We start from the raw sequence: 95,929 nt of genomic DNA on the forward strand, positions 1-95,929 counted from the left end.
GATATTTGTCCATCCCCTTTCTTTGGTGTAGACCCGGAAAAATGAAATTGATTCAACGCAGAGCTACGGATTCAGAAACTTTGAAATCATCGATTGCAGGTTAGAGTGTTGTGCGGTTAAAACAGAATAGAAATTTGATCGGTTTAAGTGGCGGGATATTTGCCCATCCCCTTTCTTTGGTGTAGACCCAACAAAATGAAATTTTGATCAGTTTTCATGGCAGGGAATTCGGCCATCCCCTTTCTTTGCTGTAGACCATAAAAAAGGCGCTACTCATGAAAGTAAGCGCCTTCAATGTTATTGGCAGGGGTAGCAGGATTCGAACCTGCGGTGACGGAATCAGAATCCGTTGCCTTACCACTTGGCGATACCCCAGCAAGAAATGATGATGTCAGCGGCACTAAAAAAACCGGCATCTTTGGGAGATGACAGCTAATTATGGTGGACCAGGTAGGTTTCGAACCTACGACCTGACGATTAAGAGTCGCCTGCTCTGCCAGCTGAGCTACTAGTCCGTACCTGACCGAATGACCCTACTATAAATTGTTATTTTCAATCATGTCAATTTTATTTTCAAATACATAAAGCAATAGTCTTATCAACATTTCTAAATATCCAAAGAGTCATTGATAGAGTTGAGAACTGAAAGCTGGTTGTTTGCAACAAGACCCTGTTCAGGGTTGTTCGACCGGTGTTTCAGTTGCTCTTCTGCACCGTCACGCGACCGTTATCAAAACTTAGCAGAGTTGAGGCGATAAATGATTTTTCCTTCTCAAGTATTCTGCCATAACTCTCGATTACAGTCAGGGATAGTCTCAGTGGAAGAATTGTCTAAAGTAAATTCTTGATTTTTGAAGGGAAAACCCCAGATCAATACCGATCTGAGGATGTGATGTCGCTAGGTGTTTTTTACAAGTGACGCTCAAAATCCATTCTTTGATGGATAATGCGGATGACGTCAATCCCCTCACTGGTCAATTTGAAAAAGATAATGTGGGAGCCAGATCTGATCTTCCGATACCCTTTCCTCACATCAGTGATATCAGTAGAGGTTGACAGATCAACCCCCTTCTCTTGCATCGCGGCCCACAACTCGCGAACATACTTCTCCGCCTGATCAATCCCCCATTCGGAAAGAGTGTACTCCCAGATATCACTCAGATCAGATTTTGCTTTGGGGGATAAAATGACCTGAATCATAATGAAAGGGACTTCTTTTTATCTGCAATAAAAACATCGATATCCAAGCTAGTTGAAGATCCAGAGTTTTCTCCTTCAATCAAGGCCTGCCTTAATTGTTCTAATTTTATATGATCCCGTCTGATCAGATCTCTGACGTAGTCTGAGGCATTCGCGTAGCGTCCGCTTTGAACACACTCTTCAACAAAGCTTCTCATCTGGTCCGGTAGTGAAATATTCATCGTTGCCATAATACTCTCCTCTTTAAAGCTGGTAGAATCAGAATATGACAATCTTTGCCAATTGTCAAACTTTGCCAAGCCCATATCGGGCAGAAAGGAGGACATCATGGTCATTGGTCAAAGAGTTGGGTATGCCCGCGTCAGCACAACTGCTTAGGATTTGGGTCTGCAGAAAGAAAGGCTTGTGGACTGTGACAGAATCTTCGAGGAAAAGGTTTCTGGTAAGAGAGGTACAACCAGACCAGCATTAAACGAAGCACTAGCCTATGTGCGTAACGGTGACGTCTTTGTTGTCACCAAACTGGATCGTCTTGCTCGTTCAGTTCACGATCTGATGCAGATAACCCAGATGCTTCAGGACAAAAACTGTGAGTTATTAGGCAAATGCCCTTAGAACTCCCAGAGGCATTTCCTTTATCACAACTTAGATCTTTTGAGCACATCTTAGTTCACCGACATCTGGCCTTTCAATTAGCTGTCAAATATCCTGCCAAAAGGGGATTTCAAATGTCCTTAGGATTTCCGGTCGTGGCAATAACTATTTTACAGGCAGAGTCAAAACTCTATGGCGAGTCTTACAATTCGCACAATAGAAAACGGCTGCGATAAAACCCAAAAAAAGGAAGCTAGCCAAAAAGCTAACTTCCTTTTTTTATTATGGCGGAGAGGTAGGGATTCGAACCCTAGGTGGCTTGCGCCACAACAGATTTCGAGTCTGTCACCTTCGGCCTCTCGGACACCTCTCCGGGTTTATTCATTTTTAGTCTTACGGTTTTTTTTCTGTTCTCGCAGCCTTTTGAAAAAGTGACTCAACTGAGAACTGCACTGCTGTTGCAGAACTCCTTCTCGGACCTGAACGTGATGATTAAAGCGATCATCTTCAGAGAAATTGTAAATTGAACCAACGGCTCCGACCTTAGGATCTCGACAGCCAAACACCAGATACGGTATCCGGGCTAGAATGATCGCCCCCATGCACATAACACAGGGCTCTAAGGTGACATAAAGAGTACAATCAAGCAAGCGCCAGGAGCCAAGCTGTTTAGCGGCGCTCTGAATTGCAATGATCTCGGCATGAGTGGTCGGATCATTACTGGTTTCACGTAAGTTGTGTCCGCGACCAATAATCTGACCACCTTGGACCACAACTGCCCCGATCGGAACCTCTTTTAAGCTCTCTGCGATTGTCGCCTCGTTCAAGGCGGCTTGCATAAAGAACCGATCTTGCTCTTCTAGATTCATGTTTCTCTCTACTGACATCTAAAGTAGGAGTGTGCTTCTATCATGAAATCAAATGAAATTCAAGATGGTCGTTGCGCCGCCAGACGCTGTGGCCAATCGGTACAGATAAAAGTCGCCCCGGCAGCCATAAAATACTGGGCTTTTTCTGCGTCGTTGACAGTCCACAGATTCACTTTTATCCCATTGCTTGTCAATTGTTGAATCAACTCCGCATCCGTAATCAGCTGGTCAGGATGATACGCATCCACACCCAGATCACGAAGGTAAGAGAGAAGTGACTCAGGATGGGATTTTTCAACCAATGCTGCCGTCGCAATAGCTGGGTTGAGTTGCTTGATCTGGCGTAAATAAGCGTGATTAAACGAAGAGATCAAAATCAGTGATTCGGTCTGCGTCGCAGCGATCGTTTCCATGACTTGTGCAACAATTGTCTGATCAGCAGCCGTTCCGGTTTGATCTTTAATCTCAAGATTAAGCGGAAAGTTATGATGATAACAGTCGGCCAAGGCGTCCCGCAGCAGAGGAATACGCTGCCCCCGGATGGAGCTAAAATCATCTTTGCCAACCTCGCCTGAGGCGATTGTCCCAAACGGATCAGCGGAGATGAACCAGGAGCCAGCATCCAAGGTTTTCAGTTCGGAATAAGTAAATTCAGCAAGGGGACGTGAACTGCGCTCTGAAAGTACAGGGTGAGTGGAGATATCGGTTGTCCGCCCAAGGGTATGATCATGGAATAACACCAGTTCTCCATCGGCAGTTGTGTGGACATCCGTCTCATAAAGATGAGCACCATTGAGGCGGGCTTTTACAAACGCCATAGAGGTGTTCTCAGGGGCGATTGATCGTGCTCCACGGTGGGCACAGATATAACCAGTGCCAGAAAATCTTGCAAAGAAAGGTTGCATTTTTTATCTCCTGACCATGTCAGAAATCCGCTTTCTTGCTGCATCAACCATTTATCAAAAAGAAGAAAAACATCGTCCGTTTTTTCCCAATCTCAACTCTTCTTTTTCAAGAATTTTTTAAACATGCCTTTTGATTGTGGAGCCTGTTCACGTCGCAGATTCATCAGCCGCAACTCCCGTAAGGCTTCAGTGCAAGAGGGGTTGGCTTGAACCGCCATTTCAAAAGATTTTTCTGCCTGCCGTTCTTTTCCCTGAGCTTGATAGACCTGGCCAAGATAGAGATGGGTCAGATCGAAGCCGGGGTTGATCTCACGCGACGTCAGCAACACTTCTACGGCTTGATTCTGGATATCGGCTTTTTCTGGGTCTGACTTGAATAACGCCAGGGCGAAGTAGGTCATATACTCCGATTCTCCCGGGCTCAGCTCGATAGCCCGTTGCAACGCTTTTGCCGCTGCCTTATAACGTCTGACCTTAAGTAGCGCGGTCCCTTCCTGATAACAGGTCTCTGCCTCAATAACTTGACTGATATCAATCGATTTCTTCGGCCCATTGACCAGTTCATCAAGATAGTCAGAGCAGCTGTCAGGATCACTCAGAACCGTATACGCCTGGGTAATATACTGGAACATTTCATTGATTTTAGTCCGCATCTCATTTGAGAGATCGCTGCCAAGGAACCGGTCAGGGTGATACTCTTTTGCCAACTGATAATAGGCCTTACGGACTTCCCCTGGACCACATTGCCGGCTCAGGCCCAAAGTCTCAAAATAATCGGCATCCATAATCCGCTTATAATCGCCAAGGATCTTTTGCCGTAATTTTTCATCAATCAGGGTTGTCCCTGCACGTTCGGGGACATCATCGATGCCACTAAGGTCAGGAGTCGTACTTCGATCGAGCATTTCAGAGATCATCAATGCAGCCAATATTTTCTGGATTTCACGGCGCGCCAGGGGGTGCTGCGCAAGAATGCTATCCAGAGTCTCCCCTCCCTTGCAACTGTTAAAAATAGCCATACCCCGTTTACTCAACTGAATATCTTGAAAGCGATATTGGGGATTGCCGGACTGTTTCAAATAATCTTCGCTGAAAGGAAAAAGAAAATCGTCCAGCTGTTTTGCAGTCCAATAGAGATCGATCCCTTGCATGATAAGAGCGGCCGGAGTCAACTTGATTTTGGTCACGTTTTTCTTAAAATCTTTGCCATAAACAAATTGGCAGGTACCACTCTTCCAGGCAAAGGTAGAGAGGAGCTTGTTGGTGACCTGTCGAATCAATGCTTCCTGTACCTCATGTGGAGTCAATAAGCCCATTTCAATCAAAACGGTCCCCTGTAGACGTCTTGTTTCAGTGCTTCGTTCCACAGACTGATCGCAATCGACTTGAGTAATAATTCCCTCTGCCACCAACATTCGTCCCAAACACTCGCTGAGAACATTCGAGCGGGCAAAGATGGGATAGCCATCTTTTATGTAAATAATTTTTTTTGCATCGCCCCGCTGTAGATGCAGTAACCCCGTGGCTTTTTCCCGATAAAGCTGTTGCAGTTGCAAAGGAATCGTGTAGTCAGAAAGGGGCTGAATCTCCGACTTCGGATCTTTTTTCGACTCCCCCTCTGATGAGAACACCCGCTCCAGTAAGTTCTGCAGATCCTGACCATTAAAAGGCTTGAGCAAAAAACCATCGGCGCCATAATTCTCTTTGGCTTCAGCAATCTGCTCTGGACTATGAAAAATGGAGGTCACCATCACCACAGGCAGATCCCGGGTATTATCATGCTTACGCAGTGCCCGGCAGATATTAGGTCCGGAAATTTCCGCCATATTCAAATCGATCAAAACCAGCTGAAAATCCTCTGTCAGCAGTTTTCGTAAACCAATCGCACCACGGTCAACGGTTTCCACCTGAAAACCGGCGGCGGAAAAGGCCTGCTGGAGAAAGTCACGCAAATCTCGATCGTCATCAATAACCAATATTTTATGCTTCATAGCAAGTTCCCTCCATCAAGAACCGCTTCGGGTTTGAGATATTTATCTAAAAGGTGACGAATTTTACCCGTCAGTTCCTGATATTCTTCAAGGAACGCCTGCTCCCGCTCCCGTTCAGAGCCATTATAACCTAAGCTATAAGCAGCCTTTCTGAATCCACGGTTATGAGCAGACAGTTCGTTGATCGACTGATCATATAAAAGACGCAGCTTGTTTTCCAGACGACGCAAAAATTTATAACCTGAAATTAGCACATCCGCATCAACCTTCGGCAAAATATCATTAGCGGCCAGGCATTCTAGTAAACTGATCGTATTCTGTCGCCGTAACCCTTCAATGTCTCCAGCATGCAGCAGCTGTAGGTATTGGGTAATAAACTCGACATCAACCATCCCGCCACGTCCGGTCTTAATATTGAAATGGTCGTCACCTTCACGAGCACCTTCTTGTTCCATTCGCCGTCTTAAGCGGTAGATCTCACTTTGCAAATTATCTGGCAAAGGTCGCTCAAATGTCAGCCGAGTGATAATATTCTGCAGCTGCTCCGAAAATTCTGCTGGCCCACAGACAACCCTGGCTTTGGTCATGGCCTGCCGTTCCCAAGGTTGCGCAGACTCACGATGGTAAAGTTTAAAGGCAGAAAAACTCGAAACTAACGGCCCTTGATTCCCTGATGGGCGCAAGCGGGTATCAATTTTATAAACCGCCCCTTCCCGGGTCACTAAAGTCAAAATAGTAATAATCCGCTGTGCCAGTTTAGAAAAGTACTCGCGGTTGCTGATTTTCTTAAACCGCTCGGGAGAGGTTTCTGCAACCGGCCGGGTCTCACCTTCTTCCTCATAGATAAAAATAATGTCCAGATCAGAGTGATAATTGAGCTCCAATCCCCCGAGTTTGCCCATCCCGACAATGGCAAACGCGGTCTCTTCGGCATCAGGATCTAGCGCAAACGGGGCACCAAAACGGCCAGCGAGTTCATGTCGGGCCATCTTGTATGCTTGCTCCAGACAGACTTCTGCAAGCAAGGAGAGTTGCATTGCCCCCTCCCCTTGCGGGACTTGACCATCGAGATCATTCAGGGCGATACGCAAAAATTCTTCATTGCGGAAGCGACGCAAGCCATCCAACTGCATTTCATAGTCTTCGGCCAAAGCCATCTGCTCACCAAGGTCTGCTTTTAAGGTTGCGTAATCCTTAGTGGCGGCAGCATACGATCGCGCAACCATAGTGTCTAACAGTTCGGGTCTTTGGATAAAAATTCTCGACAACAGCTGGCTGGACCCAAAGAGTGATATCAGGAGTTTGACAATCGCCGGATTTTCGACAAGCAGCGAGTAAAAAGAGCTACTTGCGCGAATAGTCCGCAAAAAAGACTCAAGATTATTCAACGCCTGATCAGGATTAGGGGACCCCAGCAACTCGCCCATGAGCAGTGGCGCCAACTTTTCCAGACACCGCCGGCCCCGCCGGGTTAACCGTTTTTCCGGTCCGCCATCCCGGAGCAACAACAAACTGTCGTAGGCCGCATCAGGGTTGGTAAAACCTTTCTCTTCTAGCAGATCCTTGACCAGATCAGGATCAGATTCGCGAGAAAAGATAAAGCCAACTTCCGGCCGAACCACCTCCTCTTCCTCCTCAGCGGAGTAGAACAAATCCTTAAAAATACTACTGACATTTTGCCGATGACCTTCCAGTTCAGCAAAAAATCCAGCAGACTTAGCATAACCACAACGCCGTGATAAAATTTCTAAGCAACGTGGATCCTGTGGTAGGGAATGGGTCTGTTGTTCTTGGATCACCTGAATCCGATGTTCAACGGTCCTTAAAAACTGATAGGCATGGCTGAGTGCTTGTCGATCTTCTGCTGAAATCAATTCTTCGTCATGCAACAGCTGCAACATTTGTAATGAGTTCCGATGTTGCAACGCAGGTCTGGTTCCAGCGTTCACCAATTGTTGTGTTTGAATAAAGAATTCGATTTCTCTGATCCCCCCCCGACCCAACTTGAGGTTGAATTCCCCTTCTTCAGTACGATTCAAACTGGTATTAATCTTTTGTTTCATCAGTTTGATATCTTCAATCATACCAAAATCGAGATAACGCCTGTAGATAAACGGTTTAATTCGATGTAGAAGTTCTTCTCCCAGAGCAATATCGCCCGCAACAGGGCGTGCTTTTATCAGCGCCGCCCGCTCCCAACTCTGCCCCCAGGATTCATAATAAGCCTCGGCACCATTGATAGAGACGGCTAAATCACCGTTATTGCCATCAGGGCGTAAGCCAGTATCCACCCGGAAAACAAACCCATCTTCGGTGACCTGATGGAGAGCCTTAGTCAACAACTCTGCAAGTTTGACAAAATAACGATGTAAACTGATTTTCTCACCGCGACGACCACCGGTGGTTTCACCGGCGGTGGATGAATAACAGTAGATCAGATCGATATCTGAAGAGAAATTCAATTCGTGACCGCCAAGTTTTCCCATACCAAGAATGGTCATGCTGGCAATACGAACTTTTTCCCCTTCGTCCTCTTCCCATGGTTGTCCATATTCTTGCTGCAGTTGCAGGCCGCAGACTTCGTAGGCCCGCTGTAAACAAGCAGCGGCAAGACCGGAGAGTTCCGCCATCACCTCGGTAAGTGGCGCCAGACCACAAAGGTCACGACTCCCAATCCGCAGAATCTGCGTTGCTTTGTAACAACGTAAGCCCGCCTGCAATTCGACAAAGTTAGCGCTATCAGGGATCAGATTGCGTAAATCCGCTAACATCTTCGTCTCCCCACAGGGAGAGTCAATGTCGCCAGCAACGAACAATTTTTCAAAATAACATTTATTACGACAGAGGATTCCTCCCAGGAAGGGGGAACCGCCAAGAACCGTCAGCAACTGGTGACAACGGAGAGGATCGCTAAACAGGGACGTTAATTGATCGATTTCCACAACATCAAAGAGTCGTTCGAGGAGATTCAACGCACGATCAGGGTCGGCCGACTTTAACGCCGTCGTGAAAATTTTAACCAGCAAGTCCCGGTTCTGTAACCACTCATCGATTAACTGCAGATTGGTCTTCGCCTTTTCACCTTCAAGAAATGGAAAGCGATCCAACCAGACGACCAGACTTTCATCATCGGCACCGAGCAAATTCAATTTTGTCTTTATCTTATTTTGATCAGGGACCATGCAAAACCTTTTAACGCTGATTGACGGTTTTCTCCAACCCGGATTGGTAGTTGCCAGAGATAACACCATGCTCCGTAATGATCGCTGTGATCAGGCGTGACGGGGTCACATCGAAGGCGGGATTGCGCACAGTTATCCCCTCTGGGGCCAGCTGTAAGTCTTTGTAATGAGTAATTTCTCGACCATCCCGCTCTTCAATCGGAATCTGGGTGCCATCATTCAGACTCAGATCAATGGTTGAAACCGGTGCGGCAACATAGAAGGGAATATTGTGCTCTTTAGCCAATACGGCCACAGTGTAAGTACCGATTTTATTGGCGACATCCCCATTGGCAGCAATCCGGTCAGCGCCAACGATGACACAGTCGATCTCACCCTGACTCATCAGATAGCCTGCCATGTTGTCACAGATCAACGTCACCGGGATATTGTCTTTTTGCAGCTCCCAAGCGGTCAGTCTTGCCCCCTGAAGAAAAGGGCGGGTTTCATCGGCAATCACAGAGATTTTTTTCCCCGCCTCAACCGCTGCCCGAATCACCCCTAAGGCCGTCCCGTAAGCAGCTGTTGCCAGCGCTCCGGCGTTACAATGAGTGAGAACCCGAGCGCCATCAGCAAGCAAAGATTCACCCTGTTGCCCCATTTGACGATTGATTTTTTCATCTTCCTGAGTGATCGCCAAAGCCTCATATTCTAGGCCGATCTTCAGCTCCATGACGCTGCGGTCAAGATTCGATTGGGCAAAGTGCTTCATCCGTTCAAGGGCCCAAAACAGATTGACCGCTGTTGGACGGGTTGCCGCCAGAACAGCACAAACCTTCTCAAACTCCTGAAAGAAATCCCAACTGGATTCCGTTTCAATATCCCGCGCACCAAACCAGGCCCCGATAGCTGCGGCCACACCAATCGCTGGAGCACCACGAACCACCATCGTCCGAATCGCTTCGGCGACCTCCTGATAGGTTGTATAGGTCAGCCAGACTTCCTCTACCGGCAGTAAGCGTTGGTCAATCATCTGGCATTGACCGGCGATAAAGCGGATAGGACGGATAACACGATCATCAATAGGACAGGTCGACATGTTCACAGCTCCAACAGAGTTCAGGATCTAACTTCGTAGAGCGCAGTTCGTTGCGTCCCACTTTGGATCTTACCGACAGGACGCAACAAGCTGCACATCTAGGTTCAGACAAGTTTCTTTTTCAGTAACTGATTGACCATTCCTGGGTTCGCCTTCCCTTTACTGGCCTTCATCACCTGGCCGACAAAGAATCCCAGCATCTTCTCTTTCCCCCCGAGATATTCCGCAACCTGGGAAGGATTGGCAGCAATCACCTCGTTAACGATGCTCTCAATAGCTCCGGTATCGGTCACCTGTTTCAAACCTTTTTCGGCAATGACCTCATCGGCAGTTTTGCCACTGTTCCAGACCTCTTCAAAAACCGTCTTGGCAATTTTCCCGGAGATTGTTGCGTCATCGATACGCTGTAAAATTCCCGCGAGTAATTCGGGTGTTACCGGACATTGATCGATGGTCAGATTGTGCTCTTTTAAAGCGCCAAGGACTTCACCCATCACCCAATTGGAGCAAATTTTGGGTTTATCATAGCGACCGACCAAGGCTTCAAAATACTCCGCCAGAGGACGCTCGGAAGAAATAACCCCGGCGTCATAGGCTGGCAGCCCCATTTCATCCTGATAACGCTGCAACTTGACTCCCGGCAATTCAGGCAGACAGCTACGGACCTTCTCGACCCATTCGTCGGAGACTTGCAGCGGTAATAAGTCCGGGTCGGGAAAGTAGCGATAGTCATGGGCTTCTTCTTTACCGCGCATGGAACGACTGACCCCGGCATCAGGATCAAACAGCCGCGTTTCCTGCACCACTTCCTCACCGGCATCAATCACATCAATCTGCCGTTCCACTTCATACTCAATCGCCTGTTTGATAAAGCGGAACGAGTTCAGATTTTTCAACTCTGAGCGGGTGCCTAACTCTTTCTGTCCCCAGGGACGGATCGAGACGTTGGCATCACAGCGGAACGACCCCTCTTCAAGGTTGCCATCACAGATGCCGAGATAAACGACTATCTGGTGGAGCTGTTTCAGGTACGCAATGGCCTCATCCGAGCTGCGCATATCGGGTTCTGAGACGACCTCTAACAATGGCGTGCAGGCCCGGTTCAAATCAACAAATGAGCTACTGCCTTCATTGTGAAGCAGCTTTCCGGCATCCTCTTCCATATGAATACGGGTGATCCCGATTCGCTTTTTCCCCAGCTCTTCGGTTTCAATATCCATCCAACCATGCTCACAGATTGGCAACTCAAATTGAGAGATCTGATACCCTTTGGGCAGATCGGGATAAAAGTAGTTTTTCCGGGCGAAGATGGAGTGGGGAGCGATCTGGCAATTGGTTGCCAGTCCCGCTTTTATCGCATCATCAACGACCTGCTGATTGAGGACGGGGAGCGCACCAGGCAGACCGAGGCATACCGGACAAGTCTGACTGTTGGGGGTCTGTCCGAACTCCGTAGAGCAACCACAAAAAATTTTCGTTTTGGTTGTCAGCTGCACATGAACTTCCAGGCCGATGACAACTTCATATCTTGAATTCATTTTGGGATCCTGTTGAATAATCCATAGGGGTGAACCTCATATTCACCCATTTTCTTCTGACGGCAGGGCAAATCCAAAATTTGCACCGACACATCCACCTATAACGTGGGAACCTTGTTCGCCCAGTCAGTCGCCTGTTCAAAAGCATAAGCCGCTTGGAGAATTTCTGCTTCGGCAAACGGTTTTCCGATCAATTGTAGACCGATTGGCAACCCTTCCTGGCTGAAACCACAGGGGAGACTCAGCCCACAGGTCCCGGCCAGATTGGTCGGTATTGTGAAAATATCGGACAGATACATCTGCAGAGGATCATCGACTTTTTCACCAATTTTAAATGCCGGGGTCGGGGCAACCGGAGTCAGGAGAAAATCAACCTGTTCAAAAACGTTTTGAAAATCCTGACGGATCAAAGTTCGTACTTTTTGCGCCTTCAGATAATAGGCATCGTAATAACCGGAAGACAGGGCATACGTCCCCAGCATAATACGCCGCTTCACTTCATCACCAAAACCGGCAGAGCGAGTCTGTTGGTACATCCCGATCAAACCTTCACCATTATCTTTTCGGACACCGAAGCGGACACCGTCATAGCGTGCCAGATTGCTTGAGGCCTCCGCCATGGCAATGAGATAATAACAGGCAACGGAATAATCGGTATGGGGAAGAGTGACTTCGACGATTTCGGCACCAAGCTGACGATAGGTTGCGATTGCGGCGTCGACAGCCTGTTTGATATCGGCGTCCAACCCGTCGATGAAATACTCTTTAGGCAGACCAATCTTTTTCCCGGCGACACCCTCTTGCAAGTTCTCCAGATAATCGGGAACCGGACAGTCAACCGAGGTTGAATCTGCGGGATCATAACCGGCAACTGCTCCAAGCATGAGGGCACAATCCTCGACATTGCCTGCCACAGGACCGACCTGATCCAGAGAGGATGCAAACGCGATCACACCATAACGGGAAACCCGTCCGTAGGTTGGTTTGAGACCAACGACGCCGCAGTGAGACGCCGGTTGGCGCACTGAACCACCGGTATCGGTCCCCAGAGTCGCGACCACCTGACCGGCAGCCACCGCAGCGGCACTCCCACCGGATGAGCCTCCGGGCACCCGCTCTTGATCCCAAGGGTTACGGACAGCTCCAGCAGCACTGTTCTCACTGGAACTCCCCATAGCAAACTCATCCATGTTCAACTTGCCGACAATAACCGCCCCTTGTTGCCGCAGCTTGACAATGGCCGTTGCGTCATAAGGTGAAACATAATTATCGAGAATCTTTGAACCACAGGTGGTACGCACGTCCAGGGTGTTAAAGATATCTTTCACGGCAACAGGAATTCCGGTCAATAACTCCGCGTTCCCAGCCGCCAATTGTTGGTCCGCGATAGCTGCTGCGGCCAACGCCTCTTCCTCACAAACAGTAATAAAAGCATTCAGTTGGCTATCAGTGGCTTTAATCCGGGCCAAACAGGCCCGGGTTAATTCGACTGAGGTCAGATCGCCAGACTTCAACTTTTGACGCATCTCTTGGATCGTTAAATTTTGGAACTTCATAAATACTCCAGAACTACCAGCAGGAAGTTTCTATTAATAAAGCGACTCTCTGACTTGTAGTCATCGACTATTCGATGACCTTGGGGACCTTAAAACAATTCTCCCCGGAAGCAGGAGCATTTTGCAGAGCCCGTTCAATACCGATAACTGGTTGGCTCTCATCCTTACGGAATGCGTTCGACATCGGCACAGCATGTGCCATTGGTTCAATCCCGGTGGTATCAAGCTCGTTCAATTTTTCAACATAGCCAAGCATGACATCCATCTGACGGGTCATCGTCTGCAACTCATCGGGCTCAAGAGACAAGCGAGCCAACCGGGCAACATGTTCCACATCGTTTTGGCTGATTTTCATATCCAATCCTCAACAGTTATCATGGTCTATTCTTTGTCACTTGCAGCTATGACCGCACTTGCAACTTGCTGCAATGTCACACTGGTAGCCGATTCCGGGTACTCAAGGATATGCGGCTTCCCGGCATCACCGCCAATAACAACCAAAGGCTCAAAAGGAACCTGTGCTAACAAAGAGATCGAGGTTTTTTCTGCCAGAACCTTGGCACCGCCACTTTTGAAGATATCTGAACGCTCGCCGCAGTGTGGACAGATAAAACCACTCATGTTTTCAACCAACCCGACAACTGGCAACTTTAACTCGCGACAGAAACTGATCGATTTTTCAACATCTGTCAGCGCGACATCTTGCGGCGTGGTGACCACCACTGCAGCTGACCCTGCACCCAGGAGTTGGACGGCACTCAGAGGCTCATCACCGGTCCCAGGAGGACAGTCCAGCAACAGATAGTCAAGGTCACCCCAGACAACATCCGCCAGCAACTGCTGAATAGCACCGTGTTTCATCGGTCCACGCATAATTGTAGCTTCGCTGGTCGACGCCAGCAGAAAACCGATCGACATCAGCTTCAACCCAAAGGCTTCCAAAGGGTAAATACCCGCTTCATCGGCATTGGGGTGCTGACCTTCCAAACCCAGCATCTTCGGGATACTTGGTCCGTGAATATCAATATCCAGCAAGCCAACCTTCTTCCCTTGTTTCACCAGAGCCAAAGCCAGATTGACAGCAGTGGTACTTTTGCCGACACCACCCTTACCAGACATCACAACTATTTTATTTTTGACTCCGCACATCCGCTTATCCAACCGCTGACGCATCTGAAACTGTTCATCCTGCGGATTGCCCTGCTGATTGATCGAGCAGGAGCCATCGCTACACCCTTCGCAACTTGACATGGTTCTCTATTCTCCTTCGTATGTTGTTATAAAAAGCACAAAATGGTTTTGTGGCCATCCATTATGCGCCTAACGCCTCAATAAGTTCTGCAATTTCTTCGGCTTCGTATTCCTCGCGTTGAAGAGCTATACGGTAATTATCCAGCAACAATCCAACCGCACGAGAGTCCTGTTGTTGCCGGTAGAGTAACAATAACTGACTGATGATGCCATCATGAGTGGGTTCGATGGACAGCCCCTTATGCAGAAGCTTGATGGCTTCATCTCGCTGTTGTCTCCGCTGCAATAGCTGAGCAAGCAGACAGAGCTGCTCCAAGCGCAGCTGGGTCAGCCGTTCCCGCTGCAACGGCAGTTCGCCATCCAAATCGTAACCTGACAAAAATTCTCCCCCCCATAACTGCTCCATCCCCCAGAGGGCACGTTCTACTTGCCAGAAATTGTCCCGCTGCAGATGATAGCGAGCTGAGTCGATCGCTGCAACAAACTCAACCGTATCAATCTGAGCATGACGCAGTGACAACATCCCCTTCTCTAAAATCAGATAATGCCGCTTGACGTTTTGGCCAAAATGTTTTTCCATCGCCCTGCGCAGCCGTGAATGTGCAGTGTCAAAGTTATTTCTGGCTTTATTTTGCGGACTTTCCGGCCATAATCGTCCCATCATCGATTCAATGCTTAAACTATGGTTTGGAGCCATAATCAAGAGGGTAAAAATCTGTCTTGACGTCACTCCCACCTGATTCAGTTCAAAGGTTTCCTGCCCCAATGACAACTGAAACTTACCCAGGCAACTCACCTTGAGGAGGGGAATCTGCTGGTAATTTTCATCGAGCGATGTAAGAAAGTGCTTTTGCAACAATGTCTCTAGCACTATTCGCTGCCAATTCAGTTTGGTTAATGGCAGTAATTCATCCGTTAATTCGCGAGTAAGACCCAAGAAAAATGGGACTCGACGCCGCTTTAAACATTCATAGAAACAGCAGACATGTTCTGCGGCTGCAGCAGTATCACCACAACGGGCCCGGGCAACCGCTAACCAAGCATGCAGGCCGATGCGATAACGCTCCTCTTTATACTTTTTCGACGTTGCCAGCCCCTCGGTCAATAGCTGGCTGGCTCGCTCAAACTGCCCCAGAGCAAAATAGGTGCTCCCGGCAAGCAACAGGTTCTCAACATAATGAATACCTCCGCCAACGTCTCTGCGCAACTGCAATCCAGTTTCAAGATCAGAGAGGGCTGACGGATCCTGATCGGAGAGTGCTTTTAACCACCCCCTGAGCTGTAATAACTGAGATTGCATCTGCAGGTTGTTCACTGTTTGTCCATCCAGCAGCGCAACAGCGACCGTCTCTAATGCCTTTTGCTTTTCACCTTGCAGCAACAGTTGGCATGCAGTCTGATAACTCAAAAGAGCTGAAATCCCCGTATTTTTTTGCATCTCATGACCGCAGCAAGATGACAGGACCTGCCGTTGTCGTTGCAGGCCATCCAATTGGCCAGAATCATGTAGCAAACTGCAGGCTACAAGATACAATAAGCTGTCAACAAGCAGATAACCACACGCAGAGCGAATAGACAGCGCGTGTTCTAATGCCGTATGGGCAACCAGAAAGCGCCCTTGTTGCAGGGCATACATAGATCGCAACAGATTCAGCTCCATCTGCTGTTCTGACAGTTGCAGCTGTTGTGCTTGAGCCAGGTTGATCGTGAGAATTTCTTCTACAGCAGTCAGATCACCAGCAAAATACAGCTCTGCCAATCCGAGGGAAAAAGCGACCTTGAGGCGCTCAACCGGTTCCATATCATTAAGCTGTTCAGCAAACAGGAGTTGAAATAACTTTAAACGCTTGAGCTCGCGGTTGAAAGAACGTCCCCAAAATAGAGGCTGATAAACCTGCTGACTCAGAGTCAGAAGCTGTCCACGGGGATCATTTATTTCTTGAAATTTCCGGTATGCTAACTCTAACCAGTCATCAACATCAAATAGCAATCGGTGCAGGGCGTTTATCCCTTTGAATAGACTCAGCCAACCACATGTCACCGCGACACTGGCTGGAATTTTTTCAACCAGCGGGGCGATACACAAGGAATAGTTGTGGTTCAGAAGCAGCAAGCCCGCTTGATTGAACACCTGTGACACCGCAGTGTACTGCTCTTCAGCAACCAGAAGTCCAAGCGCTGCAGCATAATCTTGCCTCTGGAGATACCAATCTGCGGCAAGAATGCAGACTTGTTGTCGCTCTTTCTCGCTGAGCCCCTCCTTTGCTTTTTGACGTAAAAGGTTTTTTATCTCCTGCCGGAGAAACAGATAACCTTCCCCGTCAAGCTTCTCGGTAAAGGCCAGCTGATGCCGACTTAAATAATCGAAGACCGCTTCAACATCAGCTATTTCACTCATTTTTTTAGCTAAGGGGAGAGGAATGCTGTCAAGCAGAGACAACTTCAACAGAGTCTGCCGCCAAGGTAATGGAAATTCTGTCACCAGTTTTTCAAAGAACTTTTTTTCATCCATGTTCGCCGGGTCTGGCAGTTGAGTGGCCAGATGGTGAAGTAACTGCTGATCAGTCTCCGCCAGAGAACCATTACCAGATATCAGCAAACCACTGATCCAGCGTAACCGCTCGCTATGCTCCTGTATCTGTTGCTGCAGTTGCTGACTCTGCTCTGTTGCACGCTGCTCATCTTGACACAGTCGGAGCATCACCTTAATCCGCGCCAGCATCTCAATATTGCTAATCGGTTGAGAGATAAAATCATAGGCCCCAACCTCAAGCCCTTCAGCCCGCATTTTGGGTGCAGCGACATGCGCCGTCATCAACACGAGCGGGATGGTCGCGGTGCGTGGTTTTGCACGCAGTTGGCGGCACATTTCGAGTCCATCCATCTGCGGCATTTGCACATCGATAAAGGCACCATCAATGTTTTCCTGTTCAGCTAGAGCCAGGCCTTCCGCTGCGGAAAAAGCCGTCAGCACCCGGACCTCAGGCAGATCAAACTCAATAATCTTGACCAACAACAACACATTTGTTGGGTTGTCATCCACCAAGAGCAGGGTAAATTGTCTTTCTCTCTCCACCATAAGTCTCTTATACCGGCATCAGTCCGGCAAACTTCAGCAACAATTTTTTTGATCCGACCGAATTAAAATAAACCGACACCTTCTGTTTATCCCCACTCCCCTCGATACGGCGCACCGTTCCGATGCCAAACTTAACATGGCGAACCCGAGCCCCCAATTGCAAGCCGTCAGATTCTGGAGCTGCGGCTTCCCTCCGTGGAGCCCTAGGTTGCGGGGCGACAGGTTTTTCTGCAACATCTGCCCCCATTTCACTTCCAGCAACAAGGTCTGCCAAAGAGGCGAGATTATGTTCACCCGCTGACGCTTGTAACGGCGCAGGCTCGGCGACAAAATCAGTGACCAGTTGCGGCGGGATTTCAGCGAGAAAGCGACTGGGAGGATTAAACTGATAGGTCCCATAAACCCGCCGTCGCCGCGCATAGGAGAGATAAAGTTTCTCCATCGCCCGGGTCATGCCAACATAGCAGAGGCGCCGCTCTTCTGCCAGTTCCTCCCCCATCTCACCAGTCCGGGAATGGGGAAACAATCCCTCTTCCATCCCGGTCATAAACACCACCGGGAACTCGAGACCTTTGGCCGAATGGAGGGTCATCAAGGTCACCCGCTGTTGTGTCCCATCATATTTATCGAGATCGGTTATCAGGGCAATCTGCTCAAGATAATCCTGAATAGAACCGCCTGTCGAGGCGTGTTCTTCCATCCCCGCTAATAATTGTTCCAGGTTTTCTAGCCGGCCTCTCGCTTCCTGACGGCCATCGTTGGTCAACGCCTGTTCCGCCTCCTCCCGTAAAATAGGGCCATAGCCACTGGCGTCGATAAGTTCTGCCATCAATTGTGGATAAGGGAGTCGTTCCAAGCGCGCGGTAAAATCATCGATCAGGGTTAAAAAATCTGCGACCCTTTTGGCCGCGGCCCCTTTTAAAGCGTTACGCTGCAAAGCCATGCGGCAGGCAGATAGAAACCCGCCACTCTCCACTTCAAATGCTGCAATCCGCTCAACCGTGGTATTACCAATCCCTCGTGCCGGGACATTTATAATCCTCCGGGCGGCAAGTGAGTCGTTAGGATTGATCAAAATTCGAATATAGGAGAGAGCATCCTTCACTTCTTGTCGCGAATAAAATTTAACCCCACCAAACATAACATAGGGGACCCGACTGCCGCGCAGGGCCTCTTCCAGTGCTCGCGACTGAGCGTTGGTTCGATAAAACACGGCGATATCCCGCAGAGGAACCCCTGTATCCTGCAAGCGGACGATTTCTCCTGCAACAAAGCGGGCTTCATCAAGATCATCAGGGGATGCTTCAATGTGGATCAAATCGCCGGAGGGATTATCCGTCCAGAGTTCTTTTTCCCGTCGGTCACTGTTATGACCGACAACCCCTCCTGCCGCCTGGAGGATGGTTTGGGTGGAGCGATAGTTCTGCTCTAAGCGGATAATTCTTGCTCCGGAAAAATCACGATCAAAATCGAGGATATTGCCGATTTCAGCACCCCGCCACCGATAGATCGACTGATCATCGTCACCGACGACACAAAGATTTGTGTTCGGCCCCAGCAGCAATTGCATCAAGCGATACTGTACCCGGTTGGTATCCTGAAATTCATCAATCAAAAGATGCGAAAAACGTCTTTGCCAGCGCTCACGGACAGCTTGATCTTCTTCAAAGAGTTGCACGGTTAGCAACAGCAGGTCACCGAAATCAAGGGCATTTGCAGCCTTCAATTGCTGCTGATATTGCCCGTACAGTTCAGCCAAAAGGCGCTCATCAGCACGGATATCATCCAGGCTGTCAGGGAGTAAACCTTGATTCTTGGCCCGATCAATAAAAGAGGCTGCGGCCCGGGGTTTTAATACTTTTTCGGAAATATTCCGGCTCTTGAGCAGATCACGCAACAGGCGCAACTGATCCTGATCATCGTAGATAGAAAAATCTCGACCATAGCCGAGATGATGAATCTCCTGACGCAAGATCCGCGCACAGCTGGAATGGAACGTTGATATCCAGGGGAGTTCACCTTCTCCCAGTAATGTTTCGAGACGTTCGCGCATTTCCGTTGCGGCCTTGTTGGTAAAAGTCACAGCCATAATCTGCCAGGCCGGTACGCCACGCTCACAAATCAGATAGGCAACCCGATGGGTCAGCGCACGCGTTTTTCCTGAACCCGCTCCGGCGAGTAATAACAACGGACCATCCTCGTGCAGGACTGCCTGCCGCTGCGGCTCGTTTAAGTCACGCAGCAAGTCAGGCATCTTCGGCCCCCAGGGATCGACTCATCAAAGCGCGATTGTAGGCTGACACCATATCGCGACGGGAAATAATTCCATACAGCTTCCGGTGAGTTTCACGATCAACGACTGGGAGCTGTTCAATGTTCCTGTAGCCAATTTTGCGCATTGCCGTATCCAGATCTTCTTCCGCGTGAACAGTAATAACTTCATTGGTTGCCAGCTCTTTAATGACAACCAAATCCATCAACTCCCTCTCAAACACCACCCCCATAAAATCCTGCACAGAAATGATTCCTGTTAACTCCCCTAATTCATCAACCAAAGGAAAGTTCGTCTGGTGGGTCTTTTCAATAAATTTGGCAAAGCTGCCTAAAGTCATACTTTCAGGAACAGTTTCAACCCGGTGAGACATCACCTCGCCAACGGAAAGACTCTTCATGATGTTACGCTCTTTCCCCGCTTCGAGATCAATACCAAGGCGGGTAAGTTCGACCGTTTCCAAACTGTCTTTTTTCAAATGTCGCGCAAAGGAGGTGCCAATGACGCAAGCTAGCATGATTGGCACGATAACCTGGTAGCTATCGGTAATTTCAAATAACAGGAATATAGCCGTCATCGGTGCATGGGTTGCCGCCGCCAGGAAAGCACCCATTCCCACCAGAGCATAAGATCCGGATGACAAACCGGCATCCGGAAAAATCAGTTCCAGAATTTCTCCGTATGCGCCACCAGCTGCCGCCCCAAGGAATAAACAGGGAGCAAACAAGCCTCCGGGAAAGCCCGAACCGAGGGTGATTGAGGTTGCAGTCATTTTGGCAATAACCAATAAGGCCAGCAAGTACCAAGTATAATGTCCAAACAACACCGCGCCGACAAAATCATAACCGTTACCAAAAACCTGCGGCAAGCCGATACCAATAATACCAACCGCTAAGCCACCAAAGATCGGCTTGCTCAACCGGGGGAGCTTTATAGCGTCAACAATATCCTTGATCTTGTAGTGAAGATGGATAAACCCAGCGGCTAGGGCCCCGATCAATATCCCAAGGAGAACATACAGGCCGATTTCCCAGAAACTTCCCAGCACATAAGGTGGAGTGACAACTTCTGAGACATTCCCCAACAAGGCTCTGGAGACAACCGTTGCCATCCCACTGGCAATGACTATTGAGGTAAAACTGGCGACCTCAAAGGAAGAGAGGAGCACAATTTCTGTCGCAAAAAAAACCCCGGCAAGCGGAGCATTAAAAGTCGCAGCAACACCGGCTGCAGCGCCACAGGCAACCAAGACTTTAATCCGGTTGCCACTCATCTTGAACATTTTTCCAAACTGACTGCCGATAGTGCCACCAATCACGGCAATCGGCCCTTCCTGCCCCGCACTACCACCAGCCCCCAGAGTGATTGCAGAGCCTAACCCTTTCGTAAAAAGAGGTCGCAGCGGCAACTTTGCTCCCTTGAGATTGACTTTCACCAGAAATCCGGCAAACCCCCCTTTGAGATCCTTAGAGAAAAGAATCCACAACGGGATAATCAGTAACCCGCCAATTGCCGGCAGAAACATCACCAGAATCCGCTGCACAGACCAATGTTCAAGAGAAATATCAAAAAACTCTAGACTCTGTTCAACAACAAGCCAATGGATAAGCTCAATCGTTTTACGGAACAAATAGTTTCCCAGCCCCCCGAGCAGACCAACAATAACCGCTAGAATAATAAGAAAAGTATTATCACTAATCTTGAAATGCCGGAGCAGTTGTTGCGTCCACTTTCGTACGTGACGCGTTTGTGCATAAAAGATATTTGAGGACTGAGAAGTATTCATTTTAATAACATTTCTTGATCGAAAGACAAATCACACGATGATCGGAAACAAAGCGCTTTAACTCTATTTTTTATAATTAGCAAGCCAATCAATAATTTTAACGATAAGGATCTCAAGACGTCAAGGATAGATTCTTTTTTGCTGACAATTACTCGAAAGGTGCCAATAGCTACAACTTCGTTTTTGTCGCTCGACAGGGAGGAGGTAGGAACATTGTGAACGATTGGACAATTGGCAGGCAGAGCCATGATATGGATTTTTTGTTCGGACAGGCAACCCTCAGCAACACCTGATATTGAGATTAAAAAATGGTGTTTTTTTGAAGCGATACCGACAGAACATCGGTGAAGGCGATGATGAAGTGACCCATCAGAAAAGATATTTAACCGATAGCAGTAACAGCAGAGTGCCGATGCCATAAGAGAAAATCTGTTCATTGACATGTTTTTTTAACACGGACCGGCCAACCCGCGTGCCGATAATGGCGCAACAGTAAGCCGGCGCCAAAGTGACAATATATTTTGCATCGACCAGACCTGATCCGGTAAAAAACAGCGCCTTGAATATGTTTATCGAAAAATGGATCGCTGCCACGGTTGCCACAGTTTGCACCCGGTCCAGCCCAGAAACGCGGCAAATACGGATAAAAAAGACTCCACCGCCATGAACCAGAGCCGAAAACAGCCCCCCCAGAATTGGATAACCACAATGGACTCGATGGATTGTTGTCTCTTTTTGATTGAGCAGGGCTTTTATGCCGAAGAAAATCAACATCACAGCGTAGATTTTTTCTAACAGGAAAGCATCAATGACACTGATCAGATAAAACCCGGAAAACAGGCCGATCAGGGATAAACCAAAACTGAAGCGGTGAATTTTCCAATCAATGTCCTTGAAATACCAGATCAGCTTCGATCCTGAGGTCACCAGAAAGATTAACGCACCAATACCAAGAGCGTCTTTTAGCGGCATGATAAAAGTGAGCAGAGGAGTCAGGACCAACCCAGCGCCAAAACCGAACACGGAGGTGACTAAAGCACTGACAAACGCAAGAATGCTAATAATTAAAAGTTCCATGATGAGTAACGCTTTTTAGCCTTTGCTCTCTGCTGCCGCTTCTGCCAGCACCACAGCACCATCTTCATCGGCATAAAGCCACTCACCAGGGTTAAAAGTCACTCCGGCAAACTGAACAGATTCCCCCGATTCGCCGACACCTTTTTTAACACTTTTACGGGGTGTGGTTGCCAGCGCCAAAACGCCAATCGGCATGTGCCCAATATCGACCGAGTCGCGGACACAGCCAAACATGAGGACCCCGGCCCAACCGTTATCGACAGCTTTCTGCGCTAAGCGATCACCCAACATAGCACAACGCCTCGAACCACCAGCATCAACGACAAGAACTCGACCCTTGCCGGGTTGATCAACCATCACCCCAACCAGAGTATTATCTTCAAAACATTTCAGGGTTGCGATCGGTCCGAAAAAACTTTTATGCCCACCATAATGCTGAAAGAGAGGTTCACAGACTTGCAGTTTCTCAGCATAAACATCATATAAATCCGCAGTTTTAAACGTCTGCATAATAAATTCCCTATAGTTTGTTGGCAAAAGAAAGAAACCACCGCCCCAACTGTGGCACGACGATAAACAGGGTGAATATTCTCACCAAGTGAAAGAGGGCGACAATGGGGGTTTGATACCCCTCACTCTGCGCCAGAACACTCATGCCGCTCATCCCACCAGGAGAAAAACCAAACAGTGCCGTAGCAAAATCGACCAACCCCAATCGATGGACAAAGTACGCCATTGTCACCGAAACGGTCAATAATATCAAAGTACTAAGAACGGCTAGAGGCAGGGCTTTTCCCATAATGCTCAAGTAGGAACGATCAAACGTCATACCAAGTGAAGTCCCCAAGATGATCTGAATGATCATGCCGGTCGTCGGTGAAAGCTTGATAGCGTGGGAGAAGCACAACGCGGTAAAACCGGAAGCCAGCATGGAACCGACGATCGCTCCACCCGGCAAGCCGCTACGCTGTGCCAACCAACCACCTACCCCCCCAGCAACAATCAATATCAGGTATTTTTCCATAGATAATCCTATCTTTGCCGTTTACAACCTGTTGACCTCGTTGCAGTTGGCCTCCAACATGGAAATAGCCCCCACACGAAAATGGGGGCCAGAATCTTCTGCTCCATGACCAGCATGCGGCAATCTCTCTTGCATGCATCTTCAAGCGGCAACAGAGATTGCCGCAGCGTTATCAGTTCCAGGCAATCAGAGGTGGATACGCTGCCACCTGAACAATCGGCGTTATGATTTACGATGACTCCAACGTGCTTTGACAAATTTCATTATCGGCTGATAACCGATAGATAAAAGTAACAAAACAACGATGAATAAAGTCACCGGACGCGAGAAAACATAAGAAATTTGTCCGCCGCTGATCTGATAGCTGTGTAACAATTCACTCTCTGCCATCTTACCGAGCAGAATGCCGATAACCAGACCCGGAACGGAATAGTTATACTTCTTCATCACATAACCGAGGCAAGCGAACACCAGCACCGTGTAGGGGCCAGCCATACTACCGGTCAAACCATAAGAACCAAAAATCGCCAGCGCCATAACCGAGGGGACCAACATCCGCACTGGAACTTTAACCACCGAAGCCAGAAGCGGAATGGTCAGCAAACCGATGATGGCCAGCAAAAACACCTGGGCAAAATTGGCAAAGATGATCGCGTAGACAACATCCGTCTGCTCACGGATAAAAGTTGGTCCACCGGTGATATTATTCATTGCAAACACCGCCAGCATAACCGCTGTTGCACCACCCCCGGGAATCCCGAGAGCCAACAGAGTTGCCATCGATCCTGCTTCGGAACTGCTGTTAGCTGACTCTGAAGCCATAACCCCTTTCGGGTTGCCGTGGCCGAAAGAGTCCGGGTCCTTATCGCGCCGCTTGGTTTCCATGTAGGAAAGCAAGTTGGCAACGGATGAACCGACTCCGGGTACCGCACCAATCATAATACCCAGCATTGAACCACGGGAGTTCACAATCGGAAACCTGAGCGACTCTTTGAAGCCCTGGAATATTTTCGGTCGACTGACATTACGCTGCTCTTCATCTTCAACGATAAACTTGGCATTCAGCAGGTTGAAAAGTTCCGACGCTGCAAACATCCCCATCATCGCGGGGACAGCAGGTATACCGTCAAGCAGCAGCTCAATTTCCAAAGTGCCCCGAGCAGTCCCTAATTCATTATATCCAACTGTCCCGAGAAGCAGACCAAAGACACCACTGATGATCCCTTTTGACATGTGGTCACCGCGCAAACTGGCAATCAAGGTCAAACCCCATACTGTCACCGCGAACATCTCTGAAGGTCCCAGCTTAAGAACCAAAATTGAGATAGGTTGAATCAATGCGAAGAGGACGATATAACCCAGTCCACAACCAAAGGTCGAAGATCCCAGCGCCAGACCAAGTGCTTCGTTATGCCTCCCCTGCCTCGCCATAGGATAACCGTCAAAAGCCGTCGCCAAAGCGGAGCTGGTTCCGGGTATATTCATCAAAATGGCGGTCACACCACCACCAAAAGACCCTCCGGTAAAAATAGCGGTGAGAAACAGCATCGACATAACAAAATTCATATGCAGGGTCAAAGGCAGGAAAATCGCCATCGCCATCGAAATCTGCAGACCGGGGATACTGCCGAAAACCAGCCCGATCAAGATCCCGGGGATAACCACCAACCACGGGGTCACAGAAGTAAACAGCAATTCAAGAGCTTGTTGAACTGCGATAAAATCAATCATATAAGCCTCTCTATCATCTCTCGACCAAGCAACATTGGCATCGGATAAGGGATCATGTATTCAAAAAACAGTGAGACCAGAAATGCAAAACCAAAAGAGAATCCGCCCAGCCAGACAAGCCGACGTTCGCCCTGCAGAAACATCAGCGCCGCCATAAACAGAAAGGTTGCAACATCAAAACCAATCCAATCCATGCTGAGAACATAACCAGCTAACAAAGCCATAGCGGCCAGAACCGAAACTTTTTTTTCCGGTTTCGGCTGCTCTTCTTCAGAGACAACCTCTTTTTGCTTACGAAAATTAAAACAGGTCCGCAACACCACCCATAGACAGAGCAGAATCACGACAGAAGCTGACGGTAAGATCAAAAGTAGGTTTTCTGTACTTGCAGAGGCCTTGTATGAATCAAACAAATACCAGCACGTCAGAATCAGGAAAAAACTGACCAAACTGAGTTCAGAATATAGGCTGCGATTTTTCATCGTTTTACCCCATTAATTAATGGTCAGGGGTGCACTTGCCACCCCTGACCGAAATTTCAACTTTCAACTTACTGAACCATCAGGTCCTTATATTTGGAAAATGCTTCAAAATTTTGGCGCATCAGTTCTTGAGTCTTCTCTGGACCAGTCCAATCCGAACCAATCTGATTTCCTTTCAGGAATTTTTTCACGTCAGGATCATCAACGACCTCTTTGAAAGCAGCAGTCAGCTTGGCAAAACGCTCTGGGTATTTTTCTTTAACTTCAGCTTTCACAGCGTAGCCACGAATGGAACCCGGCAACACTGGAACCGTGGTGCCAAGAGGTTTGAGGGCTTCATTGACAACTGGAGCGTCCCAATTGTCACTGGGTTCATCCAGAACAACGGCGAGGGGCTTAAGGAATTCGCGGATACTTTCACAACCTTCAGCACTGATAGCGATGAAATCGACCTGACCGCCAGCAACAGCAGAACGTGCTTTACCACCGCTATTGTAGGTCACCAGATTCAAACTTTCAGCGGGGATATTATTGTTTTTCAGCAACAGCTTGACCATCAAGTGACCAGCTGACCCTTGCACAACAGAAGCGCTGATTTTGCCCGGATTGTTTTTAATTTCAGTCAACAGTTCCGCTAGCGAGCTATAAGGTTTATCCTTATTGGTAGCAATCAGGTCAAAGTCGAACCACTGAGCATTAATGAAAGCAAAGTCTTCGATCTTATACTTGGCACCACCATGAATAATGCTGTTTGACATATAGGGGGCAAAAGTCGAAGCGAAGACCGTATAGCCGTCATCTTTCTGGCGCAGGACATAGTTTGCACCGAGCATGGTTCCAGCCCCTTTTTTATTGACCACCTTGACCGCCTGGTCAAGTTTGTCAGAGAGGAAGGAAGAGGTTGAACGGGTCATCCGGTCGGCACTACCACCGACACCAAAGCCGACAACCAAGGTCACTGGTCTCTCTGGATACTCAGCATTTGCAGCGGGAACAAACAGCAACAAGGCAACGAACCCGAGCGCTATTGTTTGAAATACGTTTTTCATCTCTGACTCCTTTTCATCTGGTTAGAATGGATCTTTTTGAGGGAATGGAATGAAATTGTTTTTTCAAATCATTGTTTTGAAAATAATCAAATGATAAGCTCCTGTAAACATTCTGGAATTATTGATTATTTCTGTAACTAAAGTTCTTTTTGTAACTTTTGAAATCGATAAAGGCTTGAGAGTGAAGAATCGCATCATGATTTTGTTATTGTTGACGTTATTCTTGAACATCAGCAACAGTTTTGCATTTGAAGCACATAAGACCGTATGTATGGTCCCAGCGAAGCCCGGCGGAGGACTTGCCCAAACCTGTCAATTATTGACCCAATCGCTATTCTCCGCCAATCTTCTCGATGAACCAATGAGTACCAAATACCGTCCCGGAGGAATCGGTACTGTGGCATATAATTATGTCGTTGGCGTCCATAACGACGACCCAAACCTGATTATTGCCGCCAGTTCCGGATCAGTACTGAATCTGGCAACTCATAAGTTTGGCCACTACACAGTCAATGATGTCCGCTGGCTCGGTGCTTTAGGGGCTGACTATGGGGCGATCGCCGTCAGAAAAGAGGCGCCCTGGAATACCCTTGACGAGTTGCTCTCAGCATTACGTAAAAAGCCTCTCGCCATTTCTGGAGGGGGGTCGATCGGCAGTCAGGACTGGATGAAGATGGCGTCGCTGGTTAAAACCGCGGGGATAGATCCGAAGACTATCCGTTATGTCGCTTTTGAAGGGGGAGGAGAAGCCCTTGCCGCGCTTTATTCTGGCCACGTGCAGGTTTTTTCAGGCGATATAAGTGATCTCAATACTGCATTTAACCAACATCAGATCAAAGTTCTGGCGGTTTTCTCTCCGGACAGGTTAACGGGAAATTTTTCCACCATTCCAACAGCTAAAGAACAGGGTTATCCGGTTGAATGGAAAATCTGGCGTGGCTATTATATGGGAGCCGGGGTCAGCGATGAAGCTTACAATTGGTGGGTCAACAGTTTAAGACGGCTGATCAAAACCGAAGAATTTATCCAGCAGCGGGAACAACTGGGGCTACTCCCCCTATCTCTCATCGGCAGCGAATTTGAACAGTTTGTCCATGACAGTATCAAACAGTATCGACAACTGGCTATCGATATCGGGGTATTGCCATGAGTGACCGTTTTTTCGCCTTATTCCTTTTCTCTCTCGGGCTATTATACGGCATCACAGCATTGCAGATAACGGTTCCAATTGCCTATGACCCCCTCGGACCCAAACCACTCCCCCTTATTCTTGCAATCCTTCATACAGGGTTAGCCCTGCTGGTCATTTTACGCCCCGAAAAAAAACTGCTTCAGCATCAATCGTTGCCCCGTAAAGTCTTTTTTCTGCTGGCGATCATGCTCTTTTATCAAGCGACCTGGATGGCTCTTGGCTTTCTTCTCTCAACCACTATCAGCTTGTATCTGCTGTCACAACTGTTTAACTGTTCCTGGATGCAGGGGTTGATGACCTCCCTTGTGACTGCCGTAATTGGTTATGCGCTGTTCAACTTTATCTTGCAGATCCCGTTACCTCTAGGGACTCTCTTTAGCTATGGCAGCAGTTGAGATGGATATGGTTTCCGGGTTTATCCAAGGACTGGAGCTGGCACTGTTGCCTATTAATTTAGGCTTGATCCTGTTTGGAGCTTTTCTGGGCACCATGGTCGGGGCACTCCCCGGACTGCGCTCCATTCACGCTGTTGCAGTCATGCTGCCAATCGCTTATGCGCTGGAACTTCCTGTCGAGACAACGCTGATTTTTCTGCTCACCATCTATTATGGCTGTGAGTATGGCGGTCGCATCGAGACAATCCTCTCTAACGGTACAAAAGAGGAGATCTCCACACAACTCATGGCAACGGGCATCAGCTCTTTTTGCGGTGCCTTGATCTCAATTTTCGGCCTGGTGTTCATCCTCTCTACCTTACAGTTACTGCAAATCAATTTAGGCCCCGGCGAATATTTTGCTCTGGTCATTTTCGCTTTTGCTGCTCTCACCTTTAGAGCCTGGGCTCGACCGCTTAAAACTTTACTCAGTACCTGTATTGGATTGATGCTGGCAACGATTGGCATCGACTCAACCACAGGAGTCCTGCGCTTCACCATGGGACAACCAGAGCTTTACGATGGTATCGAATTTACCACTGTCATTCTCGGATTGTTTGTGGTCAGTGAAATTTTCATCTTAATGGACAATACTAAGCACACCCCTGCGCTGAGCATTCATGTTGATCCTGTAAAAATTGACTGGGCAACAATTTCAGCGAGCCGATGGACGATCTTACGAAGCGGGTTGGTCGGCTTTCTGATCGGCATCTTGCCGGGCAGTGGCACAATCGTCGCCAGTGATGTCAGCGAGCAGTTGGAGCGCCAGAAGTCAACCCATGAGTTGACGATAAAACAGAAAATCCTTATTGCCAGAGAAACAGCTAACAATGCCGCCGCTGGTGGGACTGTCGCCCCATTACTGGCCCTTGGCATTCCCGGCAGCGGCACCGGCGCCATATTGCTTGGAGCCCTTCTGCTCTACAACATCACTCCGGGACCAAACCTGATGAATCAACAGACTGAGTTGGTCTGGGGACTGATTGTTGCTGCCGCCATCGGCAATCTCATCTTGCTGATTTTCAATCTCCCCTTGATCGATCTGTTTGCCAAACTCAACGCCATTCCCAGCCTGCTGTTAACCTCCTGCTTACTGGTTTTAGCTTTTATCAGCTGTTTCTCTACCCAGAGCAGCAGTATCTCGTTATTGTTGATGATCTTGGTCGGTCTGTTCGGTTACCTGTTACAAAAGTGGCACTACCCCCTAGTCCCTTTGTTACTTGGGTTTGTTCTGGGAGATCTGATGGAAAACAACCTCCGTCGGGCATTAGCGATCAGTGGTGGTGATTTTCAAATTCTGTTTTCCAGTGCCGTCAGCAAAACGTTCTGGTTACTCAGCGTTCTCGTCATTCTCCTCTCTTTTTTCTGGCAACGTTGGAAAGAGAAGAAGCAATGAAGCGCTATTTTCCTTACCTCAGCCAAAAGTTTAAACCGAAAAAACTCCTCGATTCAGTGGCCCTCGTCATCATCGCTCTGGTGGTCTTCCAACTGCTGGCTATCGGTGTCATCTTTTCCCGGATGATTTACGATATTGTCGAGCAGCAAACTGAAAAGCGGGCGCTGCAGGCCGCCAAACATATTGCCCTGATTCCAGCGCTGCAAAAAATTACCCAGGGGACATTGAAGCTTGAAGCCCTGCAGTCACTTGCAGAATCAATCCGTCTGGAGGCCGAGGCCACGATGGTCATGGTCACTGATGATCAAGGGGTACAGATCTCTAATACCGATCGAACCCAGATCGGGACACGCTTTGCTACGCCGGAAGAATCTCGAGCCTTGCGTTATGGGCGCCCCTACTTATCCAAAACGGACAGTCTGAAAGGGGCTGTCATCAATGGTAACGCCCCTATCTTCAATGAGAATCTTGACATCATCGGCATGGTCTCGGTCGGCTACCTGGTCGAAAACGTTCGTCAAGTCACGCAGGGGTATCTGGAAAAAGAGTTATTGTATATCTGGGTCTTCATCACCTTGGGACTTGCCGTCGCGATTCTCATCGCTCGTGGCGTAAAGAGAGCGACCTTTGGTCTGGAACCTCAGGAGATCGCCAACCTCTTTCAAGAGCGAGAAGCGATTATCGCCTCAATCCGTGAAGGAATTGTTGCCACGGACATTGACGGTGTCGTCACCATGCTCAATCAAACAGCCAGAGAACAACTCGGAGAAACACTGTTAAATGAACCGATTACGGCCATGTTTCCAGAGATCAACTTCTCTCCGGTTCTGAACGCAGGCGAGTCGATCCTCAGTCGAGAGATCTGTCGACGCGGGACAGAGATCATCTTTAATATCGTCCCGATCATCCATAACGGACAGATCCGTGGTGCCGTTGCAACCTTACGACATAAAGACGAAATTGACCTGATTGCCAAGGAACTCTCACAGGTTCAATCTTATTCAGATATGCTCCGCGCCCAGACTCACGAGTACAATAATCGACTTCATGCCATCGTCGGCATGGTGCAGATGGAAGCCTATGATGACGTTCTTGACTTTATTGCTGAGGAGACGACTGAAGATCGCTTACTGATCCGCTTCCTGACCGAAGCTATTCCTGACTCGGCCCTCTCTTCATTTTTAATTGGCAAGTATATGCATGCCTCAGAACTGAAGGTAGAATTCAAGATTGACCCAGAAAGCCAAATGCTCGATATCCCTGAGCACTTAAACCGGCACCATCTGGTAACCATCCTTGGCAATGTCATTAACAATGCTTTTGACGCTGCACTGGCTGGACAAGGACAACGGTCGCCTCGGGTCGAATTATTCATGACCGATTTCGGTCATGACCTGATTTTTGAAATCGCTGATTCTGGTAGCGGGGTCCCGGATGATATGCTGGAAACTATCTTTAACCGTGGGATCTCAACCAAAGGGGGAGAGAAGCGAGGTTACGGATTACACCTCGTAAACAACACTTTAAAGTTACTGCATGGCGGCATCAGTATCCAAAAAGCCGAAATTGGTGGCGCGCTGTTCATTATTGAAATCCCGAAACAGGTGAAACAAAATGAAGACAATTGAAGTCCTGATTATCGAAGACAATTTAAAAGTTGCTAAAGCCCACCAACTTTACGTTGAAAAGGTCCCTGGGTTCTCAGTCACTGGCGTCGTCAACCTTTTAGCTGATGCAACCCATATGGTAGACGCATTGAAACCAGACCTCGTCCTGCTGGATGTCTACTTCCCTGATGGCAACGGCATGGATTTTCTAGATCAACTGCGAACCAGTCATTCCAACGCTGATGTCATCCTGATTACTGCGGCCAAAGAGGTAAAACTGCTCCACAATGCCTTGCGTGGAGGGGTTTTTGACTACATGATCAAACCGGTATTTTTTGAACGATTTGAAGAAGCTCTGACAAAATACCGGCAACATTGGGAGAAGTTGAACAAACTCAAAGACATGAGCCAAGAAGAAGTAGATCTGTTTTTTCAACGGGCCACAGATAGTAGTGCCGGGCATAAAATGCATGATTTCCCGAAAGGGATTGACCCTCTGACACTCGATAAAATCATCGCCATCTTCGATGAATCATCAGAGAAGGGTTTAAGTGCCGAGGAGGTTGGTAGCATCATTGGTGCCAGTCGCACGACGGCACGTAAATACCTGGAATATCTTATCTCTACTAACGCACTCAAGATAGAGCTCGAGTATGGAACCATCGGACGCCCGGAGCGCAGGTACTTCAAAGTCTGAGTTACCGTGGCGCTTACGTTTAAACCCGAACTTCTTTTTTACTGATGGCTTCGCTTTTAACCCGATCCAGCATTAAAGCCAGAGCCGGCTTAACATTTTCGCGAATGTCTCCAGCAACAATCAGAAACAGGAGATCATCGCCCGGAAATAGCACCCCACTACAAGCCTCGGCAACGACCTTATAAATCCCATCCATTTGCTCGATTTCTGCGCAGATGGTCGCGATCTTTTCCACGTCGGCCTCAACTTCGACCTGCTCAACCGCAGCATGATCACTGCGAGCCCAACCGCGTACAATGCCATTATGGACCAGAATCATCCCAACATTCTTGGCAAATTCAGGATCCTGCTTCAGTTCAGCGATGGTTTTTGAGATGTCCATTGATTCCCTTCTCTACTCCGATTTTGCTATTTGTGGTGGTTCCTCTGAAGAGACGGAGAGATGACCCTGTTCCTCTTCATCGTCATTGATCCCTTTTTTGAAGTTACGAATCCCTTTACCCAAAGCACCACCAACCTGTGGCAGCTTACCGGCACCAAAAACAATCATAACCAGAACCATAATAATCAAGAGTTCCTGAGTTCCAAGTCCAAACATATTTTGCTCCATTGTCATCATAGAGAAGAGTGATAGAGGGAGACATTCCCGATCTATCTGTCACAACCATCACCATATACCACAAAATAATAAAATCATGACAGGTCAATTTTAAGACCTGCCATGATTATTTTTCCCATCAAACTGACGGGCTCACTCTATCAGCCATGCTCGTCGTCGTAAATCGAAGGTTCATCCTCCTCTTCACTCACTGGGTTCGGAGCGGGCGGGCTTTTTTTATCGCTTTGAACTTCTCCCTTCTGGCCTGTTTCGGTCTTGCTGGCCGCAGGTGGAGAATTATTGACACTCTCCACCTGCGGCCCCTCAGCAACAGCAGTCGCACTAAAAATCAGGGCGAACAGGAAGATAAGGCACAGCTCCTTAATCATGGAGTCTAGACCCTGACCAATTTGACTTTAGTGTCATAGAAACTGGCACTGCCACCAATTGGATCACTCATACAGACATTCTTGAGGACCGGGTCAACCATGCACGCCGCGTTTGTGCACAAGCCCGCTTGCCGTCTTTTATCCCCAGAAGTTGCCTGCCCATCAACCTCAACATCGCCCGCGCCATAAGCCCAATGGCCGAAACTCCAACAGACTGAAACGACTCCTGGACGGATGCCTTCGATGGTTTTCAAGCGACCTTCCATCGGTACTTTTTTATGGTTCGGAACGGGCCAGACCCCTTCAGGGTTGGTCGGTGAAGTCACCCGGACAAGGTCACCATTTTTAAAGCCCAATTCAGTCGCAGTTTTATTATTTATAATAATAAAGTTCTCTGGCAAAATCGAGGAGAGCCAGTAGTTTCCAGGGAGGGTTCGCGATTGCCCACCAAGGATCTCTTTGTAGGTGCTTAGATCAAGGGAGTAGTCCCCTGAATCGACGACTTTACCGCCGGCGTCCAGCACGGGTTCATAGATCCCCAGACCACTGAATCGCTTCCCGGTCAAGGAATGGCGTTGAACCCCGACATTTTCCACATACATATTAAAGCGGCGTTTAACTTGATGTTTAACGAAACCATCGTGGCCGATATTGTTGGCTTCGCTGAAATCTTCAAAGCGACCGCCACGGTTGAGCAAATAAACCAGTTTTTTCCAGTTGCTCTCACCGACCGCAGCTTTCCAGCGCTCCTCACTGTAGACCTCTTTACCCAAGTGCTTGCGTGCATTCAAGAACAGTTGCATCTCATCTTGTGAAGCATCAGGGACAGCATCATCCTTCTTGTCGCCCCAGGCGAGGTTGGCCATCAACTTCAGGAAGAAATCCTCGGGCTTGGTAAAATCAAGCCCTGGACCGAAAGCATCTTTACCACACCCAGGCAAGTTCAGTGCTTCACCAATCGCCAACATCACCGCTTCCATGGAACAATGCATCTTCTCACCGTAGACCTCAACAACCTCGGTCTGTGGTGTCACCGTTGGTTGACGTAGCTTTGATGCTTTGGTCGGTGAATCTGGGGTTGTGTGCGGTGTACCGAAGCGCTCCCAGATAGCCGTGTCAGGGAAGAGGAAATCTGCATACATTGATGACTCACCAATGACGATATCATCAGCAATAATCAGCGGCAGCTTTTTGGTGTCAGCAAGGATTTTCAAAGCTGAATGACCCGCAGGTGCTGCAAATCCTGGCGTCCCTTTGTGCAACCACAGCGCTTTAATCCCATAGGGATATTGATCAGCAGCAGAAGGGATAATCTCCTGATAAACACTCCCGGTGAAGGGGAACCATGGTCGTTTCGCCGGATAACCTTCGAACAGGGTTGATTTTTCGTAGCTGGAGCCTTCTCGTGTAATTTTATGACCAAAGGCATTTAATTTTTCAGGATGCATCTTCTTCATATCAAACGGGAAGTGCAACTTGTCACCAAGCTCATGCCAGTGACTACCACCCGCATGTGAACCACCTTTGTGGTCAATGTTCCCAACCAGCATGTTCAGGACAATAATCGCCTGACCATTGTAGTAGCCGTTCGTATGTTGTACCGGACCACGGTACATATCAATCGCTGCACGCTTGCCGTGAGCTGTGAATTCCTTAGCCAGTTCGGATACTTCACGGGCAGGAGTTCCTGCAAGCTCCGACCATTTTTCCAATGATTGTGAAAATGCCAGTTCTTTGAGCAGGGTAAAGCTGGTTTTAACCCTATGCCCACCAATTTCCCCACTGAACTCAAGGTCACCGTAGATCTCTTGCTTTTCATCAACCACGGTCGGAACACCGTCTACTACAACAACAAAAGCATCTTCTTCACTCAACCCAACGTCAGAAGCACGCAGATAGGCTTCTGGACCTTCTTCATCAATTTTCACCAGGAAGTTTGCTGTCGTCCAGGAAACTTCGTTGCTGGCATGAGCTGCTGCTTTGGTCGAACTCGACAAAAATTTCTTGTCATAACGGTCATTCTCAATAATCCATCGGGTCATCCCCAGAGCAAGAGCAGCATCGCCACCAGGCTTGACAGGGACCCATTTCCAGGCTTTGGCAGCCGTCTTATTCAGCATCGGGTCGACAACCGCAATTTTCAGACGACCATCGGCAATACCGTCAGTGATTTTCCCTGTCATGATTGGAGGACCAAAGTTCGCTTCAAAGGGGCTGGTGCCAAAGTAGATATTGAATTCAGAGTTCAGGGTATCGGGCTTCATGTGCGTTTTACCACCACCCCATTTACCATTTTTATATTGGTTTGAAGCTCCCCAGAAAGCAATATGGTGCGACTGCTCACAGATCGTCGTATGCTCAAAGAAGTTAACCGATCCGAAGCTGTTGTACATAAATCGTTTACCAAGTTCTTTACGACCATGTTCAATACGACCAGCCTGAAAGACAAATTGATTATTCTTCATCCCCAAATCTGGATGCTCTGGATCAATCAATGAATCAAGGGAAGCGGCGTGTTTCTTTTTGAAATCATCGACCCTCATTTTACCGCCTGCGACCGACTTCCAATCTTTGGACATGGCCGCTGCCGCAGCGGCATCTCTTTGCGCGTAGATATCCTTCAATCCTTCGACGTGGCGATCCTCACCAATATCGGCAAAAATCTTTCCCCCTTCGACGACCTCTTTGATCGCCTGATCAAAGGGGACAACTTTCCACTTATTGGCGCCACGGGGACCGTTCCGCTTCAGAACTTTGACAATCCGATAGGGATCATACAGGCTTTGGATCCCCGATTGACCTTTAGGGCAGATTTTTCCATCGACTTTTGCCGCATCAAACGGTGAGGTCTTGTGGGGTAAATGGGGCAACATGTTTTGCGGGGTATAAGGGTTGCCATCAATTTTCACCAACAGACCATCCTGAACCTTACACTTTAAAGGGCAAGCTGTGTGGCACTGGAGACAGACCGAATAGATAATCGATTCAGCACTCCCCAATGGATAGGTGTTTTTGTCAGCAACAGCAGCAAGAACCTTATTGCACCAGCCTAATTTATCGCCTAGGAAAGCGCCACCGCCGACAACGACAGCCCCTTTCATTATTGATCTTCTGGATACTTTTTTATCAAGCATCTTCATTATATTCTCCTCTTCAGATCCATGAAAAATCTTGAGTTAATTCATCTATTGAGGTTGTTTCGTGGTTTGTACTGACCAAAGAAAGATCAAAGCACCAGCAGCCACAAACCCGATTGTTACCCCGATCTCCAAAACTGTCGGAATATAATGGGTGGTCAGTCCTGGGCCGCTATATGCGGAGGGAAGTTCTGCAAACTGCGCCAGGGCAAAAGCACCAGTGACAAACTCATACTTGGCGGCCAATAACCCGACAAGCGTGGATGTAGCTGCAATTTTCACGACGGAGGAAGAAGGTTTCCGTTGCGACAGCAGCAAGATTGGCAACACAACACCAAAAGCAAGAAAGACCCAAAAGACTGGGGAAGCAACGGCTTCACTGGCAGAAGCTTGCATCGCAGGGGTTGATGAATACCACTCGACGATCAGTTTGCCGATCTCCATAATATCGACAATCAAAAGATGTGCGAGCAACATGGTCCGAACAAACTCCCGATTACCTTCACCAAAGAGTGCCAGAACGCAAAACCCTAACGCAACCGCAGTGGCAAAGAATAATGGAATCACCAGTGCCGAGTTCCAAACCGGATGGGCGATCACTGTCCCGAAGTGAAGTGCTTCAAAGATCACAAACAGAGCAGCCAATAACAGAGAGAGCTTACCGAACAAGCGGGTATCAGCTCCGGCTTGATCTTTTTTAAGCAATAGAAATGAGACGATCAAAAACAGGACATAGCTCCAGACGGCCCATGGCAGGAAAGCCTGAAAATCTGGTCGCAACAAGACCATGATCCCTCTGAAGGGGTGGCCAAGATCCATCCCGATAATCGGCAAGGCGGTCACGAGACTGATAATCGACAACAATAGTGCCGGACGGGCAGAAGTCTTATATCCTTCACGACCAAAAGCATAATACATGTTTGCCACAAATGCGGAACCGGCAGACATAGTGATAAGAAAACCATAGGCCGCAACCCAAAGTCCCCAGGGGACATAACTGCCGTAACCAACAGAGTTGTCGCCCCAGATTATAATCTTGCCAATGGCAAGAGCTGCTCCTCCAAGAGCTAATAATGCGAGTATTATTTTCATAGCAACCCCCTTTAATCAGGTGAGATAGATAACTTTAGGATGCGTTCCCAATTCGCTCTTCAGGACCTCGATATTCCGCCCACGGACAACTCGATTAACCAAAGCTTCAGGGTTATTCAGGTCGCCAAAGTAGGTGGCCCGTCCCAGACAGGTCGTGACACACAGTGGCAGCAAACCTTCTTCAATGCGATTGGTGCAGAAGTGACACTTATGAGCGTTCCCCATCGGTGAAGCCCCTTTGTCTTTACGATTCCAACTCTTGTTGTATTCGTAAGTTTCAGTGGTTTCATAACCTTGCAGGGCCGGGGTTCCATCGGTGTAGTACTTGCCGAGGTCAGTGGTACGAGCACCATAAGGGCAATTAACGAGACAGGAACGGCAACCAATACATTTTTTGTAATCGATAACAACGATGCCATCGCTACGCTTGAAAGTTGCATTTACTGGACAGGGTTTAACACAGGGGGGATTATCACACTGCATACACGGACGCGGGGTGAATTCGCGCGTGACATTGGGGTACTGCCCTATCTCCTTCTCCATGACAGGACGATACACGACCCCTGGCGGCAACTTGTATTCGGCAACACAGGCAACCGTACAGGCATAACAACCAGAACATTTCTTTTTGTCGATCACCATGCCCCATCGCCGCGCACTTCGTGGGCGCTTCAATGCTTTGGCCAAGTCATCCAACATTGTGACAACCGGGTCTTCCATCTTTAAATCCATCTCATCCTCCTTTACGTATGTTGACGCACATGCATCAGCAACTCTATCAGCAAGATGCTTGCCAAAAATAAATAGACGGATTAAGAGGGGATTTATCAGGATGAAGAGATCTAACTGTATAGAGAGCATACATTGATCTGTATAGTCACTATACAGTTGGTCGATTTTCAGGAGAGGAGTGTTGCGCTATTAACAGGAGTATAATTGAATTTTTTTTCTTAAGGTCACCCGGTTGATTCCGAGAAGTTTTGCCGCTTTAACCTGATTTCCTTGAGAGAGGGCAAGGGCTTTTTTTATTAACGCACATTCAACCTGCGAGACAACCTGTTGAAAAGGTGAGTTCCCCCCGTCCTTGAAGGATTCATCGATCAGAGCGTCGATTGAACCTGCACCTTTTTGATCAGCAGGAACAGAAACATCCAACTGACAATCATCAACGGTTACGGTTGAAGATCGGGCGAGGACAATCGCCCGGCGCAGAACATTCTGCAGTTCACGAACGTTTCCCGGCCAACTGTACTCCACCAACTTATCGATCGCTTCCTGAGTAATCCCCTCAATCGGCGGATCAATTTCTTGTCCATAGCGGGAAATAAAATAATTGACCAAAAGCGGGATATCCTCCTGCCGTTCTCGCAGAGCAGGGATATGAATGGGAAAGACTTTAAGCCGATGGTAAAGATCACGACGAAATTCACCTTTTGCCACCATTTTTTCCAGGTCACAATTGGTGGCAGCGATAACCCTGGCGTTAGAATAGAGGGTATGACTTCCCCCCAACCGTTCAAACGAACCATCTTGCAGAACCCTGAGAACCTTAGCCTGCATCAATACCGGGAGTTCACCAATTTCATCGAGAAAAATAGTCCCATCCTGGCATTGCTCGAACCGCCCGACACGTTGCTTCGTTGCACCAGTGAAGGCACCTGACTCATAACCGAAAAGCTCACTTTCGATCAGCGTATCCGGCAGTGACGCGCAGTTGACGACCATAAAAGGGCCTTTTGCCCGAACACTATGCTGCACAATCGCCCGGGCCACTAATTCTTTGCCGGCACCGGTTTCACCAAGAATCAGTGCCGGCAGTTCCGTGGGCGCAACCTGGCCGACAAGTTTGCTGACCGCAATAATGGAGCGACTACAGCCAATAATGTGATCTGTTTTTGACGATATGACCGTTTTCTCACTGGTGTTTTCAACTTTTCCTTTGATGCGTGATAAGTGACAGGCTTTCTGAATAATCTGACGGATTTCTGCATTGTCAAAAGGCTTGATAATATAATCAAAAGCCCCTTCTTTCATGGCTTGCATTGCGGTTTCGGTGTCGGTATAAGCGGTCATGAGAACAACCTGAATATCCAGTGCCTTCTGCTTGATAATGCTCAAAGCCGTCAACCCGTCCATAACCGGCATACGGATGTCCATCAGGACAACGTTAGGGGGATCCTGTTCTAAAAGGGTGAGAGCTTCTTTCCCGTTTTCAGCCTCAGAGATTTCATACTCATCCTCAAAGGTCCGCTTAAAGGCATAACGCACGGTTTTTTCATCGTCGACAATGAGAATTTTATTCATATGGCAAACTCACGACAACCTTAGTCCCCTGTTGAGGTTTTGAAAAAAATTGAATCTTTCCATTTAAACTTTCAATAACGTTCCAGACAACGGCAAGTCCTAACCCCGTACCATTTTGTTTGGTCGTAAAAAAAGGATTGAAAATCTTCGTCATCTGCTCCTCACTCATGCCCACACCAGAATCGCTGACTTCAATCCTAATATGTTTGTCATCTCCACTCACGGATAAGGTGATCACCCCACCATCAGGCATCGCCTGCAGGGCATTCAAAACAAGATTAATGATAACCTGCTTCAAGCCATCGGCATTTGCATCAAGGTTTGCAGATAACTCTTCGATTTCAAGTATAAACTCAACCCCGGATTTCTCAATCTTTTGCTTCGTTAATGTCACAACATCTTTGATAAGTCTATTGATATCTACACTCTCAATGCGTGGTTCATTCATCCGCGCGTAACCAAGAAATTGACTGACGATTTTATCAATGCGTTTAATCTCGTCGTTAACAATAACAAGGTCATCCCCTTCAAGGGGTTCATTCTGTTCGTACGCTCTCTGAATCAACATTTTTATCGGGGTCAGCGGATTTTTGATTTCATGCGCTAAGCCGGCTGAAAATTCCCCCAGAACATAGAGCTTCTCCTTCCGAACGAGTGCCTCCTGGGTCGTCTTAATCGCGACCATTGACTCTTTCAACTTTTTCGACATGGCGTTGAAAGACAGGGTCAGCTCTCGTATCTCACCAATCCCTAGAATCTCAATGTCCTCCCCCAAGGTTTCTTCCTCAAGCTGGAGGACCGCATGGTTTAAAACCAGGATGGGTTTAATAATCCGTCGGGCCATCCATAGCCCCGCCAATATTCCGGAAAAGACTATCCCGGCAGTGACGACTAAGACTTTCTTCTTAATGTGTTCAAGAGTTTCTATCAAATGCACCGGGGTAATCCCCAGCCGGAGATAACCAATATGGCCTAAATTGGGTGCGATTATGGGATAGATCAAATCAAAAGCCCGACCGGAGTTGATGGATTCTGAGGGGTTGATAAAACCGGCTTCAGTCTGGTAGGACGACAATTCAACGGGCAACTTAACAATCTTGGGAACCTCGTCAGAATGGAGAAGAAAACGCCCTTCAGGGTCGTAAGTTTCAGCATAAACAATAATGCTGTCAGCAGACTTGATGTAAGATTCAAACAGGGTATAAACGGTATACAGCTCTTCATAAAGGAGAGGCTCTATCATTTGCCGGGACATAATTTCACCAAGCTGAAAGGCCCTGATTCTGAGATAATTTTCTAATGCTTTCTGCTCCTCACTCAGAATGACACTGGCAACCGTTAATGCTGTTGCCAGAATGACCACGGCAATGGAGGCAGATAACCGAAATGCAATACTATTGATCCACTTCACAACGTCTAAAATCCTTTATTGCCGAAAGCATCGGAGCAAAACAGCTAAGATCATTCTTCTGTAATCTGTTTCGTCAACAACAACGCCGAATGGTACATCGACGGATCGGATAGGGTAAAACCATTATAGTCAAGATCTTTTAAAACCCGTTTACCATCGGGATCGGACTCCATGTTCAATAAAATTTTTAATAACGTCAGTTTTTCCTTTTTAGATAGCACCGGTGAAACCACGATGGGTGGCATACCAAAGTACTCAGAAACCTCTATCACCTTGACTTTATGCGCAATAGATTCCGGAACATTCATCAGCGCTTTATAAATCAAACTATCGACTGCAGCTCCATCGGCAATACCGTTGGCAACAGCAGCAATAGATTTATCGTGACTGGCAGTATAAAAAGTTTTCTTGAAAAAATCTGCCGTACTGTAACCTGCCGCATTGACCTTTGCGGTCGGATAGAGGCGACCAGTCAGCGAAAGGGGGTCTGTAAATGCAAACACCCGATCTTGCAATTCTAACAGGCTGGTTGCCGGGTCATCTTGAGAGACAATAATAAACGATTGGTAGCGGGCCTCCCCGTGAACGATAGGCGCTGCGAGGGCTTCCAGACCAAAAGAATGTCGTCCATCCAGAAATCCTCCCGTACAAGTAAAGGCCATGGAAATATCATTGTTTTTCAACAGTTCATTTATTTCTGCATAAGTTCTTCGTTGTTTCATAACCACAGGTCTTTGCAGTTTTGTCGCCAGGTAATCCCTGAATTCTGAAAAATGGCTAAACGTGGTTGCCGGTGAAGCCATCGCCGAAACAGCAAAGACAAATGGTTCTTCACTGTCCTGTGCCAGCGCTGCCCCAGACATTCCAACAAGAGAAACAACCAGCAAAAGTAAGACTTGAGACCTTAATAAGAAAAGATTTTTCATCATCATGGCAAATCTCCATCAATAAAAACAAATGCGTCACCCCCATCACGCTGTCCCGACATATTTATCCCCTCAGACAAACAACGCATGCAGAATCCGGACCAGAAATAGAAGAGTGGAGTTCTCCACCTTTAAACAGAAAAAGGCACTGTAGAACAGTACCCCTCATCTCCTCACATGACTGCTCGGATCGAAGCGTTATTCTGGATAAATAGCGTTGCAAACTAAATAACCTATCACACTTTAAACGATCTTCGAAATATCAGCAACTTGCATATGGAAAGTTGATTATCACTGTCCCGTTCTGGAGAGAAAAAATCGGTTAAAGCAGGTTAGCGTTAGCCCGTTCCCCGGACATATAGCTCCGATTGTCTGCCTTAATCACGATGTTTTGACAAAGACAAAAGGATCTTGGATACTGCAGAGACAATTCACGACATGGAGACGGAATCATGTTTTTCAGGAAAATTTTTCAGCTTGCATGATTTTTTCACATTTCTACCCTATTCTCTCCTTATCCATGCGCTATTATTTTACTACTCGATAATCCATCGAAGGATGTTTCATTTGCCAACCACTATGAATAATGAATCCAGGTCTTTGCCAATGTATCTTCGAACTTTTTCCGCAGCTCTTTTTACTTTATTCTTTTTGGTCCTTACGAGCCCAGGACAATGCGTAACTCAAGCTGAGCCAGTTCTTGCCCTTAAACAGGCCGTGCGCATCGCATTGAAACACAACCCCAGCCTGGCTCAGCAAGCTAATAGCGTAGAAATCAACAAAATTTCTGTTTCCCAACAACAGTCCAATTTTTATCCAGACTTGGATGCCACATTATCTGGACAGGATTCGGCCCAAAATGATTTTTCTCTCTCTACACAATTGACTTCGACACTGAATCTGTTCAACGGCTTTGCCGACAGTGCCGCGTTGAAAAACGCAGAGTTGGAATTGGATGCGGTGCAGGAAAGCTTGACCCGTGAACAACAATCGTTGGTCTTTGAGACCTTTTCCAATTTTGTGCAGGTTCTCACCAGTCAAGCCTTGATCCAGGTTAAAGAGAAAAATCTGGAAGAGAACCGTAAACTTCTGGAGCAGATTGAAACCTTTCATCAGGCTGGGCGGCTACCCCTAAGCGACCTCTATCAGCAGCAGGCAGAAACCAAACAGGCACAGCTGGAGTTGATGGAAGCGCAGCAGAGCCTCAGTGATAATAAATTACTGCTGATGCAGACCATGGGGATGAATCCGATGAGCGCTTATCGGGTCGCTGAACCAGATTTTGATAGTTGGTCAGTGGTCCTGACAGATGCAGAGATCGCAAGTCTGAGGGTCATGGCATTGGACGAACGAGCGGATCTTAAAGCGCAACAGTACCAGATTGAAGCCGCTGGACAGCAGGTTCTTCAGGCCAAGGCCGGACAGTTACCAAAGCTTGATCTCTTTGCCAAGTTGAGCTCAGGCTACAGCAGTTTGGATGATGAAACATTCTCAGAACAACTACGGGATGACAGCCTCGATGCAACCATTGGTATGTCATTGACGATTCCTATCTTCGACCGTCATCTGACCCGCAATGAAATGGCCAAGGCCAAAATAGCGCAACGAAATGAGCAGTTAACCCTCAAGCAAAAAAAGCTCCAAGTTGGCCTCGAAATAGAACAGGCGATCCAAGAGTATCGCACCACGCAGCAACAGGTTGATGTTGTCCAGAGCAAACTGATCTCAGCGCGTCAATCGCTGCAATCCTATGAAGAGCGTTACCGAGTGGGAGCGTCAACCCTGGTGGAACTCACCCAGGCACGAACTGAATACGTTACCGCGGTATTTGACCAGATAGAGGTCAAATATAACTTGATCACTCAAGAGGTCGCTCTTGCTTACTATCTTGGAAACATGAAACCGCTCTTTGCTGCTTTTGAATTGGAGAACAGTTAGAATGACCGCACAACGAAAACCCTCAAGGGTTGTCAAATCCACTATCGTGCTCATCGGGGTTTTATCCCTGACCATTTTTGCTTGGTGGGCTTGGACGCACCAGGAAGCAGCAAGGACACAACCAGCCTTCAAGTTCACCCAGGTGAGCCGTGGCAAGCTTGAGGTCCTGGTGACCAGCACTGGCACCCTGGCTGCCGTGGAAACAGTAGAAATAGGGACTCAGGCTTCGGGGACCATCGAGAAACTGCTGGTCGACTATAATGACCAGGTCAAAAAAGGTCAGGTGCTGGCGCTTCTGGATCAAGCATCGTTCATCGCTTCAGTCAATAAAGCCAAGGCAGACGTCCTTAAAGCCCAGGCAGAATTAAAACAGGCAGAGGACGAGTTGCATCGCAACGCCCCGCTCTTTGATAAGGGTTACATCTCAGAACAGGAATTTCTCCCCATAACAACGGCAGTCGATACTACAAAAGCCTCTCTGCAATCAGCCAAAGCCAGCCTGGAGCAAGCCCAGATCAATTTAGACCATACGGTGATCCGCTCCCCTATCGACGGTACAGTTATTGACCGTAGCGTCGATGCCGGACAAACGGTGGCAGCCAGCTTGAGTACCCCGACCCTGTTTTTGATTGCCGAAGATTTGTCGCGCATGCAGATTGAGACTCAAGTCGACGAAACCGATATCGGTCAGATCCGCCAAGGGCAAGCGGTACGCTTTACGGTCCAAAGTTATTTTGACCAGGACTTTACCGGCAGCGTTCGTCAAATCAGGTTACAACCGGAAACCGTCGATAACGTCGTCACCTACACGGTGATCGTCGATGCAGATAACGCATCAGGCCAACTGATGCCAGGGATGACAGCAACCGTCGACTTTGTTGTCTACCAGTCTGAAAACGCGCTGTTGGTTCCGGTCGCTGCGCTCAACTTCACCCCCGACCCAAAACGCAAGAGCAACGACGGCAGCCAGATTTTTATCCATCAGGACGATGGGCCATTACGACCCATCCGGGTCACAGCAAAAGAAAGCGACGGACTGTTGACCGAAATCGTCGCGGACGAACTGGATGCCGGGATGCAGGTTGCCATCGGGATGAAACCGGCAGGGGAAGAGTCTGAAAAAGAGGGATTCTCTCTGTTCAACTTTATGCGTCAGGGACAGAGAGGGCGAAGCAGCCCAGGGCAAGGATCCGGTGGAGGACCACGTCCATGAGCGCAGCGCAGATCAGACTCAGTCATATCTGCAAGTTTTTTTCCTTGGGGGAGGTTGAAGTCAGGGCACTGGATGACCTCTCGCTGGAGATCGACCGGGGCGAGTTCGTCGCCATCATGGGCAGCTCAGGCAGCGGCAAATCGACGATGATGAATATCCTCGGTTGTCTCGACACCCCGACCAGCGGCGGCTATCACTTCGATGGTATAGCGGTGGAGACTCTGAATCGGAGGCAGCTGGCGGACCTGCGCAATACCAAGATCGGTTTTGTTTTTCAAGGCTTCAACCTGTTACCACGCACTACAGCGTTAGAGAATGTCGGACTGCCATTGCTCTACGATCGGCACCGTGCGGTCGCCGATCCTCAAGCGCGCTCCATCGAAGCGTTGCAGCGTGTCGGTCTGGGTGATCGCCTTGACCATGAACCCAACCAGCTCTCTGGTGGACAGCAGCAGCGCGTCGCGATTGCCCGTGCGCTGGTCACTGACCCACCGATTATCCTGGCTGATGAACCGACAGGAAATCTCGACAGTCACACGACCCTGGAAGTTATGGCCTTGTTTCAAGAATTGAACCGGGAGGGCTTAACCCTAGTGGTGGTCACCCATGAAACAGAGGTCGCCGAATATGCTGGACGTCTGATCGAACTGCGCGACGGGATGCTGTTGCGCGATGAAGTCAACCCGCAACCGCGCGATGCACAGGCTGATCTGCTAGAGCTGCAAACGGAGAAGTCTGATGCGCTGGCATAAGTTGATTCTGGTCGCCTTGAAGAGCATCGCCCGCAACAAGATGCGTAGCCTGCTCACCATGCTCGGCATTATCATCGGCGTCGCCTCGGTGATCACCATGGTCGCCCTTGGGGAAGGATCTCAGGCCGATATCGAAGGGCAAGTCGCCTCCCTGGGGACCAACCTGCTGATGGTCCGACCGGGAAGTGTCAGCTCAGGTGGCGTGAGTGGCGGCGCTGGGTCGCGACCGAGTCTGACCATGGATGATGTCGCCCGATTGGAGAAATACGCGACGCAGTTACGCTGGGTTTCTGCCGAGATTCGTGCCAGCGGGCAAGTGATCGCCGGAAGCAACAACTGGAGCACCACAATCAAAGGGGTTGCCCCCAACTACCTGTCGATCCGCAACTATGAGATGGAGAACGGTTCCTTCTTTACCGCCCGGGAGAGTAAAATGCGGGCTAAAGTCGCAGTACTCGGGAAGACGGTTGCCGACGAACTCTTCCCCGATCAAGACCCCGTCGGAGCGCGTCTGCGTATCCGCAATGTCCCCTTTAAAGTGATCGGTGTGATGGCCGAAAAAGGGCAATCTGCCATGGGCAACGATCAGGACGATATCATCTTCGCTCCCGACAACACCGTGCTCTATCGCCTGAGTAACGGCAAAACGATTCACGATATATCGGCAAGCGCCATCAGCTCCGAAACGATGGACGCGGCCAAGGAGGAGTTGACAGCGCTGCTCCGTTCTGAGCACCGCCTCGCCGCCACTGCTGAGGATGATTTCGTCATCCGTGATCAGACTGAGATTGTCGCAATCGCCACCCGCGTGACTGGCACCCTAACCCTGCTGCTCAGCTCCATCGCCGGGGTTTCCCTGCTCGTCGGTGGGATCGGTATCATGAATATCATGCTGGTCTCTGTCACCGAACGCACCCGGGAGATCGGCATTCGTCTCGCCGTTGGCGCCCGCCCTCTTGATGTGTTAGCACAATTTCTTATCGAGGCCGCCATCCTCAGCCTGCTCGGCGGCTTGATCGGCATCCTATCCGGCTTAAGTGCCGCCTGGGGTGTTGGTAAATTGCTAGGTGTAAGCGCAGTGGTCAATCCCACTGTTGTGCTAATAACCGTGCTTTTTACCGGCGCTGTTGGGGTGTTCTTTGGTTTTTATCCGGCGCGCAAAGCCGCTAATCTCAATCCGATCGATGCCTTACGCTATGAATGATGCGAATGATCTATAGTGGGCTTTTAGCTGGAGGAGGATGGTTAGCTATTTCAATCCAATCGTCACGCGAGGGCTGTTTTTAGTGCTGCTTCAGCATGGATGACAGCGGTATCAAAAAGAGGGATATCACAATCGTCTTGGTGCACAAGAAGTGGAATTTCGGTACAACCTAAAATTATTCCTTCGGCACCATTCTTTTTCATTTTATCGATGATAGATAAATATTGTCGTTTAGAACTTTCTAAAAATTGCCCTCGGACAAGCTCTTCGACAATGATCCTATGGATTATTTCTTGATCCTCTGCTACGGGGACAACTGTGGTTAAATTGTTGTTATCTAGCCTGTCAGTGTAGAAACCATCGGTCATTGTATACTTCGTCCCAAGGAGTCCGATTGTGGCAAGGTTTTTTGCTTTTATGGCCTCCACTGTCGCATCAATTAAATGGAGCAACGGCAAATCAATAGCCTGTTGCACGACGTCAAAAACCTTGTGCATGGTATTGGTTGCGATCAGCCCAAAATCAGCACCAGCTGTTTGTAGTTTCTCTGCAATGGTTATCATATCAGCGGCGATAAGATCCCACCGATTGGCGGCACGCCACTGATGATAATTTTCAAGATTAACACTATAGATGATTATTTCCGGATAACTGTAAGTTCCAAACATTTCTACAAACGAGCGGGTGATATGAAGGTAGTAACTGGCCGTTGATTCAGGACTGAGGCCTCCGATGATGCCTATTTTTTTACCCATGACTTGTTCCATTACCGTTCTGTGGTTATTTGACAGATGACAAGACGGTAGAAAAAATTTCTGAGAAGATCCCCCGCAACCAAAGATGTTTTTTTAACATCATCTCCTCAGTTATGCGATCAATTTTTAACGTCTCTCCCCGTGTGACACCGCAGGAATGGAATCACTGATTTACGAACAAAAGCGGCAAATGTTTGAGGGCTTTAGCCCGAGTTTTTGCCGTTCCTCAAAGCAGCGGTGGAATGGAGGGAACCCGCAGGGCAAGGAGTTCGGGTGCCCTTTTCTGCTTACTCTTTTGTGGCATGACAAAAGAGTGAGGCGGCGATCAGGGCCGCAACCCTGTGACTTTTATTTTTCTTGAATTGTGTTTCAGAGCTTGTTGGATCAATCGTTTTTGCAACTGTTGAGAGAACCGGTGGGTCTCGTCCCGCCAGACGAGAGACTTTTCTATCACGAGATAGAAAAGTATCCAAAAGAGGTCGCCCCGATACCAGCGCCTGCCAAGGCAGGTTTCTTCCACTCCACAAACCGGCGATGCATCCGCCAACAGCCACTGGTTATGTGATAGTCGTTCAATCTGGAAGCCCCTCAAACTTTGGCACCTGCTCTAACTTCTCATCCCAACCAGCTTTGCTGGATGAAAAGATGTGCGCTGTTGGCAGCATAGATATTTCCGTGTCCAAGCACCCTGCGGGAACGACGAGCAAGCCTGGGATCTGAGTGTTTGGCAATGCTGAGCCACACAGTTTACAAAAGCTTTTGTTATGACGAGTGCCTGGAAGCGTAAAGGAAGTCACAGCATCTGCACCCGACCGCCAGACCAATTTAGCTGACTGTGAGAATAGATTTGCCGCATGAGCCGAACCGGTATCTTTTTGGCAATGCTGACAATGACACAGGTAAAAGCTATCGAAGTCACCTTTGACCTCAAAGCTCACAGTGCCACACAGACAAGAACCGAAGTGATCAGTCATCAAATTCCTCCCATGACCTGTGGATGAAATGCACTTAACGCCGCGTTCACTGGCTTGTCCGGTGCAACGCTTTGTTATGGTCTGATTATCCAAGCGTATTGAGCAGTGACGTTAATGACTCATCACTGTCTTTAATTGATGCCTCTAACTCGTCTATGGAACGGATAACCTGCAAACCGATTTTATTTACTATCTTTTTTGATTTTGGCACTGGTACAGGTATCTCGCCAATGACATCTGGCTCCAAATGCTCTTGGTTCGTTCCATATGCACTTTTAAGCATCAGGCTTTGACCAATTTCACTCTTTAAAAACTGATACACATACCCCCTAAGAGCAAGATCATCTATCACTACTCGTATGAGGTTATTAGTTGCAACATGGCCATCATGCTGATTGAGTGCATATGTAACGCGCCCGAGAGTTCCTGAATCTGAAATTAAAATATACCCTTTACTAATAGTAAGCTTTTCAAGGTGAGCTTTGGTTTGCTTGTTGGCGACTGCCTCATCCAGATATTTTACATTGTCAGAATTTAGCTGAGTTAGTGCGGTCCCTGTAAAATATTTTCGGATAGTAGGCCCCTCTGTAACCCCAACTTCTGCATATGGTCTCTTAAATCTAGGCCCGTTAAAAACCAACCCAAGGTCAGCCAAACGGTGAATTTCAAAGTCATCACTATCTCCAAGCTTCAGCACCTTTTCAAAGGCCGCATTATGTTTTGGCAAGTACTGAATTGGGTTAAACGAGTAACTATCTGTTTTAATTGAATCTATATCGACGGAGAATCTGAATGCGCTATCTTCGAGGGTACCAGCATTAAACTTTTTGAAATCATCTGCAATTACAGACAAATCCTGATCTATAAGAAATCCACCATTTACAACAACCGGCCTACCTTCTGAATCCCTCTTGAAAATTGGGACACCACGGCTTGTTTGGCCAATTTTGTTGGAAATGGCCATGTAGACTTTGTATTTCTTTGGTGCCTTTTTATCCTTTTTCCTCAGAAAAATAACAGAAGCTTTTGACCCACAAAATGGCTCGAAAGTATCTTCGTGGAGATTAACAACGGACAACAATTGAGTTTTCTCTAAAACCCACTTTCTTATACTTAGTGCCTCTCGATTATCTAATTGTCCTTTAGCCATTACTATTCCTAAAACCCCACCTGGCTTCAACCATCGGACACACTTTTCCAAGAATAATATTTCCGGTGCAAGCCCTTGCTTAGAATTAAGTTTATCATCGAATTCAATTTTCCCGTCTTCGGACGTAGACCATACATATCCATTATCATACTGAGCAAGAATTGTTGGTTCTTTGATTCTTAGATCATGTCCAGCACCAAAAGGAGGGTTTGTTAGAATAACTGTGGGCTTCTCAAGCCCTGCCTTTTCTTGAAAACTCGCTGATAGTTTTTCAACAGAATCTAGGCTATTTGCCTGCTGTATACCCCCATGCCCATCTTTTCCAATAAGCATGTTTGCTTTTGCGATCTTTACTAACTTTGGAGATATATCCAAACCAAATAGTTGGTGGACAACATTACGCTTCAATATTTCTTTAGCTGAATCAGATCTTTTAGAATTATCTATTTTCTTGAAAATATAGTTCATAGATGTAATCAAGAAACCTGCTGAACCACAAGAAGGATCTAATATTACTGACTTGTCATCTGGGTCTAGCATTTTCACCATCATATCTACGACTAGTCGATTAGTGAAAAATTGACCACGTTCTCCTTTTAGATGAGACGCCACATAAACTTCATATGCAGTACCAATAACATCGTGATCTGCATCTAAAAAAGAGTATTGCTGTAGATGAGATATGACAGTTGCAAGCTGATTATCTGATGCGGTAATTTTTTCATGTTCAGTAAAAACATCAGGATATTGCTCTTTTACAGCAGAGAAAAGCTGTCTTACACGAGAGCATGCGGATTTTTTTAAATTATCATCTTCAAACTCTTCTGGAGTTATATAAAACTTACATTCTTCATCAGCGCTAGATTCATCTTCTCTTTTGGCTAGAATTATACGAACCATGTCTAGCGCTACATCTTCAGAATCAATTCCGGTTCTATAAATAGCGTTGTGGCATCGCTTAAAAGCTAATTTCAAGTCTACAGGAGGTATAAGTTCTGACTTGGTAAAGCGTCCAATACTGTCCCATGTTCTTCCATATCTCGGTATTCCGATCCACTTTAATACATTATTGCTATATGCATCTTTCTTGAAATAGACAATTTTTTCACCATTCGTCCAAAAGCCACCATCAGCTGACGTTGAAGATATATAACCGAGTAACTGACCGTCCGGTTCCTTTTCATTTGGTGCCTTGACTTCGATAATGAGCTTGATCTGGCCTTGATCATTTTCTACGCAAGCTTGTTTACTTTCATAGATAATTATGTCGGCTCTTTTCTTTTGCCGTCCCATGTTAATAGTCCGCTCATGCGCAATTAACTCCTTGGGGTAACCCATTTCTTCATGGAGAATATGAGTTGTTTTCTGACGAACTCGCTCTTCAGGTTTATTTTCGCGAGTTTTTTCTGATTCCAAGTAATCAACTATTTGACCTTTTTCATTCAATGGCACTTGGAATTCTTGGGCTTCAAGCCACTTATCAATTTCTGCTGACATACTCTGCCTTATTTATGTAAAAGTGTTTTGATTATACGTTTTCTCTAGCTACAGAGCGATGAGTCTTTTAGAGCCATAACGCCTTAATAACCGGCGCAGCTTTGCTGCGTCCGGCGCTGTAGGCGCGTAGTTGATTGAATTGTTAGGTGATTCTGCGAGCAAAATCAGCAGACCGTTTAATAATAAAATTACGAATTTCAAATAGTTCATTTATTCCGAGGATTTCTCGAACGCTTTCCTTAACATTCTCAACTGCCAACTCTTCTTTATGATCAGGGGCTTCTTCTTTTAATTTTTCCATCCCCATTACATTCGCAAAAACATTGTATGATTCATCAAGAGCTTTGCTTCTCGCTTCATCTCTTGTGCCTCGTAGGGCGTTAACAAGATGAGTTTTTACCCCGATCTCATTGATTGCGTTTTCAAATGGTTCTAGCTCTAGTGCCACTGATTTTGGTATCCAAGCTGCGTACTCGCGTTTTAATGCAAATAATTTGTAAGCGCACTCCATCGCCTTTTCAGTCGGCCCTTCTCGAAACAGTACCCCGACTGTCTCATGCACCTCGGATAGATAGGCCTCGCAAAAGGCAACATGCTTATCAAAAGCAACTGTCGACATATGAGATGAAGCCCCTAATGAAAATACATGTTGATCCGTTTGCAAATGTTTCTGTTTTTCAAAAGCAGCTGAATCTCTAGCAATTTGAAATAGCGCACCTACCAAAGCGCCGACACCGGGCACAACAATCATGCCGGATATGAACTCAGAAACTGGCGCAAAGGATGCAGCTGCAATAGACGCAACAAACACTATCGACAGACTTAGATAAATCGTCCAGTTTTTCATATTCACCTAACGATAAATAGACAGATCTGTATAAAACCGTAAACAAAGACACAAATTTGTCTGCCTATCCCATTAAATAAAAGACCTGAAAAGCCAATATAAATACCTAGTATATCGGCTTTTTTTCAGATCGCATGTGACTTTGGCAGTCAAATATGGACAGACCTGTCTAAAATGAGCTAAAAGTCACCCTTATTCAACCGTCACACTTTTGGCCAGATTTCTCGGCTGATCGACATCGGTCCCCTTCAGAACTGCGATATGATATGCCAGCAGTTGCATCGGGATGGAGGTGAGGATGGGCATCAGATCGTCTGTTGTTTGCGGGACCTGGATCAAGGTGTCGACTTTGCCTTGCAAACCACTCTCTTCGCCACTGGTGATTGCGATCACTTTCCCACCGCGGGCGCAGACCTCTTCCATATTGGAAACAACTTTGTCATAGATATTATTCTGCGGCACCAGTACCACCACCGGCAAATTCTCGTCGATCAGAGCGATAGGGCCGTGCTTCATCTCTCCAGCTGGATAGCCTTCGGCATGGATATAGGAGATTTCTTTGAGCTTCAGAGCCCCTTCAAGGGCAATCGGATATTGGTTCCCACGACCTAAGTAGAGAAAATCACGGGCGTTCATAGAATCCCGTGCAATTTTCTCGATCTGTTCATCAAGCTCTAAGGTCTCTTCGAGTTTGCGCGGCAGCGCCAACAAATCTTCTACTTTGTCACGACAACTGTCCGCGGTTAACGTTCCGCAGGATCGGCCCAATTTTAAAGCGAGTAAATAGAGAGCGACAAGTTGGGTGGTAAAAGCTTTGGTTGAAGCCACACCGATTTCAGGTCCAGCGTGGGTATAAATAACCCCGTCACTTTCGCGAGCGATGGATGAATCAACCACGTTACAGATACAGACTGATTTTCCACCCTTCCCTTTTGCCTCACGCAATGCGGCAAGCGTATCTGCGGTTTCACCACTTTGACTGATTAATATGGTCAGACTTTTATCGGTGACAATCGGATCGCGATAACGGAACTCGCTGGCGATATCAATCTCAACCGGAATCCGCGCCAGCTTTTCGATATAAAATTTGCCGACCAGACCGGCATGCCATGAAGTACCGCAGGCAATGATAAAAATTTTATCCAGACCGGCAAGTTGTGCGTCGCTGAGGCCAAAATCTTCAAGATAGATATTACCCTCTTCACTCTGCAACCGTCCGGCAATGGTATCGGCCAGGGCGCGGGGCTGCTCATAGATCTCTTTAAGCATAAAATGCTTGTAGCCCCCCTTCTCGGCCATGAGCGGGCTCCAGGTGATCGTTTTACTCTGCTTGGCGACGGGCTGTCCGACAAGATCAGTCACCCACATTTTTTCCGGGGTAAAGACGGCGATTTCACCATCTTCAAGAAAGATCATCTCCCGGGTATGCGACAACATAGCGGGGATATCAGAAGCGACAAAGTATTCCCCCTGTCCCTGACCTACGACTAACGGCGATCCCAACTTGGCAGCAATCAGCTTATCCGGCTCATCATTACAAAGGATGGCAACAGCATAAGCACCTTTGACTTCTGCCAATGCCAATTGGACGGCGGTTTCAAAATCATCACATTGGCGGAAATGTTCTTCGACCAGATGGGCAATAATTTCAGTATCGGTCTCCGAACAAAAGTTATGTCCAAGCCCTTGCAATCGTTCCTTTAATTTCAGATAGTTTTCTATAATCCCATTGTGGACAACGACAATATTTCCGGCCCTATGCGGATGAGCATTGATCTCTGAAGGACGGCCATGCGTTGCCCAACGGGTATGGCCGATTCCCCGGCTCCCTATCGCAGGTTGTTCGCGGAGAATATTTTCCAGATTGATCAGCTTACCTTCGGCCCGGCGAATTTGTGGCTCCCCACCGTTGAGGGTGCAAATTCCTGCCGAATCATAACCCCGATACTCAAGACGTCGTAAACCTTCGATAATAATAGGAGACGCATCCTGCTTTCCAATGTAACCAACGATTCCACACATAGTTTTCTCCTTCAGAACTCAGGATTTCTTCTGTTTACGTAGCCGCCAACCGGGGATAATTTTCTGCTCTGTCCGTGCCAGGGCCAGGGAGTCTGGCGGGACATTCTTGGTCACTGTGGTTCCGGCAGCGATCAGGCTGTTACGCCCAATGGTTACGGGAGCGACAAACTGACAATCACTGCCCACAAAGACATCATCTTCAACGGTGGTTTTGTGCTTGTTGACGCCATCATAGTTACAGGTGATTGTCCCGCAACCAAAGTTCACATTGCGACCGACCTCGGAGTCACCGATATAGGTCAGGTGGCTGGCTTGCGATTTTTCACCGAATAGCGCTTTCTTCATCTCCACAAAGTTGCCGATTTTATTGTGACCCGTGAGGACATTACCGGGACGCAGATGTGCCATGGGACCAATAATACACTGCGGCCCGACTTGAGATTCTTCAATCACTGAACCGGCTTTTAAATGCGTGCCATCCGCGACATGTGAATCCACAACGACGACACCCGTCTCAAGAGTACAATTCTTACCGATACGGGTCTTGCCCCGCAAATGCACATTAGGGTGCAACATGGTGTCGACCCCGATTTCAACCCCGTTGTCGATATAAACGGTAGTTGGGTCGATCATGGAGACACCACCAAACATCAGCTCGGCGTTAATATGCCAACGCATCAGCACCTCGGCCTCCGCCAACTGACAGCGATCATTAATCCCCATCACTTCGGTCGGATCTTCTACGCACAGGGCCCGGGTCTTCTTGCCGGCAGCAACTGCTGCGGCAACAATATCGGTGAGATAGTATTCCCCTTGAGAATTGTTTTTATTCAGCCCTTTGAGTGCCGCAAGGACAAACGCCGCATCAAACAGGTAGGTCCCGGCATTAATTTCGGTGACTTGACGTTGTTCTTCAGTGGCATCTTTCTCTTCAATAATCTGCAGGATCTGCTCACCGTCACGGATAATCCGTCCATAACCCTGAGGATTCGGCATCTGTGCAGTCAATACGGTCACCGCAGCTTGTTGTTGAGAATGGTAGTCCTGCAAGCGCTGCAAGGTTTCGACTTTCAACAACGGCACATCGCCACAATGGAGCAATAGCGGCCCGGAATACCCACGCAGTGAGTCGGCTGCACACATCAGGGCATGCCCGGTTCCCAATTGATCCGTCTGCTTTATCCACGTCAAACTGTTATCATCAAAAGCCCCCATCACCTGTTCTGCACCATGCCCGACAACAACCTTCAGTTGCGCAAATCCGGCAGCTCTGGCAACCTCAAGTGGGTAAGAAAGCATCGGTTGGCCACAAATTGGATGCAAGACTTTCGGCAGCGCCGATTTCATTCTGGTCCCTTTGCCTGCAGCTAAAATAACTGCCGCCAATCCTTTTTTCATATATCATCCCCTTATTGTAAATAATTAAAAAACGTTTCATTATCTCGAACTGACGCTTATCAAGTCAAGTTGCAACCCATATTAACAACGATAAAATCAGGCGATTATTTACATTTACAGGTCACTCACGTATAGTTCTGTGCTTGGAGGAGCGACCGATGGATGAACGACGTCAGCTGGCACAAGAGCTGGATGATATCCAGCAGCAAGTTAAAGAGCTGGAGATTCATTACGAGCAATATTTTGCTGGTATTGAAAAACGTGAACCTTTAAATGAACGCAAGAACCTTTCTCGACGTATCCGTCAGTTTACAAACCGCCAGATTGTCTGGACCGATCTGAAATTTCGTTACCAGAACATTGCCTCCCGCTTAATGTCTTATGGGCAATACTGGGATCGCATTCTGCGCTTAATTGATGAGGGGAAATATCACCGCCACACCGCTAAGCTCGACACATCGACATCCAGACGACAGAAGAGTCAATCTCAGCCAATCGACCCCACAATTGAAGCGAATCGGCTACAGGAAGAATTATCCCAGGCGAGAAAAAACTGTGGGTTAACCGGGACAGGCCCGAGCGCCGAAAAAGTTGCTATCTTTTTGGCCAGCCAACGTGAAAAAATCCAAGCGCGATATGGTAATAAACCTGTTGAATTCTCCGTTGATACCAGTGGAGAAAAACCGCGGATCAAAGTCAGCCTTAAAAAATAAGAAGCTCTTATGCAAATTATCATTGCGACCCTTCACGTGCGCGCTTCCGATCAAGCTGTTTCTCTGGCGGCGGGCTGTCTTAAATCCAGCTTGCCTTTGAATACCCAGCGCAACACAACACTTATTGATTTATTTCCTGAACAAACCAGCGCTTCTATCTGCAGTCAGCTGCTGGAACTGAATCCAACTATCATCGCTTTTCCTCTTTATGTCTGGAACCGCGAACAGATCCTGCATATCTGCACCTTGCTGCGCCAGAAAAAGCCAGAGCTGTTTCTCATCGCCGGAGGTCCCGAAGCCAGCGCTGATAGTCACAAGGTGATTCAAGAGGGATCGTTAGACGGGGTGATGCGTGGCGAGGGTGAAGTTTCTTTTGCTGAGTTAATTCATCGCTTGAGCACTGGAGCCTCACCCGCTGGAATTGCCGGCTTTCTTTCTACAACAGCAGATAACGCAGCAACACCAGATCCAACTGTGTGTCCAGACCTTTCTGCCCTTACGTCACCGTGGCTATCCGGTCAACTGCCACTGCAAAGAAACTGCGGAGTCCTCTGGGAAGTTGCCAGAGGTTGTCAGTTTAATTGCGCCTTCTGTTACGACGCCAAGGGACATCAAGGGGTTCGTCCCTTTCCGGTTGCCCGGTTAAAAAAAGAGTTGCAACTGTTTACTCAGCAACAGGTATCACAGGTCTGGGTCCTCGACTCGACGTTTAACGCCCCTCCCGGTCGGGGCAAACAATTATTGCAACTGCTGATCGAACAGGCCCCTCAAATCCATTTCCATATTGAGGCGAAGGTGGACTTTCTCGACCTTGAAACCATCGAGCTGCTCTCTCAGCTCAACTGTTCAGTACAGATCGGCTTGCAATCAGCAACACCGCAGGTCCTTAAACCCCTCAACCGCAATTTTTCTCCCCAGCAAATGGAGCGGCGATTAGAACAGATGAGCCTTGCCGGCATCACCTTTGGGCTCGATCTGATTTATGGTCTGCCCGGCGACGATCACTCCGGCTTTGAAACAAGCCTCGATTTTGCGCTACGCCAGCAGCCCAATCAAGTTGATGTTTTCCCCCTCGCGGTCCTTCCTGGAACAGAACTCTTTGAGCAGCAAGAAAAGCTCGGAATTCTGAGCGAAAACCATCCCCCCTATCTGATTCAAGCAAATACAACATATTCGAAAAAAGATTTGCAGAAGAGCCATGCCCTGGCAACGGCAACGGATATCTTTTATAATCGCGGCCGGGCGGTTGGTTTCTTTCTGCCCCTGTGTCAGGCCTTGAAGTCTTCTCCAAGTGCGTTTTTACAAAGCTTCAGCCAGTGGCTCAACAACCACAATATTGTAGCCGCTGATTGTTGGTCTGCCGAAGCAATCCTCCCCTTGCAACAACAATTTGCAGCACAACAACTGCAGACACATAAACTCTCAAAGTTGCAGCATCTGGTCACCGATTTAATCAATTTTCATTTTCTTTGTGCGGAAACATTGCTCACCGATGATTGCCTTGCAGACAAACATATGGCGCGGAAAAACTGGAAGAAATTCTCCTGGCGACTCAATCCCGCCGTCAGGGTGCAATCTTTTCATTTCGCCCTGGAAGACCTGGAAGCTGTCGGCGCTGAACCGTTGGAGAGAGCCAATCATCACCTCTCCCCAAACCCTGAAGTTGCAATCTTCTTACGTCAGCAGGGGGAGGTCATTATTGAGTCTCTCGATGATAACTTTGCACAAATTTTGCTCCGGGCCAGAACTGAGAATACCCTTGATCATTTCGTTACAGAGATTGACCCTCAATTAGCAGAAGAGCTGCTTGATTTTGCCGTAAGCCAAGGAATATTACTGCCAGTCCAGTCGACTTCAAGGTGATCACAGAGGGGACGCTAAAGACGGTTTATTTGAGCAATAGATCGACAAAGCCTTGATAGGTCTGCCGCTTGCGCTCCGAATGGCCATATAGGGTAGATGAAAACAGCGCTGATGCGGCATGCTCTCCCAACATCGAAAACAGTTGATAGTCGATCGACTCCAACTGTTCCTTTTGAATAAAAAGACGATAAATAGCCAGCAACCCAATCATTTTTCCATCGATTATCAAAGGGATAGCGACAATTGGCGCCTGTAGATCGTCAGAGCCTTCAGTAATCGACCCCTGACAAAAGTAGTTTTCCTCGTCGGCAGCAATTTTTCCCAACACCCCTTCACCCAGGGGAATATCTGGAAAAGATTCGCTGCCATCAAAACCCTCACCGGTTTCAAAATGCAACTCTTCAGTGGTTTTATCAAACAGGAACACCGCAAACTTCTCGGCACCAACAAAATTGATAACAACTTCTTTGATGATCCCGAGGGTTTCTTCACGATCCAAGGTAGAATGCAGACGGGAAGAGGCAATATAAAGGTTGGTTAAGTTGTTATTGACATCTTCAACTTGCACTAATTGATTGGCGAAATCGAGGTTCTCCTGTTCCAGTTCACCGATGCGACGGAGAGCATCATCCTGTTCAGCGCGCAATTTCGAACATTCATTTTCAAGCGTCTGCAAGCGCTGACTCAATCGATCGTCGATCCCCTCTGCTTCTAACTGCTCGGCTTTTTTACTGCGAATCAGACGATCAAGGAGCTGTTTACTCTTCTGGTCCGGGTAGATAAAATAGACACCATAGCCATCCTCAGACCGGTTCGTTGTCCGCTTAATCCTCCCGTATAAGGAGAGAGGATCTCCATCCGCATCCTCTAATTTCATCTCAACGGTTGTATTTTCTTCAAGGGGAGTCGGTGATTTCAAACGAATCCCGCTACTGGAGATATCTTTGGCAGTGACAACATGGAGACGACCACCTTCTTGAAGTTGCAGCGGTAGTGTGACTGCAATCCGCTCAGAAGTTCTCCTCTGCAGCTGTCCAAGCAGGCGTGCGACTTTTTCTCTTAATTCCTGTTTGTTGACTGGTTTAGTGATGTAATCATCACACCCAGCATCGAGACAATGTTGCACCTCTTCCGGTTTTCCTGCGGCCGTCACCATAAGAATCGGCAGCTTCTCCCACTGAGGATTTTTGCGAATCAAGCGACAGACTTCATCACCGTTTATACCTGGCATATAGTAATCCAGCAACAAGACATTCGGGGCCACCTTATCAAGCCGCTGCAAGGCTTCTTCGCCAGATGAAGCCGTTATCAGATCGTAACCGCAATCCTCAAGATAAGAGCGCTCAAGCTCAAGAAAGAGATCTACATCATCGACTAATAATATTTTTGACATCGGCAATCCTGTTAGAAAAAGGAGATTAAATCTACCTCAGAATACGCAAAAAGTAAAGGCTCCCGAGTGCTAACGCGGGAGCCTTTTATCAGTTCATTTATGGTTTTTTGCGGTTTAACAATTGTTCCCAAAAAGCGTGTGGGAAAATCAAGCGACCTTAGCCACTTCACGTAAATAACGTGGTCTCTCAGTTATAAAATTGACAATTTCATTCACTTCAGGAACGCGACCAGCGATCCGCACTTGATCATCAATCAACAAAGCTGGTTCGACATAAATACGGTTATCAATCATCTTACGAGAATCACTGAACTGATGGACTTCAGCCTGAACTCCAAGTTGATTGAGCGCTTCGCGAACATTTTCTACCGTTCCATGACAACTTGCTGGATTATCTGGCTTACAAAGGACATCGATACGCATAATAATTCTCCTCTTCTGAGGTTATTTTTTAATTATGACTATTTTTGTCATATTGTACATGATTTCCAAAAATTGACAAGGTATTTGTCAACCCCCTTAAGAATTATTTTTGCTTTCTACAGAGACAACTAATTCTCCTGCAACCTGATCAACGACGACGCTCGCACCTTCTAACGTCTCACCTGTTATCAAGGTTCGTGCAACCTTTGTTTCCAATTGGCGCTGGATAAATCGTTTCAGAGGTCGTGCCCCATAGACCGGATCGTAAGCCGTCTCAGCAATATAATCACAGGCGGCAGGGGTTAATTCCAGACCGAGATTATTTTCAGCCATGCGCTGGCGCAACTCTTCAATCAATAGCAAGACAATCTGCTTAACCTCTTCCAGAGACAGGGGCTTAAAGATAATCGTATCATCGACACGGTTAAGAAATTCGGGCCGAAAATGATGTTGTAGCTCCTGCTCAACCTGTTTCATAACCTCTTGGGGAATCTTACCGTCATGAATCCCTTCGATCAAATACTGAGAGCCTATATTCGAGGTCATGATAATAACGGTATTCTTGAAACTGACCGTACGCCCCTTAGAGTCTGTCGCCCGACCATCATCCAGAATCTGCAGCAATACATTGAATACATCCGGATGTGCTTTTTCAATTTCATCGAACAACACAACCGCATAGGGTTGCCTACGCACGGCTTCTGTGAGCTGCCCACCTTCTTCGTAGCCAATATAACCGGGAGGAGCCCCAAGTAAACGACTGACAGCATGCTTTTCCATATACTCTGACATATCAATACGGATGATGTTATCTTCACTATCAAATAACGCTTGCGCAAGGGTTCGTGCTAATTCCGTCTTCCCCACACCGGTTGGACCGAGAAAGATAAATGAACCGATGGGACGACGTGGATCTTTGATTCCGGCTCGCGCTCGAATGACAGCGTCTGCGACTCGCTGCACGGCTTCATCCTGGCCGATCACTCGCTGATGCAGGATCTCATCCAGCTTAAGGAGCTTTTCTCGCTCGCCTTCGACCAGACGGGTCACCGGGATCCCGGTCCAGTTAGCAACAATGGTAGCAATCTCTTCAGCTGTAACCTCTTCACGCAGTAACTTGTTGGTGCCATCGGTTTGTTCCAGCTGTTGTTCACCGGTTTTAAGCTGCATCTCAAGTTCTGGCAGGCGTCCATGCTTCAGTTCCGCCGCACGGTTCAAATCATAACTGCGCTCGGCTTCAGCAATAGCAAGCCGGGTTTTCTCAATCTCCTCACGGAGTGATTGCGTCCCACGGATCCCCCCTTTTTCCAGTTGCCACTGTGCTGCAAGGGTTTTTTCACTTGATTTTAACTCAGCCAGTTCTTTTTGCAGAACAGTCAACCGCTCGCGACTGGCTTTGTCTTTTTCTTTCTTGAGAGCCGCCTCTTCAATTTCAAGCTGCATCATGCGTCGGGTTATTGCGTCCAGTTCAGCAGGCATGGAATCAATTTCGGTACGGATTGTTGCACAGGCTTCATCAACAAGATCGATCGCCTTATCAGGCAAAAATCGGTCAGCGATATAACGATGACTTAATTCTGCTGCCGCAACCAAAGCATTGTCCTGAATACGCACTCCATGATAGACCTCAAAGCGCTCTTTTAATCCACGCAGGATACTGATGGTGGCCTCAACATCCGGTTGATCAACCATGACCGGTTGAAAACGACGCTCCAAGGCGGGATCTTTCTCTAAGTATTGGCGATATTCGTCAAGAGTTGTCGCGCCGATACAATGTAATTCTCCACGAGCTAACATAGGTTTGAGCATGTTCCCTGCATCGATCGCCCCTTCCGTCTTACCGGTGCCGACAATGGTATGGAGTTCATCAATGAACAACAGAATCCGCCCGTCACTATCATGAACTTCTTTCAGAACCGCTTTAAGCCGCTCTTCAAATTCACCACGGTACTTGGCTCCGGCAACCAGAGCTGACATATCAAGAGAAAAAACCGTCTTGTCTTTAAGCCCCTCGGGGACATCACCGCGGACAATCCGATGGGCAAGCCCTTCGACAATGGCCGTCTTACCGACACCAGGTTCTCCAATCAGAACTGGATTATTCTTGGTTTTTCTCGACAAAATTCTAATCACCCGCCGGATCTCTTCATCCCTGCCGATCACCGGATCAAGTTTCCCCTTTTTGACCTCCTCAACCAGATCCCGGCCATATTTTTCCAGCACTTCATAGGTTGATTCTGGATCCTGACTGGTGACTCGCTGATGGCCACGGACTTCCGTCAGTACTTGCAGAAGCCTTTCACGATCCAGCTTATATTTTTTAAATATTTTACCGCCTGCGGTGCGCTCTCCTTCAGCAACAGCAGCCAGCAAGATATGTTCGACACTGACATATTCGTCTTTCAGTTGCTTTGCCTCTGTTTCAGCCTGCAGCATCAGTTGTCCCAGGCGGCGACTGGCATACAGCTTACTGCTATCGGCGCCCGGACCGCCCATTTGTGGACGAGACTTAAGGTTCTGATTTAGCTCTGTTAAAATATCTGCAACAGGAATGTCGAGCTTCTGTAACAACCGTGGCGCCAGACCATCCTGTTGTTCACAGAGGGCTAGCAACAGGTGCTCACCATCAATTTCTACGTGCCCCAGACGCAGAGCATGAGATTGTGCTTCCTGTAATGCTTCCTGAACTTTTTGTGTGGTTCGATTCAGATCGATCATAATGACTCCTGTTGAAGATGTTTTCATACGCTATTACTATCCTCCAATTATAGCGCTCAAAAAACAAATCGCTGTAAAAAAGCCAGGGAATTTAACCCTGGCTTTTTCTCTGTTAATGTAACGTTTTAACGTTTATCTTTCGCGGTTTTGCCGCCTCGCTTTTCGGTAACCGCAGGGTGAGAACTCCATCCTTCAATGCAGCGTCTCCAGCGTCCGCATCAATCCTCTCGGAGAGCGTAAACTGCCGATAGTAGCTGCGCTGCTTATCATCGTCAGCAGCTTGAATTTCACCTTCCAGAGTTAACACCCCACGGGAAACTTCGAGTTGCAACCCCTGCGTTGCAACCCCTGGTAAATCAGCCATCAAGACCAACTCATCTGCCGTCTCATAGATATCAACGGCAGGAGTCATCCGCACTATGGGTCGAGCTTGTTGAACATTTTGTTGAGCGACATTTTCTTGGTTTACCATCTGTTTTTCAGTCATGATCTATTTCCTCCATCATATTTTTTTATTCGTTAACTTTAAGTGCAATCTTCTTGGGCAATGCCGAAACAGCCTTTGGCAGGTCTATCCGCAAAACTCCATCGATATATTCGGCTTCAATATTTTCAACATCCAAGTCTGTTGCAAGCTGAATATTCTGTTCAAATTTCCCTCGTTGCCGCTCCTGACGATACCAATGGCTCCCTTCAGGAACTTCTGCTTCAGTAAACTCTCCAGCGATCGTTAAGCGACGCCCTAAGACACTGATGTTCAAACTTTCACTATTCAACCCTGGCAACAAAGCTTTAACGCTGTGACTGTTTTCTTTCTCCGTGACCTCAAATTTAATCGGTCGAAGAGGGTTCTCAGAGGCTGATGCGAATCCCAATTCCCGCAGGAATTGATCCATTTCACGTTGCATGTTGCTGACTTCGTTCACAAATTGTAATCCAAACATATTGTCCTCCTATGATTTTGGTTGTTGATGATTTAATTTCTGTCTTGAGTTAATACAAGACAGATGCCAAAACCAAAAAAATATTTTAAGTAATTATTTCAGATAGTTATGAGGGTGCTTGGATTTCAGATTTTATTGCGACGTCGCAGCACAGGCTGCAACTGTTGCAGCTGCGACAGGTGCGACGTTGCAACAGCTAAAAAATCAGGTGAGGTCTTGGCGGGTTAAGTTCAATCGTTGCAGGTGGCGATATAATGTCGCTCTATGGACACCCAGATATCGGGCCGCAGCAGACAGATTACCGTCTGAGGCTTGAAATGCCTGACGGATAAGGTCTGCGGATAAATCAACTTTTTGCCCCTGGTGTGCTGAATTTGGGGGTGGGTTATATACGTTTTTTTCCGTCGTTTGCGTATATGGAATCGCCATCGGTAAATGACGTTGGTTGTCATCAGTGGCAATAATGTTTTTGGAGTTTGAGAACTTCTGCCGCTCCGCTATCCACTCAGTAAAAGCCCGCACTCCTATGGCTTCCGTCTCAGACTCAACAACGACTCGTTCAATAACATTGCGCAATTCACGGATATTCCCCGGCCAGAGATAAGATTGCAGCAAACGGATAGCCTCATTGGTTAACCGGGTAATGTTCTTACCATATCTCAGATTGAATTGCTGGAGAAACAACTCGACCAACAGCGGAATATCTTCAGCGCGGTCGCGCAGTGGGGGGAGATGGATGCGGAGGACAGCCAGCCGATGGTAGAGATCAGAGCGGAAGCGTTTTTCTGCCACTGCTTGCTCCAAAGGGACATTGGTTGCACCAATAAAACGGACATCAACCTGATGACTTCTTTCACCACCGACGCGTTGCACCCGCCCATCTTCCAGCACCCGCAGCAGCTTTGTTTGTGTATGCAGGGGCATATCCCCAATCTCATCCAAAAACAATGTGCCACCATTGGCGCGCTCAAAATAGCCATGATGCTCACGCAGTGCGCCAGTAAAAGCTCCGCGTTCATGACCAAACAGCTCGGATTCAAGGAGTTGCTCACTTATCGCAGCACAATTCAAAGCGGCAAAGGGTTTTTCATGGCGCCGGCTTTCTGCATGCAGCGCTTGCGCAACCAGCTCTTTTCCCGCCCCCGTTTCACCGGTGATAATGATGGCGGCATCGGAGGCTGCGTAGAGACGAATCTTACGAAACACTTCGTGCATCGCAGGGCTACTCCCCACCATCTTGTGAAAACTGATATTCTGTTTGCTCGCCACCGATTCGCTGCGCAGGCTGATCCGAACTATCTGCCCTTGGTAGTCTTCGGTTAAACCGGCGAATTGGATATCAGCCAGGAATTCTTGCTGTTCGGGAAAAAGGCGTAACTTAACATCGGTCAGATCCTGTCTCTGATCTATGACGTCAGCGGCCAAAGTTGTTATTGCTGGTACTGCGGCGGGGAAAAGTGCTGCCGGGGAGCGCCCTTGGATAGAGGACGGTTCAAGTTTGAGCCAGTGAGTGACCCGATCTGACAGACTTTGAACCTGCCATGATCCATACCCCCGATGTATCATCACAATGTCAGCAGCGACAACAGGTAGATATTCGGAGTGACTCACATGTAAATTCATATTAATTGTCAGCGTCTCAAGGTGTCCAGATAGCGACTGAAAGCCTGCTTTCCGGTTTCAAACTGCGTCAACTGAACTCCCATCCCTGCTTTATTAGCAAGACGGATCAAGTTTGGTGGGACTTTTTTCGCCCAGCGGACTCGCCCATACACGATCACCTGTTCTTCATTCGGCAAAATCAATTCAATCAGTAATTTGGTCCCCGGTCGTTCCGGTTGCCCCGTGATAATATACAATCCACCTTCTGAAGCGTCCCCGGTAAAAGCGACTTTCTTCGGATAATCAGTACCAAAACGTACCTTGAGGCGTTTTTTCTTCCGTTTCTGGCTCCGCTCTATCATCGACGACCCTCCTATGACTCACAGCCTACGACAGAACCATTAGCACTTAAAGTAAGATTTTAACGGTAATGCGCGCTGCTCACGATCTTATTTTTTCAAATAAAATAGCAAGATAGCCCCAGTTCCCGCACCAATACCGCCAAGAAAAATACCCATAATGGCCCGGTTCCTCTGCTTATGTAACGACTCTCTGAGTTCAAACGAAGCTCTCCCTCCCAATGATTTCGTAAAACCGACGACGCAAGTATTCTGAACTTTTAGCTGATAAACCTGCCTGATCCCGATGAAAGCAGTACCGAGCCCAACCAGAAGGATCACAATCGCGATCATCTTCCATCTAGCCACGATGATTTCCTGACAGTTAATTGATGACTTATTCGGTCTCAACAACCCGACCGCGGCTGAATTGTAACAATGAGAGTAACTTGATCGCTTCACCGTAGGTATCAAATCCACTGGTGCCCGTCACGCCACGATAATCTTTCACTGCAGCGAGTTTTTTTCGTAAGTCATCACGGTTTACGACAGCAGGATCATCCATAACTTGGAGTAACAGTGTGGCGACATCAAACGCTTGAGCCCCAAGGATCGTTGGTTCTTCCTGATATGCTTGACGATACAATTCCATAAAGCGCCGGACTTCAGGTTTTTTGCTGCCAGGATAAAAGGCATCCACAAAAACAGCATCTTTAAGAAAGCGTCCAGCTTGACTGGCTAACTCAGAAGAGTTCCAGCCATTGATCCCCAGCAATGTAACATCTTTTATCCCGTAAAAAACTAACTGCGGAGCAATCTGACTGATTTGTTCCGCATAATCAGGGATAAACAGAGCGTGGAACGGAGCTAATGGATATTCCAGCTCTAATGGTTCCTGCTGCTCTTCCTCTCCAACTTCAACTTGTGGGATCCTGACTTCCCGATCTTCCCAGAGCAGTTTCTGAATCTGTTTTCTAAAATCAGTACTGTCTTCCGGGTAACTGACGATATCAACAATTTCTCCACCTGAGGCTTGCAGCTCCTGAGTAAATAACTGCGTCATTTTTTCACCGAGGCGATTTTCAGGGTAGAGAATGGAGAAGGAAATATCTCCTTTGGCCAACGCATAATGGACCAATCTCTTCACCTGCTGTTCTGCTGTCAGCGTATCACGAAAAATAAAGTTACCTATTTCTGGTAGTCCCTCAGTTTGCGCAAAAGTGACCATCGGCACCATTTCACGTTGGGCACGGCGCGCAGCATCTCCAGCGGCAGTCCCGAGCAACGGACCAATAACCGCTATCACCTTATCATCGTCAGTGAGACGACTGACTAGCTGTGCAGAAGTAACCCCGGAAACAGCCGTATCTCGGTAGACAAAGCGGGCGGGAAGACGCGTTTTATTGTGTTCCTGTAAGGCTAATTCCAATCCCTTTCTAACCAACTCTCCATAGGATTGAAACCGACCACTTAAGGGGATGAGGACGCCAATACTGTCACGACTGAGCCAGTTTTCAGCATTTGCTCTCTGCTGCAATTGTTCAGCTTCTTGCCAGTATGGAAAGGTGACACTGGAAGCAAACAGTTTGCGTAGATGGTCTTTTGCCAAATCTGTTTGCTGACGGACAAAGGCGCGGCGCGCCAATTGTAATTGGGCATCTTGTCCGATTGCTGTCCCCTGCCACATAAAGGCAGCTTCCGACAGATCCGCATCATGAATTTGATTCTGCAGGATCTGGTGCGCCTGCTCATAAATGGGGGCCGGAGTCGGACTATAGATGAGTTGCTGTTGCAGATAATATAAGGTCTTGAGGAATTGATTATCAGCGCTCGCGGCGACAGCCAACGCTTGATAGAGCTTTAGATTGTCTGCTGTAGATAGTTGTTTACCAGGTAATCCCTGCAGGTATTGCAGGCCTCTTTCATACTGACCTGTTTGGATCAAGCTGGTCCCTAATAACAGATCAACTTCGGGCCCTCGATCAGCAATGGGGATACGTTGTAAATAAAGAATCGCATCTCCATAATTTTGTTGTTGTGAAAAGACCCGGCTAATCAATACCAGGGCTCGCGCCGTATCCGAGGGATTCTGGTTTTGCTGAACAAACCCACGTAGAATGGCGAGGGCTTGATTAAGTTTCCCCTCCTGAAATAACTGCTGCCCCTGCCTCAACTCTCCAGCGTCTGCTGCTGCAACAGAAGTGACAGAAACAGAGCACAGCAGCGTCGCAAGCAGCGCTCCAATCAGAGTCTGGTTAAAAATCCGCGTCATGGGCACTCCATAATTCATAACATCGAGAACTGAATTTCAGTCAAACAACTCTTTCACCTTATCAAAAAAACTCTGCCCTTGGGGATGAATATCCTCTCCGGCCTCTTTGGCAAAATCTTCAAGGAGCTCCCGCTGACGAGCATTCAGTTTTGTTGGCACCTCAACTTTTAGAACCACCAATTGGTCCCCACGCCGATGGTGCCCTTGCAAAGCCACAATCCCTTTACCTGAAAGTTTGAAAATCTTTCCAGATTGGGTCCCTGCTGGTATTTTCAGATTTAGCTTACCTTCCAAAGTCGGGACTTCAAGATCACAACCGAGAGCGGCCTGGACAAATGAAATCGGAATTTCACAGATAACATCCTGTCCTTCACGTTGAAACAAAGAATGTTCTTCAACGCTGATAACGACATAAAGATCCCCGGGTGGGCCCCCTTGAGAGCCAGAATCACCTTCACCACTCAGTTTCAAGCGGATACCATCTTCGACCCCCGCAGGAACCTTCAGTGCGACAGTACGCTTACTCTTAACCTGCCCCGTGCCACGGCAGTCAGGACAGGGATCAGCGATAATCTTCCCTTTTCCATGACAATCAGGACAGGGACGAGTCATGGTAAAGAAACCTTGCTGATAACGGACCTGCCCTGCGCCACCGCAAGTGGAACAAGTTTGCGCTTCAGTTCCTGGCCGTGCCCCCGACCCATGACAAGTATCACATGTCTGCTTGCGTGGTAATTGGAGGTTTTTCTCAGTCCCAAAAGCGGCTTCTTCAAAGCTGATGGTCAGATTATAGCGCAGGTCATCTCCGCGCTGTCCATGCCCTCCCCGACGTGATCCCCCGCCGAAGATATCACCGAAGATATCACCGAAGATATCCTCAAATGGAGCACCCCCAAAACCACCGCTGGAGAAGCCACCGGAACCGTTAACCCCTGCGTGCCCAAACTGGTCATAGGTCGCTCTTTTCTGAGGATCAGAAAGGACCGTGTAGGCTTCAGTGAGTTCTTTAAACTTGTTCTCTGCTTCTGCGTCCCCAGGATTTTTATCGGGGTGATACTGGATTGCCAAGCGGCGATAGGCCTTCTTTATTTCTGTCCCACTGGCGTTTTTATTGACTTCCAGAACGTCGTAGTAATCGAGCTTTGCCAAAATATCTATCCTGATCTAAAAAGACAGACGCCGGGCCTTGAATATCCCGGCGTCCGTTGTTCTGGAAATTTATTTCTTTTCGTCGACGTCTTCGAACTCTGCGTCGACAACATCATCAGCAGGTGAAGCATCAGAAGCAGCTCCGCCATCGCCAGCAGCCTCGCCAGCACCTTCCTGAGATTGAGCGTACATCATTTCTGCCAGCTTGTGCGATGCTTGGGCCAAGGCTTCACTCTTAGTCTTGATCTCTTCAGGATTATCTCCCTCAATCGCCGTTTTCAGCTCGGCTAGTGCGTCTTCAATTTGCTTCTTAGTTGCACTGTCTAACTTCTCACCATGTTCTGTCAGTGATTTTTCTGTGGTGTAAGCCAACCCATCAGCCTGATTCCGGGCTTCAGCCAACTCGCGCTTGTGTTTGTCATCGCTGGCATGCGCTTCGGCATCCTGAACCATCTTATTAATTTCTTCTTCAGAGAGACCGCTTGAAGCAGTAATTTGGATCGATTGCTCTTTACCGGTACCCAGATCCTTTGCAGATACGTGGAGAATTCCATTGGCATCAATATCGAATGTCACCTCGATTTGAGGAACACCACGCGGTGCTGCCGGGATACCCACTAGCTCAAAGTTACCGATGGTCTTGTTATCATTTGCCATCTCCCTCTCACCCTGAAGAACATGGACAGAAACCGCTGGTTGGTTATCTGCAGCAGTTGAGAAAACCTGGCTTTTTTTACATGGAACAGTGGTATTTTTCTCAATCAACTTGGTCATTACGCTACCAAGAGTTTCAATCCCCAAAGACAGAGGCGTCACATCCAGTAAGAGGACATCTTTGACATCGCCGGCAAGGACGCCGCCTTGGATTGCAGCACCAATGGCAACAACCTCATCAGGGTTAACCCCTTTACTTGGAGCTCTGCCGAAGATCTCCTTAACCCGCTCTTGAACTGCTGGCATCCGGGTCATACCACCGACCAGAATAACTTCGGTGATCTCATTGGCTGCTAAACCAGCATCTTTCAGTGCCATCTGACAAGGTCCAGTGAGTCGAGCGATCAATTCGCTACAGATACTTTCCAACTTGGAACGAGTCAGTTTGATATTCATGTGCTTCGGACCCGTTTGATCGGCAGTGATAAATGGCAGGTTAATATCTGTTTCCATTGAGGATGAAAGTTCGCATTTTGCTTTTTCTGCTGCTTCCTTCAACCGCTGCAACGCCATTTTGTCGCCACGCAGATCAATTCCTTGATCCTTTTTGAATTCACTTGCGACATAATCTATAATCAGCTGATCGAAATCTTCTCCACCAAGGAAGGTATCGCCATTGGTCGATTTAACTTCGAATACACCGTCGCCCAAGTCCAGAATAGAGACATCGAAGGTACCACCACCGAGGTCAAATACCGCGATGGTCATCTCATTTTTCTTATCCAGTCCATATGCCAGTGAAGCTGCGGTTGGCTCGTTGATAATACGGAGGACATTCAGACCGGCAATTTTACCTGCATCTTTGGTTGCCTGACGCTGGGAATCATTAAAATATGCCGGAACGGTGATAACAGCATCGGTTACTTTTTCACCCAGATAGTCTTCAGCCGTCTGCTTCATTTTTTGCAGTACCATGGCCGAAATCTCCGGTGAACTGTATTTTTTATCCCGCGCCTCAACCCAGGCATCACCATTGTCCGCTTCAATGATTTTAAACGGGCTGATTTTCATATCTTTTTGCACTGCTTCAGACGTGAACTTACGGCCAATCAGACGTTTGATAGCAAACAAGGTGTTTTCTGGATTCGTGACTGCTTGCCGTTTCGCCTGTTGCCCCACCAACCGCTCTCCACTTTCGGTAAAAGCGACAATCGATGGGGTTGTCCGTGAGCCTTCTGAGTTGGCAATAACAACTGGTTCGCCACCTTCCATAACGGCAACACAGGAGTTTGTGGTCCCTAAATCAATACCAATAATTTTACCCATAATCTTATATCCTCCTTAGAGATTTTGTCAGAGATCATTGCTCTTCAGCTGAATCATCAGCTTCAGTTTGTTTTTGTTCCGGAGCTTTTGCCAACATCACAAAAGCAGGTCGCAACAACCGATTATTAAGTTCGTACCCTTTTTGCATTTGCTGCACCACTGTATTCACAGGGTGTTCTTCAGATTCCATTTGCCCCATAGCTTGGTGGTATGCGGGATCAAAGGGTTGTCCCATAGCATCAACCGGCTTTACCCCGAACTTGGTGAGCAATTGGCTGAACTGACTCAGCGTCATTTGCACCCCCTCAAACAGACCGTCATTACTTTCAGCCTGTTCTGCATGTTCAACTGCACGTTCAAGATTGTCGATAACCGGCAAAATTTCCCGGAGGATATTCTCATTCGCAAACTTGGCTAAATCTTCTTTATCTCGTTGCGTCCGTTTCCGCAGATTTTCCATTTCAGCCAGAGTTCTTAAATATTGCTCCTGATGCACTTTTGCTTCACTCAAAGCCTTGGTCAGCTCATCCTGAAGTCGTTCTTTTTCATCATCTTCTTCAACAACCTCAGGCTCTTGATTCTCTGCCGTTTCCAGTTCAGTCTCAGGTTCTTTTTCCTCGTTTTGTTTTGTCACACTTGCGCTCCTTATATCTGTCAAGGCTTATCGCTCTTATTCTTTAGATTCCACCATACAAGTTCAATATTTGACTTCTTATGTTATTCAATTTCCCGATCCAACACGCGGCTAACCAGTTGCGCTGTAAAGTCTACCAAAGGAACGACCTGGGAATAATTCATCCGTACCGGACCAATCACGCCGAGAGTCCCTATGGCCCCTTTTTGATTGGAAAAGTTTGATGTAATCAAGCTACATCCCTGCAAATCAATATCACTACTTTCACTGCCCACAAAAATATGCACCCCTTGTGCAGACTGGCCGCGATCAAGCAACTCAATCAAGAGCTTCTTACTTTCAAAGCTCTGAATTAAGCGTTTCATTTTCTCTGGTGTTGAGAATTCAGGTTGACCTAGCATCAGCGATGCGCCCGAAACGTAGACCTGATCCTCAACCTCATCCTGTAAGGCGGCACAAGAAAGGCTCAATGCTTGCTTCTTCAGTCGGTCATATTCCACCCGGTCTTTATGCAATTCATCATTTAGCTTCTCGCGAACCTCTTGAATGGTCATCCCATTCAATTCAGCATTTAGATAGTTACTGATCTGTTCAAGGTCCTGAACGGTTAAAGTTGGGTCTGCTTCTATGACTTTGTTTTGGACCAATCCTGTCTCGGACACATAGATTGCTAGCAATCGGCCCTGAGATAAACGGATAAACTCTATTTGACGGAATACTGTCGAAATAAATTTAGGGGCCATGACCAGCCCAGTATACTGTGACAACCCGGAAAGAACTCGGCCCACCTCCTGCATAATGTCTTCCATACGCATATTTTTAAAGCGGTAGTTTTTCCGGAGGTTCTGTTTTTCCCGCTGATTAAGCGCACGAACTTCTAACAGGGTATCAATATAATATTGAAACCCCTTCCCTGTGGGTATCCGCCCAGATGAAGTGTGCGGGGAACAGAGCAATCCCATCTCTTCTAAATCTGCCATCACATTGCGTACCGATGCGGGTGACAAATTAAAATTGTGCTTACGGCTGATAGCTCGGCTGCCTATTGGCTCAGCAGAGGCAATGTAATCTTCAACAATCGCCTCTAAAATATTTTGGCTGCGTTCGTTTAATGATTCAGCCATGGAAATTTACTCCTGCAAATTTCAATCGTTTTGACCTTCACTATGTGTTAGCACTCGATAGAGGTGAGTGCTAAAGGTTGAGATTATCAACACCATGCCATGTTGTCAAGTCTTATGGCCGCAGGTGCATGCCTATCTTTTATTTTCTAGCAGAGGGGATCACGACTGAACTTTTATATAAAGTTGCTGATCAAATGATCATAAATAAGCCAGCCATTAACATCAAAAAAACGGCGTTGCCCGCTCGCATATAGATAGTCTTTGGTCTTCAGAATAGCTGGAGCAAAAACATCTTGAAACTCAAGACCAAACCGCCGATAAAATTCTTGTACATCAATCCCTTTGCTGGTTCGTAATCGTAGATAGGCGTATTCCTTCATCGCCCCGTCTCGATCGTATTGCTCTAACAGCTTTACGGGATCTTTTCCTTGGATCAAGCATTCTTTATAATGGTTTAAATCAGCTTCAACATGCCATCGCTTACCCCAGTGCTGATCTTGAAATCCATGCGCTCCAGCACCAATAGCAAGGCAGTTTTCCCGCTTCCAATAGACCTGGTTATGCCGGCAAAGACTATCCGGCTTGGCAAAGTTCGATATCTCATAATGGTTATAACCTGCGGCCACTAAATAGTTATGCAGCAACAAGTACATATCGGCATATAGCCCCTCATCACAGGATCTGATCTTCCCTGCCTGTTGCCGTAAAAAAAAATCCGTCCCTTCTTCATACGACAATCCGTAGACTGAGACGTGCTCTGGCTTAAAGGTCAATAATTCAGCAATTTCGCTCTCTAACGCCAGTAGATCTTGATTCGGGAGGGCAAACATCAGGTCCAGACTCAGGTTATCAAAACCCGCTGCGCGCGCAGAGATAATGCTTTCCCGTGCCTGTGCGACCGTGTGAATCCTACCGAGTTGTTGCAGTCTATGATCATCAAGCGACTGAATCCCCAAAGACAGGCGATTGACACCAGCCTGACGATATCCTTTCAGTTTTTCAAGGCTCAAGGTTCCAGGGTTGGCTTCAATGGTTATTTCTGCGGCGGGATTTATACCAAAATATCGAACAATGCAACGCAGGACATCTGCCAGCTGGTTGACCGAAAGCAGTGAGGGGGTCCCCCCGCCAAAAAAAAGAGTGTCCAGAGATAGCGGTTGAGAGTCTTGGGTCGAGGCAATTTTGATATTTCGTTTCAGCTGCTCGACGTAGTCATCAATTTGCTGTTGCTGACCAACTTCTGAGAAAAAGTCACAGTAAGGACATTTGCTGATACAGAAAGGGATATGCAGATAGAGAGCCCCCATAGATCAAGTATTCACTGAACCTATTGGGGACACTAATAATTTATGGTCACTGCGCAGGACTAAAAACAAGGTTTAACCGGGAGGAGTCAATTGCCCTGTCCGGCGTTCAAAGTCCGCCTGAATTTGACGGCACTTCTCCACGTCGCCATCGGCGCAAACGGCACTTATTGTGATGGCGCTGGAACAACTCTCAGAGCAACTACTATCCTGCCCGCAAAAGCATTGGATATCGAGCAGTTTGGCCTCGTTGCTGCTGCAACTTCCAGAAATCCCCTTGCGACCAAAGATAATTCCAATCGATAATCCGGTAAATGCAAGTAAAAATATAATTAAAGCGGGAAGTATCAATTCCATAGTTAATCCTCCTCTGCCTTGAGGTATGGTTCGAATGCACTGCTGTGCTGTTCAATAAAACGATCACCCTGTTTCACCAACATATATACTGCAAGTTGATGCGTTGTGGCAAACTCTAACCCTTTATCAGGCCCCAGGACCGTGATGGCAGTAGCCAATGCATCTGCACGCATACAAGACCGGTCAATAACTGTTACAGACGCCAAAGCATGCCTAATTGGATAGCCTGTGACTGGGTCAATTGTGTGCGAATAACGAACCCCTTCGTGTTCAAAGTAGTTACGATAATCACCGGATGTTGCCATTGCGACATCGGGCAAGTGAAGTCGCTTGCGCACGACACGCTCGCCTCCAACCGGGCTCTCTATCCCTATAACCCAGGTTTGCTGTTGTTGCTTATGGCCATGAGTGATAATTTCTCCACCAATCTCAACCAGAAAGTTTTCAATATTATTCTGGACTAAAAGCCGAGCAACAGCATCGACTGCGTACCCTTTCGCGATTCCAGAAAGGTCAAGATAAACCGACTCACTCCTTTTACGTATCTTTGGTGGGGATAACTGCACTTCCAGTTTATTGTAGCCAACTTGCGGCAGCAAGGCTTGGATGATCTTTTCATCAGGTAATTCATAAATATTAATCGTCGGGCCAAACCCCCAAAGATTGACCAGATTGCCAATAGTGATATCAAAAGCCCCATGACTGAGTTGGCTGATTTTCTGAGCCTCGTTTATAACCGTCATGGTTTCAGTGGAAACTGTCATCCAACTATCAACTGCAGCGCGATTAAACTTTGATATATCCGAATCTTCCTTATAGGTAGACATCAGATGGTCAATAACGGAAAGACGTTCATCAATCTTCGCTTTGATTGTTTTTGGATTGAACTTTTGTCCCTCTGCTGGCGCTAATTTTATATGATAGCTAGTACCCATCGTCGTTCCAGACAAGGTCACCAGCTGATCTTGAGTTGTCACATTCTGATTCAGATAGATTATGCAACCGACAATGGCTACGATAATAACTATAATCAGAGATTTAATTTTCATCACTTCTCCAAAAAAAAGCCGCATCATTAATTAGATGCGGCTCTATATGTTTATTAGCAAAACTAATTTACATTTCGTCTATCTCTAGAGCAACTCGAGACAGTTTATGTTTTTGTTGTTTTTCCATCAAGAGCAAATTTTGAAATATCTCGCGACACTCTTGAGAGCTCGCCGTTTCAGCCATCCCCTTATATGAAGCGACAAGACAAGCATCAATGTCGAGTCCGATTTTCATCACATCCTCAACCGTCATTGCCGCAGGATACTGGCTCACATCAAATGGCTGCATTAAACATTGTTCTTGTGCGTATTGATACCACGCGTCCAGGACCTTAGTTTTTACCTCATCCTGATAATTTTCTAAGGCACGGACTAAGTGAGCTTCATGACGGACAAGATAATCAAGCAACATCTTCACCCGTTCGCCTTCGGCCTTATCTGCTAGCTGCTGATAAAATGCACTTGCACGACGATGGAATTCCTGAGCAGCATTAACTATCTCTTTTGCTTGTCCATATGTCATTAAAACTCTCCTTTATCGATGATCAACCCTTAATTATACTCAATAAGCACGATGGAAAGGTTGCAACAATTAGCCGCGTAAATCAGGGACCAAAATCATCAAACATGATGTTTTCACGCTCAACACCTTGATCAAGCAGCATATTGGTCACGGCATTGGCCATCAATGGGGGACCACACATATAGTATTCACAATCTTCTGGCGCTTCATGATCTTTTATATAGAGGTCATAAAGAACATTATGAATAAAGCCTACCGGACCAGTCCAGTTGTCTTCTGGCAATGGATCGGATAGAGCACAATACCACTTAAAGTTCGGAAACTTCTCTTGTAGTTCATTTAACTCATCGACATAGAACATCTCTTTTAGACTACGTGCTCCATACCAGTAAGTCATTTTTCGAGTTGAGTGCAACCGCAACAGCTGGTCATAAATGTGGGACCGCATCGGTGCCATACCGGCACCACCACCAATGAAAACCATCTCGTTATCAGTATCTCTGGCAAAAAACTCACCGTAAGGTCCTGAAATTGTCACCTTATCACCAGGTTTCAGGTTGAAGATAAAAGATGACATCTGTCCCGGAGGAGCATCTGGAGCGTTTGGTGGCGGCGGACAACACCGCACATTCAGCATAATCATCCCTTTTTCTAAAGGATAACTCGCCATGGAATAAGCGCGCATAATCGGCTCTTTAACCACCGACTTAAACCGCCAGAGGTCAAATTTATCCCAATCCTCTTTATATTCATCCTCAATATCAAATTCCGAGTAAGACAGTTCATGTGGTGGCGCTTCAATCTGGATATAACCACCAGCCCTAAAGTCGCAATCTTCACCTTCAGGAAGATCGACGATCAATTCTTTGATAAAGGTTGCACGGCCATGATTCGAGCGAACCGTACACTCCCATTTCTTGATATCAAAAATCTCGGCCGGGATACCTAGCTTCATATCCTGCTTAACCCCAACCTGACAGCCAAGACGTAACCCCTCACGAGCTTCACGCTTGTTGATAAATCCAGTTTCAGTCGGGAGGATATCACCGCCACCCTCAAAAACATGGACCTTACATTGCCCACATGTACCACCACCACCACAAGCAGATGGAATGAAGATCCCCTGATCAGCTAAAGCCCCCAAAAGTTTACCACCAGGTTTAGTGGTGATGGTTTTGTCAGGATCATCATTGATGTAAAAGTGGATTTCACCACTGGGAACCAAACTCTTGCGCGCCACCAAAATGATGGCGACCAGCGCGAGAATAATCCCCGTGAACATGGTACTCCCTACAATTACTAGTTCCATACTATTCACCTAATCCTTAATACTCTAGTGCTACCGCTATTAAAATTGCAGACCAGAAAATGCCCGAAACGACATGGCCATCAACCCAACAATGATAAATGTCACTCCAACACCGCGTAACCCTTTTGGAACATCACTGTATGAGAGTTTTTCCCGAATACCTGCCAATAGGCAGATTGCCAAACCAAAACCGACCCCAACACCGGCACCATACACGGTACTCTCAGCCACATTGTAATCACGCTCAACCATAAACAACGCAGCACCGAGAATGGCACAGTTAACAGTGATTAGCGGAAGGAATATCCCTAAAGCGTTGTACAACGCTGGAAAATACTTATCGAGCGCCATTTCCAGGATCTGGACAATTGCGGCAATAACTCCGATATAGCAGATGAGGCCGAGAAAACTCAGGTCAAGATTGGGATAACCCGCCCACGCCAATGCACCCTTTTTAAGCAAAAAGACATAAAGAAGGTTGTTAACCGGGACGGTAATGACTTCAACAACAATAACAGCAGCACTCAGCATTAGCGCAGTATCAACCTTTTTTGATACAGCGATAAAAGTACACATCCCTAAAAAGAACGTCAGGGCAATGTTGTCAATGAAAACCGAATTAAAAAAGATCATAAAATAATGTGACATCACAGTTATTCCTATTCTTGAAGTTCAGGTTTCCAGGTACGTAAACCCCAAATGATGAAGCCAATCAGGAAAAAAGCACTGGGAGCTAACAGCATCAAACCGTTCGTGACATACCAACCACCATCGTTCACGGTGTTGAGAATGGTCACACCAAAAAGCTTACCGGAACCGAAAAGCTCACGAACAAAGCCAACAGCGAGAAGGACGACACCGTAACCCAAACCATTACCAACACCATCCAAGAAACTTAACCCAACAGGGTTTTTCATCGCAAAGGCTTCTGCCCGGCCCATAACGATACAGTTCGTGATAATCAAACCGACGTATACAGACAAAGCTTTACTCATCTCATAGAGATACGCTTTCAGCATTTGATCAATGATGATGACCAGTGTTGCAATAATGGTCATCTGCACAATGATCCTGATACTGTTAGGAATATGATTGCGGATCGCACTGATTGCCGCGTTGGAGCATGAAGTAACCAGAGTCACTGCAATGGTCATTGTCAAAGCAGTCGATAGCTTGTTGGTAACTGCCAGCGCTGAACAGATACCGAGGATCTGTAAGGCTATCGGATTGTTGTTAAATAATGGATCCAGCAGCGCGTCTTTTGCTTTTGCCATGACTAACCTCTCTTTGCTTTGAGTTTATTCAAGAAGGGAGCATAACCATTCTCTCCGAACCAGTAACGAATAATGTTATTCACCTTGCTGCCAGTGACTGTTGAGCCCGCGATACCATCAATAGTGTTATTAGCATCAGCAGCGTTGGGATCGTATGCTCCCTTCTTGACAACTTTTAGAGCCAGTCTGCCAGACTTGCTATACAATTGCTTATTGGGCCATTGCTTCTTCCAGTTCGGGTTATCAACTTCAGCTCCCAGCCCTGGTGTCTCTGCATGCTGATAAAAGGTGAATCCTTTGACTGTACTACCGTCATTGGCGATGGCGATATAACCATACATCGGCCCCCACATACCTGCACCGCGAATTGGCAGGATAACCGTACCTGATTTTTCAAGATATACAGCAGCATATTTGGCTCGTGTTCCAATCCCGGCAAGATCCAAATCCGCTGGAATCTTCTCTGACAGCTCAGGATTATCTATGGCCTCTTTCTGGTCGTACGTTGCAGCATCAACGGCAGTTGTATACTCCCCCGTCGCCAGGTCGACCAATTTGAGCTCCATGTTGGCGGTGAAAAGCTCGTCAATATTGCCACCATCATCAATCTGCTGCTGAAAACCACCGGCTATCAGCACTGTTTTACGTATTTCAAGTTGCTTGTTATATGCTTCCTTGTCGATCCGCACAATTGCCGCCAAACAGACCAGAATTGAACAGACGACACAGAGCAGAAAAGCAACCAGAAATGTTTTAAATATAGAATCATTAGACATGACGCAGCTTCCTTTTCTTGATGTGTGCGTTCACGACCAAGCGATCAATCAGGGGGGCCATAACGCTACCGAACAGGAGGATAACGCCGACACTTTCAGGCATCGTCGGGTTATAAATACGAACAACTACAATGAGTAAGCCAATCAATATCCCCGTAATCCACTGCCCTTTTGTGGTCATGGCTGATGCTGAATGGTCGGTCGCCAAAAACACGATACCAAAAGCCATTCCGCCAAGAACCAAGTGCCAAGCTGGACTCATGGCCTCGGGATTAAAGATACAGAGAATCGAGGACAGACCAACAACTCCGATCAGAATCGAAACGATAGTACGCCATGAGCCGATCCCCGTGATCAGCAGAACAGCGGCTCCAAACAGACAGGCCAGAGTGGATGTCTCACCCATAGCCCCAGGAATTGTCCCCAAAAAGGCTGATTGCCAAGTGACACCCTGTCCTGCCAGGCTCGAAACACCATCACCGAGAGCCATGGCCAACGGCGTTGCCCCCGCATAGCCATCAACGTCCGTCCAGACAGCATCGCCAAATATCGAGCTGGAATAAGCCAGAGACATGAAGACCCAAGCAACCAGTGCCGGGTTCAAGAAGTTCATTCCGGTTCCGCCAAAAATTTCACGGCCAATAACGACACCAAAAGAGGCTGCCAAGGCAACCTGCCATAAGGGGGCGGTCGGTGGCATAAGCAGAACAATCAGGACTGAGGTCACCAAGAAACCTGAGCCAATGCTTTTTTTCCGCATAGCAGCAAAAATTGCGACCCAGACGGCCTGAACCAACATGACAACAATTAACATGGGGAGAAAATTCCACAACCCTTTCAGCATATTGGCTGACAGCGAGGTGCTGTCACTCAACGCAGGCAAAGCATCAATCTGGCCTGCCGCCAACATCTGATTCAAAGTGAGGTTCGCTTGAAAGCCACTGTTCCAAATCGCCATCAAGATGCAGGGCAATAATGCCAACATAATGATGCTCATAACCCGCTTGTGGTTTATACTGTCACGCACATGGGTCGAACCTGTCGTTACATCTGCGGGAGAGTAGAGTGACTTACCTACCGCTTCGGACAATACATCGAGTAATTTCACAGCAGTTAACCCTCTTTCTCAATGATAGTAAGAGCATCGCGCAACATAATGCCATAATCATTTTTACCGGCACATACATAGGTGCACAAAGCAAGATCCTCTTCTGCAAGTTCCAGGCACCCAAGATCCTGTGCTTGATCCGTATCCCCAGCCGCCAAACTACGCAGCAGAAAGTTGGGCAGCGTGTCAATTGGCAGCACCTTCTCAAAGGATCCTATCGCAAGGACGTTCTCTTTACTTCCGTATTGACTGGTGTTCATTGGAGCCGAAGGTCCACCGGTAAATGCGGACAAGAAGGCCCGCTTAATGGAATATTTGTCGGCGCCGGCAGTCAAAGATGCACAAAATTCACGATCCCGTTTTTCTGGTAACACCGATACCTGCAGGTGGTATCGCCCGAGAAATGCCAAAGGCCCTGCAGCAGTTGTCCCGTTTAGTACGGAACCTGAGATAATCCGCTGTTCACCAGAATCTAGTTCACCAGCTAACAGTTCTTCAAGAGACACGCCAACGCGGGTACGTAACAATCGAGGAGTTTTAACCCCGGGACCACCGAGGGCAATAACACGATCTACGGGGAGTTTTCCGGAAACAAACAATTGCCCATACGCAATCACATCCTGATAATTGATCGACCAGACGGTCTTTGTCTCGTTGACCGGATCAAGGAAATGGATGTGAGTTCCAGCCAGACCGGCAGGATGAGGCCCGTCAAATTCTTCTTTGGTCGTGCCATTCACAGCAGGAAGTGCGGCGTCCGGTTTTTGACAGACGAAGACTTTCCCCTCTGTGAGTCGGGTCAAAATCTTGAGACCGTTACTAAACGCCTGCTCCTCCCCTTTAATAACCAATTCTGCATTCGCAGCCAAGGGGTTCGTATCCATTGCCGTAACAAAGATAGAATGTGGAACACTATCAGGGGCTGGGACCTTGTTGAAAGGTCTGGTTCTCAGGGCAGTCCAAAGTCCAGAGTCCACCAGATTGCTGACAACTTTTTCACGGCTCAGAGTTTCAAGCTCAGCGGTTGAAAATGAATCAAAAGTTTCAGCGTCAGTGCCATTCAACCTGATAACTACCGACTGTAGCGCCCGGCGTTCTCCACGGTTTATGGCAATCACTTCACCGCAACCTGGAGCCGTGTACTTAACTCCTGCCGTTTTTTTATCGGTAAACAACAGTTGTCCGAGCTTGACCTGATCACCAACCTTCACACACATGCTTGGCTTCATGCCGACATAATCCGGACCGAGCACCGCAACGGTCTTAGCCGTCAAGCCGTCAGAGATAGTCTGTTCGGGACTGCCGGTAATGGGCAAGTCCAAGCCTTTACTGATTTTGATCATGTTAGTGCACTTTCTTAAAAAGGGTTGTGAATCAATTCGTGTCCTTTGAATTCCCAAAACTTACCGACGCTCTAGAAGCTTCATCGGCACATAAATAGAAGTTTTCACCATCTTGCAAGACGATTAACCCTGCATAAAATTTCCTTCAAGAACGCCTGTTTATCCTTGAGGTATGCATTATTTGTTAAAAAAAATCGTCCACAGTATACATGCCCAGCGTGGAAAAACAATAAAAAACATGTCATTCTTTTTTTCTTTATACGGCTTTTTACCGGTATAGAAAATTATACCCAAATTGGTCTATAATACAGGTCTAAACAAATAGCATTCGGACAACTCCAGATTCTCAAGCTCATGAAGGATGGACAAGAAAATGAAACAATTGATGTGTGCAGCAATACAATTTCGAATCTCCCTTGGCTACATCGACGCCAACCTTGACGTTGTCACGGCGGCATTAAAACGCGTTGCCTCACAAGGTGCACAGTTAGCCGTGCTCCCTGAGATGTGGAGCTGCGGCTATGATTATCGCAATCTCACCGCTCTGGCCAAAGAGACGCCGCGCGTCTTGGAAGACTTGCAGAAAGAGTGCTCGACGTTAGGTCTTGTCACTGTTGGCAGTCTCCCGGAGCTTGTCGATGGCACCATCTATAATACGGCCTACGTTGTTGACAAAGGGGACATCGTCGGTAGCTATCGGAAGCTACACCTCTTTTCAACCATGCATGAAGATCAGTTTCTCGGCTCAGGGCAGCGTAGCTTGACCGTTGATACATCGGTCGGAAAATTAGGTGTCGCAATCTGCTACGATCTGCGCTTCCCAGAATTATTTCGCAAGCTGGCACTCGAGGGGGCGGAGATCATCTGCATCCCCGCAGAATGGCCAAAACCCCGCCAGGAGCACTGGAAAACTCTGCTACGCGCTCGAGCTATTGAGAACCAGATATTTATAATCGCGGCTAATTGTTGCGGAATTCAGGGAAAACTCGATTTTACAGGCTTGAGTCAACTGGTTTCACCGTTGGGGAATGTTTTGCAGATAGGGGCCGAAGAAGATATTGAACTGGTTGCAAAATTTGACTTTGCTGAAATGGAGAGCTACCGCAAGAAGATTGACATTCTCCACGATAGGCGTGCTGATATCTACGGAACCCCTTAACATTTAACTTAACGACGGAGCATAACATCCGCCTCAGGCATTCGTTTACAGGCCCAATAGCCCAGCAACATAAACACTGCAATAACAGAGATCATCACCGACGCGCCCAACCACTGCGCAACCAAACCGGTAATGCCGCTCATCATAGCAATAACACCAACAAAACTATTGCTAAACGCGGTATAGGTGGCTCTTTCTTCTGCGGGCGCGGCATCAACCAAATAGGTTTTACGCCCCAATCTCACCCCCGCCTCGGCTAAGCCAACCAACATAAACACCAAGAGATAGCCTGCATATTGAAGGGAATAGGTCGATATAAAAGTCAACGCAATTGCCAACATGGCAGCTACAAAAGCAATAAACGAGCTTAGCGCCATGACCCGTTTGCTAGTTTGATCAGCCATTTTTCCCCAAAATGGACTACTAAGGACCTGAGACACCCCGACGGCAACCATTAGCGAGCCAATACTCTGAATTTTAAGGTGTAAAAGCTGACCTGCATGCAAAACAAAGAATGGCGTTGCTAACTCCACCGAGAGCAACAAAGAACGGGCCAGCAGGAACCTCCTGAAGCCGGGGTATTGACGAAACAAGCTCAGACCCGACCGCAACTCCAAGAAAGCATTACGCCCTCCCTTAACAGCGCCTGGGAACTCACGTATCAGCGCAAAAAAAAGAGCTGCCAACCCCCAGAGCATTGCGGCAGCAAACAATAAAACCAACACCGCAGAGAGCCCCTGCTCCACTTCTCGATAACGGTTTAGCAACAAACCGACCGCAGTGGTCAGCAGGCCGCCGACAAGAGCCCTGCGAGCTAGCAACCGTCCACGCCGCCCCTTGTCAATCGTCTTCCCCAGAACATCTTGAAACGCGACTGATGCCGCACCACTTGCCGTACTAAAAACAACAAGCAGGCCCAACAGAGAAAATCCCGCACTCACCGGCGAAAGCCAGAGAGCAACGGGAACCATTAACAATAAGCAAAGAGCCTGAACCATTGCAGCAACGACCCAGACCCATTTTCGTAGCGCCAGCTTGCGGATCTGCCCGGCAACAACCATCTGTGGCAACAACGAGAAACTCTGCTTAATCGGCATCAAAAAGCCGAACATCCACACGGGGGTGCCCAGCAATTGGAACAACCAAGGGAGGATCAGGTTGGGGCCCGCGACCTGTTCAGCCAGTTTTGAAGCTGCACCATTACAAACATTGATGGTAAAATTTTTCGACGCTTCCTGGCAGGACTCTTTCGGGATACTCCGACAGGCGCGATCTAAATCGTCATCATTGGAAAGGATACCGGAGAGGTGCTCTTTGGAAGACATCATAGTTTATTCAGCCAGAATCTGTGCATCCCGACGATATTCCACCGGGACCTGCTGGAAGCTATCAGCAAACTGTAAAGTTCCATTGGCATCAACATACACATAACGATTCGATTTTTTTTCAGTTTTTACCGGTGTTGTCTTTGTCTGCCTGATCACAGATTCAATTGAAGTTGGCGCAGGAGCTGGTGCTGACGACAGCAACCCAAACAAACGGGTACGAAAGTCCACATAAAACCGCTGTGTTTGCTTCAACCCAGGACTATTGAGCGGCAACTTGAGCATCAACTGATCGAAACTCAACATCAGCGTAACAAGAACAACCAGCCACAAAAAATATCGCAACAATTTCAGCATTCCAACTCCTTTAAACGATCTTCCGATACTACCTTTCTGGTCACAAAAACTCAAGAAATAGACAAATATCAATGAACTTTTCACCTCCAGTCTCGATTTGACTTTCAACGGGCATTAGATGTAGAACAACAGGTCATAAAAGGATTTACATCTTCATAATTCATCGTCATTAAAGTGGAAAAGCTGACACGAAAGACAGGAGCGGTATAAGATATGAGTAGTACAGAATATGATGTCATCATTGTTGGTGGTGGTCCTGCAGGAATGACCGCTGGCCTCTATGCTTCCCGAGCACGGTTAAAAACTCTGCTGCTTGAAAAAATGATTATGGGTGGACAAATGATGACCACAACGCTGGTCGAAAACTGGCCAGGGTATCCAGGGGGAATTGGCGGACCGGAGCTGATGGCCCGTTTCCAAGAACATTGCGTTGAGTTTGGCCTTGAAACGGATTCGGGTACCGTCGAAAAGGTGATCGACAATGGGGCCACTAAAACCTTGATTGTTGATGGTAAAGAGATCACTTGTAAAGCTGTCATTATTGCCACAGGAGCCATCCCAAGAAAGCTCGGCGTTGCGGGTGAAAAAGAGCTCGTCGGCAGAGGGGTTTCCTACTGCGCAACCTGTGACGGCGCCTTCTTCCGTGAAGTCCCAATCGCAGTAATTGGCGGCGGCGACACCGCTGCGGAGGAAGCTCTGTTTTTGACCCGCTTTGCCAGCAAAGTCTATCTGGTTCATCGGCGGGACCAACTCCGTGCCACCCAGATTTTACAGGATCGAGTGATCGCCAATGAAAAAATAGAGATCGTTTGGAATTCCGTCGTTGAAGGCTTTGAATCAGACAACAGCGGCCTGACAGGTGCCGTATTAAAAAACACACAATCCGGTGAAACCCGTAAAATTGAAATCCAGGGGATGTTTGTTGCCGTTGGCGTCACCCCCACGACAGACTTCATAAGTGACATCGTCGAATTGACAGAAGACGGCTATGTTAAAGCCGGCGAGGACACGAAAACAAATGTCCCGGGAATTTTTGTCGCCGGAGATAATCGCACCACCATCCTCAGACAAGTCTCCACCGCTGTTGGTGATGGAGCTGTCGCCGCACTGATGGCTGAAAGACACGTTGATGAACTAGAAAATCAAGTATAGCTTTAACCGCAAACTCCCCCGGGTATTTGATACCTTGGGGGAGGAGAGCAAGCAGGAGGGGGAACAAATGCTGGCAAAAGTTATATCCGGCGCGTTGATTGGCATTGACGCTTATCCGGTGGAAGTCGAAGTCGATATCGCGCAAGGGTTACCACAATTTTCCACCGTTGGTCTTCCGGAGGGGGCGGTCAGAGAGAGTAAAGATCGCGTCAAATCGGCCATTAAAAATTCAGGCTATGACTTCCCTGCCCGGCGTATCACCATCAACCTTGCCCCTGCCGATATCCGCAAAGAGGGGACAGCCTTCGACCTACCAATTGCCATCGGTCTCCTCTGCGCCACAGGTCTTGTCAACGCCGACAATCTTAAAAAGTATATCCTCCTCGGTGAACTCTCCCTTGATGGGAAAATCAAACCGGTCCGCGGTGTTTTACCCGTCGCCGTGTCGGCACGAGACTGGGGTGATTATTCCCTGTTGGTACCGGAGGATAACGCCGAAGAGGGGGCCATTGTCAGCGGGCCGGAAGTTTATGCGGTACATGACCTGGGAGAGGCGGTAGCGCTGATCAATGGCGAACAACAATTCACCCCTTACCAGTCTAACGAGAGTTTACTCGATCTGCATGTTACTACGGACGGGGAAGACTTTGCTGAGGTCCGCGGACAAGAACATGTCAAAAGGGCTCTCGAAGTGGCTGCTGCTGGCGCCCATAATATCCTCATGTCCGGCCCTCCCGGGAGCGGCAAAACCATGCTCGCACGGCGATTACCAACGATCCTGCCGGACTTCTCCTTCGAAGAGGCCCTCGAAACCACCAAGATCCACTCTGTCGCAGGGTTATTGGCACACAAAAATGCACTGGTACGCCAACGACCGTTCCGCTCACCACACCATACCATCTCCGATGCAGGCCTTATTGGTGGCGGCAGCTATCCCCGCCCCGGGGAAGTCTCTTTAGCCCATCGCGGCATCCTCTTTCTCGATGAATTTCCTGAGTTTAAAAAAAATGTTCTGGAAATGCTTCGCCAGCCCCTTGAAGACGGTCAAGTCAGCATCAGTAGAGCCGCGTTGAGTTTAACTTATCCGGCAAACTTCATGCTTGTAGCAGCGATGAACCCCTGTCCATGTGGTTTTCTCGGTGACACTCAACATGATTGCACCTGCACGCCACCCATGCTGCAGCGCTATCGCAACCGTCTCTCTGGACCCTTACTCGATCGGATTGATCTCCACGTTGAAGTCCCCAGAGTTCCACATAAGGATTTGACTGATCAAAGTCCAGCTGAGAGCAGTTCAGCTATCCGTGAACGGGTCAACCGTGCTCGCAAGATTCAACATGAACGCCTCGCCCCTTTCGGCCTGCACGCTAACAGTCAGATGCAGGCCCGCCACATCCGTCGTTTTTGTAAGCTCAGCGCACAAGGGGATACACTTCTCGAACAGGTCACCGATAAACTGGGGCTTTCAGCTCGCAGTTTCACCCGCATTCTCAAATTGGCGCGAACTATTGCCGACTTGGCAGGTGTTGAACAGATTGAGACGCTTCATTTAAGCGAAGCTATTCAATACCGGGGGCAAGATCGCAAGTTAGGATGATGGTTAACCACAATTTTCTAGCGATCTGGAGATCGTTGTGCATTTCATCCTAAAGGTGCAGATGTCGTCAATTTGATCTTTGAACTCAAAACAAAAAACCGATAAATCAGTACGCCCTAACATAGGGAGCCATCGCCATAAATGCTATGACTAATCAAAAGCTTTTGTCTATTAGAAAAAGTGCCGACTATCTAACACCTAAATCAATGTGAACAACTCTCAATTTCTTTTAAAAGCACGACAATGATAAATATCTATGCACTTTTCAAAAATCCAAATCCATATTTAAAGGGATCATCATCATCTATTACGAATTTTTGTAGCCCAATGATGTGTGCACGACCCGTCACTGCAGGAACAATTGCAACGCGGTCTTTCATCTGTTTTTCTTCAAGAATTTCACCTATAAACTCAGTTCCTATAATACTATGATAAGGGTAACGTTGGCCAACCATTAACTTTTTCTGTGCATGAAGCATTGCCATCTTGGCCCCAGTGCCCGTTCCACAAGGAGAGCGATCAGCCTGTCCTGCCCCAAAGATAACTACGTTTCGTGGCGGGTCTGTTTCTTCATAGAACTCAACTAAGTTGACCTGCCCTGGTTCGCCACTGTCAGGATGTCGGATATCAATATTCAGATTTACCTTCTTTCTGATTTCCAAGCCATATTCTATCAACTTATTGACGTGCTGTTGCTCAACCCTCAAACCTAAAAGTTCACTTTTAACAATGGCAAAATAATTCCCAGCATAGCAAATCGAAACAGGGATCATCCCCATTCCATTCAGCTCTATTTCTAATACACTATAAAGAAAAGAGGGAACATTTTGGATCGTTACACTCTTGGCGTGCCCTTGATCCAAATGAACAGTAGAATAGATTTTTCCTGCCGGAGTATCAAGTACGACCTGTTGAATTTTTTCGCTCTCCTGGTCAAATGACCTGAGCATACCGCTCTCAACCATTGCGGTTACCGCTCCAATCGAACCATGAACGCACATATCAAGATAACCACTACTATCCATGTAGATAATCCCCATGTCGGCATCCTCTGAAACCGGGGCGGTAAGGATGGCACCAAACATATCCTGATGACCCCGAGGCTCCAACATTAGCATCTTACGCAGATCGTCTTCGTTTTTCGCCATCCAGTTTTTTTTCTCCTGCATGCTAGCCCCCGGAATATAAGGAATGCCGCCTGTAACAACCCGGGTTGGCTCACCAGCCGTATGGGTATCTATCGTAGTAATCATCCGATTTAGTTTCATATTTCCTCAATTTATAATTTGGTGATTAGATCTGTTACAGGTATCCAAAAAGCCTTGGCAAAAACAAAATTAGATCCGCCCAATACGTAGTGACCAGCAAGGCCAAGAAAGATGCAATGATAAAAGGCATCAGTGGCCGGGTGATTTTCTCAATGGGTAGCTTGGCAATGTTGGCACCGACAAACAGGCACATACCGACTGGTGGCGTCGCCAAACCGATAGCTAAGTTCAGAACGCAGATCACCCCATAGTGGATCGGATCCACTCCAACATGCTGGGCCAAGGGAAGAAAGACTGGAGTCATGATCAGCAAAGCCGGAACAACATCTAAAAACATGCCGAAGACCAACAAAAACAGATTGATCAGCAACAGAATCAAAATTTTGTTGTTGGTCGCCGATAGGACAGCTTCAGACACTGTTTGAGGAAACTGCTCAGCAGCTAGCAAATAGGAAAAGATTGCCGCCGTACCCAGCAGAATCATAACAGCACCAGTAGTGACGCCGCTATCAATAAGCACTTTTATTAATTTTCTGGGGGTTATCGAACGATAAACAAACACTCCGATCAGCAATGCATAAAAGGCAGCAATTCCTGCAGATTCTGTTGGGGTGGCAATACCACCGATGATACCGCCTAAGATGATGACCGGCATCATTAGAGCGAGAATCGCGCACTTCGTAATTCGAATTTTTTGGCGCACAGGAATTTTTTTCTCTATCCGTGGCAATTTATGTCTGCGTGATCCAAGGAAAATAGCAACCATCTGCGAAGCACCAAGAAGAATACCGGGAATAATGCCAGCAACAAACAAAGCCCCAACAGAAATACCCGTGATCGAACCATAGACAATAAACGGAATGCTCGGTGGGATCACCGGCCCGATGGTAGATGAGATTACAGTGACCGCTGTCGAATAATCCTTTTTGTATCCGTCTCTGGCCATCCCAGGAATCATGATCGAACCAACCGCTGCAGTGTCAGAAACCCCAGCGCCAGTCATTCCCGCAAAAATCATTGAGATTAGCACGTTGGTGTATGCCAACCCCCCCCTGATACGCCCGACAAAGAGTTTGCTGAACTCGATCAGCTCCTCTGTCAAACCAGCGGCGTTCATCAGATTGCCAGCAAGGATAAAGAGCGGAATAGCGGTCAACAGAAATGAATCCATACCAGTGAACAGCTTCTGTCCAATTAAAGCCATTGGTATGCCATTCGCTAACATGAACACCAGCGCGGAAACCCCTAGGGAAAAGGCCACCGGAACCCCGAACAGGGCAAATACGATAAATAACACAAAGGTTAGATAAATCATCATTTGACCTCGCTGTTGGTATGCTGAAAGCCGCATCTATCAACGAGGGTGTTGAATAAGTCAGTCAAGGTATAAATTAACATCAGACAGCCCCCCACTGGTATTGCCAGATAAGGGTAAAACATTGGAATCTGAAGTCCCAGAGAAGTTTGAGAAAAATTGCGAATCGCCATAAATTGACCGCCGTAAATCATCGCCACAAAGAATCCGCAAAGAATAAGATCGGCAACGATGCGACACCAAAACCAAATTTTTTCCGGAAATTTGTTCGACAGCATGTCGATGATCACGTGCTCATTACAGATAAAAGCGGCAGCGGCTCCGAGGATGGAAACCCAAATCATCGTATAACGCACAAGTTCCATTGTTCCCATGTAGGTCATGCTGAAGAAATAGCGGCCAACAACATGGAAAATTATTGCACTCAAGATAATCCCCATCCCAACGGCCAAGAGTGCACGAACCACCCAATCCAGACAAGACACCAAGCGGTTCATTAAACTACATAAGATAACAATTGATTTTACCATTTAGATTTCCTCCCTCGAAGCCTGCACCTATCTTGCGCTATTGCAGAAGAATATTCTCAGTTCGCTTAAAATTTCTGTCCGAGCTGGTGAATCTCTTCGATAACCGGCTTCCAAGTTGGTTGATCACGATAGATATCGTCATATACCGAAGCTGTAGCTTTACGCATTGAAGCTAAATCGGGAGTTTTATCTACGATCATGCCGTGATCAATAGCTTTCTGCAGGTGCTTATCTTCGGCATTGCGCCCCATCTTACGCCCATATTGGCAAGCTTCCTTGCCAGCAGCGAGAACAAGTTCCTGCTCTTGAGGAGAGAGATCGTTAAATTTTTCGAGATTCATGACAAGTACAGCACCGCCCCAGATATGGTTAGTGACCGATACGTATTTTTGAACCTCCCAAAGGCTGCGTGACGAAATCACCCAGTTTGGGTTCGATTGACCATCAACAACACCGGTCTGCAATGCGGTATAGAGTTCGCTATAGGCGACTGGAACAGGATTGGACCCTAGACTTTTGGCGACAGCGATGCGAACTGGTGCCTCGATAGTCCGCATCTGCAGTCCCTTGAAGTCTGCGGCACTATGAATTGGCTGCTTAGAATTGGTAATGTTGTTGATGCCATCATCGAAGAAGCCAAGCCCCTTGTAGCCAGCCTTCTCAAGGCTATCAAGAAGTTCCCGACCGATTGACCCGTCAAGCACAGCGTCCAGATGATCCAGGTTGTTGAACAAAAATGGCAGTTCCAACAATCCGACCTTCGGTTCGAAAGCACTGACTGGACCGAGAGTCGCTGCCGTGACGTCGAGAAGTCCGGTCGGGACACCCTCAAGCATTTCGCGGTCATCACCAAGTTGCCGTTGTGGGAATATTGTGATCTTGATGTTAGTTTTTTCTGCCAGCAACTCTTTAAACTTGAGTGCAGCGGCATGGTAGGAATTGTCAGAATCAGGAAGAGCAACATGCCCTAATTTCCATTTTTGGGCGGCCAGTGCTTGGCCTGCACATAACAAGACTAGAATTATAACGGTGACAAACAGGGTAAAACGTTTTCCTCGATAATTCATGGTTCATTCTCCTTGTAGAATGTTCCTCGCTATTTGGCGAGAGTTGTCCTTAAAAACGAAATGCTTTCAAGGTATGATAGCAACACGTACCAATCTAAAGCACAGCTCATATATTTTCAGACAACTTCGCCTTTGAAATTATCAATTCCCCTTAACTAAGTTCAGGTGATTTTCCTGTGTCACATTTTGTGCATACTACTCCGTTTGGAACTAATGACAAGCAAGTAAAGTGCCAATAAGAAAATTTACTTTCTTTTGAATATTAGATCCCGACATTAATCGCCGCTAGGGGACCCTCTCAAGTTAATCCAGAACAAAAGAAATGCATCAAAATTGCACTTAGATGAGAGGATAAATCATTATAATTGTTTGTTTATTGAAGAGCAGGTGTTTTGAAATATAACTCATCTAGAATTATGGCGAGAGACATCTCATCCTAGAAATAATTTTTAATAAAAAACAGAAAACTAAACTAAAACTTAATACAACAACTAAAATCACTTCATATCACGCACAAAAGATACAATTTTGTATTTTTTTGATTTCGTCACTCATAATCTACGTGCTTGCTAATACCATACTTCTTCAACTTCCTGGCGATCGTCGCTTGAGTTACCCCCAAAAGAGCAGCCATTTTGTATTGGTTGCGATGCTTTGCATAAGAGCGCTTAAGGATTGATCTTTCTACTTTTTCTATCGCCTCCCTAAGAGCAATGTTTTCAGGCAACTGAACCGCAGAAGACCGCCCCTGTTTTTTTTGAGAGCTAAAAACATCACTCGGCAGATCTTGGAGGTCAACCAGTTCAGTCTCCGACATCACAACCAATCGCTCGCAAATATTCATTAACTGACGAACATTGCCTGGAAATTTATAAGAGAGCAACGCATCAGTTGCCGCTAGGCTGAGACGTCTTTTACAACCGACTTTTTCAGCATAAAAATCCAGATAATAACGAAGCAAAGGAAGAACACAGTCTTTCCGCTCTCGCACCGACGGAACATAAATAGGGATAACATTGAGACGATAATACAAGTCGAGCCTAAACGACTTGTTTTCCACCATTTCCTCAAGATTACGGTGGGTCGCTGCCAAGACTCGTACATCGACGGTACGTCCAGTCGTTCCACCAACCCGTGTAATTTGACCATCCTCTAAAAAATGTAGCAGCTTGACTTGTGCAGACAGGGGAAGCTCTGCAATTTCGTCAAGAAAGAGAGTACCGCCATCTGCAAATTCGAAATGACCTGGCTTTTGAGCCTGCGCCCCTGTGAACGCACCTTTTTCATAACCAAAGAGTTCTGCCTCTATCAGTGACTCGGGTATGGCACCACAGTTTATCTTGATGATTGGTTTTTCGGCTCGCCTTGAATTTTTATGAATGAGGTCGGCGAACAACCCTTTTCCAACACCTGACTCGCCAAGGATCAGCACTGATGAATCTACATTACTCACCCTGATCGCCTGACTGAGAGCCTTGACCATGCAGGGGCTCTTAGCAATCACTTGTTGAGAACTTAAGTTCGTCTGCTGCATCTCGGCAATTTTGTGCCGAAACTCGTCTTTGATAGCCTCCTGTTCTTCTAATTCACGCTGCAACCTGTCAATCTCACTCACATCACGTTCACTCACCACAACCCTGACAACATCACCTGACACATCAAAGACCGGAGTACCTGTCGCTATAAATTTTCGGCCGTTCGCACTTTGTGTCAGATAACTCACAACTTTTTTACTATTTATGACTTCTTCAAAGACAGACCGCTTAATAATCCCTAGGTCGATCAACTCCTGTGTACTGCGACCAATAATGTCCTCTGCCTTGACATCACTTATTCGCTCTGAAGCCGGATTAATACGAATTATAATCCCTTGCGAATCGGACACCCAGAGCCCATCAGCAGACGAGTCAATTATCGTATTTAGCACTCCTGTAAGATCCTGAAATGAGCTAAGCTGACTCAAAAGTTCCGGGATTTTAAGATGTTCGATGAAAAAACAAATAATCCCATCACATATTGAGTCATAAACTATCGGTTCAATCCATGTGAGAAAGTTCACCTCTGTCTCGATTGATATCGATTCTTCCTGACGACGCTTTAGATCCTGAAGGGTCCGTTTTACTTTAGGCCAAAGTTGCGGCAGAGCCTGTTCTAAAGGAATTCCTTTTTTAACTCTTAGAATTTTTCTGGCAAACCCCTGCGAACTGAGGACAATTCCGGCTTTATCAGTTACAAGAATTCCAGCAACAGACAGATCTTGGAACATCTGTGGGGGGCTGCTCCATTGTTCGGTTTTATGAGAGGGCAAGGGTGGGATTTTGGGAATGGGCATAGCTTCTCACTTATGCAAAGAATTTGTTTGCAGATTACACTGAGAGATCTACCATCTCTCTTACAATGCAATATTGATGCGACCCAAAGATAATACATTTTCGTATCAAATAATACAAAGTCGTATTTTTATTCATTCTTGAGCGCTGGTGCTTACGACTTACCTTGGCATTCCATTTCAATTACTCCAGTCAAACAATGAAACACCTACTTCATCGGCTAAGGGTTCACGCAAAGCAATCCTACTCCTTTTTCTTGCCCCCAAACCAAGCCGCACAGACAGATCTGACGAACCGTGAACGAAGCATACACACTCGCAATAAAAACTAACTACACTCCATGCTCGTTTAGATGATAGTGAAGACAAATCCATCAGAACTCAATATCTTGAAGAAAATAGATACTTCCGAATTAAATCTCCGCCAATATAGTCCTTTTACAACTTTATTGGCACTTTGATGTAAAATTACAAGCTCGAAAAAAGGTTCTTCAAGCTTCTGATTGTGACCACCAGAGTGAATTTTGACATTGAGAAAAAGCGGCAAGTTTCTCCAATTCCTAACCTCAGCCTCACGACAACAATCGACACAAACCAGCACAATATGACTCGACGAATGCCGGATCAAGCGCGATAGCAACATAAGAATCAAGCACTAAATTGCCACTGCACATAATCTGCATTACTGAACTGTTGTTTAAAAAAATTAAAACAAGCGAACCGACCACGGTCCCCTTCATGCAAAACGACATAACGGGCACAGATAAGACCTGATTTCCCACCAGCTTCTCAGAAAAATCCAGCATCTAGAATTTAAAAAGCTCATCTTACTTCTTTATAAACAGTGGCTTAAGAACCAAAACAAACACACTACCCTCTCGCATGCTGATTTTGGCATTTTCATTGCTATAGCAGAAAGGTCACAAATAATCCACTTACACCAAAGGAGAGCTTCAATGTCTGTGTTAAATAATGCCGCGATTAACATCCCTTCACCACAAAATGAACCGGTTCTTGCGTATGCACCGGGATCACCGGAGCGTCAAAAGTTAAAATTGGCCCTGGAGGAGTTGAAGTCCAAACAGATCGAGGTGCCACTGATCATTGGTGGGAAAGAAGTTCGTACTGGGAATACGGTTAAGATAGCTTGTCCTCATGACCATTCAATCCAATTGGGAACAAGCCACAAGGCAGGTCCCAAGGAAGTGCAAATGGCAATTGATGCTGCGATGGCAGCAAAACCTGCTTGGCAAAGTCTACGCTGGGAAGAGCGCGCGGCTATTTTCCTGAAAGCTGCCGACCTCCTTGCTGGTCCCTATCGGTTCCTTATCAACGCTGCTACGATGCTCAATATCAGCAAGAACCCTTTCCAAGCTGAAATTGATTCAGCATGTGAGCTGATTGACTTCCTCCGCTTCAATGTGTATTTCGCTCAAGAAGTTTACGCTGACCAGCCACTTCATTCACCATCACCTATCTGGAATTATGTTCAGCATCGTCCTCTGGAGGGTTTTGTCTTTGCTGTTGCCCCATTTAACTTCACCGCTATCGCTGGCAACCTGCCAACGGCACCAGCCATCATGGGCAATACCGTGGTATGGAAACCAGCATCCTCTGCTGTCTATGCCCCATACCATTTCATGAAGTTACTCCAGGAAGCAGGTTTGCCAGATGGGGTCATTAACTTCGTTCCAGGTTCTGGGAGTGATGTTGGCAATGTCTGCCTTGACAGCCCGGACTTTAACGGCATTCACTTCACCGGAAGTACAGCGGTATTCCAAAGCATGTGGAAACAAATCGGCAACAACATTGCCGCAAACAAATATAAAACCTACCCACGTATCGTTGGTGAGACCGGCGGTAAAGACTTTATCTTCGCTCACAGCTCCGCTGACGTCAAAGCCCTTGCAACCGGTATCGTCCGTGGTGCATTTGAATATCAGGGACAGAAATGCTCTGCCGCCTCCCGTGCTTACGTTCCAGAATCACTTTGGGAACCGGTCTTGACAGAAATAAAAGCGCAAACGGATCGGATTA

Annotated in this window: 81 protein-coding genes and 2 tRNA genes; 16 read left to right on the forward strand and 67 right to left on the reverse strand. The window is 47.4% G+C overall.

Features of this window, described 5'->3' with window-relative positions:
- Positions 1 to 439 precede the first annotated feature (439 nt).
- The 3 genes from BLU87_RS15525 to BLU87_RS15535 all read right to left on the reverse strand — a co-directional run bounded on the left by BLU87_RS15525 (position 440) and on the right by BLU87_RS15535 (position 1,430).
- Positions 440 to 515: transfer RNA gene (locus BLU87_RS15525), tRNA-Lys, on the reverse strand.
- A gap of 394 nt (positions 516 to 909) precedes the next feature.
- Positions 910 to 1,200: a type II toxin-antitoxin system RelE/ParE family toxin gene (locus tag BLU87_RS15530; RefSeq protein ID WP_092350502.1), complete on the reverse strand. Its 291-nt coding sequence runs from the start codon at positions 1,198 to 1,200 to the stop codon at positions 910 to 912.
- Complete coding sequence (locus BLU87_RS15535; RefSeq protein WP_092350504.1) at positions 1,197 to 1,430, reverse strand: type II toxin-antitoxin system ParD family antitoxin; 234 nt, start codon at positions 1,428 to 1,430, stop codon at positions 1,197 to 1,199. The genes BLU87_RS15530 and BLU87_RS15535 overlap by 4 nt, the downstream gene beginning before the upstream one ends.
- Positions 1,431 to 1,605: 175 nt before the next feature.
- On the opposite strand from BLU87_RS15535, the gene BLU87_RS15540 reads away from it, so the two are divergent.
- Positions 1,606 to 1,815 carry a recombinase family protein gene (locus BLU87_RS15540; protein ID WP_175498430.1) on the forward strand — a complete coding sequence of 70 codons (210 nt, stop codon included), beginning with the start codon at positions 1,606 to 1,608 and terminating at the stop codon, positions 1,813 to 1,815.
- 264 nt (positions 1,816 to 2,079) lie between these two features.
- Here BLU87_RS15540 and BLU87_RS15545 read toward each other — a convergent pair.
- From BLU87_RS15545 to BLU87_RS15635, 19 genes are all read right to left on the reverse strand, one after another.
- A tRNA-Ser gene (locus BLU87_RS15545) sits at positions 2,080 to 2,167 on the reverse strand.
- A gap of 4 nt (positions 2,168 to 2,171) precedes the next feature.
- A complete protein-coding gene (gene tadA / locus BLU87_RS15550) occupies positions 2,172 to 2,663 on the reverse strand; it encodes a tRNA adenosine(34) deaminase TadA (protein WP_092350508.1) in 492 nt (163 codons plus the stop codon).
- Between the two features lie 59 nt (positions 2,664 to 2,722).
- Positions 2,723 to 3,568: a glycerophosphodiester phosphodiesterase gene (locus BLU87_RS15555; RefSeq protein WP_092350510.1), complete on the reverse strand. Its 846-nt coding sequence runs from the start codon at positions 3,566 to 3,568 to the stop codon at positions 2,723 to 2,725.
- Between the two features lie 92 nt (positions 3,569 to 3,660).
- Positions 3,661 to 5,559, reverse strand: a complete 1,899-nt coding sequence (locus tag BLU87_RS15560; protein ID WP_092350512.1) for a response regulator — start codon at positions 5,557 to 5,559, stop codon at positions 3,661 to 3,663.
- On the reverse strand, positions 5,556 to 8,741 hold the full coding sequence (gene glnE, locus BLU87_RS15565) for a bifunctional [glutamate--ammonia ligase]-adenylyl-L-tyrosine phosphorylase/[glutamate--ammonia-ligase] adenylyltransferase (protein ID WP_092350514.1): 3,186 nt from the start codon (positions 8,739 to 8,741) through the stop codon (positions 5,556 to 5,558). Before glnE ends, BLU87_RS15560 begins: the two co-directional genes overlap by 4 nt.
- Positions 8,742 to 8,751: 10 nt before the next feature.
- Positions 8,752 to 9,819, reverse strand: coding sequence for an S-methyl-5-thioribose-1-phosphate isomerase (mtnA, locus tag BLU87_RS15570; RefSeq protein ID WP_092350516.1), 1,068 nt, complete (start codon positions 9,817 to 9,819; stop codon positions 8,752 to 8,754).
- A gap of 104 nt (positions 9,820 to 9,923) precedes the next feature.
- Positions 9,924 to 11,357 carry an Asp-tRNA(Asn)/Glu-tRNA(Gln) amidotransferase subunit GatB gene (gatB, locus tag BLU87_RS15575; RefSeq protein ID WP_092350518.1) on the reverse strand — a complete coding sequence of 478 codons (1,434 nt, stop codon included), beginning with the start codon at positions 11,355 to 11,357 and terminating at the stop codon, positions 9,924 to 9,926.
- 98 nt (positions 11,358 to 11,455) lie between these two features.
- On the reverse strand, positions 11,456 to 12,913 hold the full coding sequence (gene gatA, locus BLU87_RS15580) for an Asp-tRNA(Asn)/Glu-tRNA(Gln) amidotransferase subunit GatA (RefSeq protein ID WP_092350520.1): 1,458 nt from the start codon (positions 12,911 to 12,913) through the stop codon (positions 11,456 to 11,458).
- 67 nt (positions 12,914 to 12,980) lie between these two features.
- Entirely contained in the window at positions 12,981 to 13,268 is a 288-nt protein-coding gene (gatC, locus tag BLU87_RS15585) for an Asp-tRNA(Asn)/Glu-tRNA(Gln) amidotransferase subunit GatC (protein ID WP_092350522.1), read from the reverse strand.
- A 26-nt stretch (positions 13,269 to 13,294) separates the two neighbouring features.
- The gene (locus tag BLU87_RS15590) at positions 13,295 to 14,164 is read right to left on the reverse strand and encodes an Mrp/NBP35 family ATP-binding protein (RefSeq protein WP_092350524.1); all 870 of its coding nucleotides are present in this window, start codon (positions 14,162 to 14,164) and stop codon (positions 13,295 to 13,297) included.
- A 61-nt stretch (positions 14,165 to 14,225) separates the two neighbouring features.
- Positions 14,226 to 17,243, reverse strand: coding sequence for a response regulator (locus BLU87_RS15595; protein ID WP_092350526.1), 3,018 nt, complete (start codon positions 17,241 to 17,243; stop codon positions 14,226 to 14,228).
- Positions 17,244 to 17,250: 7 nt separating this feature from the next.
- Entirely contained in the window at positions 17,251 to 19,497 is a 2,247-nt protein-coding gene (locus tag BLU87_RS15600) for an ATP-dependent helicase (RefSeq protein ID WP_092350528.1), read from the reverse strand.
- Positions 19,490 to 21,301 carry a chloride channel protein gene (locus tag BLU87_RS15605; RefSeq protein WP_092350530.1) on the reverse strand — a complete coding sequence of 604 codons (1,812 nt, stop codon included), beginning with the start codon at positions 21,299 to 21,301 and terminating at the stop codon, positions 19,490 to 19,492. The genes BLU87_RS15600 and BLU87_RS15605 overlap by 8 nt, the downstream gene beginning before the upstream one ends.
- 369 nt (positions 21,302 to 21,670) lie before the next feature.
- Positions 21,671 to 22,378 carry a sulfite exporter TauE/SafE family protein gene (locus BLU87_RS15610; RefSeq protein ID WP_092350532.1) on the reverse strand — a complete coding sequence of 236 codons (708 nt, stop codon included), beginning with the start codon at positions 22,376 to 22,378 and terminating at the stop codon, positions 21,671 to 21,673.
- Positions 22,379 to 22,393: 15 nt separating this feature from the next.
- Positions 22,394 to 22,888: a ribonuclease E activity regulator RraA gene (gene rraA / locus BLU87_RS15615; protein ID WP_092350534.1), complete on the reverse strand. Its 495-nt coding sequence runs from the start codon at positions 22,886 to 22,888 to the stop codon at positions 22,394 to 22,396.
- Between the two features lie 10 nt (positions 22,889 to 22,898).
- Positions 22,899 to 23,402 carry an AbrB family transcriptional regulator gene (locus BLU87_RS15620; RefSeq protein WP_092350535.1) on the reverse strand — a complete coding sequence of 168 codons (504 nt, stop codon included), beginning with the start codon at positions 23,400 to 23,402 and terminating at the stop codon, positions 22,899 to 22,901.
- Positions 23,403 to 23,624: 222 nt separating this feature from the next.
- Positions 23,625 to 25,133: a tripartite tricarboxylate transporter permease gene (locus tag BLU87_RS15625; RefSeq protein WP_092350537.1), complete on the reverse strand. Its 1,509-nt coding sequence runs from the start codon at positions 25,131 to 25,133 to the stop codon at positions 23,625 to 23,627.
- Positions 25,130 to 25,615 (reverse strand): tripartite tricarboxylate transporter TctB family protein, encoded by a 486-nt coding sequence (locus BLU87_RS15630; RefSeq protein WP_092350539.1) that lies wholly within the window; start codon positions 25,613 to 25,615, stop codon positions 25,130 to 25,132. Before BLU87_RS15630 ends, BLU87_RS15625 begins: the two co-directional genes overlap by 4 nt.
- Before the next feature lie 68 nt (positions 25,616 to 25,683).
- Entirely contained in the window at positions 25,684 to 26,664 is a 981-nt protein-coding gene (locus BLU87_RS15635) for a tripartite tricarboxylate transporter substrate binding protein (protein ID WP_092350541.1), read from the reverse strand.
- A 196-nt stretch (positions 26,665 to 26,860) separates the two neighbouring features.
- Between BLU87_RS15635 and BLU87_RS15640 the strand changes: the two genes are divergently transcribed.
- Genes BLU87_RS15640 through BLU87_RS15660 form a run of 5 tightly spaced genes read left to right on the forward strand, consistent with a single transcriptional unit; the run spans position 26,861 to position 31,990 of the window.
- A complete protein-coding gene (locus tag BLU87_RS15640; protein WP_092350543.1) occupies positions 26,861 to 27,814 on the forward strand; it encodes a tripartite tricarboxylate transporter substrate binding protein in 954 nt (317 codons plus the stop codon).
- A complete protein-coding gene (locus tag BLU87_RS15645) occupies positions 27,811 to 28,251 on the forward strand; it encodes a tripartite tricarboxylate transporter TctB family protein (RefSeq protein WP_092350545.1) in 441 nt (146 codons plus the stop codon). Before BLU87_RS15640 ends, BLU87_RS15645 begins: the two co-directional genes overlap by 4 nt.
- Positions 28,238 to 29,686, forward strand: a complete 1,449-nt coding sequence (locus tag BLU87_RS15650) for a tripartite tricarboxylate transporter permease (RefSeq protein WP_092350547.1) — start codon at positions 28,238 to 28,240, stop codon at positions 29,684 to 29,686. The genes BLU87_RS15645 and BLU87_RS15650 overlap by 14 nt, the downstream gene beginning before the upstream one ends.
- The gene (locus tag BLU87_RS15655) at positions 29,683 to 31,314 is read left to right on the forward strand and encodes an ATP-binding protein (protein WP_092350549.1); all 1,632 of its coding nucleotides are present in this window, start codon (positions 29,683 to 29,685) and stop codon (positions 31,312 to 31,314) included. Before BLU87_RS15650 ends, BLU87_RS15655 begins: the two co-directional genes overlap by 4 nt.
- Positions 31,301 to 31,990 carry a response regulator gene (locus BLU87_RS15660; protein ID WP_092350550.1) on the forward strand — a complete coding sequence of 230 codons (690 nt, stop codon included), beginning with the start codon at positions 31,301 to 31,303 and terminating at the stop codon, positions 31,988 to 31,990. Before BLU87_RS15655 ends, BLU87_RS15660 begins: the two co-directional genes overlap by 14 nt.
- A gap of 19 nt (positions 31,991 to 32,009) precedes the next feature.
- On the opposite strand, the gene BLU87_RS15665 is transcribed toward BLU87_RS15660, so the two are convergent.
- The 9 genes from BLU87_RS15665 to BLU87_RS15705 all read right to left on the reverse strand — a co-directional run bounded on the left by BLU87_RS15665 (position 32,010) and on the right by BLU87_RS15705 (position 41,853).
- Entirely contained in the window at positions 32,010 to 32,372 is a 363-nt protein-coding gene (locus BLU87_RS15665; protein WP_092350552.1) for a molybdenum cofactor biosynthesis protein MoaE, read from the reverse strand.
- A gap of 12 nt (positions 32,373 to 32,384) precedes the next feature.
- Complete coding sequence (locus tag BLU87_RS15670) at positions 32,385 to 32,588, reverse strand: twin-arginine translocase TatA/TatE family subunit (RefSeq protein ID WP_092350554.1); 204 nt, start codon at positions 32,586 to 32,588, stop codon at positions 32,385 to 32,387.
- Positions 32,589 to 32,749: 161 nt separating this feature from the next.
- The gene (locus BLU87_RS15675; RefSeq protein ID WP_092350556.1) at positions 32,750 to 32,977 is read right to left on the reverse strand and encodes a hypothetical protein; all 228 of its coding nucleotides are present in this window, start codon (positions 32,975 to 32,977) and stop codon (positions 32,750 to 32,752) included.
- A 5-nt stretch (positions 32,978 to 32,982) separates the two neighbouring features.
- Positions 32,983 to 36,117 carry a molybdopterin-dependent oxidoreductase gene (locus BLU87_RS15680; protein ID WP_092350558.1) on the reverse strand — a complete coding sequence of 1,045 codons (3,135 nt, stop codon included), beginning with the start codon at positions 36,115 to 36,117 and terminating at the stop codon, positions 32,983 to 32,985.
- A gap of 45 nt (positions 36,118 to 36,162) precedes the next feature.
- Positions 36,163 to 37,206, reverse strand: a complete 1,044-nt coding sequence (gene nrfD / locus BLU87_RS15685; protein WP_092350560.1) for an NrfD/PsrC family molybdoenzyme membrane anchor subunit — start codon at positions 37,204 to 37,206, stop codon at positions 36,163 to 36,165.
- A 15-nt stretch (positions 37,207 to 37,221) separates the two neighbouring features.
- Positions 37,222 to 37,938, reverse strand: a complete 717-nt coding sequence (locus BLU87_RS15690; RefSeq protein WP_245706650.1) for a 4Fe-4S dicluster domain-containing protein — start codon at positions 37,936 to 37,938, stop codon at positions 37,222 to 37,224.
- A 189-nt stretch (positions 37,939 to 38,127) separates the two neighbouring features.
- Positions 38,128 to 39,510: a sigma-54-dependent transcriptional regulator gene (locus BLU87_RS15695; RefSeq protein ID WP_092350564.1), complete on the reverse strand. Its 1,383-nt coding sequence runs from the start codon at positions 39,508 to 39,510 to the stop codon at positions 38,128 to 38,130.
- Positions 39,503 to 40,921: a sensor histidine kinase gene (locus tag BLU87_RS15700; protein ID WP_092350566.1), complete on the reverse strand. Its 1,419-nt coding sequence runs from the start codon at positions 40,919 to 40,921 to the stop codon at positions 39,503 to 39,505. The genes BLU87_RS15695 and BLU87_RS15700 overlap by 8 nt, the downstream gene beginning before the upstream one ends.
- A gap of 50 nt (positions 40,922 to 40,971) precedes the next feature.
- Complete coding sequence (locus BLU87_RS15705; protein ID WP_092350568.1) at positions 40,972 to 41,853, reverse strand: substrate-binding domain-containing protein; 882 nt, start codon at positions 41,851 to 41,853, stop codon at positions 40,972 to 40,974.
- Positions 41,854 to 42,453: 600 nt separating this feature from the next.
- Here BLU87_RS15705 and BLU87_RS15710 point away from each other — a divergent pair.
- Genes BLU87_RS15710 through BLU87_RS15725 form a run of 4 tightly spaced genes read left to right on the forward strand, consistent with a single transcriptional unit; the run spans position 42,454 to position 46,954 of the window.
- Positions 42,454 to 43,785 (forward strand): TolC family protein, encoded by a 1,332-nt coding sequence (locus tag BLU87_RS15710; protein WP_175498431.1) that lies wholly within the window; start codon positions 42,454 to 42,456, stop codon positions 43,783 to 43,785.
- A 1-nt stretch (position 43,786) separates the two neighbouring features.
- Positions 43,787 to 44,998 (forward strand): efflux RND transporter periplasmic adaptor subunit, encoded by a 1,212-nt coding sequence (locus BLU87_RS15715; protein WP_092350572.1) that lies wholly within the window; start codon positions 43,787 to 43,789, stop codon positions 44,996 to 44,998.
- On the forward strand, positions 44,995 to 45,750 hold the full coding sequence (locus BLU87_RS15720) for an ABC transporter ATP-binding protein (protein ID WP_092350574.1): 756 nt from the start codon (positions 44,995 to 44,997) through the stop codon (positions 45,748 to 45,750). Before BLU87_RS15715 ends, BLU87_RS15720 begins: the two co-directional genes overlap by 4 nt.
- Complete coding sequence (locus tag BLU87_RS15725; RefSeq protein ID WP_092350576.1) at positions 45,737 to 46,954, forward strand: ABC transporter permease; 1,218 nt, start codon at positions 45,737 to 45,739, stop codon at positions 46,952 to 46,954. Before BLU87_RS15720 ends, BLU87_RS15725 begins: the two co-directional genes overlap by 14 nt.
- A 62-nt stretch (positions 46,955 to 47,016) precedes the next feature.
- Here the strand turns inward: BLU87_RS15725 and BLU87_RS15730 are convergent, their stop codons facing one another.
- The 6 genes from BLU87_RS15730 to glmU form a co-directional block, all read right to left on the reverse strand.
- Positions 47,017 to 47,709 carry an aspartate/glutamate racemase family protein gene (locus BLU87_RS15730; protein ID WP_175498432.1) on the reverse strand — a complete coding sequence of 231 codons (693 nt, stop codon included), beginning with the start codon at positions 47,707 to 47,709 and terminating at the stop codon, positions 47,017 to 47,019.
- A 572-nt stretch (positions 47,710 to 48,281) separates the two neighbouring features.
- A complete protein-coding gene (locus BLU87_RS15740; protein WP_092350582.1) occupies positions 48,282 to 48,683 on the reverse strand; it encodes a GFA family protein in 402 nt (133 codons plus the stop codon).
- 85 nt (positions 48,684 to 48,768) lie between these two features.
- Entirely contained in the window at positions 48,769 to 51,330 is a 2,562-nt protein-coding gene (locus BLU87_RS15745) for an N-6 DNA methylase (RefSeq protein ID WP_092350584.1), read from the reverse strand.
- 142 nt (positions 51,331 to 51,472) lie between these two features.
- Positions 51,473 to 52,177, reverse strand: coding sequence for a hypothetical protein (locus BLU87_RS15750; RefSeq protein WP_092350586.1), 705 nt, complete (start codon positions 52,175 to 52,177; stop codon positions 51,473 to 51,475).
- A 192-nt stretch (positions 52,178 to 52,369) separates the two neighbouring features.
- Positions 52,370 to 54,199, reverse strand: coding sequence for a glutamine--fructose-6-phosphate transaminase (isomerizing) (glmS, locus tag BLU87_RS15755; RefSeq protein WP_092350588.1), 1,830 nt, complete (start codon positions 54,197 to 54,199; stop codon positions 52,370 to 52,372).
- A gap of 18 nt (positions 54,200 to 54,217) precedes the next feature.
- A complete protein-coding gene (gene glmU / locus BLU87_RS15760) occupies positions 54,218 to 55,597 on the reverse strand; it encodes a bifunctional UDP-N-acetylglucosamine diphosphorylase/glucosamine-1-phosphate N-acetyltransferase GlmU (protein WP_092350590.1) in 1,380 nt (459 codons plus the stop codon).
- A gap of 158 nt (positions 55,598 to 55,755) precedes the next feature.
- On the opposite strand from glmU, the gene BLU87_RS15765 reads away from it, so the two are divergent.
- Together BLU87_RS15765 and BLU87_RS15770 are read left to right on the forward strand one after the other, a co-directional pair.
- Positions 55,756 to 56,310 carry an MXAN_5187 C-terminal domain-containing protein gene (locus BLU87_RS15765; RefSeq protein WP_092350592.1) on the forward strand — a complete coding sequence of 185 codons (555 nt, stop codon included), beginning with the start codon at positions 55,756 to 55,758 and terminating at the stop codon, positions 56,308 to 56,310.
- Positions 56,311 to 56,319: 9 nt separating this feature from the next.
- The gene (locus tag BLU87_RS15770) at positions 56,320 to 58,173 is read left to right on the forward strand and encodes a B12-binding domain-containing radical SAM protein (protein ID WP_092350594.1); all 1,854 of its coding nucleotides are present in this window, start codon (positions 56,320 to 56,322) and stop codon (positions 58,171 to 58,173) included.
- 25 nt (positions 58,174 to 58,198) lie between these two features.
- Here BLU87_RS15770 and BLU87_RS15775 read toward each other — a convergent pair whose 3' ends face one another.
- The 23 genes from BLU87_RS15775 to BLU87_RS15885 all read right to left on the reverse strand — a co-directional run bounded on the left by BLU87_RS15775 (position 58,199) and on the right by BLU87_RS15885 (position 81,793).
- The gene (locus BLU87_RS15775) at positions 58,199 to 59,566 is read right to left on the reverse strand and encodes a response regulator (protein ID WP_092350596.1); all 1,368 of its coding nucleotides are present in this window, start codon (positions 59,564 to 59,566) and stop codon (positions 58,199 to 58,201) included.
- A gap of 147 nt (positions 59,567 to 59,713) precedes the next feature.
- Positions 59,714 to 59,989, reverse strand: a complete 276-nt coding sequence (locus BLU87_RS15780; RefSeq protein WP_092350598.1) for a thioredoxin family protein — start codon at positions 59,987 to 59,989, stop codon at positions 59,714 to 59,716.
- A 96-nt stretch (positions 59,990 to 60,085) separates the two neighbouring features.
- Positions 60,086 to 62,704 (reverse strand): ATP-dependent chaperone ClpB, encoded by a 2,619-nt coding sequence (clpB, locus tag BLU87_RS15785; RefSeq protein WP_092350663.1) that lies wholly within the window; start codon positions 62,702 to 62,704, stop codon positions 60,086 to 60,088.
- Positions 62,705 to 62,819: 115 nt separating this feature from the next.
- Positions 62,820 to 63,194, reverse strand: a complete 375-nt coding sequence (locus BLU87_RS15790) for an Hsp20/alpha crystallin family protein (protein ID WP_092350600.1) — start codon at positions 63,192 to 63,194, stop codon at positions 62,820 to 62,822.
- A 25-nt stretch (positions 63,195 to 63,219) separates the two neighbouring features.
- A complete protein-coding gene (locus tag BLU87_RS15795) occupies positions 63,220 to 63,651 on the reverse strand; it encodes an Hsp20/alpha crystallin family protein (RefSeq protein ID WP_092350602.1) in 432 nt (143 codons plus the stop codon).
- A gap of 204 nt (positions 63,652 to 63,855) precedes the next feature.
- On the reverse strand, positions 63,856 to 65,262 hold the full coding sequence (locus BLU87_RS15800; protein WP_245706652.1) for a sigma-54 interaction domain-containing protein: 1,407 nt from the start codon (positions 65,260 to 65,262) through the stop codon (positions 63,856 to 63,858).
- A 20-nt stretch (positions 65,263 to 65,282) separates the two neighbouring features.
- Positions 65,283 to 65,615 carry a PilZ domain-containing protein gene (locus BLU87_RS15805; protein WP_092350605.1) on the reverse strand — a complete coding sequence of 111 codons (333 nt, stop codon included), beginning with the start codon at positions 65,613 to 65,615 and terminating at the stop codon, positions 65,283 to 65,285.
- Between the two features lie 87 nt (positions 65,616 to 65,702).
- A complete protein-coding gene (locus tag BLU87_RS15810; protein ID WP_092350607.1) occupies positions 65,703 to 65,960 on the reverse strand; it encodes a hypothetical protein in 258 nt (85 codons plus the stop codon).
- A 28-nt stretch (positions 65,961 to 65,988) separates the two neighbouring features.
- The gene (locus BLU87_RS15815) at positions 65,989 to 67,863 is read right to left on the reverse strand and encodes a penicillin-binding protein activator (protein ID WP_175498434.1); all 1,875 of its coding nucleotides are present in this window, start codon (positions 67,861 to 67,863) and stop codon (positions 65,989 to 65,991) included.
- A gap of 36 nt (positions 67,864 to 67,899) precedes the next feature.
- Positions 67,900 to 69,012: a molecular chaperone DnaJ gene (gene dnaJ, locus BLU87_RS15820; protein ID WP_092350611.1), complete on the reverse strand. Its 1,113-nt coding sequence runs from the start codon at positions 69,010 to 69,012 to the stop codon at positions 67,900 to 67,902.
- A 69-nt stretch (positions 69,013 to 69,081) separates the two neighbouring features.
- Positions 69,082 to 70,992 carry a molecular chaperone DnaK gene (dnaK, locus tag BLU87_RS15825; RefSeq protein ID WP_092350613.1) on the reverse strand — a complete coding sequence of 637 codons (1,911 nt, stop codon included), beginning with the start codon at positions 70,990 to 70,992 and terminating at the stop codon, positions 69,082 to 69,084.
- Between the two features lie 34 nt (positions 70,993 to 71,026).
- A complete protein-coding gene (grpE, locus tag BLU87_RS15830) occupies positions 71,027 to 71,626 on the reverse strand; it encodes a nucleotide exchange factor GrpE (RefSeq protein ID WP_092350615.1) in 600 nt (199 codons plus the stop codon).
- Between the two features lie 83 nt (positions 71,627 to 71,709).
- Entirely contained in the window at positions 71,710 to 72,750 is a 1,041-nt protein-coding gene (hrcA, locus tag BLU87_RS15835; protein ID WP_092350617.1) for a heat-inducible transcriptional repressor HrcA, read from the reverse strand.
- 173 nt (positions 72,751 to 72,923) lie between these two features.
- Positions 72,924 to 74,057 carry a radical SAM family heme chaperone HemW gene (gene hemW / locus BLU87_RS15840; RefSeq protein ID WP_092350620.1) on the reverse strand — a complete coding sequence of 378 codons (1,134 nt, stop codon included), beginning with the start codon at positions 74,055 to 74,057 and terminating at the stop codon, positions 72,924 to 72,926.
- A gap of 72 nt (positions 74,058 to 74,129) precedes the next feature.
- The gene (locus BLU87_RS15845; RefSeq protein ID WP_092350622.1) at positions 74,130 to 74,411 is read right to left on the reverse strand and encodes a hypothetical protein; all 282 of its coding nucleotides are present in this window, start codon (positions 74,409 to 74,411) and stop codon (positions 74,130 to 74,132) included.
- Positions 74,412 to 74,413: 2 nt separating this feature from the next.
- Positions 74,414 to 75,460, reverse strand: coding sequence for an FAD:protein FMN transferase (locus tag BLU87_RS15850; RefSeq protein ID WP_092350625.1), 1,047 nt, complete (start codon positions 75,458 to 75,460; stop codon positions 74,414 to 74,416).
- 67 nt (positions 75,461 to 75,527) lie between these two features.
- Entirely contained in the window at positions 75,528 to 75,983 is a 456-nt protein-coding gene (locus BLU87_RS15855) for a ferritin family protein (protein WP_092350627.1), read from the reverse strand.
- 82 nt (positions 75,984 to 76,065) lie between these two features.
- Positions 76,066 to 77,292 (reverse strand): NADH:ubiquinone reductase (Na(+)-transporting) subunit F, encoded by a 1,227-nt coding sequence (nqrF, locus tag BLU87_RS15860; RefSeq protein WP_092350629.1) that lies wholly within the window; start codon positions 77,290 to 77,292, stop codon positions 76,066 to 76,068.
- Between the two features lie 39 nt (positions 77,293 to 77,331).
- Positions 77,332 to 77,940: an NADH:ubiquinone reductase (Na(+)-transporting) subunit E gene (nqrE, locus tag BLU87_RS15865; RefSeq protein ID WP_092350631.1), complete on the reverse strand. Its 609-nt coding sequence runs from the start codon at positions 77,938 to 77,940 to the stop codon at positions 77,332 to 77,334.
- Positions 77,941 to 77,951: 11 nt separating this feature from the next.
- Positions 77,952 to 78,566 (reverse strand): NADH:ubiquinone reductase (Na(+)-transporting) subunit D, encoded by a 615-nt coding sequence (locus BLU87_RS15870; protein WP_092350633.1) that lies wholly within the window; start codon positions 78,564 to 78,566, stop codon positions 77,952 to 77,954.
- Between the two features lie 2 nt (positions 78,567 to 78,568).
- A complete protein-coding gene (locus BLU87_RS15875; protein ID WP_092350635.1) occupies positions 78,569 to 79,342 on the reverse strand; it encodes a Na(+)-translocating NADH-quinone reductase subunit C in 774 nt (257 codons plus the stop codon).
- Entirely contained in the window at positions 79,335 to 80,450 is a 1,116-nt protein-coding gene (gene nqrB / locus BLU87_RS15880) for an NADH:ubiquinone reductase (Na(+)-transporting) subunit B (protein WP_092350637.1), read from the reverse strand. Before nqrB ends, BLU87_RS15875 begins: the two co-directional genes overlap by 8 nt.
- A 5-nt stretch (positions 80,451 to 80,455) precedes the next feature.
- Entirely contained in the window at positions 80,456 to 81,793 is a 1,338-nt protein-coding gene (locus BLU87_RS15885) for a Na(+)-translocating NADH-quinone reductase subunit A (protein ID WP_092350639.1), read from the reverse strand.
- Between the two features lie 373 nt (positions 81,794 to 82,166).
- Here BLU87_RS15885 and BLU87_RS15890 point away from each other — a divergent pair, with 373 nt between their 5' ends.
- On the forward strand, positions 82,167 to 82,952 hold the full coding sequence (locus tag BLU87_RS15890) for a carbon-nitrogen family hydrolase (RefSeq protein ID WP_245706653.1): 786 nt from the start codon (positions 82,167 to 82,169) through the stop codon (positions 82,950 to 82,952).
- An 8-nt stretch (positions 82,953 to 82,960) separates the two neighbouring features.
- On the opposite strand, the gene BLU87_RS15895 is transcribed toward BLU87_RS15890, so the two are convergent.
- Both BLU87_RS15895 and BLU87_RS15900 read right to left on the reverse strand, forming a co-directional pair.
- Positions 82,961 to 84,280, reverse strand: a complete 1,320-nt coding sequence (locus BLU87_RS15895; RefSeq protein WP_092350643.1) for an MFS transporter — start codon at positions 84,278 to 84,280, stop codon at positions 82,961 to 82,963.
- 3 nt (positions 84,281 to 84,283) lie between these two features.
- Positions 84,284 to 84,634 carry a hypothetical protein gene (locus BLU87_RS15900; protein ID WP_092350645.1) on the reverse strand — a complete coding sequence of 117 codons (351 nt, stop codon included), beginning with the start codon at positions 84,632 to 84,634 and terminating at the stop codon, positions 84,284 to 84,286.
- 213 nt (positions 84,635 to 84,847) lie between these two features.
- Between BLU87_RS15900 and trxB the strand changes: the two genes are divergently transcribed.
- Positions 84,848 to 85,786 (forward strand): thioredoxin-disulfide reductase, encoded by a 939-nt coding sequence (trxB, locus tag BLU87_RS15905; protein WP_092350647.1) that lies wholly within the window; start codon positions 84,848 to 84,850, stop codon positions 85,784 to 85,786.
- A 67-nt stretch (positions 85,787 to 85,853) separates the two neighbouring features.
- On the forward strand, positions 85,854 to 87,383 hold the full coding sequence (locus BLU87_RS15910) for a YifB family Mg chelatase-like AAA ATPase (RefSeq protein WP_092350649.1): 1,530 nt from the start codon (positions 85,854 to 85,856) through the stop codon (positions 87,381 to 87,383).
- 254 nt (positions 87,384 to 87,637) lie between these two features.
- On the opposite strand, the gene BLU87_RS15915 is transcribed toward BLU87_RS15910, so the two are convergent.
- The 5 genes from BLU87_RS15915 to BLU87_RS15935 form a co-directional block, all read right to left on the reverse strand.
- The gene (locus BLU87_RS15915) at positions 87,638 to 88,651 is read right to left on the reverse strand and encodes a proline racemase family protein (protein ID WP_092350651.1); all 1,014 of its coding nucleotides are present in this window, start codon (positions 88,649 to 88,651) and stop codon (positions 87,638 to 87,640) included.
- 34 nt (positions 88,652 to 88,685) lie between these two features.
- On the reverse strand, positions 88,686 to 89,969 hold the full coding sequence (locus tag BLU87_RS15920) for a TRAP transporter large permease (protein WP_217637537.1): 1,284 nt from the start codon (positions 89,967 to 89,969) through the stop codon (positions 88,686 to 88,688).
- Complete coding sequence (locus BLU87_RS15925; protein WP_092350653.1) at positions 89,966 to 90,496, reverse strand: TRAP transporter small permease; 531 nt, start codon at positions 90,494 to 90,496, stop codon at positions 89,966 to 89,968. The genes BLU87_RS15920 and BLU87_RS15925 overlap by 4 nt, the downstream gene beginning before the upstream one ends.
- 65 nt (positions 90,497 to 90,561) lie before the next feature.
- Positions 90,562 to 91,563 (reverse strand): TRAP transporter substrate-binding protein, encoded by a 1,002-nt coding sequence (locus BLU87_RS15930; protein ID WP_092350655.1) that lies wholly within the window; start codon positions 91,561 to 91,563, stop codon positions 90,562 to 90,564.
- 547 nt (positions 91,564 to 92,110) lie between these two features.
- Entirely contained in the window at positions 92,111 to 93,829 is a 1,719-nt protein-coding gene (locus tag BLU87_RS15935; RefSeq protein ID WP_092350657.1) for a sigma-54 interaction domain-containing protein, read from the reverse strand.
- A 1,019-nt stretch (positions 93,830 to 94,848) separates the two neighbouring features.
- Here BLU87_RS15935 and BLU87_RS15950 point away from each other — a divergent pair.
- Positions 94,849 to 95,929 (forward strand): aldehyde dehydrogenase family protein (locus tag BLU87_RS15950; protein ID WP_139167598.1); only part of this gene is annotated, 1,081 nt, incomplete at its 3' end.

This window comes from Desulfuromusa kysingii (assembly GCF_900107645.1).
Taxonomy (GTDB): Bacteria; Desulfobacterota; Desulfuromonadia; order Desulfuromonadales; family Geopsychrobacteraceae; genus Desulfuromusa; species Desulfuromusa kysingii.

What these genes read in the sequence shown, in the direction of transcription:
- BLU87_RS15710 (WP_175498431.1), top strand. Translation starts at nt 42,454, where the DNA reads ATGTATCTTCGAACTTTTTCCGCAGCTCTTTTTACTTTATTCTTTTTG.
- BLU87_RS15645 (WP_092350545.1), top strand. Translation starts at nt 27,811, where the DNA reads ATGAGTGACCGTTTTTTCGCCTTATTCCTTTTCTCTCTCGGGCTATTA.
- BLU87_RS15740 (WP_092350582.1), bottom strand. Translation starts at nt 48,683, where the DNA reads ATGACTGATCACTTCGGTTCTTGTCTGTGTGGCACTGTGAGCTTTGAG.
- trxB (WP_092350647.1), top strand. Translation starts at nt 84,848, where the DNA reads ATGAGTAGTACAGAATATGATGTCATCATTGTTGGTGGTGGTCCTGCA.
- BLU87_RS15530 (WP_092350502.1), bottom strand. Translation starts at nt 1,200, where the DNA reads ATGATTCAGGTCATTTTATCCCCCAAAGCAAAATCTGATCTGAGTGAT.
- BLU87_RS15895 (WP_092350643.1), bottom strand. Translation starts at nt 84,280, where the DNA reads ATGATGTCTTCCAAAGAGCACCTCTCCGGTATCCTTTCCAATGATGAC.
- BLU87_RS15845 (WP_092350622.1), bottom strand. Translation starts at nt 74,411, where the DNA reads ATGGAATTGATACTTCCCGCTTTAATTATATTTTTACTTGCATTTACC.
- glmU (WP_092350590.1), bottom strand. Translation starts at nt 55,597, where the DNA reads ATGAAAAAAGGATTGGCGGCAGTTATTTTAGCTGCAGGCAAAGGGACC.
- BLU87_RS15750 (WP_092350586.1), bottom strand. Translation starts at nt 52,177, where the DNA reads ATGAAAAACTGGACGATTTATCTAAGTCTGTCGATAGTGTTTGTTGCG.
- tadA (WP_092350508.1), bottom strand. Translation starts at nt 2,663, where the DNA reads ATGAATCTAGAAGAGCAAGATCGGTTCTTTATGCAAGCCGCCTTGAAC.
- BLU87_RS15890 (WP_245706653.1), top strand. Translation starts at nt 82,167, where the DNA reads ATGAAACAATTGATGTGTGCAGCAATACAATTTCGAATCTCCCTTGGC.
- glnE (WP_092350514.1), bottom strand. Translation starts at nt 8,741, where the DNA reads ATGGTCCCTGATCAAAATAAGATAAAGACAAAATTGAATTTGCTCGGT.
- BLU87_RS15920 (WP_217637537.1), bottom strand. Translation starts at nt 89,969, where the DNA reads ATGATGATTTATCTAACCTTTGTGTTATTTATCGTATTTGCCCTGTTC.
- gatA (WP_092350520.1), bottom strand. Translation starts at nt 12,913, where the DNA reads ATGAAGTTCCAAAATTTAACGATCCAAGAGATGCGTCAAAAGTTGAAG.
- BLU87_RS15600 (WP_092350528.1), bottom strand. Translation starts at nt 19,497, where the DNA reads ATGCCTGACTTGCTGCGTGACTTAAACGAGCCGCAGCGGCAGGCAGTC.
- hrcA (WP_092350617.1), bottom strand. Translation starts at nt 72,750, where the DNA reads ATGGCTGAATCATTAAACGAACGCAGCCAAAATATTTTAGAGGCGATT.
- BLU87_RS15910 (WP_092350649.1), top strand. Translation starts at nt 85,854, where the DNA reads ATGCTGGCAAAAGTTATATCCGGCGCGTTGATTGGCATTGACGCTTAT.
- BLU87_RS15625 (WP_092350537.1), bottom strand. Translation starts at nt 25,133, where the DNA reads ATGATTGATTTTATCGCAGTTCAACAAGCTCTTGAATTGCTGTTTACT.
- BLU87_RS15705 (WP_092350568.1), bottom strand. Translation starts at nt 41,853, where the DNA reads ATGATGATGAAAAATCTTTTCTTATTAAGGTCTCAAGTCTTACTTTTG.
- BLU87_RS15560 (WP_092350512.1), bottom strand. Translation starts at nt 5,559, where the DNA reads ATGAAGCATAAAATATTGGTTATTGATGACGATCGAGATTTGCGTGAC.
- rraA (WP_092350534.1), bottom strand. Translation starts at nt 22,888, where the DNA reads ATGCAGACGTTTAAAACTGCGGATTTATATGATGTTTATGCTGAGAAA.
- BLU87_RS15900 (WP_092350645.1), bottom strand. Translation starts at nt 84,634, where the DNA reads ATGCTGAAATTGTTGCGATATTTTTTGTGGCTGGTTGTTCTTGTTACG.
- BLU87_RS15610 (WP_092350532.1), bottom strand. Translation starts at nt 22,378, where the DNA reads ATGGAACTTTTAATTATTAGCATTCTTGCGTTTGTCAGTGCTTTAGTC.
- BLU87_RS15745 (WP_092350584.1), bottom strand. Translation starts at nt 51,330, where the DNA reads ATGTCAGCAGAAATTGATAAGTGGCTTGAAGCCCAAGAATTCCAAGTG.
- BLU87_RS15790 (WP_092350600.1), bottom strand. Translation starts at nt 63,194, where the DNA reads ATGACTGAAAAACAGATGGTAAACCAAGAAAATGTCGCTCAACAAAAT.
- BLU87_RS15620 (WP_092350535.1), bottom strand. Translation starts at nt 23,402, where the DNA reads ATGGAAAAATACCTGATATTGATTGTTGCTGGGGGGGTAGGTGGTTGG.
- BLU87_RS15770 (WP_092350594.1), top strand. Translation starts at nt 56,320, where the DNA reads ATGCAAATTATCATTGCGACCCTTCACGTGCGCGCTTCCGATCAAGCT.
- BLU87_RS15780 (WP_092350598.1), bottom strand. Translation starts at nt 59,989, where the DNA reads ATGCGTATCGATGTCCTTTGTAAGCCAGATAATCCAGCAAGTTGTCAT.
- BLU87_RS15805 (WP_092350605.1), bottom strand. Translation starts at nt 65,615, where the DNA reads ATGATAGAGCGGAGCCAGAAACGGAAGAAAAAACGCCTCAAGGTACGT.
- gatC (WP_092350522.1), bottom strand. Translation starts at nt 13,268, where the DNA reads ATGAAAATCAGCCAAAACGATGTGGAACATGTTGCCCGGTTGGCTCGC.
- mtnA (WP_092350516.1), bottom strand. Translation starts at nt 9,819, where the DNA reads ATGTCGACCTGTCCTATTGATGATCGTGTTATCCGTCCTATCCGCTTT.
- BLU87_RS15555 (WP_092350510.1), bottom strand. Translation starts at nt 3,568, where the DNA reads ATGCAACCTTTCTTTGCAAGATTTTCTGGCACTGGTTATATCTGTGCC.
- BLU87_RS15695 (WP_092350564.1), bottom strand. Translation starts at nt 39,510, where the DNA reads ATGAATAAAATTCTCATTGTCGACGATGAAAAAACCGTGCGTTATGCC.
- BLU87_RS15915 (WP_092350651.1), bottom strand. Translation starts at nt 88,651, where the DNA reads ATGAAACTAAATCGGATGATTACTACGATAGATACCCATACGGCTGGT.
- BLU87_RS15855 (WP_092350627.1), bottom strand. Translation starts at nt 75,983, where the DNA reads ATGACATATGGACAAGCAAAAGAGATAGTTAATGCTGCTCAGGAATTC.
- nrfD (WP_092350560.1), bottom strand. Translation starts at nt 37,206, where the DNA reads ATGAAAATAATACTCGCATTATTAGCTCTTGGAGGAGCAGCTCTTGCC.
- BLU87_RS15795 (WP_092350602.1), bottom strand. Translation starts at nt 63,651, where the DNA reads ATGTTTGGATTACAATTTGTGAACGAAGTCAGCAACATGCAACGTGAA.
- glmS (WP_092350588.1), bottom strand. Translation starts at nt 54,199, where the DNA reads ATGTGTGGAATCGTTGGTTACATTGGAAAGCAGGATGCGTCTCCTATT.
- BLU87_RS15775 (WP_092350596.1), bottom strand. Translation starts at nt 59,566, where the DNA reads ATGTCAAAAATATTATTAGTCGATGATGTAGATCTCTTTCTTGAGCTT.
- BLU87_RS15675 (WP_092350556.1), bottom strand. Translation starts at nt 32,977, where the DNA reads ATGATTAAGGAGCTGTGCCTTATCTTCCTGTTCGCCCTGATTTTTAGT.
- nqrE (WP_092350631.1), bottom strand. Translation starts at nt 77,940, where the DNA reads ATGTCACATTATTTTATGATCTTTTTTAATTCGGTTTTCATTGACAAC.
- BLU87_RS15935 (WP_092350657.1), bottom strand. Translation starts at nt 93,829, where the DNA reads ATGTTCCAAGATCTGTCTGTTGCTGGAATTCTTGTAACTGATAAAGCC.
- BLU87_RS15660 (WP_092350550.1), top strand. Translation starts at nt 31,301, where the DNA reads ATGAAGACAATTGAAGTCCTGATTATCGAAGACAATTTAAAAGTTGCT.
- gatB (WP_092350518.1), bottom strand. Translation starts at nt 11,357, where the DNA reads ATGAATTCAAGATATGAAGTTGTCATCGGCCTGGAAGTTCATGTGCAG.
- dnaK (WP_092350613.1), bottom strand. Translation starts at nt 70,992, where the DNA reads ATGGGTAAAATTATTGGTATTGATTTAGGGACCACAAACTCCTGTGTT.
- BLU87_RS15635 (WP_092350541.1), bottom strand. Translation starts at nt 26,664, where the DNA reads ATGAAAAACGTATTTCAAACAATAGCGCTCGGGTTCGTTGCCTTGTTG.
- BLU87_RS15930 (WP_092350655.1), bottom strand. Translation starts at nt 91,563, where the DNA reads ATGAATTATCGAGGAAAACGTTTTACCCTGTTTGTCACCGTTATAATT.
- BLU87_RS15730 (WP_175498432.1), bottom strand. Translation starts at nt 47,709, where the DNA reads ATGGGTAAAAAAATAGGCATCATCGGAGGCCTCAGTCCTGAATCAACG.
- BLU87_RS15535 (WP_092350504.1), bottom strand. Translation starts at nt 1,430, where the DNA reads ATGGCAACGATGAATATTTCACTACCGGACCAGATGAGAAGCTTTGTT.
- BLU87_RS15680 (WP_092350558.1), bottom strand. Translation starts at nt 36,117, where the DNA reads ATGAAGATGCTTGATAAAAAAGTATCCAGAAGATCAATAATGAAAGGG.
- BLU87_RS15720 (WP_092350574.1), top strand. Translation starts at nt 44,995, where the DNA reads ATGAGCGCAGCGCAGATCAGACTCAGTCATATCTGCAAGTTTTTTTCC.
- BLU87_RS15925 (WP_092350653.1), bottom strand. Translation starts at nt 90,496, where the DNA reads ATGGTAAAATCAATTGTTATCTTATGTAGTTTAATGAACCGCTTGGTG.
- hemW (WP_092350620.1), bottom strand. Translation starts at nt 74,057, where the DNA reads ATGGGGGCTCTCTATCTGCATATCCCTTTCTGTATCAGCAAATGTCCT.
- BLU87_RS15725 (WP_092350576.1), top strand. Translation starts at nt 45,737, where the DNA reads ATGCGCTGGCATAAGTTGATTCTGGTCGCCTTGAAGAGCATCGCCCGC.
- BLU87_RS15590 (WP_092350524.1), bottom strand. Translation starts at nt 14,164, where the DNA reads ATGTCAAGTTGCGAAGGGTGTAGCGATGGCTCCTGCTCGATCAATCAG.
- BLU87_RS15630 (WP_092350539.1), bottom strand. Translation starts at nt 25,615, where the DNA reads ATGAAAAATCGCAGCCTATATTCTGAACTCAGTTTGGTCAGTTTTTTC.
- nqrF (WP_092350629.1), bottom strand. Translation starts at nt 77,292, where the DNA reads ATGGAACTAGTAATTGTAGGGAGTACCATGTTCACGGGGATTATTCTC.
- BLU87_RS15670 (WP_092350554.1), bottom strand. Translation starts at nt 32,588, where the DNA reads ATGTTTGGACTTGGAACTCAGGAACTCTTGATTATTATGGTTCTGGTT.
- BLU87_RS15885 (WP_092350639.1), bottom strand. Translation starts at nt 81,793, where the DNA reads ATGATCAAAATCAGTAAAGGCTTGGACTTGCCCATTACCGGCAGTCCC.
- BLU87_RS15650 (WP_092350547.1), top strand. Translation starts at nt 28,238, where the DNA reads ATGGCAGCAGTTGAGATGGATATGGTTTCCGGGTTTATCCAAGGACTG.
- BLU87_RS15715 (WP_092350572.1), top strand. Translation starts at nt 43,787, where the DNA reads ATGACCGCACAACGAAAACCCTCAAGGGTTGTCAAATCCACTATCGTG.
- BLU87_RS15875 (WP_092350635.1), bottom strand. Translation starts at nt 79,342, where the DNA reads ATGTCTAATGATTCTATATTTAAAACATTTCTGGTTGCTTTTCTGCTC.
- BLU87_RS15595 (WP_092350526.1), bottom strand. Translation starts at nt 17,243, where the DNA reads ATGGTGGAGAGAGAAAGACAATTTACCCTGCTCTTGGTGGATGACAAC.
- BLU87_RS15690 (WP_245706650.1), bottom strand. Translation starts at nt 37,938, where the DNA reads ATGGATTTAAAGATGGAAGACCCGGTTGTCACAATGTTGGATGACTTG.
- BLU87_RS15640 (WP_092350543.1), top strand. Translation starts at nt 26,861, where the DNA reads ATGATTTTGTTATTGTTGACGTTATTCTTGAACATCAGCAACAGTTTT.
- BLU87_RS15605 (WP_092350530.1), bottom strand. Translation starts at nt 21,301, where the DNA reads ATGAATACTTCTCAGTCCTCAAATATCTTTTATGCACAAACGCGTCAC.
- BLU87_RS15665 (WP_092350552.1), bottom strand. Translation starts at nt 32,372, where the DNA reads ATGGACATCTCAAAAACCATCGCTGAACTGAAGCAGGATCCTGAATTT.
- BLU87_RS15870 (WP_092350633.1), bottom strand. Translation starts at nt 78,566, where the DNA reads ATGGCAAAAGCAAAAGACGCGCTGCTGGATCCATTATTTAACAACAAT.
- BLU87_RS15765 (WP_092350592.1), top strand. Translation starts at nt 55,756, where the DNA reads ATGGATGAACGACGTCAGCTGGCACAAGAGCTGGATGATATCCAGCAG.
- BLU87_RS15655 (WP_092350549.1), top strand. Translation starts at nt 29,683, where the DNA reads ATGAAGCGCTATTTTCCTTACCTCAGCCAAAAGTTTAAACCGAAAAAA.
- BLU87_RS15815 (WP_175498434.1), bottom strand. Translation starts at nt 67,863, where the DNA reads ATGACGCGGATTTTTAACCAGACTCTGATTGGAGCGCTGCTTGCGACG.
- BLU87_RS15850 (WP_092350625.1), bottom strand. Translation starts at nt 75,460, where the DNA reads ATGAAAATTAAATCTCTGATTATAGTTATTATCGTAGCCATTGTCGGT.